The organism is Acinetobacter lwoffii (genome assembly GCF_019343495.1).
GTDB lineage: Bacteria > Pseudomonadota > Gammaproteobacteria > Pseudomonadales > Moraxellaceae > Acinetobacter > Acinetobacter lwoffii_P.
This window is the reverse complement of the sequence record NZ_CP072549.1, coordinates 2,536,152-2,651,494: the sequence shown is the minus strand read 5'-3', so window position 1 is coordinate 2,651,494 and position 115,343 is coordinate 2,536,152. Positions and strand designations below refer to the sequence as shown.

Sequence of the window (115,343 nt, the reverse complement as noted above, 5' to 3'; positions counted from 1 at the left end):
CCATGGAGTTAGGAACTAAATGGGATGTCTTGAATGATAAGCTCAACCTGACTGCAGCTATTTTCCGCACGGAAAAAACCAATACTCGTGCGACCGGAGATGATGGCACCACAAGTAATATTGGTGAAACTCGTGTCGATGGTATTGAGCTTGGTGTAAATGGCAACATCACGGATAAATGGGCTATATCTGCGGGTTATACTTATTTAGACAGTGAAATGATTGATGGTGGATTTGTAAATACTGCCGCTACAGGTCAACCTGCTGTATATGCGCCAAATCCTAGCAATGGGAACCAAGTTCAAAACGTCGCGAAAAACAGTGCAACCCTTTGGACTACTTATGCAGTAACTCCTGCTTTAACTCTAGGTGCTGGTGCCGTCGCAATGGACAAAGTCTATGGTAATGCTACTAATACCAAGTTTGTACCGGGCTATGTTCGCTATGATGCCATGGCACGTTATAACGTGAATGAAAACGTTGATTTGCAATTAAATCTTAACAACCTGTCTGATGAACGTTACTTCACTAAAGCCTATTCATCTCATTATGCGACCGAAGCAGAAGGCCGTAGCGCAGTGCTGGCAGTCAACTTTAAATATTAATTCAATGCAACCGCATAGCCTCCTGATGGGGGCTATGTTATTTTTAAAATACGATTATTCAGGGGTTTCCAGTGCTGCATCATATTCCAAATGTACTGAGCAAAGAACAGGTACAATATTTCCGTGAGGAGATGAATAAGATTGAGTGGGTCAACGGCAAGGTTACCGCGGGTACACTCTCTGCAACGGTGAAACAGAATCAGCAATTGCCTGAAGATCATCCACTTACTCATCATCTCAGCAATATTATTCTAGAATCTCTGGGACAGCATCCACTATTTTTATCAGCTGCAATTCCTCTGGACATTATTCCTCCCCTGTTTAACCGCTATGAAAATAATGAATCTTTCGGCTTTCACGTCGATAATTCGATTCGTCGTATTCGCGGGAGCAATGAACGCCTTAGAACGGATTTATCCTGTACGGTTTTCTTGAGTGAACCTGAAGAATATGTCGGTGGTGAACTGGTGGTCGAAGACACTTACGGTTATCACGAAGTGAAACTTCCTGCCGGTGATATGATTCTGTATCCGTCGACCAGCCTGCATGAAGTCACGCCAATCACTTCCGGTTGTCGAATTGCTTCATTTTTTTGGGTACAAAGCATGATCCGTGATGATGCAGAACGGCATATGCTGTTTAATCTGGATCAGAGTATTCAAAACCTGAGAATGCAGCTGGGCGATCAGCATGCAGAGGTCATGAAACTGACCAATCTGTATCATAATTTAATGCGTAAATGGGCGGAACTTTAAAAGATGCCCTGAGGTCAATGATCTTTGAAAATCATTGGATTTATTGTTTATCAAAATATACTGCGTTGTGGCACAATTGAACGTAATAAATAACGCACTATGTCCAAATTAAGAAAATATAAAATACAATATTTAGAATAAGTGAAAATATTTTTCAATTCTTAAGGTTTATAAGAAAATCTTTATTACCATACGACTAAAATCCATAAAAATAGCAAAAATTTTTCGGGATAAGTGGATTAAACTTTAAATTATAAGTAAGGCATTTAGTGCATTTGGTGAAGCTAAACCACCAATATTTAGACCATATTTCAGGTTTGAACCAGACTGTCACTAAAACCCAATGAATAGACAAAATCTATGCCGCTGACCCACGCACCGCTTTAACCAAGATTACGGTACCCAAGTTAGCATAAGGAGCTCTCTCATGATGTTGGCTGATCCAAGTAAAAAATACCGTCGCATGTATCAACGTGTGGACTTACCAGACCGTCAATGGCCGAACAACGAAATCAATAAAGCGCCAATCTGGATGAGTACCGACCTGCGTGACGGTAACCAAGCGATCTTTGAGCCAATGAACATGGAGCAGAAATTCAAGATGTTCCAGATGTTGGTGAAAATCGGTTTCAAACATATTGAAATCGGCTTCCCGTCAGCATCGCAAATTGACTTCGATTTCACCCGTAAATTGATTGAAGAAGGTCATATTCCGGATGACGTTTATATCGAGGTCTTGGTTCAGGCACGTGATCATTTGATTCAGCGTACCTTTGAATCTTTACAAGGTGCGAAACGTGCCATTGTACATATCTATAACTCTAACTCGCCGACATTCCGCAATAAAGTCTTGAATGTTGATGTTGAGGGTGCAAAACAGTTAGCCATTAATGCTGCACAAAAAGTGAAAGAATATGCCGCAAAACAGCCGGAAACTGAATTCATATTTCAGTACAGCCCGGAATGTTTTACTGCAACCGAATTAGAAGTCGCGAAAGATGTCTGCGATGCCGTCACTGAAATATGGGAAGCATCTCCAGAGAATAAAGTGATCTTAAACTTACCTGCAACGGTAGAAGTTTCAGGTCCACACATCTATGCCGATCAAATCGAATGGATGCACCGTAACATTCAGCGTCGTGATGGCGTGATCATTTCAGTTCACTGCCACAACGACCGCGGCTGTGGTATTGCCGCTTCAGAATTGGCAATTATGGCTGGTGCTGACCGGGTCGAAGGTTGTGTATTTGGTAATGGCGAACGTACCGGTAACGTCGACGTGGCTGCGATTGCCTTGAACATGTATACCCAAGGTGTAGCACCAAACTTGGACTTCTCCAACATCAATGAAATCATTGCGACTGTGGAAGAATGTACCGGTTTACCTGTGCACCCGCGTCATCCATATGCCGGTGATTTGGTGTTTACTGCATTCTCGGGTTCGCATCAGGATGCGATCAAAAAAGGTTTCGAGTTCCAGAAAAACGAAGAAATCTGGGATATGCCGTACTTGCCAATCGACCCGAAAGATTTGGGTCGTGACTATGATGCCGTAATTCGTGTCAACTCTCAGTCAGGTAAAGGTGGTATCGCCTACTTGTTAGAATCTAACTACAATGTGATTTTGCCACGTCGTTTACAGATTGAATTCTCTCAGATCGTACAAAAACGTACCGATGAGCAAGGCACTGAAATCAGTGCGACTGAAATCTGGAAGTTGTTCAAAGAAACCTATGTGGATGCTAAAAACGTTCACTATTCTGCGAAAAACTACAAATTGTCGGATGACAATGGCAATCAGGTGATTGAGCTTGATCTTGAAATTGATGGCCAGTCACGTCGTGTTCGTGGTGAAGGCAATGGTCCAATTTCTGCGATTTTGGATGCACTTCAGTTGCCGATTGACGTGGTGAACTATGAAGAGCGCAGCATCAGTTCAGGTGCTCATGCCAAAGCCTTGGCCTTGATCGAACTTCAAGTGAAAGGTACTGGTAAATCTGCCTTTGGTGCCGGGGTACATGACAACATCGTGACCTCTTCTATCGAAGCAATTATTGCCTCGACCAACCGTCTGATTGATCAGGGTGTTTTAAGCACTGATCAGGTGATTGCTGCTGCGGTCTAAACGGCGGTATTAGAATTTGCGATAATTCATAGCACTAAAATGACTTTAGAAGGATACCGGCAAATGGTATCCTTTTATTATTCATACTAAAGATTTAAGGCGAATCCTCCCCGTGTCTTTTCCAGCTGACTCAGTGGGCATTATTGTCCCACAAAAGTTCCAATTTGAAGAGCCGTTAGAGCTTGAATGCGGTCGCATCCTCCCACGTTTTGAACTGATGGTTGAAACTTATGGCGAACTCAATGCCGATAAGTCCAATGCCATTCTGATTTGTCATGCCCTTTCCGGTCATCACCATGCTGCTGGCTATCATCATGAAGATGATAAAAAAGCCGGCTGGTGGGATTCATGTATTGGTCCCGGCAAAGCTATTGATACGTCAAAATTCTTTGTGGTTTCACTGAATAATATTGGTGGCTGTAGCGGTTCTACCGGCCCGATCTCGCCAAACCCTGAAAATGACAACCGTCCTTATGGCCCGGATTTCCCACTGGTTACGGTCCGCGATTGGGTCAAAACCCAAGCCCTGCTCTCTGATCGTTTAGGGATTGATACTTGGGATGCCATCATTGGTGGTTCACTGGGTGGCATGCAGGCATTGCAATGGTCAGTGGATTATCCAAACCGTTTAAGAAAATGCGTAATTATTGCCAGCGCTCCGAAACTTTCTGCACAGAATATTGCCTTTAACGAAGTAGCACGTCAGTCGATTTTGTCAGACCCAGATTTCCATAATGGCCGTTATCTGGAAAATGACAGCTATCCAAAACGTGGCCTGATTCTGGCGCGTATGGTCGGTCATATTACTTACCTGTCCGAAGAAGCCATGAAACAGAAGTTTGGCCGCGATTTGAAATCAGGCAAATTTATGTATGGCTTTGACGTTGAATTTCAGGTCGAAAGCTATTTGCGTTATCAAGGTGAGCAGTTCAGCCGTAACTTCGATGCCAATACCTATCTGATCATGACCAAGGCACTGGATTACTTTGATCCGTCGCGTGAATATGAACAGTCGCTCAAAAAAGCCATGGCCAATACCCAGTGCAAATTCCTGGTGGTGTCATTCACGACTGACTGGCGTTTTACTCCTGCCCGCTCGCAGGAAATCGTGGATGCGCTAATTAGCAACCATAAACCTGTGAGCTATCTGGATATTGATGCCGAACAGGGTCATGACTCTTTCCTGTTCCCTATTCCGCTCTATGTAAAATCTTTGCGTGCATTCCTGGGTGGTGAAGAACACCTGAAAGCAACACCAAAGGAGGCCGTATAATGCGTATCGATCAACAACTCGCTGAAAAGTGGATCAAGCCCGGTTCTAGCGTACTCGACCTCGGTTGTGGCGATGGTGAACTGCTGGCACAAATGAGTAAAAAGCACGATATTCGTGCATACGGATTAGAAATTGATCAGGAAAAGATTGCAATTGCGGTCAGTCGCGGGTTAAATATCATCCAGCAGGACTTAAACCTCGGTTTAAGCCGTTTTGCCGACCAGTCTTTTGACAATGTGGTCATGGCACAAGCTTTGCAGGCTGTAGATGCACCTGACGTATTATTGCGTGATATGGTGCGTGTAGGGAAACAGGCCATTATTACCTTTCCGAACTTTGCGCACTGGAAGACCCGGTCTTTCTTGGCAATCAAAGGGAGAATGCCGGTTTCTGAAGCCTTGCCGTATATGTGGTATAACACCCCGAATATCCACTTATGTACATTTCGTGATTTTGAAGCACTTTGTGCGGAAAATAACATCAAAATTATTAATCGACTCGCTGTGAACGGGAATCAAGAAGATAGTTTGCTGAGCAAGCATCTCCCTAATCTATTTGGTGAAGTCGCTATTTATCGAGTGAGCGCGCTATGAAAAAATTATTATTAAGTACGACGCTACTGGCGGGACTTTTTGGCATGCAAGCCCATGCAGATTATGTTGCACCGAGTCCATCTGTTGCCAGTCAAGCGGCTCAGTATTCCATTATGGATATCAACAGTCTGACCAAGGCAGCGAAAGCTGGTCAGGCCGGTGCACAGTTTTATCTGGCCACCAAATACCAGTATGGTAAAGACATTCAAAAAGATGAACGACAGGCCTTTGCCTGGTATAAAACTGCTGCGGATCAAGGTCTGGCAGTTGCACAACTGAATGTTGGCCGTATGCTGGCAGATGGCATTGGCACCAGAAAAGATGAGGCTCTGGCACGTCAGTATTTTGAAAAAGCGGCCAGCCGTGGCGATAACCGTGCCAGCTTTAACCTGGCAATGATGGAAGAGAAAAAGAAAAACTACATGGGCGCATACCAATGGTATGAGCTTTCTACTCGTGATGGCATGCTCGACAATAAGGTGATTACGCTGTCGGAAGGCAGAAAAACTGCCTTGGCGGCGAATTTAACCCAAGAGCAGATCCGTCAGGCGCGTGACCGTGCCGACAGATGGATTCAGGCACAATAAAGCTGAATGGTATAAATAGCACCTTCGGGTGCTTTTTTATTGCCTACAAACCCGCAATGGCAGTTAAAATAGCACGATTGATATTTAGAGAATGAGTGACACATGGCTTCTACAGATTGGTTATCCCAAGGCACACTGGTATTGGCAAGTAATAACAAAGGTAAAATTGCCGAGTTTGAGAAAATGTTTGCGGAACTGCAACTGCCGGTAGATGTGATTCCTCAAGGTCAACTGAATATCGAAGATGCCATCGAAGATGGCTTAAGCTTTGTTGAAAATGCCATTATCAAGGCACGCCACGCGGCTAAAATCTCAGGTAAACCGGCGATTGCCGATGACTCAGGCATTTGTGTGCCAGTTCTTGGCGGAGCTCCTGGGATCTACTCAGCACGTTATGCCGGTGAACATGGCAATGATGCCGCCAATAATGAAAAACTGCTGGCCAATCTCAAACCCTTACGCCAAGAAGGTGAAGCGATCGAGGGTATGTTTGTTTGTGTACTGGCACTGGTCCAACATGCCGAAGATCCCTTACCACAAGTCTTTCAGGGTATCTGGCACGGGAAAATTCTGGAAGCTGTGCGTGGTGAAAATGGTTTTGGCTATGACCCGTTGTTCTGGTTACCGGAACTCGGAATTTCCAGTGCAGAAATGAGCAAGGAAGAAAAGAATAAAATCAGTCATCGTGGACAGGCGATGCAGCTGTTTAAGAAGAGTTTGGCGAAGTAAGTTTTTGATCTCCTCCCTTTAGTAAAAGGGAGGTTGGGAGGGATTATTCACCTCTCCCCTTGCGAAACAGCGTTTCTCATCTCCTAAAAGTAGAGGGAATCTATAGCGTAGGCATCAACGCATGCACGATTACCCCATATAAGGCAATCAAGATCGCGCTGGCCAAAGTTCCCGAAGCAATATATTTGGCGGAATGGCCTGTTCCCTGATAATGGGTTTCCAGTGCCACAATATTGGCTGCAGGCGGCAATAAAAAGAACATCAGCAGTACCGCATAGGTCAGCGTCTGCTGCGGAATAGGTAAATAATAATAAGCGGCAACACACAGCAAAACCGCAAACAGCCCTCTATAAAAAATCAGTTGCAGACTGCGCATTAAATCAAAGCTGCTGATCCGCACATTGCTCAGCCACATTCCCAGCACACACATGCCACTAAAAGTCACCAGCACTTTATTGGCCTGATACAGCCTCTCTACCCAAGCGACTTGCTGCCACTGACTCAAATCCCAAAATGACAATAAGGCTGCCACTGACAGTGCCACCACTGGTGGTGAGAGCAGTACATTTTTTAAAATATAGCTGCTATCTTGTCTGGCTTCACTGACTGCCATCACCGCACAGACATTGCCAAACAAAGAACCACCGATGTACAGCGCCACCACAGTACTGGTCGCTTGCGGGCCAAAAACTGCCAGTGCAAAAGGAATTCCCAGCCATGCCCCATTTAAATAGCTCAGGCATAAGGCACGCAGTTTATTTTTCAGGGTGAAATAAAATAAGGCAAAGAACACACAGGAACAGAAAAAGCTAAAGGCAATTAACCACAAACTGCCCTCTTGGTAAAACACCATATTGTAAATAATCAGTACCGGAATCAGGACCCGTGCCAATAAAGCTGCCAAGAGAGGTCGAACCGGTTTTAAATATTGCACACCCCAATAACCGATCAGAAAAGACAGGAGGGGAAGAATCAAGGCCATGACAATGCTGCTGAGATTTCCATATCAGGCTGTATGCTAGCACAGCATACTTTTCATTGAATTATGAAATTTTTATATGAGTAAGCCATTCCCCTGCTGCCGTGTCGGCAAACTGTCATCAAAGCGTCACCGCGCTGTCATACAAGCCTGCTGAGATAGGTGCATGAAATATAGAGGATAAAATAATGGCAGGATTATCAATTTGGCATGTGCTGATTTTTGCAATTGTGGTGATTTTATTGTTCGGCACATCCAAACTTAAAAATTTGGGTAAAGACGTCGGCGGCGCGATTAAAGACTTTAAAAAATCAGTCAAAGATGAAGAGGCAGAACAAGCTCAGCTTGCAGAGCCGCGCACCATTGATGCCCAGGTCAAAACTCCTGAACATTCGGTTAAAAGTTAAGAGTTCGCTATGCTCAATATCGGAATGACCGAGCTGCTGATTTTCGGGATTATTGCGCTTTTGGTTCTTGGGCCAGATAAGCTTCCGGAAGCAGTACGTTTTGTCGGAACATGGTACGGCAAGATCAAGCGTATGGTGAGCAATGTTCAGAATGATCTTGATCGTGAATTACGTCTGTCTGAGCTACGCGAACAAATGCAGACTGAAATGCAGCGCATTCAACAACTCGAAGCCAAAATGCAGGCACGAATGGCAGATTTACAGCAGCCGATCGCAACTGAGGAATCAAAAGCAAAGCCTCAGCCTGTTCAGGCTTCAATCAGCTATCAGCCGATCGTACAGCCTGTATCCCCTGTGTATCTACCCAAACCGGTAATAACACAAGTTGCGATTTCCGAACAACGCTATACAGAAATGAAGGTGGCCGTATGACATCTTTACCGCCCACACCAGCCTCGAATGATGCTGCAGCGCTGAACCTTGAACACATGCCGATTACCCAGCATTTGATCATCTTAAGAAAGCATCTGTTTAAAGTGGTTGCGGTCCTGATTGGCCTGTTTTTCTGCTTATTACCCTTTGCTAATCAGACTTATCAATGGTTGTCCGAACCGTTGCGTGCACAGCTACCAGCCAGTTCAACCATGATTGCCACGGATGTCACTGCAACCTTCATGGCACCTTTTAAGCTGAACTTCTTTGTCGCGCTGATGATCGCGATGCCGTTTATCCTGTATCAGCTTTGGACCTTTATTAAGCCTGCGCTATATGCCAAAGAAAAGAGCCTGGCCTTGCCACTTTTGATCGGCAGTATCGTGCTGTTTTATACCGGCATCAGCTTTGCCTACTTTGTGGCATTGCCCTCAATTCTGCATTTTTTTATCAGTGTTTCGCCGGAAACTGTGGCACCGATGACCGACATTAACAGTTATCTCAGCTTCTGTTTAAAGCTGTTTCTGGTCTTTGGTTTTACCTTTGAAATTCCTATTATTACCCTGGTTCTGATCTTGATTGGCGCAGTTTCGACACAGACTCTGGTAGAGAAACGGCGCTTTATTATTGTGGGCTGCTTCTTTGTAGCGATGTTTGTCACCCCTCCGGATGCCCTGTCGATGATCATGCTGGCTGTCCCGATGTGGCTGCTGTTTGAACTGGGTTTGTTGGCAGGGAAACTGATTGAAAAGCGTCGTTTAACCGATCAATAATAACAAGAATCCAAAAACAAAAAGAATCGTATTTAACTCAGGCAGCCTTGGCTGTCTTTTTGTTTAAATTTACACCAATATATTGATTTATTTAACTTTATTGAAATATAGACTTAACCATTTTGTCATACTTTAGGTCTAATTTGTTCATAACTTTATAACCAAGCCTTTTTTGCTAGGAACTAAAAATGACATACCAAACACCCTATCATGAAGATCAAGAGCTAGATAATAACAACTCAAATAACATGCACTTTCGTGATATTTTAGAGCAGCGTATTTCTCGTCGTAGCTTAATTAAAAAAACAGCTAGTGGCGCTGCAGCATTGGCTTTGGCTTCTAGCCTGACCGCATGTAGCGATGACGATGATAATGCAAATATTGGGGATGATGAGAACAAACCAACTCCTCCAGCGGACAACAATGTACGTCCAGAAAAATTAAGCTTTAGCCCGGTGAAGAAAAACCTGGATGACTGGGTTACTGTTCCTGAAGGCTATACAGCCACTGTCCTCTATGCAATGGGTGACTCGATTCATCCACTTTACCCAGACTGGAATGATAGCGAGGTTCCATCGGGTCCAAGCTTTCAATTCCGTGCGGGTGACTGCCATGATGGTATGAGCTATTTTGGTTTAAGCACTAAAACTGGCCGTTATGAGGAAAATGCATCTGAGCATGGCCTGCTGGTGATGAACCATGAATACATCAATCAAACTTTTTTACACCCTAAGGGTGCAACTAAAGTAGATGGTCGCCGTCCAGAAGATGAAGTCATTCGTGAAGTGAATGCACATGGTGTTTCAATTGTGCATGTTAAGAAAAATACAGAGTCTCAGGCTGTTGAAATTGTAAAATCATCTCCCTTTAACCGCCGTATTACGGCTTCAACAGTGATGGATTTTGCTGGGCCGGTAACGACCTCTCCATTAATCCACACAGCTTTCTCTCCTAACGGTCGTCAAACTCGCGGTACACAAAATAACTGTGGTAATGGCTATACACCATGGGGTACATATTTAACTGCCGAAGAAAATTTTATTGGTTATTTCCAACGTTCAGGAACAGACCAGTATGCAGCACGCACTGAAGCTGAAAAAATAGCACTTAAACGTTATGGCTTAGGTTTAGAGATTTCTTATCAAACTGAAAAAAATGCCGACGGTACAGTTAAACGTGATGAGAAAGGCAGCATCATTTATATTAAAGATGCCTTTGGTGAAAAAATCCCTGAACTGGATGACCAAGGCCGCACTATTTATTTAGATAAATCTTCTCGTTATGCCTGGGAAACAGCGCCAGCAAGTCTTGAATCACAAGATATGTATGACCGTTGGTCAGCGGACGTTACTAAGGCGTCAGCAAGTCAAGACTATCGTAATGCACCGAATACCTTTGGCTGGATTGTAGAGATTGATCCATTTGATAGTCGCTCAAACCCAGTAAAACGTACAGCTTTAGGTCGTTTTGCGCATGAAGACTGTCGTGCTAGCCGTGCCGTTGAAGGTCAACAGTTTGCCTTCTACATGGGCGATGACTCACGTGGTGAATACATTTACAAATTTGTCTCTGATGCAAAATGGGATCCAAAAGATATCAATACCGGCTACCGTGCTGGTGACAAATATATGAATAACGGTAAGTTCTATGTGGCCAAGTTCAATGCAGATGGAACTGGTCAATGGATTGAACTTGCTCATGGTAAAAACGGTTTAACTGCACAAAATGCAGTATATCCATTTAGCTCTGATGCAGATGTATTAACTTTTGCACGTTTAGCAGGCGATGCCGTTGGTGCAACGAAGATGGACCGCCCTGAATGGGTAGCTGTTAACCCAGAGAATGGTGAGGTCTACGTTACCCTGACCAATAACAGTAACCGTGGCAATAACTCGGCACAACCTGTTGATGCTGCCAACCCACGTAATTACTCAGATCCTGAAGGCGGTAAAGGTAATGTGAATGGCCATATTATTCGCTTTAAAGAGGAAAATACCGCATCAGAAAGCTTTGAATGGGATATCTACTTGTTCGGTGCTGAAGCATCGATGGATGCCAATATCAACCTGTCTGGCTTAAATGATAATAATGATCTGTCTTCACCAGATGGTATGTGGTTTGACCCTCGCGGTGTACTCTGGATTCAGACTGATGACGGCGCTTATACAGATGTAACCAACTGTATGATGCTGGCAGCATTACCTGGACAAGTTGGTGATGGTGGTGTAGTAACAACCTCTAATGGTCAAGCAACAATTGCTGGTGCCAAAGTGACCGATGAAAATCTACGTCGCTTCCTGACCGGTCCAGTAGAGTGTGAAATCACTGGTGTCACCATGACACCGGACTACAAAGCAATTTTCATCAACGTACAACATCCGGGTGAAGATTCTAAAAAATTTGATGCTCCAACCAGTAACTGGCCTGCCAGCCAAACAGATCGTTCGAACAAGACAGCACGTCCACGTTCAGCAACTGTTGTGATTACGCGTAATGATGGAGGCACCATTGCTAGCTAAGTAATTTTTTGTCTAACTTCAAAAATTTAGATAATTTTTTAAAATGCCGACATCTGTCGGCATTTTTTTATTCCATTATTTTTGCAGAGCAATGATTTTCTCAATGGTATGACCTGCGGTTGCACCTTGTTGTGACTTTTCAATCCAGTGCCATTGTTGAGGCTGCATTCTCAAAAAATTGGAACAGCGCGTGCCATAGGCTGGGCTTTGAATAAATGTCGAAGACAGCAGATGTTCCATTTCAATCGAAATCCCTGTTTCGGGTAGTAGTTCAGGAATCACTTTACGTTCATCTTCCAGAATATCCCACACGGCATAACAGAGATCCGACTCAGGTATATCGGGATGCTGCATCATGGGCAGGAATTCCTGGGTAAAGCGCTTGCGTAAGTGACGGGTCTTTTCCCAATGCTCAGTCAGCAAACCATTGGATACCACATATACACCGTGCGCCAACACTTGCGCTGCTTCACCACGGTTGCTCATATAGACCGCCTGCTCTCGATCACCGACAAACAGGTTAAAGCCTGCATAGTCACATTGCTTTTTTTCCAGTTCCTGGGCAAACCGAATTGGTGTTAATTCAGCTTCAAGAAAATCCTGAAGAATATGACCGCGTGAAGTCGGATAAGACTTTTGGTCCTGCCCATCTCTAAAATTGGTAATCACCGCCCATCTTCCTGCCGCCGTCACTCCCATCCAGGTGCCGCCTGACTGCAGATCCTGTCCGGCAATAATCGGACTATTTTCCCATTCATGCAGTGCCTGTGTAGGCCGCTGATAGAATTCATCCCGGTTCGAAATCAGACATAACGGGGCCTGATCTAGAACCCGCCACGCCAATGCCACGATACACATAATTTACGCTCTCGATCTTTACACATTGAATGTACAACATTTTTCTTTGCTTTAAGCTAAAATCTGTGCAAAACAGAATCACAAGGAACAGGAATGCTCACCTATCCCAATATTGATCCCGTCGCGATTTCGCTCGGGCCCTTACAAGTCCACTGGTATGGACTGATGTACTTACTGGCATTTTTATTTGCCTGGGGATTGGCGACGTTTCGCGCCAAACAACGTGGCTGGACACCGGATATGGTGTCTGACCTGATTTTCTTCGGTGCACTCGGTGTGATCATTGGTGGCCGTGTCGGTTATGTCTTCTTCTACGGTTTTTCCCAGTTCCTGGCCGATCCTTTATGGCTGTTCCAGATCTGGACCGGCGGTATGAGTTTCCACGGCGGTTTCCTCGGGGTCATTCTGGCCATGTTGTGGTGGTGTAAGAAATATAAGATGACCTGGTTCCAGACTCTGGATTTTATCGCACCTTGCGTACCGACAGGCTTGATGTTTGGCCGAATTGGTAACTTTATTGGTGGCGAACTGTATGGCCGTCAGGTCACCGACCCAAACTTTGCCTGGGGCATGATCTTTCCGACCGATCCCCTGCAACTGGTGCGTCATCCATCTCAACTCTATCAGGCGCTGTGTGAAGGCCTGATCCTGTTTATTGTCTTATGGTGGTTCAGTTCCAAGCCTCGTCCACGTATGGCAGTTTCTGCGCTGTTCCTGATCGGTTATGGCCTGGCACGTTTTGTGGTTGAATTCTTCCGTGAGCCGGACAATGGTCAGCTGTTTATTGGCTGGATGAGCAAAGGACAATTCCTGAGCCTGCCAATGATCCTGATTGGCTTGTGGATGATGTGGTATGCCTACCATAAGAAAATATATGATTGGGGTTCAAACAAAAATAGCTAAGAAAATCGCGTAATTTAGCGAGGCAAAGGCCTCGCTTTTTTATACTCAAAATATGCTAAAGTGCCGATTATCTCTTCTATTCTTTCATTATTATGCTTGAGTTCTGGTTTAATCCGCAGGTATCTGTTCTCAAAAAACTGTTGATCTTTATTGTGATTGCAGCGACAGCTGCAGGCTTGTACTGGATGGAACCACTGCCCTTAGATTCGATTTTGATGTTTGTCGGTACCGGCATCATTTTTCTGATTTGTCGTTACTGCAAAATCCACTTTGCCAGCAAAAACCCGACCGGTTTGCTGTATAGATTACTGACCTGGATTCCAATTGCCTTATTGATTGCTTTAGTTTTTATGAATATGCAACAGGGCGAAATCCTGATTCCGGGTGCACAAGGCATTGCATTTATGGCACTGGCGATTTGCCTATTTTCACCATTGTCGCTGCTCAATCAAAACAAATCAGATTCGGGTTCACCCCATGCTTGAATTTTGGTATTCCGAACGCTGTAGCCGTCAAATCAAACTCATCGTCATCATCGCGACCTGTATTTTGATTTATACAGCATCAACTGTAGCCCAGTTAGATCCAGTATTTGTTGGGGTGAGTTTAGTGATTGGAATTGTCATGCATTTACTGCACCATTTCCGTCTGAAAATTTCGAAATCCAATCCCTATGCAAATGGCTTTAGCGCCTTGAGCCGGGTCATTCCCATCATTGCCTTAATTACCCTGTTTGGCTATTTGCCCGAACAGCGCCAGCAATGGGGTAAATTTGCCTTGGGTCTGCAATGTCTTGGCTTTGCCGCGATTGGATTATTTATCGTTTCAATCTATGAAAGCCGTGCGAAGCGTTTTGAGGACTGATCACTTCGCAGTGTTTTCTTAGAAGTAAGTTTCCAGACGATAATAACTATAAGTCACGTTTTTATTGCGATAAACCGCATGATCTCGCTGTTTAAAATCCGATACCCAGGCACTACCTGAATAAGCCGCGATATGTCCATATTTATGGCCCTGAGTACGGTCAATAATATAGATATCGCCTTTTTTCGGCCGATCAAAAGAAGCATTAATTTTCTTATAGCCCAGCTGCATCAGGGTACTTCCCCAATCTGCCGCTGCGACCGGATGATTCACAATTTTCGCACCCGAGGATTGCAGACCGACACGAATACTGCGCGCACATTTCTGTGTACTGGTATTTCGGGTAATGCCTTGCAGATAACTGGTAAATTTCTCGATATTGATACGATGGCCATTGCTTACGCCTGAAGCGTTACGGACAGTAGCTTGCTGGGATGACTTTTTAGGTCTTTGCTCCGATTGGGAACGCACCATGATATTCGCTTGGACAGGAGCATGTACTTCGCTCATGTTTACTTGATGATCATAGATCATGCCTTACCAACCGCTCCTCGCCTGTAATTTAGGCTTTCATATTGTTAACAAGCCGAGAATACTAGTCGTTTAAATGTTATCTTTCACATTAAAAATGTAAATAAATTTGTCTATTTTTGCGGCATTCAAATTAAGCCGTTCTTTCTAATACAGTTACAAAACCCATCATCTTTGCAAAAAAAATGTAAAGCAAAGCCAATTCCAATGCCTTGCAAAGCTTTTTCAGCCTGAAATACGCAAAATGAGTCCTTATCTTTTTCTACTCAAACGTGTGGATTTAATCTGTAGCTCGGCCATTTTCAGATAACATTTCACCACATGATTACATCATTTTGAGCTTTACCGCCTGTATTACACTGATGCGGCATTTTTAAACCTTGAACTAAACTTTAAATATTGAACTAAACAGAGAAGAAAAATGAGTCAGACTTTAAGTACCGTTTCAAATTTTAATTTAGAACAATATTTAAGTACCTGGTATGACATTGCACACTTGCCGATGAAGCACCAACCTGAAGACAGCACCGATATTTCTGCTGTCTATAGCTTGAATGAAAATGGCAAGGTTCGGGTTCAGAACCGTTGTCTGGATGGTTATGGCAAACTGGATGAAGCCATTGCTGAAGCGACCATTATCGATGCAGAACATGCCAAGCTTGAAGTCAGCTTTTTACCTGAAGGCCTGCGTTGGATTCCGTTCACCAAGGGTGATTACTGGGTATTAAAAATCGATCCAGATTATCAGACCGCGCTTGTAGGCGAACCGAATAAAGAATATTTATGGCTACTGCATCGCGGTACCAGTCTGGATGAAACCATTCAACGCGAATATTTAAGTTATGCAGAATCCTTGGGATATGATCTGTCTGATCTGATTCATACAGTTCATACGGGCAATAAAACCGCTTAAGTCTTTTTAGCAATGAGCACCCTTTTTGGGTGCTTTTTTACATTTAATGCAATATCAGAAATATTAGAAAAAAATGTTATGATGCATTCAATTCAATTTGCCCAGCTCAACAGAAAACGGCTTTATCTGAGATAGACTTTTTTTTCTGAAAAAAGGTAATTTAAACAAATTTTTAAGAGAGACCTATGCGCCAATATCTTGACCTTTTACAACATATCCTCGACAACGGCGGCGATAAAGGCGACCGTACCGGCACAGGGACACGTTCGGTATTTGGTCATCAGATGCGCTTTGATCTTTCCCAAGGTTTTCCTTTACTCACCACCAAAAAAGTTCATTTCCGTTCTATCGTGATTGAACTGTTGTGGTTCCTGAAAGGCGATACCAATGTTCAGTATTTAAAAGACAATAAAGTCTCGATTTGGGACGAATGGGCGACCGCAGAACAGACTGCGCGTTTTGGCCGTCCTGAAGGCGAATTAGGCCCAGTGTATGGTCACCAATGGCGTAATTTTGGTGCCAGTAAAAATGCAGACAATAGCTATAACCAGGACGGTTTTGACCAGATCAAATGGTTGATCAATGAAATTAAAACCAATCCAAATTCGCGCCGTCTGATTGTATCGGGCTGGAACCCGAATGAAGCGGGTCAGGTCGCATTACCACCTTGCCATACCCTGTTCCAGTTCTTTGTGCACAATGGCAAATTGTCTTGTCAGTTGTACCAGCGCAGTGCCGATGTATTCTTAGGTGTTCCATTTAATATTGCCAGCTATGCTTTGTTGACGCATATGATCGCGCAAGTCTGTGATCTGGAAGTGGGTGACTTTATCTGGACTGGTGGCGATACCCACTTGTACAGCAACCATTTTGAACAAGCACAGTTGCAGCTTAGCCGTGAGCCACTCGACCTCTGTCAATTAAAACTAAATCCCGAGATTAAAGACCTGTTCGATTTCAAATTTGAAGATATCGAAATTGTCGGTTATGAATCTCATCCAGGAATTAAAGCCCCTGTCGCTGTTTAATTTTCTTTATTATAAAGTTCCCTCTCCTCCTAGGAGAGGGCTAGGGAGAGGTCTTTTACCACGCGTGAATCGCCAACTCCTTTCAAAATATATTTCCGGCCCTAAAGCGTGAAGGCAATCAATATAGATTTTTAACCTTTCTTTCGTACCAGTAAAAAATTACACGAAGGACTTTGGGTTTGATAAGAAGGATTCAATACATGTCATTTCAAGATTTAGAAGTTGTACACGTCGTCGCCATGGATCAGCAGCGTTGTATCGGCAAAGGTAATGATCTGCCTTGGCATATTTCGGCAGATCTGAAACACTTCAAGGAAATCACCCAAGGCGGTGTGGTGGTGATGGGTCGCAAGACACTAGAATCAATGGGACGTACTCTACCTAAACGGGTGAACTGGGTCATTACTCGTGATCCAAACTGGGCATTTGCAGGTACCAAAGTCGCTTATAGCATTGAAGATGCACTGAGCCAGGCCGTGGCAGATGTGAAGGTTTCAGAAAAACCTGACACCATTTTCATCATTGGTGGCGGTGAAATCTTTAAACAGACCATGAATATTACAGACCGTCTGGAACTGACCCATGTTGAACTGGATGTACAGGGCGATGCCTATTATCCAGCGATTCCGGCAGAATTTAAAAAAGTCGCTGCCGAGCAACATATCGACGACAAAACCGGCATTGCTTTTGAGTTCGCAACCTACAGAAAATAAAACCTATTTCTCATAAAAAAGTGATGATGCAGGGACGCGAATACATTTCTAGACATTGGAGTCTGTGGCTGCTAGGCAGCCTGTTTACTTTATTCGTCATTCTGTCGAGTTTGTGGCTCAGCCTGATGCTCTGGGTTCATCTACCCATCGGCAAAATCGGCAGCTTGCTGCTGATTGGACTCTGGCTGACCTTTGCGTTGGTCGTTCTCGGAATTTATTTCACCCGGCATCTGATCTCCCGCCAAATTGATAGCGTTCTTTATCTTCTGGCTTTTTTATTCTGTTTGCTGGGATATTTTAGTCTGGAAGCGCGTCAGGACCGGGAGTGGAATCCTGAGGTTGCCCAGCTCCTGCATTATGAGCAGCAAGACGATCAGGTTACCTTGCACAATATCCGCAACTTTGACTGGCAAGCCGATGGTCGCTATATCGAACGCTGGGAAAGCCGTAGTTTTGACCTGAATCAGATTACTGGCGTGAACATCATTACTTCCTACTGGATGGGTCCTAAAATTGCCCATACCCTGGTCAGCTTTGATTTTGCCAATCAAAAGCCACTCACCTTCTCGATTGAAATCCGTAAGGAAAAGAATGAAGAGTTTTCAGCAATTGGTGGCTTTTTCCGAAAATATGAACTGAGTCTGGTCGCATCGGACGAAAAGGATATTGTCTATACCCGCAGCAATGTCCGTGGTGAACAGGTCTATTTTTTCCCAGTCAAAATGCCGCAAGCTCAGGCTAAAGCGCTATTCAAGGAATATCTGCGTCAGGCCGATGAACTGGCCCAAAAGCCAAAATGGTACAATACCCTGACCAGTAATTGCACCACACTAGTCTTTGATATGGTTCAGGCGATATCGCAACAACAGCTACCCTCAGATTACCGGTTGCTTGCCTCCGGCTATTTACCGAATTATCTCTATGATCTTAAAGTACTGGAACAGTCTTGGGATATGCACACCTGGTATCAACGGGCACATGTCAATCCACGGGTAGAACGCACCGCTAATCTCTCCAGTCAGGACTATTCACGCCTGATCCGGCAGGGCCTACCAAAACCCGACATGCAATAACTGTGTAGCAAATCCACTTCAATAAAGATACAAAATCAACTGGAACCTTGATCATTTTTTTGTTTATATACAAATAGCTAGTCAATGATCAGAGTATCTCTCATGCTAAAAAAATTAACTGCAATCGCGATTTTAGGCTCGGTTCTAACGGTCATGGGCTGCGAAACTGTGCCCAATACAGCCACGACACAAACCGCGAATCATTTACAACTTTTGCAAAATCGTACTTGGATTGCGACCCAGATTGGTAATACTGAAATCAAGACTGCGCCAACCGCACGCAATGTTCCGAGTCTGCAATTTGATGCCAGTACCCAGCGCGTTTCAGGTTCAGATAGCTGTAACCGGATTATGGGCAGTTACACAGCAGCGAAAGACACGCTGACCCTGAACCAAATGGCCACTACCCGTATGGCCTGTATGAACAACGATCAGCTTGATCAGAAATTTAATGAAGCTTTAGCCAAAGTGACACATTATCAAGTATTTGGTAAAACCTTAAAATTACTGGATCGCCATGGGAATCTCTTGATCCAGCTAGAAAGTGCTGTTCAGCCGCGTTAATACTTCCCTACAAAAAGCCTGTATGGACAGGCTTTTTTATCTTTCATACTGATGAGCTTGAATTTAACCATCAGCCCGATTGAGTTATTTAATTGAATGAGGAATCAACCATGCAACAGGCACTTTTCGGTGGGGGATGCTTTTGGTGTACTGAAGCCGTATTTTTACAGATTCAGGGAGTTCAGCAAGTCGTCAGCGGTTACGCAGGTGGGCACACAACTCAGCCAAACTATGATGATGTCTGTGATGGCAATACCGGCCATGCCGAAGTCATTCTGATCGATTTCGATGAAAACCAGATTAACTATACCCAGTTGCTTGATGTATTTTTTGCGACCCATGATCCGACTACATTAAACCGTCAGGGCAATGATGTCGGCACCCAGTATCGTTCTGTAATTTATTATCTGAATGATGAACAGCAGCAACAGGCGCAGCAGGCGATCGATGCTCTGAAAACCGATAGCATCAATGTGGTGACTGAACTGAGCCCTGCTCCAACTTTCTATCCGGCGGAAGACTATCATCAAAACTTCTTTGCCAAGAACCCGACCCAGGGCTATTGCAATTTTGCCATTCCGCCAAAATTGAATAAATTACGCAGCAAATTTACGACCCTATTAAAAACCCATTAAGATTCACGAAAAATGGGCATAAAAAAAGCGACTGCAATCAGTCGCTTTTTTTATTATCTAAATCTTAGTTATCGGTTGCAAAAGCAATATCGCTGAGTCCGGCTCCACTCGCACGCGACATGACTTGCGCCACCGAGTCATAACGTGATTCTTTATCCGCTTTCAACACAATGGTCGGCTGACGTTCAGCTTGGCCCGCTTCATTAAAACGGGTTTCAAGCTGTTCCAGCGTCAATACATCACCATTCCAGGCAATGTCACCTTCGGCATTGATGCTAATCGTGACATTTTCAGGCGGCAGATCGATAATCTCCGCAGTCGTTTGTGGCAAGGTTAATGGAATTGATGGGTTCGCAACGGTCGCTGTCACCAGAAAGATGATCATCAATACCAACATAATGTCGATGAGGGGAATGAGGTTCATCTCATTCATGCCTACATCGTTGTCTTCACCCAGTTGAAAAGCCATTAAGCTTGACCTCCCACGAAACTCTGTTGTGTTACTTTTTCATCAGACTTTTTTGCAGCAGATTCCTGTTGCAGCATGGTATCAATCAGCAGACCATGTGCCTGATCTTGTAACTCGTGTGCCAAACCACGATTAGCACGGACACAGATGTTATAAGCCAGTACCGCAGGAATCGCGACTGCCAGACCTAAGCCAGTCATAATCAATGCTTCACCGACTGGGGTTGCCACTTGTGCCAGACCAGCCTGACCACTTTTACCAACAGCAACCAACGCATGGAAGATGCCCCATACTGTACCGAACAAACCGACAAATGGTGAAATTGAGGCAATCGTACCCAGAACTGATACACCTTTTTCGGCATTGGCTTTTTCTGCTGAAATCTGGCGTAACAGTGCCTGTTCTGCCACTGCCTTACGCTGTTCAAAGCCCAAAGGAGCCAGTTTGGTTTTCAGTTGTTCCAATGCTTTAGATAACTGAGCATAGGCAATCTGTTTCAGCTGGCGAGTGCCCATCAAACGTAGCACAAAAATGGTCCATGTCGCGATCGACATTGCCAATAACACGAAATACAGCGTTTTACTGACTGCATCAGCGTGTTGCCAATAAACTGAAAAGTTCATATTCGAACTCCTAATGGGTGAGCCGTTATTTAACCTGAAAATCGAAAGGCTGTTCCACGCGTGTTGGATAAGCCACACCATTTTCAACATATTTGGTGAGTTGTGCACGACGTACCGCTGCTTCTACTTTGCGCGTTACCGCCGGGCTACAACTTGAATTTCGTGCAGTTGCAGAGACTACTTTACCCTGCTCATTCGCTGAAACATCTACTACCAGTGAACAGGCTGATTTTAATTCACCTGCAGAGAGTGAGACTTTTGGTGAACGCTGCCAGGACACGCCCCCACCAATCGATACACTTTTCGGGGATGGCGGCGCAGCAGGTGCTGGCGGTGTCACAGGCGCAGGTGGCGCGACCGGAGCAGGTGCCGGTTTAATTTTAGTTTCAGTGACCACTGTCGGTACAACCGGACTTGGGGTTGGTTTTGCTTCAACTGGTGGTGCTTTAACCACTTTTGGCGCTTCAGCCTTTTTCACCTGCTCGATTTTTTCTACTTTTTTCGGTGGTGGTGGCAGCGGTTTATCGACAATTTTGACTTCTTTAGGCTTAGGCGGCTCTTTTTGTGGCTCGGCCTTCGGCTTTGGCGGTAAAGGTTTTGGCGCTTCCTGAAGCTTTACAAAGCGCACTTTTAAGGGTTGCTTATCAATGGGTGTCAGCTCAGGCGCCTTCATCTGGCTGATCGCATATAACACACCCACATGCCCAATCAGTACAGCCGCCACGATAGAGATGACTTTCTTTTTCATCTGATTTGGCGGTGTAGGCATTTGGGGCGCAGCAACTTGACTCATTAAATCTATTACCTTGAGGAGATGATGTGGAACAAACTATCAAGCTCATCGGTTAGCACAATTAAAGTATGCCAATAATAAATGAGAAGTGTTTTCATTTGCAACCGCTAATCCTACCTTTGACTGACTTTTTTTGCATCAAAACAAAAAAGGCACACTAAAAGTATGCCTTTTTAAAACTCAATGCAAGTCTTATTGGAACACGACAGTCTTGTTGCCATCGACAATAATACGGTCTTCCAAATGCCATTTTACCGCACGGGCCAATACATTACGTTCTACGTCCTGACCGAGTTCACGTAACTGCTCAACAGTAAAGTCATGGTTCACGCGCTCCACATCCTGCTCGATGATCGGACCTTGATCCAGATCAGCAGTCACATAGTGCGCAGTTGCACCGATCAGCTTCACGCCTTTTTCATAGGCCTGTTTGTACGGATTGGCACCTACAAAAGCCGGCAGGAAAGAATGGTGAATGTTGATCACTTTCATTTCCCACTTGCTGACAAATTCTTCATCCAGAATCTGCATATAACGCGCCAGCACCAACAGGTCATTGCCCTGCATCAACTGGTCGATTTCTGCATAAGCTTCTGGTTTGTTGTCTTTGGTCACCGGCACAACTTCGAATGGAATGCCAAAATTTTCAACTGCTTCGCGTAAAGTCTCGTGATTCGATACCACTTTGGTAATTTCACAAGGCAAACCACCACGCGCATGACGCCATAACAGCTCAAGCAAGGCATGATCGACTTTAGACACCAGAATACCGACTTTCTTCACGTCACTGACCAGAGCCAGACGCCATTGCATGCCATAGCGTTCTGCCACATTCGCTGCAAAAGTCTGGGTAATACTTTCTTTGCGACTTTGAAGATTATCTAATTCAAATTCAACGCGCATGAAGTAACGTCCGCCCTGCGCTGCTGTCGCATATTGGTCAAGCGCAGTAATGTTGGCACCTTGATGATACAAGAAGCTCGAAACAGCCTGCACGATGCCCGGCTTGTCTTCACAAGTAATCAATAAACGTGCGGTGTTAGCAGTCGTCATATTCATGTTGGTTTAAGTCACTAATCAGTTAAATTAAAAAATAAGCCGAGTATTCTAGCGCGTTTCTTGGATATTCTGAATAGTTTGTTCAGATTCAGAATCTTTAGACGACGACAGGCTGGCAAAAAGTTCCGAAGAGCCCAAACTATTCAATAAACCTTCATAGGTTTGACGACTTTCACCACGTAAATACGCCCCTTCCAGGAATACCATTTGACGCAGTGCCTGCCAGACCCATTTTTCTTCCAGCGTATTGGAATCGGTCAGATGACCCGACATATACAGGAAGTTGGTCCAGTTGGTCAGCACAATCCACAGGTTAATAATCAGTGCTTCAATCTCTGAATCGGTCATGTCCATCAGGCCTGCATTAACAAAGCCTTTATAGATTTTCTGGCCCTGCTGCATCACCTGACCGGCAAAGCGTGGATACATCTTGCGAAAATCTTCGTTATTTTCTACCAGATGATAGACATCACGATGCAGGAAACGGTAAGCCCATAACTGGCTGCTCAGTACCTGAAAATAATGCACCTTGTCATTGGCATCCAGCGCACGGTCATCCGGCAGCGCCAGCATTTCCAGGGTCTGGTGCTGGTACTGTTCCATCAATTCTTTAATAATTTCATTTTTATTGCGGAAATGATAATACAGGTTACCCGGGCTCATGCCGAGTTCAGCCGCAATGTGATTGGTGGTTACCGATCGTTCACCACGCTCGTTAAACAGCTGCAAACTGAGCTGCAAGATACGCTCTTTAGTTTTTAAGGTTTTGGTTTGGGACATCCTAAAATAACCATTCAGTTCATGCATTAGCAGGCTAACACACAAAGTCACTTGACTAATTAGAGTATTTGCTCTAAAAATTAATTAATCGATTTTTGAATAATGGTAGTGCGGCATGAACAGTCACACAAAAACAACATCAATGACACCACATTTTTTTGATAGCCAATATCTGAATGAAGTCTTGGCGCAACAAAAACACGCTTATTTACACTACCCTCTGCCGACTGCAAAGGAACGTATCGATCGTTTAGCTCGACTTAAGCGTATCTTAGTTAAGTATCAAGATCAATTTGCTGACGCAATTAATCAGGACTATGGTAACCGTTCCATTGGGGAAACCAAGATTGGTGAACTGCTCACCTGTCTGGAACATATTAAATATTACAGCAAAAACCTGACCCGGTGGATGAAACCTTCCAAGCGTCATGTGGGCATTATTCATCAGCCGGCCAAAGCCTGGGTGCAATATCAGCCTTTGGGTGTAGTCGGAATTATCGCACCGTGGAACTATCCGCTGTTGCTCTCGATTGGCCCACTAATTTGTGCCCTGGCGGCCGGCAACCATGCCATGATCAAAATTTCCAGTGCATCGGCTGCCTTTGGTGAAGTTCTGGAAAAAGCCCTGGCTGAAGCCTTCCCTAAAGAATTGGTCGCTGTGGTGAATGGTGGCGGTGTGATTTCAGATGCTTTCTGTCGTTTGCCTTTCGATAAACTGATTTTCACTGGCTCAACTGCGGTCGGTAAAACCGTCATGGCAGCCGCTGCCGAAAATCTGGTTCCGGTGATTCTAGAACTGGGCGGTAAATCGCCAGTACTGGTGCATCCATCGATTGATCTGCGTGATGTCGCGCAGCGGATTGCGGTGGGTAAACTCTGGAATGCCGGTCAGACCTGTGTAGCGCCAGACTATATGTTCCTGCCTCTCGGAAAAACTGCCGAGTTCATTGATCACTTTAAAGCCTGTGTCGAAAGCATGTATCCGGATATCACCCATAATCAGGATTACACCTCGATTATTAATGTCAAACAATATAACCGTCTGCAAGGCTATCTGGATGATGCGCGTGAACAGGGTGCGCAAGTCATTGAAATTAATCCGCGTAGTGAAAACTCGGCTGATCTGCGCAAGATTGCACCGACCATCGTGACCAATGTCACCCCGATGATGCAGATCATGCAGCATGAAATCTTTGGTCCGCTGTTACCGATCATGGAATATGATCAAATTGACGATGTCATCGACTTTATTAATAGCCGTCCACGCCCACTTGCTTTATACTACTTCGACTTTGATCAGGCGCGTGCCGATTATGTCGCACAGCGTACCCATTCAGGGCATTTCGGGCAAAATACGGTACTGACCCATGTTGCGCAGGACGATCTACCATTTGGGGGTGTCGGTGCATCAGGTATGGGTAAATACCATGGCCCAGAAGGCTTCTTCAGTTTGTCGCATGAACGCTCAGTAATGTCGAATCCAAAGCTGTACAGCTTGAAATACATTCTGCCACCGTTCAATAAACCGATTCACAAGCTGATTTCGAAGATACTTCTCCGCTAAATGATCAAGGCATGAGCTATCGATATAGTTCGTGCCGCGTTTTGACGAAAATCGCTTGTCTTTTAAGCGCATTTTTGATATAAAACGCCCCTTGAATGATTTCAATCCGTTTATTTTTGACTGGCCATACAGATTTGCTGTTGGCTAAATCAATGGAGTTACACCATGTCTAAGGTTTGCCAAGTTACCGGCAAGCGTCCAGTCGTTGGTAACAACGTCTCACACGCCAACAACAAAACTAAGCGCCGGTTCGAGCCGAACCTGCACCACCACCGTTTCTGGTTAGAAAGCGAAAAACGTTTTGTACGTCTTCGTTTAACCACTAAAGGTATGCGTATTATCGACAAATTGGGCATTGAAAAGGTTGTTGCTGACCTACGTGCTCAAGGTCAAAAGATCTAAGGAGTCTGAACCATGCGTGATAAAATTCGCTTAGTTTCTTCAGCTGGTACAGGTTATTTCTATACCACGACTAAGAACAAACGTACTATGCCGGAAAAAATGGAAATCAAAAAATTTGATCCAAAAATCCGTCAACACGTAATCTTCAAAGAAGCTAAAATCAAATAATTTTAGTTTCTTTAAAAAAACGACCTTTGCGGGTCGTTTTTTTTGCACTTTTTTTATCCGACTTGATAAACTTTCTGCATGTTTTGGCACTTTTTGTGCTTATTTCCCAGCAAACCTAGCTAAAGGAGTATTTAGTGCCACATGACGTAGAGCTCATTATATTACTGGCTGTTGGTTTTGGCTTAGCTTTGGTCTTTGGCTATCTCGCTGCACGGTTACGTCTTCCCCCTTTGATCGGTTACTTAATTGCCGGCATTCTGATTAGTCCCCATACACCCGGTGTGGTCGGTGATATTCATCTGGCCAACCAACTGGCAGAACTTGGCGTCATGTTCCTGATGTTTGGTGTCGGAATGCATTTTTCCCTGAACGATCTGATGCAGGTCCGCCGGATTGCCCTGCCTGGTGCGATTTTACAGATTGCAGTTGCCACCTTGCTCGGGGTTGGAGTTTCGATGCTGTGGGGCTGGAGCTTTGGCTCAGCACTGGTCTTCGGCCTAAGCCTGTCTTGTGCCAGTACCGTGGTTCTACTCAAAGCCCTTGGTGATCGTGGCTTACTGGATTCAATCAATGGCCGAATTGCTGTTGGCTGGTTGCTGGTCGAAGATCTGGTCATGGTCTTGGCGCTGGTACTGTTACCTGCCACTGCGGTGCTTTTAGGTGGGCAAGCGCTGGAAGGTGCAAGCGATGAGAATATCTGGCTCACCTTAGGCATTACCCTGCTCAAAGTCGCAGGCTTTATTGCCTTCATGCTGATTATTGGTAAACGCTTGATTCCAATGATCATACGGGTGGTGGCGCGTCTCGGTTCACGTGAGCTGTTTACTTTAACAGTGGTGGCTGCTGCGGTTTCAATCGCCTTCGGTGCCTATAAAGTCTTTGGCGTGTCGATGGCACTAGGTGCTTTCTTTGCCGGAATGGTCGTTAAGGAATCTGATTTCAGTCATCGTGCTGAAGAAGAAACCTTGCCACTGCGTGAAATTTTCTCGATTTTATTCTTTGTCTCCGTCGGCATGCTGTTTGATCCGCGCATTTTGCTGGAACAGCCTTTACATGTACTGGCAGTGGTCGGGATTATCATGATTGGTAAGACTATTGCCGCGATGGCACTGGTGCTGTTCTTCCGTTATCCGATCAATACCGCCTTGACCGTCGGTGCTTCTCTGGCACAGATTGGTGAGTTCTCCTTTATTTTGGCTGCACTCGGTGTTTCGCTCAACCTGCTTTCGCTGGAAGGTCAAAACCTGATTCTAGCAGGTGCCTTAATTTCGATTACGCTTAACTCCTTTATCTTTTCCGCGATTGAGCCGGTACAGAAATGGATTCGGGAACGCTCGACTCTGGCCCGATTACTGGAACGCAGTGGTGACCCTCTGGCGATGTTACCCGATGAAGTCTCACAGGATTACCTGCGCGATCAGGTGGTCATTATTGGCCATGGTGAGGTCGGGCGTCGCATTACCCGCTCATTGATGCAAGAAAATATCAAGGTGGTGATTGCCGAAGAAAACCGTGACATCGTCGAAAACCTACGTGAGAAAGGCATTGCTGCGGTGTCTGGTGTTGCCACTGAGGCTGGCGTACTGATTCAGGCACATATCCAGCATGCGCGCTTACTGGTCATTTCCCCTATGGATATCATCGATATTCATAAAATCGTCGATATTGCCAAGACCTTGAATCCACAAATTCAGGTACTGGTCTGTGCGGAAAGCAAGGAAGAGGCTGAAGCCATTCGTCGGGATAATGTCGGTGCGGTTTATTATGCCAAAGAAGAAATGGCAAAAAATATGAGCAATCATATTTTGAACCAGATTGAGATCGCGCATCAGCATACGCCTTCTCATTAAAGTTTTTCTTTGAATAAACGCCAAATAAAAAAGTTGCCGGATCTGGCAACTTTTTTTATGGACATCAATATATTTCTGAGCCAAAGATTTTATTAACACACTGGCTTCAGACTGCTCACGACTTAAATTTTAAAATACTGATTTTTCATCTTCATTTCAAATGAACGTTTTTATGGTACTTAAAATCTGCCTAATTTAATAACCTATAAAACTCAAAAAGCACACCGATAGTGTGCTTTCTAAATAAATTTCAACGATTAACTCATATACTGTGGTTCTTCATCCACAACTTCAGCCTGCCACTCATTGACCTGCTGTTCCAGCAAACCATAGAGTGCTGCCTGAATCATCTGTTGCGCAATCACGGGCGTCTGCTCTCCAAGTAAAGCTTTCACCTCGTCATTAAATTGAATCATGACCAAAGGCTGTTTATGTGAGCCTGCATTGCGTAAAGCCAACGCGCCACCTTCAAGTTGAACGAGTTCTAAAATCGCGTCTTGATTACCAAATAAATCTTTCAACTGTTCTATAGACATATATCCTCCATGTTCAACATGGTGGCAAAGCGCCGGGTGCACTTTGCATCATTAGAGTAATTGATATAGGGTTAAAAATTGCAATTTCAAGTACAGCCGATCCGATTAAAATTCAATCATTTCATTACGAAAACCATCAATTAATTGCGTCAGGTCACGATGCCACTCTCTCAATATAGCAGTATCAGGTAACCATGCTTGTGGAGACTGTGTGACTTTAATGATGAGATTTGAGGAGGTTTCGTCTTCAGGTTCTGGGGTACTTGGTTCGGGCGCATACTGGCACAGACGGTAAGCACGTTTCAGTTCAGCAATGAAACCGCTCTTGGACAAATGTTGCAGCACCGCGACTTCTGGCGAAATTTGGCCTTTGGCCGCCATGAGTTCTTCGATCGATTTTAGCGTCGGATGAGGATCATTCAGGCGATAGTAACGCACCAGTTCCTGTAGAAATGCTAACAAAGCACCATGCAAATGAAACACAGTTGCTTCACGTTGTGCCTGAGCCTGTTGTACATGTTCGGTTTGCTCTGCTTGCTGGCAGGATAGACGGGCGAAATACAGTTTTTGATTGGTACGGTCCGCATGATAGCGAGCAACACGGGTCATCGAGATTTCCTAAGGTTTAAAACAAATTTTGGCTTTTATAAAGTAAAAGGTTCGCCTGCATTTCGCAATCAAAAGATGTTCGGACTGAATCCATCCAGCACTGAAATTCAGAGTATTGAGCTCACTAATTAAAGCGATAATAAATTTCAGCCATAAAAAAGGAGCCTATCAAGTGCTCCTTTTTTGAGTTTAAGCCTGAGGCTTATCTTCTGCGGCTTTCACGCGGATGCCATGTCCGTGTAGGCGTAAAGTGTTCAGGCCTTTAATGGCTTTGACTGCTTCACGGCCATGCGGCATTTCTACAAAAGCAAAACCTTTTGATTTGCCTGTTGCTGCATCAAGCACCAAAGTACAGGTCTCCACTGTGCCATATTCCTGGAACAGTTTCAGTAATTCGGCTTCTGTGACCGTACGTTCTAAATTACGAACTAAAATTTTCATCTTACAACCTTAAGAAGATAGGCAAAAAATATCAAAAAGCACGCGCCTACTCTACTTTTTGCATGAAACAACTTTGTTATAGTTTAATCGAGATCAATCCCAAAATCTAAATTAATCGACTTGCGTTCAATCAGTGCACTTTTTACAGTTTGCTGCCGGGTCTTGTAATGGGTTTCCGTGGTACATAAATGCCGGGTGAGATCATTCAGGAAATAGCTTTCGACTTTACGTCCCTGCTCATCGACCGTTTCCCGCGCCCAATGATTCAGGTTCTGTTTGGTCAGAATCAATTCATTTTTTGCCCGGGTCAGCGCCACATACAGCACACGACGCTCTTCTTCGACATCATCAAAGTCGCCTTGAGCACGCGCATGCGGATAATTGCCCGGCGTGACATTGGCCACATAACAGACATTTTGTTCGGTGCCTTTGGCCGAGTGAATGGTGATTAAGGTCACCACATCGTGATCCGATTGGCGTTCAATTTCCGAGATTGACACTGGATCTAGTACATATTCCTCTAAAAATTCACTCAGCTGCGAATGTTTCGAGGCCAATTGCTTAACCAGTTCAAAATCACTCTGGCGACGTGACCAATCCTTTTTATAGTTTTCTGCTAACTGAGATTCAATCGCCTGAATCGCCAGACTGACACAGGTTTGCACTTCGCCTTTGAGCACATTCATCTGCTGCATGATCAAAATGGTTTCTAGCGGTATCTTGCCAAACTGTTCTAATTTCTTTGCAATCTGATCCATTTCAGGTTCAGCCAATAGCTGCTGTGACAGCTTACTGGCACCCACATCACCCACACCATTCCATAGGGTCAAGAAACGCATCCAGGCGATATCATCCAGCGGATTGGCAACTACGCGCAGCATGCTGAGCAAATCTTTGACATGCGCCGTTTCCAGCAGCTTCATGCCACCAATAAAGCGATAGGGTACATTGGCTGCAATACAGGCCGCTTCAATATGCCGCGCGGCAAAACTGGAGCGTACCAAGACCATATGCTCGCCCCACTTACTACCTTGCAGATAATGACGCTCTTTAATATCAATCGCGATCCATTTGGCTTCATCAAATTCATTCGGGAAAATATGCATGCGCGGCTTAACACCTTCTCCGCGATACGCTTCCAGACGTTTGTCATATTTGATTTCAGACTGATCCAGCAGCCAGTTAGACAGATCGAGAATTTCCTGGGTCGAGCGGTAGTTTTTTTCTAATTTGAAAATCTGCGCATCTGGCACACGTTCTTTGAAATGGTGAATATTTTCAAAGTCTGCACCACGAAAGCCATAAATCGACTGCGCATCATCACCGACACAGAACAGGCTGATCCGGTCTTTAAGTGGCTCCAGCAAAGCCCATTGCAATGGATTAGTATCCTGCATTTCATCGACCAACATATGCCGACAGATCGAAGCGACATAGTCGACCAGACCTTCGGACTGTGCCAGCGCCGTAGCCACTACCGCCAGAATATCGTCATAGTCCAGAAAGCTGCGTGCCTGCTTACGTGCTTCATATTCTTTCATGATTTCAGCAATCTGGTCTTTGAGAGCCAGATATTCAGGCATCTGTTTTTCCAGCGCCAGACTAAGCTTTTGCCGGGTATTCCTTGCAAAAGAATACAAATCACATAATTCCTGAGGCTTAGGCAAATGATTGGGGTTTTTCTTGTCATCACGACCGCGAATCAGGCGGAACATCATCAGCTGATCATCACGATCAATAATCGAAAACTGTTCCAGACCAAAGGCTTTGGGAATACGGCGTAGCAGATACATACAGAAGGTATGAAAGGTCGAGGCTCGCAAACCTTTAGCTTGCTCGCCGAGTGCCAGTTCGACACGCGCCACAATTTCACTGGCAGCCCGGCGGGTAAAGGTCAGAATCTGAATCTGGTTGGCAGGCACGCCCTGCTCAATCAAGTAAGCTGCGCGTGCCACGATGGTTTTGGTTTTGCCACAACCTGCCCCGGCCAGCACCAAACTGTGTTTTGCTTCTGTAGTCGCTGCTTGCTTTTGTTGGGGATTTAATTCATCAATCAGGGTGGCTAAACTCATTTTCACTCATCATTTTGTGGATGTATGTAGTTTAACAGATCGCTTCCAGAATTATGGCTTTTCAGTTGTCCTGAAACTGTCTCCAATTTTATTTCCTGATTTGATATTAGCTAACGACAGGGCGTGCTGGATTACAGGAGAGAGAAATACTTTCACTCTGTCAAAAGATTTTTAACTATCTCAGCGACAGCTTTCTCCAAGTTCATTTCTGCATTTTTTAAGGCTTCCTCTAAAGGACAATCTGGCGGATTAATCCCAACAATCTGGCTAAATCCTGACTCAAACAAATCCTCAATCCCTTCACCGACTAGACCCGCAAAAGCGATTACCGGTTTATTAAATTTCCTGGCGAGCTGTGCTACCCCAAAAGGGGTCTTGCCCAAAGATGTTTGACTATCAATTTTACCTTCACCGGTCAGGACATAATCTGCTTGCGCTATTTTCTCACTCAGTTGAACCTGTTCAATCATCAGTTCCACCCCGGACCGAATAGAGGCAGCGGTGAATGCCATTAAACCAAAACCCAGCCCACCGGCTGCACCCGCACCTGCCACATGACGATAATCACAGCCAATCTGCCCAGCGACTACATCGGCAAAATGACCGAGGTTTTGATCCAGTTGCTTGATCATTTCCGGGGTTGCACCTTTCTGTGGTCCAAAGATTATCGATGCACCATTTGGTCCACACAGTGGATTGTTGACATCCGATGCAATGATTATTTCAGTATCTACTAAACGTGGATCCAGTCCAGATAAATCCATTGATTTGACCTGATCCAAGTTTCCACCACAGACCTGAATTAACTCTCCCGCATGATTTAGAAACTGCACACCCAGTGCTTGCGCCATCCCTGCACCACCATCATTGGTAATACTGCCGCCCGACCCCATGATGATTTTTTTCACACTCAAGTCCAATGCCTGTTTGATCATTTCTCCTGTGCCATAAGTTGAAGTGAGCATCGGATTACGCTGTGAAGGTTTCAATAAATGAATGCCATTGGCCTTGGCCATTTCAATCACAGCAGTTTGACCTGCATCAACCAAACCCCAATAGGTCTGAATACGTTGCTCAGGCAGTGGTCCGGTCACTTCACATGCAATACTTTGCCCCTTTAAACTTGAAATCAATGCATCGACCGTGCCTTCACCGCCATCAGCCATTGGCACATGAATGATATGGGCATCCGGAATGACGTTCTGGATACCGCGTTGCATGGCCTGACAAGCCTGTGCAGCAGACATACTTTCTTTAAACGAGTCAGGAGCAAGCACAAAGGTGAGCGGCATGGTGTGATCTTTTATCCACAAATGAAGTCTAAATTGTGGATAAATCCAGCACTATCCACAAGTCTTTATTTCCAGCCCAGTTCAATTGCAGTTATCTCATTAATCAAGGTTTGATTTAAAGATTCTGGCATTTTACTGGTGGTTTGAGACAGTGGAATATGTCCTGCCATCAGCTCCGCCTTGGTTTGCGGAAATAAGGGTTGCTGATCTGGAAATGCATAACCCAGCGGATAAATCGGTTGGCCTGTAGCCAAATCATATTTATCCGAAGCGCCAAAGGCATGCAGTAATTCATGCACCAAGACAATTTTATTCTGTTCAGTCTGTTGCTTGGATGCAAATAGATTCACCGAACCAATCCGGCCTTTTTGCAAGGCAGTTGAATGTTTCAATTGCTTGGTCTGCACAGGATCATAGTAATTTAAAAATAAAGTCACATTGGCTGAAGGATCTGAACTCTGTCGCTGTTTCCAAGCATAGAACCGGAATTTTAAACTCCATAAAACTGTATCGATGAGCGAGGCTTGCTCAGGGACTTTGGGTGGTAGAACTTTAAGCTCACGGCCTAAATTAAAATAAAAATAAGTTGGCTGTCCGCGATACTGCTGAGCTGCTTTTTCCAGATATTCCCGTGCTCCATTCAGGTCCTGAGCTGACAGTTGCTGGATATATTGCTGTGTGGTCGGTAATCCATCGGCATTAATCGGATGCAGCAACACAATAATCGGCTTTGACCAGTTCTGGTTTTGATCACGATAGGCATTGACCGCGACAATCAATAAGATGATTAATAAAATCAGAATCCGAATCTTTTTCCACATATCGATTACACACTCTGCTTTTTCATTTTTCTTAAATACATCTGACTCATTTCTATTTTTGTTTCAAATAAATTTAAAGTTTTTATTAATCCTGACAATTTGGCTCTACCATAGTTACGAGAGTCAAAATCAGGCTTTACTGCACTGATATACTGCCCGACCATCCCTAAATTCGCCCATCCATTATCATCGGCATTATCTTTTACAGCTTTATAAATTAAGTTAAGCGTAGCTCGATCCATCCCTTCAGGTAACTGAATTTCCTTTTGCGCAGATATAGTTTTTTGTCCATTAGTCTTGATAATCTCCGAAACTTTTTTATCTATTGATCCTGTTTCTTCACCATCCTCATTATTTTTAATTTCACTATCTACAAGTAAGTTTTCGATATAAATGAACTTGTCACAGGCTTTCTTAAATGCTTCAGGCGTAGCTTTTTTGCCAAAGCCATACACTGTTAGACCATTTTCACGAATACGTGAAGCTAAGGGCGTGAAATCGCTATCGCTGGATACGATACAAAATCCATCTAATGCACCTGCATAAAGTAAATCCATAGCATCAATGATCAGGATCATGTCCGTCGCATCTTTACCCCTGGTATAAGCGAATTGTTGTACCGGAGTGATGGCATGAGGAAGGAGTACATCTCGCCATTTCTTTAAAGTTTCGCTACTCCAGTCCCCATACACACGTTTGACACTGGCAATGCCATATTTCGCAACTTCTTCCAACACTGATGAAATCGCGTTGATAGAAGAATTATCCGCATCGATTAATACAGCGAACTTTTTTGTCTGAATATCCACATCCACCCCAAAATATTATTTTTAATTTTTTGTATAAATGATTCTGACATAAAAAATGCCGACTTTCGTCAGCATTTTTTGAATCTTAGAATTTAGGCTTCAACCCATTTTCCGTCCTGGTAAACCAGAGACCATTTGGTTTGCTTGCCTTCTGCAGTTTCCGAACCAATATATTGTGACTGGTTCTTACGGCTAAATTTTACCAGAGTCGGATTCCCTTCCGGGTCCACATCAGGTGCCTGCAAGATAAACTGATACTTTGGATCAAGCTGATCAGCAACAGAACGAATCTCGGCCACTTTCGGTGCACGGGTTTCACGCACTTTCGGGAACTTGCTCGCCGCCAGGAATAAACCGGCTGCACCGTCACGCAGTACAAAGAAATCGTCATGCTTGGCAGAACGTAAATGCTCCATCTTGATCGGATCCACACGTGGAGGCGCAGGCTGACCGCTCTTTAAGACTTTACGGGTATTGTCACAGCTGGTACAGGCAAAGTAAGGACCAAAACGGCCTGTCTTCAGCTGCATTTCGCCATCACACTTGTCGCATGGAATGCTTGGGCCATCATAGCCTTTAATTTTGAACTCGCCTTCTTCAAGTTCAAAACCACTACAGTCCGGGTTATTCCCACAGATATGCAGTTTACGACCGCCATCAATCACATAGCTGTCCATGGCAGTTTCACAGATCGGACAACGCTTCTTCGACATCAGGTCAGCAGTTTCCGCAGCCTCATCATCAGACAATGCAGCCAGAGACTCAACTGGTGTCAGGTTCAAGGTTCCCTTACAACGCTCTTTCGGCGGCAAGTTATAGCCTGAACAACCCAAGAATACACCTGTGGTTCCGGTACGGATCTGCATCGGACGGTCACATTCTTTACAGTGTACCGCATCCACTTCTACAGGCTGATTACGGCGCATTCCGTTTTCACCCTGCGCTGTAGTCAAACGTTGTTTAAAATCGCCATAGAAGCTGTCTAATAGCTCTTTCCAGTTACGCTCACCATCTGCTACCTTATCCAGCTGACCTTCAAGATCTGCGGTAAAGGCATAGTTCATCAGATTACTAAAATTTTCATTCAGACGATCGGTGACGATTTCGCCCATCTTCTCGGCATAGAGACGACGGTTATCCAGTTTCACATAACCACGATCCTGAATGGTCGAGATGATTGCAGCATAGGTCGATGGACGGCCAATGCCTTTTTTCTCCAGTTCTTTGACCAGTGAGGCTTCGGTAAAACGTGCCGGTGGCTTGGTGAAATGTTGAGATGGATCAAGTTTCTCAAGTTTAAGCACTTCACCGACTTTGACCGCAGGCAATAAAATATCGTCATCGGCTTTATTGGCACCACGCACGCGAGTAAAGCCATCAAAGACCAAGGTACGGCCTTTAGCTTTCAGTTCCACGCCATTGGCATCCACTAAAATGGTAGAAGACAAATATTCTGCCGGAGTCATCTGACAGGCAACAAACTGGCGCCAGATCAAGTCATAGAGGCGCTGTGCATCACGCTCAACACCCACTAGGCTGTCGCCTTTTAAGCCAACCATAGATGGACGAATGGCTTCATGCGCTTCTTGCGCACCGGCTTTATTGCCATAACGGTTCGGCTTGGCAGGTAAATACTTCTCGCCAAATTCAGATTCGATATGCCCACGCACCATATTCACCGCATCATCACTCAAGAATGTCGAGTCGGTACGCATATAGGTAATGAAACCGGCTTCATACAGGCGCTGCGCCAGCATCATGGTTTTCTTCACAGAAAAACCGAGACGGGTACTGGCTGCCTGTTGTAGCGTTGACGTGATATACGGCGCACTTGGATTAACCTTGGTTGGCTTATCTTCACGTGCAGAAACCGTATAATCCGCATCTTTGATCAGGTTTAATAAGGTATCAGTTTCGTCTTTATTGCGTAGCTTGAGCGTCTTGCCATTTTGCTTGACCGCTTCGAGACGAATATCATCTTTTTTCGATTTGGTATCGGCAAACACCTGCCAGTATTCTTCAGGAATGAAGGCACGAATTTCACGTTCACGCTCGACCACTAGCTTCACCGCAACCGACTGTACACGACCGGCTGACAGACCACGCGCAATCTTTTCCCAAAGCAATGGCGAAATCATAAAGCCCACGACACGATCCAGGAAACGGCGTGCCTGCTGCGCATTGACTTTATTGGTATCCAGACGTGACGGATGCTTAAAGGCATCCTGAATCGCATTTTTGGTAATTTCATTAAAGACCACACGCTGATAACGCGAATCATCACCGCCGATGACTTCTTTTAAATGCCAGGCAATCGCCTCTCCTTCCCTGTCCATATCCGTTGCCAGATAGACTTCATCGACTTGCGATGCCAGTTTTTTCAGTTCGGCAACCACATGTTCTTTGCCAGGAAGGACTTCGTATTTGGCTTTCCAGTCATGTTCCGGATCGACACCCATGCGGTTAATCAACGCATTCTGTGATTTTTCAGCTTTTTCTGCATCCGTCAGTTTGGTACGTGTCGCTGGTTTTTTCTCTGTCGATTTTGCAGAACCGCCAGTCGGTAAGTCACGCACATGACCCACCGATGATTTTACGATGTAGTTCGGACCAAGGTACTTATTGATTGTTTTCGCTTTTGCAGGCGACTCCACAATCACTAGGGCACGCTTGCTTCCAGCGTCGGGAGACTTCGCTGTGCTGCTTTTTGATGTGGACCGAGGAGCGTTCGCCATAATTAACCGTTAATCCTGTTTATTTCTAAATTAAAGTTCAGCCAAAGCGTGTAACAGTGCTTTGATGTCGTCGAGTTGGGTCGCTCTTAAATCAGCTTCTTCATCCCAGTACATGCCGACACAGTTGGCCTGCATATCAATAGCATAAATGCCTTTTAATGCAATGGGAAAATCTTTAAATTTCTCATCACCCTGCACGATTTCGAGTTTATTATCGACAACACGGGCGCGCATCAAGGGCAAACGTGCATCTGGCATCAGCACACTGTAGTATGCGACCATACTGGCACGACTTTCAGTCGCCTTCGGGATTTTGGTCCAGTCCGGTGCCACCACCAGACGTGGATGCAAACCCATTTTACGGGCTTTATCACGCATCAGGCCCAAGGCTTTTTCTCGGGGGCTCACGCGCAACCCGAAAATCGACCCTATGACGAAAATGATGATGACCACCGTCACCCAGATTCCAGTGTTTTCCATAGTTCAACCTTTATGTTCTATTATTAGAGTTGCATAAGCACAATATAAAACGCAAGTTTGCACGATAAAATTAATTCAGGAACATTTCATGACTATATAAAATTTCGTGACCATTCCAGTAAATATAACCTTTCTCGATCAACTCCTTCAGCAGCAAGCGGATGTCCGATTTTGGAAATAACTGTTCCAGTAAATCACGCAGCTCATAAATGTCTTTGGGTTTATCGCCCTGCAATTCACGCAGTTTACGCGCCACTTCCAGTTGTACCGGATCGATCCGGCCAAAGTTCTTGAACAGGTCTTGCTGTGCCGACTGGATTGGTGACTTGAGTATTTCAGATTCAACTGGAGCTTCTTCTGCCTTCAGTTGGGAAATGACCTGATCCAGTTTTGGATTTTCAACCGGGCTTTGTTCATCCAGATTGAGTTGCAGCCATTGTTTCAAAACTTTTTTGCGGAAGCTGATTTGCTCATCATAGCGTTTGACGATTTTCAGGTTAATCAACATGCCGACCACATGCTGAGCTTTTACCGGCATCACTTGCAGAATATTCGCCACTGAGTTTTTTAGGGTTTCCACCGTATTCGGTTTGCCGCTCATTTTCCCTAACGCATCACAGTATTTTTTCACCAGTTGCAAGGCAGGTTTGTTCTTGATGGTATCCAGACTCGGAAGATGATTTTTAGGTTGATCTGTTGGAATGTGTGTCTCATCAGGCTGAATCTGAATCAGGTGACACGGAATATCAGAAGCCTGCAGCATCTGCTGCAACATCTCGCAGGTGTCCATCGCCGAGATCAATTCAACCTCGGTTTCCGGCTCCAGTAGCGCCATAAGCTGACCGACAATAACCGCATATTCATATTCTTTTTGTGGCGATTCAGGCGTATCCAGTACTACCACCTGACCACTGCTAATCCAGCCGGCAAACTCGGTTAAATCCTCTAAAGAGAATTCAAATTTTCCAGCACAGCTAAACAGATATAAAGTCGAATAATGCGCCACAATCTCACGCATTAACTTGGCTGTAGGGAAATTATTTTCGAGGTCGAGTAGAACAACTTTTGGGTGCATGGGACGCAATTCCGGAATGTACCTGAGAGCCGGTATTAGAGTAGGAAGTGAGTGAAAGGTCAAATAATTTTACGGTTGAATGGGTGCAGGCCTGTTTCGGCAGAGATCCAAACTGCATTTTATGAAATACCTGCAAGAAATCTGTTTACGAGCGCGAATATTTGTTTTCAGCAGGAAAACTCTTTTGAACTTGATCATCGCGTTGCGCTTTATTACTTTTATATGCGTGTTTAAGGCAATTTAAAAGCCCATTCAAAACAAAAATATTTCTCTTTTTATCACCTTATAGATTGGTTCATTTTTATTTTTCAATAAAAAACCCTTAGATTACCTAAGGGTCATTGTTGATTAAATCATTGGTTGCAAATTAATAATGTGGTGGGCGATCTGCAACCGGATCAAATTCTGCAATGCCTTCAGACAGGTCGGAGGACTCAACACGTTGATATAACAGCGTCATTTGCTTTTTCAGATCAGCAATTTCCAGGGTCTGTTTAGCCACCTGATCATTCAACTGTTCAACTAAATCGTCTAAAAATGCAATTCGCACTTGCAAATCTTCAATGGGTGCGGAAAATGACGCCTGATCATTTAGATTTTGTTGTTTAGTCATTTAAAGTCCTCATTGGGGATTTCAGGAAACATTATGGCCTATATTACCCTTAGGGATGTCCAACTTGCGTTTGGTGGACCCGCCCTGCTCGACGGCGCGAATTTTAACTTGGAACGCGGCGAACGAGTGTGTTTGATTGGCCGTAATGGTGAGGGTAAGTCTACCTTACTTAAGCTGATTGAAGGAAGTTTACTGCCTGACAACGGCGAAGTTTCATTACAAAACGGCATTACTATTTCCATGCTGGCGCAAGATGTACCGATGGATTCAGGTAAAGTGGCTGATATCGTGGCAGATGGTGCCGGTGAAGCATCGGAAGTTTTGCGTGCTTATCATGCTGCCAGTGAAGCCTGTGTACTCGGTGACATGGACGCCTGTGATCGTATGGGCAACCTGCAACACAAAATGGATCAGCTGGATGGCTGGGCGCTGGAAACCAAAGTCAATTCGATTTTAAGCAAAATGGGCCTGGACCCGGATGCAGATCTTGCCGATTTATCTGGTGGTCGTAAGCGTCGTGTACTACTGGCACGTGCTTTACTTACCCAACCCGATGTGCTGTTACTGGACGAACCGACTAACCATTTAGACGTTGAAAGTATCGAATGGCTGGAAAAATTCCTGCTCGATCAAAATAATTTGACCCTATTGTTCATTTCGCATGACCGTGCCTTTGTCGATAGCATTGCTACCCGTATTGTTGAACTGGATCGTGGTCAACTGCGTAGTTATGAAGGTAACTATTCACGTTATCTAGACCTGAAAGCCCAGCAAATGGAAGCTGAAGAAAAGCAAAATGCGCTGTTCGATAAAAAGCTGGCTGAGGAAGAAGTCTGGATCCGTCAAGGGATTAAAGCCCGTCGTACCCGTAACGAAGGTCGTGTCCGTGCCCTAAAAGCATTACGTGAAGAATCTAGAGCACGTCGTTCGCAACAAGGTAAAGTGACGATGGCGACTCAGGATGCCAACCGTTCCGGCAAACTGGTGTTTGAAATTGAGAACCTGAGTGTGAAATTCGGTGACAATGCACCGATCATCAACAACTTCTCTGCACTTGTCCTCCGTGGCGACCGTATCGGTCTGGTCGGTGATAACGGTGTCGGTAAAACTACCCTCATTAAAGCCATTCTGGGCGAGCTAGAACATGGCGGTACGGTGAAGACCGGTACGCAGTTAGAAGTGGCCTATTTCGACCAGCTCCGTAATGCGCTGGATCTGGAAAAATCTGTTAAAGATAACGTCTCAGAAGGTTCTGACCACGTGGATGTGAATGGTAACCGTCGTCATATCTATAGTTATTTACAAGATTTCCTGTTTTCGCCAGAACGTGCCCGTACACCAGTCAAAGCTTTGTCAGGTGGTGAGCGCAACCGTATCCTGCTAGCGAAACTGTTGCTGAAACCATCGAACCTGATTGTGATGGATGAGCCAACCAACGACCTGGATATGGTGACTTTAGAGTTACTGGAAGAGATGCTGGGTGGCTACAAAGGCACCCTGCTGTTGATCTCGCATGACCGTGCCTTTATGGACAACGTGGTAACATCCACTTGGGTCTTTGATGGTAAGGGCAATATTGACGAATATGTTGGCGGTTATCAGGATTATCTTGAACAACGTCCGGATCAAACCGTGGTTGACCAAAAAAGTGCCGTGAAAAAAGCCATAGCCAAAGCAGAAGCCGAGACTGCGCCGGCCGCTGCCAAAAAAGTTAAACTCAGTTATAAAGACCAACGTGCACTCGAGCAACTTCCTGCTGAAATGGAAGCGCTAGAAAAAGAGCAGGCCGAGATCAACGCACAACTGGCTGATGGCTCTTTATTTGTGACTGATTCCGATAAAGCATTGAAACTGTCTAAACGCTTATCCGAAATTGATGAGCTGTTACTGGAAAAATTAGAGCGTTGGGAAGAACTGGACAACCTAAGTAACGGCTAAATATTCCCCGAGCTTTTACTAAAGCATCTGTATTCGTACAGATGCTTTTTTATTTCAATAATCTTCTCTGTTAGACTGCATTTAATCTTTTGGCCCTAAATTATTTTATGAGTACTCAGCCTGCATATCAACCCGGTGAATTTCAATGGTCATTCCTGTTACCTCAATATTGGGGCAAATGGCTAGGCATTATTTTCCTGATGATTCTGGCGATCTTACCTTGGGCCATTCAGCATCGTCTGGCGTCCCTGCTGGGCCAGCTTTCTTTTAAATACCTCAAATCACGCCGTGAAACCACACTTCGCAATCTGGAAGTTTGTTTTCCTGAATGGTCTAAAGAGCAGGTACAGGACAATGCCCGTCAGGTATTTATCGATCAAATGCTGGGGGTGTTTGAGACGCTGAATGCCTGGTACAGTCCGAAATGGTTTCAGGGCCGCGTCAGTATTGAAGGCTTGGAACATATTCAGAAGGCACAAGCCGCAGGCCAAGGCATGCTGTTATTAGGCACGCATTCAACTTTGCTCGATGCGGGTGGTTATCTTTGCGCACAATATTTTGAACCGGATGTGGTCTATCGTCCGCAGAATAATCCACTTTTGGACATGCTGATTTACCGTTGTCGCGCCACAATTTATGCCAATCAGATTGACCATGATGATATGCGCGGTCTGGTACGTAACCTGAAAAATGGCCATGCGATCTGGTACAGTCCGGATCAGGATTATGGTTTAAAACAAGGCGTGATGGCACCTTTTTTTGGCGTGCCTGCGGCGACTGTAACCGCACATCGCCGTTTACTGAAAATGACCAAAGCGGCTGCAATTCCTTTATATTTCTACCGTCATGGCGATATTAACAATCCGCGCTACCATGTGCTCATTGAACCGGCACTGGAAAACTTCCCTAGTGAGAATGAAGTTGAAGATGCCACTCGCGTGAACCGGGTGATTGAGCAGCAGTTGCGCATCGCACCGACCCAATATATGTGGTTCCACCGCCGTTTTAAGACTCGCCCTGAAGGTTATAAATCAATTTACTAAATCGATTTGATCACGGAATTTGAAGGGCTATAGCTTAAAATCATGTTTAAGTAATTGAAATAATTTAACCCGAGCTCTACATCCTGTAAAACTCGGGTTAATGAGGTTGTGCTTTCACATATTATAATTCGTTCTGCTTTTTTGTGATTTCCCTTTCAGCATCATATCCATGATGTTTTCATTCAGCTTCGTCTTCCTTATGAGAATATCCTTTCTCGACTCCCTGTGCTGATAAACCTAGAATACCCAGATTCCCAACCCCTGCCCATTCGCAAGAAGCGTAAACTGTTGTAAGCAATATCGTACACTTTTCTTCTAAAAAGCTAAGAGATTTTGCCCCCTTCTTTATATGCCAGAGCAACTTCATCAGTGACTATTTTTTCCTCTTTCTCTGCTTTCTGAATGCCCTCTTCAATGGCTTTTTGTGCTTCCTGCTCATCTTCATCAGTTTGTTCTAATTCTTCCTGAATATGCTCGAATACCCGACCGGTTTGCAAAACCAGAAAGACCGGAAAATGGTCAGAACCTACATGCGGTAAACGCTCCATGTGTACCAAGGCAAAATCGGTACTGTGAAAGACGTGATCCAGCGACCAGCGAAAAAAAGGATAATCTGCGTGAAAAGTATTCACATAATGACGCCCTACCCGCGGATCCAGCAGTCCACTAATGCGTTGAAACAGGCGTGTGGTACGTGACCAGGCCACGTCATTCAGATCGCCCATCACGATACAGCTTTCATCCAGATCTTTAATCTGATCACCGACAATTAGCAGTTCAGCATCACGCAAGGTAGAATCCTTGGCCTCGGTCGGGCTAGGTGGTTTAGGATGCAGACAGTAAAGCTGTACCGGTTGTCCTGAGCGTAAGATCACCGTGGTATGAATGGAGGGAATTTCATCACTCAGAATAAATTTAACCTCGGTTTCTCTCAGTTCGAGCTTGCTATATAGATGCATGCCATACAGGTTATCCAAAGGCACAGGCACGCGATAAGGATAATCGGCTTCAATCACCGAGAGTGCATTTTGCCAGTTTTGATCGGTTTCCAGAGTCAAAACCAGATCTGGCTGATGAATCTGGATCTGCTCGATCAGTAAATGATATTTGGTATTGGTAGTAAGTACATTGGAAACGACCAGGGAAATTTGACGTTGCGGATCCAGCTGATCCTGCTTGACCTGCTTGACCTGTTTTTTCCAGATAAAGGTATAGGGCAATACCATTTTCAACTGATAGGCCAAAGCTGCCATCAGCCCGACAAAAAGCAGCTGATTCAACCAGGTCCAGGGATGCTCCAGAACCAAGAACAGCACAAAGGCGATAAAGCCTAATACCAGAATTTGTAAGCGTGGAAAATCCGCACCCCGAATCCACCATTCATCGCGTGGTATCAGTGACCAAAAACTTAACCAAATGACAATGATTGCCAGAATTTGGATAACCCATATCATAAACTGCGCTCTTAATTAAGTTATTATTTTTTCTAAAAGAAAAATGACGTTATCAATTTTGTATGTATCATAAAGCAGATATTTCTCTCAAGAATATTGATGTTTTGATTGTGTAGCTCTTGCAGTTGAGTCCCTTTTTGGTACACTCGAATCCCTTTTGATTTTTTAACGCACCGAGGCAAAGTGACATGAAAGTAGGTCTGGTCGGTTGGCGCGGGATGGTTGGTTCCGTCCTTATGCAACGTATGGTTGAAGAGAATGATTTTGCTCATTTTGAGCCATTCTATTTCTCTACCAGTAATGCAGGCGGTGAAGCGCCGGCATTTGGCGGTAAGACCGCCCCAGCACTTATGGATGCATCAGACATTAACAGTCTGAAGCAAATGGATGTCATTATTACCTGTCAAGGTGGCGACTATACCTCTGAAGTTTTCCCGAAATTGAAAGCTGAAGGCTGGAACGGTTACTGGATTGATGCAGCATCAACCTTACGTATGGATGATGAAGCCATCATCGTACTTGATCCGGTCAACATGCATGTGATCAAAGATGGTTTGGTTAAAGGCACCAAGACTTTTGTCGGTGGTAACTGTACAGTTTCCTTGATGCTGATGGGCTTGGGCGGTCTGTTCCAGAACAATCTGGTGGAATGGGCAACGTCAATGACCTATCAGGCCGCTTCAGGTGCAGGCGCGCAAAACATGCGTGAACTGATCAATGGTATGGGTTATTTATATAACAATACCAAAGAGTTGCTAGATGATCCGCGTTCTCCAATTCTGGATATCGACTCTAGAATTGCTGAATTACAACGTGGTGAAGGCTTCCCGTCTGCAAACTTTGGCGTTCCTTTGGCTGGTTCACTCATTCCTTATATCGACAAGCAACTGGAAAGCGGCCAGTCGAAAGAAGAATGGAAAGGTCAGGTTGAAACCAACAAGATTCTGGGCAACCAGCAGATCGTGCCAATTGATGGTCACTGCGTGCGTATTGGTGCCATGCGTTGTCACTCTCAGGCATTAACCCTGAAATTGAAAAAAGATGTACCTTTGGATGAAATCGAAGACATCATTGCACGTGCCAATGACTGGTCTAAAGTGGTTCCAAATACTCGTGAAGCATCGATGACTGATCTGACGCCTGTTGCTGTAACAGGTACTTTAAGCGTTCCAGTCGGCCGCCTGCGCAAGCTGAACATGGGTAAAGAATATCTGGGTGCATTCACTGTAGGTGACCAGTTGCTTTGGGGTGCTGCCGAGCCATTACGCCGTATGCTGCGTATTCTGATTGATTATAAAAATGCCTAATATCCTTTGGATATAAAGCCAAAAGCCGATCTTTATTGATCGGCTTTTTTATGTAACTATTGCGTAAGTATTTTACAAAAAACAAACATCCCGTTAATCTATAATTTTCGCTATGCGATAATGACTGAGCTCACGATTAAGATGACTGTATATAACAAATTAAAGCTTGCCATTTTAGCCATTGTCGCTTCACAAAACATTTATGCGATTAATGTAGATCCGGTTCAGATTCAGTCTGCCCCTGGGGAATTACTCTATGCAGAAATGACTTTTCGGCAGTCTGATATCAATCTGCCGATTGAAGTCAGTCTGGCTTCACCTGAAGATTTAATGTCAATTGGTGCATCGCATCAGCCACCTGGTCATCTGAACTTTTTTACTCGGCGCAGCAATAATGGCACCGGGGTTATTACCATTACTTCTTCTCGCCCCATGACAGAGCGCGAGCTGAATATTATTGTCAAAATCAAGGAAGGCAATGCCGCACGGCTGCAACATATTCGTACACCCTTACAAGCTAAAACCGATTTATTAAAAGCTAGTCTCAAACAGAATGAACGTCCGCTTGCACCAGTTGTCGTCGTCAGTGAAAAAGATATTGCACTCAACTTACCCGTAAGTAGCCATTACAGTACAGCAGCTTCCGCTGCCTCAAATAAGCCACCGGTTTTAGAAAAGCCATTGGCATTGCAACGCACAGCACCACCTGTATTATCGAACACTTCTATTCCTAAAACTGCATTTGTGCCAGCTGTAATGACATCAAGTCCAGCGATTCAGGCTCAAGCGATTGCGCCTATACTGAAAAGCGAGGCTGTAACTGCACCCGATACTCAAGCCCCAGATAAAACTGCAGCGGCGCTTTCAGATTCAGTAAAGACCTCACAAGCAACTCTTGCATCGCCTGCTCCTGCAGCAGCTTCGACTACAAACAAACCAGCTAGTACGATGCCAGCAAATCAAAGCGCATCAGCATCAAATAAAGCAGATGTGCAGAAAGCTGTAGAGTCCCATTCTGATCATCAAACTGCCTCTAGTGATCCATTGGTGAAAAAGTTTGCTGAGGAGCAAGCCAGAAAATCAACTGGATCAGCCAATCCGGTGAAAACTCCGGCTCCAGTGACTGCAAAAGCTCAACCAGTCAAAGTAGCTTCAAATCAAACTTCACCTACTTATGTCGTTCAATCCAATGAGTCACTGTGGGGGATTGCTTCACGAATTGCCGAACAGCAGCAGCGCCCGGTCAACGAAGTCATGCAGCAAATCAAAAAAGACAATGAGCATGCCTTTATCGGAGGAAATGCCGATCGTCTACGCAAGGGTGCTGCATTGAACTTAAATACGACTCATCCTACACCTGCGCCTATTAAAGTCACTGCGGCAAAGCAAACCGAGCTACCGTCTAAGCCTACTGGCAAGACTAAATACCGCCTGAATCAGGCAGAAATGAGCCTAGTGGCTGAGAACCAGCGCGATTCCGGGCAAGTTTCTGCAAACCAGAACACAGAACGCAATCAAACATCAAAGGAATTGTCATTAAAAGTTATGACAGCCCGAGAAAAAACCGTTAAATTACAGAGAAACGTAACTGAATTAGAATTGGCACTCAATCAGAAGGATCACAGAATTCAGTTATTAAATGCGCGTCTGGCCCAGCTACAACAACAGCTCAAAGCCCAACAAGCAGATAAGAAGCCAATTAATTAAAAAGTTACACATGACGATTTATTGGGATAGGCGAACTTAAACTACTCTATCCCCAAGGGGTAAAACATGCTGATTTATGTGATTCCATTAGTGATATTGATCATCGTATTAATTGTCTTTAAAAAACGACAAGATGCTCAAGAATCAGATAAAGCAAAAACTAAAACGGTAAAAGCAAAAAAACCTGGTTCTGCGTCAAAAGCTGCCCCACAAAGAACCAAGGTGGTGGAGCCAGTCGGGGTCACAAAAAAATCAGCAACGCCATTATCAGCAGAAACACGCAAGAAAATTGAAGGCCTGATTCAAGAACGTAATTTTTTTGCGGCCGAAGCACAGATTAACCAGGCACTGAATCGGGATAATTCCCAGCATGAACTCTATCTATTGTTATTGGATATTCATATCTTACAAAAAGATGAGTTTGCAATTTCACAGCTGCTCAACCATATCCGTTCTTTGCATTTAGATGAGATTCTGGTGCAAGCTGAAGCAAAACAGCGTGAATTCGAACAATCTTCATCTGCTGTACAAGATACCATTGATTTCCCAAGTGCCCAGCCTAAAACTTCTTCTGCGCAGGAAGCTACTTCAACTTCAGATGCTTTTGCCGATCTGGTTGCACCGGTCCCTTCAAATGAACTAGCATTTGAACAATTGCAGCAGGACTTTCAATCAAGCAAGCCGGCCCCTATTGCAGAACCTGTAGCAGATATTCAACCACTTGAATTTAATTTTGAACCAAAGACTACCCCAGTAGAAACACCAAAAGCTGAAGAGGCTCCTATACCTGCTGCTCCTTCTGTAAATTTTGAATTTCAGAGTACATCTACAGATATTCAAACTACAGCAGTAACAGAAACGGCACCTGTCTTAGACTTTAAACTGGATTTGGAACAATCTGCTCCAGTAGAAACAGCACCAACTGTGACTGAGGAAATCAAGCCTCTAGATTTTTCATTCTCACTTGACACACCTGTACCAGCAGCTGAAAAAACTGCGGTGCCAGCGACTGAGTTTGATCTGTCTAGCTTGACAGCTGCAGCACCTGTGGCAGAATCAGCGCCACAAACCAATCTATCAGGCATGGATTTCAAATTAGATCATTTGGAAACCACGCCAGAAGCGCCTGCTGCAACAGTGATGAGTTTCGATCTCCCTGCTACGCCAGCTCAGGCAGCCGTAGACCAGCATGATCCACTCGTACAATCTTTCCCCGAATTACTGGATGTTAATGAAGCAAGTCTCAATCTTGATCTTGCCCAGCAATATATTCAACTCGGTGCCTACGCCGCTGCCCGTGAAATCATTGCCGAGCGAGAAGCTGAATATACTCCTGAACAACAGCAACGCGCAGAGCAATTACTGAATCAAATCGCATCTTGATGCATTTCGATTTACACTAAAGCAGTCAATAATTGGCTGCTTTTTTTATGATAAAAAATATTGCATTAATTTATATGGGTGGCACATTCGGCTGCGTGGGAGATCCTCTTGCACCGATGCCTGCTGATTTATTTATTCCAAAGCTCGAACAGATACTTGCAGAGCAGTATTTCGTCGAATGCCATCATGCACCCGCCATTAAGGACAGTAGTGCCTGTACAGCAACCGACTGGTTGCAACTGGTACAGTTTATTCAGCAATTGCAATCGCGGCAGATCCAGCATTTTGTGATTATTCACGGTACAGATACGCTGAGTTATGCCAGTGCAGTACTGGCACATTTTATTGGAAACTCGGCGCATGTGGTACTGACCGGTAGCCAATATCCGCTGCTGAATGCTCAAGGCAATGAACAGCGTGAATTTAGTGATGCCCTAGATAACCTGAAATTTGCACTAGATTCCGTCAGCGAATGTAGCGCTGGGGTCTATCTGGCATTCCATCATCAGCTGCTACATGCGCAAACTGCACTGAAACAGCATACTACTGAGTTAAATGCCTTTTCCGGTCTTGAGGCCAATATTGCAATCCAAACCAGTCAAGCGTGTTATCAGATCAAAGCTGAAGATATTACGAAAGCGACTGAATTCAACTGCATGAGCATCATGATGCAGCCAGTTGATCTGACCCAGCAGCTGAATAACCTGAACAACCTATTGGCTCGACCACCACATTTTTTATTTCTGCAAGGTTTTGGCACTGGCAACCTCGCGGTCAATGACGCCATGATTGCACTCATTGATCAATTCTATGAGCAGGGCTGTATTTCCGTCTTGACCACCCAAGTGCCTTTTGGTGCGACGGATCAGCGCTATGCTATTGCCGAATGGGTCAATCATTGCAAAATTTTGCTGAATGAAAGTTATGGACATGCGGATCTGTATGCAAAAGCCCTAAAAATGTATTTACAATACGACACTGTAGAGCAATGGCATCGTCATTGGTACGATCAATAAGGTTTTGAGGTCATTATGCAACGTTTTGCGGTGGGAATTGAGTTTTGTGGGATGCATTATCGGGGATGGCAGACTCAACAGCCGGGAGTTGCAAGCGTACAGGAAACCATTGAGAAGGTTCTGAGCAAAGTTGCCGATCAACCGATCCTCTTGCATGGTGCCGGCCGCACGGATGCCGGGGTACATGCGACCAACATGGTGGCACATTTTGATACTGATGCCCTGCGTTCTGAACGTGGCTGGCTGATGGGCTGCAATAGCCAACTCCCTAAAGACATCTCGATCCAGTGGATCAAAGAAATGGATCACAGCTTCCATGCCCGTTTTAAGGCACAGGCGCGCCGCTATCGCTATGTGGTCTACAACCACCCTGTACGCCCGGCATTGCTGCATAAACAGGTCACCCATGTCTATGCACCGCTTGATGTTGAACAGATGATATACGCCGCGAAAAAGTTTGAAGGCACGCATAACTTTGAAAGCTTCCGCGCCGCAGCCTGTCAGTCCAATCAGCCCGTTCGTCATGTCAGCCATTGCCGCCTGATTCAGCATGGTCAGTATCTGGTACTGGATATTCAGGCCGATGGCTTTCTGCACCATATGGTGCGCAATATCATGGGATGTTTATTGGAAATTGGTCAGGGCATGTATGCTGCCGATCATATTGATAATATTTTCGCGGCAGAAGACCGTAAAGCTGCTGGTGTGACTGCGCCAGCAGATGGTTTGTATTTTATTCATGCTGATTATCCGGCGCAGTTTGAATTACCTGAATTACCCTTAGGGCCACATTGGCTGAATATGCCGGAATAGTTTTTAAATTTTTTAGAATATTTACCTCCCCTAACCCCTCCTAAAAGGAGGGGAATTCCTCCCTTTTTTTAAAGGGAGGTTAGGAGGGATTTTTAACGCTGCTTCCGTTTCCGATATTCTACCGGCGTTTCATTAGCCCAGCGTTTAAAGGCACGATAGAAGGTACTTGGCTCGGAAAAACCGGTCAGATAGACAATCCGCTCGACGCTCTCATTAGTACTCGCCAGCAAACGCTTGGCCAGACGACAGCGATAATCCGAGAGAATCTGCTGAAAGCTGGTATGTGCCTCACTCAGTTGTGTTCTCAAACGGCGTGGCGTGATGTTCAGCTGGGCTGCCACAGTTTCTAGCGTGGTTTCGCCACTCTCCAAAGTAGAGCCGATTGCACGACGTACTTCACCGACCAGATCATATCTTGCCAGTTCCTGTAGCTTTTCAATGGCCAGTTGCTCATGCAGCTGCAACAGCTCAGGTTCAGCCTGCCACAGCGGATATTCCAGGATAGTCGGATCGAAATACAAACGAGTTTCTTTCTGACCTAGACTGACCGGACACTCATAAACCCGGAAGTATTCATCATCAAGTGCCCCTTTGGAAAAATTAAAATCGATATAAATCGGCTCAAAACGCCCTTCAGTAATAAATTTAAAGAAACGCAGGACACCTGACATGGCGCATTCAGTAAAATGACGATTGACCAGACTCTCAGCAAAAGGCTGTTCACCATTGGTTAAATAGCAGCGGTCATCTTCAATCACCAATTTGGCAGCAAAGGCATCACTGATCAGTCGCTGATAAGCCAAAGCACGTTTCAGTCCCTCACCAAAATTTTCAGATGAAACAAACAAGTGTTCAATCACTTGACCACGATAAAGAGGCAAGTGTTCACCCAGATGCAATCCAATATCCGGATCCTTGCTGACTTCCTCTGCCGCCACCCAAAAGGCATACTGGGCACTCAGCGGAGTACGGTCATTGGCCTCTACCTGATTTAAAGCCACTCCTGCTTTGGTCAAAAGTTCTTCTGTTGGCAACCCCGCACGACGAATCGCCTGATAGCCTAAACGCAATACGACTGATGCATCCGTTAGCTGACTCACTCAAAAGCCTTCCTTGTATGTACTTCATTTATACTTAAAAAGATTAATTTTAGATTAACTGTGATTGACCAAACTGACAACAGAAACAGGTGTCTTTTTAGTTAAAAAAATTATCGTGACAGTTCGCCTATTTTACTGGCAGATGATCAGTCTAACGCCCGTTTCGTCTTGTATTTTGCAAAAAAATTGACTATAATTTGCGCCTTTCCAATTTATTCATTCAGGTAGGCTATGGCCAATAAAGAGGAACTCATCGAGTTCGAAGGCGTTGTCACCGAGACGCTTCCTAATACTATGTTCCGTGTACGTTTAGAGAACGGTCACGAAGTGATTGCCCACATCTCTGGTAAAATGCGTAAACACTATATCCGTATTTTAACTGGCGACAGTGTGAAGGTTGAAATGACACCTTATGATTTGACTAAAGGTCGTATCACATATCGTGCACGCTAAGTTTTAGCGCAAGCAAAAGCCACTTTTAGTGGCTTTTTTATCACTTGAATTATTTATCAATCAATAAAATAATTTGACACAGCCTTATAAATTCACGACTATTCATTGAATTAAAAATAACATGTATAAAAACAATGAATATGAAATGCTTATCCCTACTTTCCAGCTTGTTTCTCGTTGCATGCGCTACCGGCGGCAATCAGCATCTGCATCAGTCTCTACAACCTTATGTAGGTCAAACTGCCGCACAGGTTCGTAGCCAGCTTGATCTTCGTGCCATTGGATTCAAGACCTCCCAGCAACCGATTCAAACCACAGAATTTCTCAGCTACACTATTTTTCGGGATATGAATATTCCAATGGGAACGCCGAATATTAGTCAGAGCATTCCGATCGGCGCACCAATGCCGATGCCCTCAAATGGTGGTTATAACATTGAGATGAAATGCCAAATCTGGTTTGACTTGAAAGATGAAATTGTTCAGGCGATTCGCTTTACCGGTAGAGCTTGCTGAGCTGTACTCATCGAGTTCAAAGCCTGTATCGGATTAAATCAGGGATCAACCTCACCACGCTAAACTTCTACCGTGTATCAAATCACAACAGTATTTTTGCATGGAATGCGCTTACACTCATTTTATTTGGTGTGAGGACAGCTCATGAAGTTCACACTGATTTTAGTATGCTGTACAGCATTCAGTTTGCTTAATGCATGCAGCACCACCTCATCAACAACTGCGCAGCGTGATGCCTATTTACAACAGTTCATTGGGCAGAGCAGCCAACTGATCGATCAAACTCTGGATCTAAAACGTTTAGGTTACCAGCAGATCAGTGAGCCTGAACGCAGCGCAAAACAATTAAGCTATGTGGTACAACGCCCCATTACCATTCCTTTGCCTGTAGCGCAGTTTCCTGCCACAGGGACAGGCACTGTACCGATTCCAGTGTCAGTAAGCCCTGCCGGCGGCTATGACGTCAAATTGCAATGTAAAATCACCTTCTTACTCAAAGATAATATTGCCACCGCGGTACGCACCACAGGCCGAACCTGTTAAGGGGTTTAAGCTTTGAAATTTCTATTATAAAAAAACGCAGCTCAAGGCTGCGTTTTTTTGAATCAAAACAGGCTTAGTTCAATGCAGCAACGACTGCTTGACCCATTTCAACCGTACCGACTTTTTGCATGCCTTCAGACATGATATCTGCCGTACGCAAGCCTTGATCCAAGACCTGACCTACTGCATCTTCAATCGCTTTAGCAGCCGCTTCTTCACGGAAGGTATAACGCAACATCATCGCCACCGAAAGAATCGTCGCTAATGGATTTGCCAGGTTTTGACCGGCGATATCTGGTGCAGAACCATGACAAGGCTCATACATGCCCTTGCCATTTTCATCCAGAGATGCCGATGGCAACATGCCGATTGAACCGGTCAACATCGCAGCTTCATCAGACAGGATATCACCGAACAGATTCGAGGTGACAATCACGTCAAACTGCTTTGGCGCACGCACCAGCTGCATCGCAGCATTGTCGACATACATGTGCGATAAATTAATTTCAGGATATTCGGCATCTTTCAGCGCAGTCACTGTCTGTTTCCACAGCTCAGTTACTTCAAGCACGTTAGCTTTATCCACTGAACACACTTTACCACCGCGCAAGTTGGCCATTTCAAAAGCGACTTTGGCGATACGCTTGATTTCAGACTCTGAATAAACGTCGGTGTTGTAGCCTTGCTTCTCACCATTTTCCAGTTCACGGATACCACGTGGCTGACCGAAGTAAATACCACCCGTTAATTCACGCACAATCAGAATATCCAGACCCGCCACGATTTCAGGTTTTAAGCTTGAAGCATCAGCCAGTTGCGGATAAAGAATCGCTGGGCGCAAGTTAGCAAACAGGTTCAGTTCGCTACGCAATTTCAATAAACCACGTTCTGGACGGATTGAACGCTCAATCGTATCCCATTTTGGACCACCCACGGCACCGAGTAGAATCGCATCGGCTTTTTTGGCCTGTTCAGAAGTCACTTCAGGATACGGTGAACCATGAGCATCAATGGCTGCACCACCGAGTAAGCCCTGTTCCCATGTCAAATCAAGATTAAATTTTTCATTTACGCGTGTGAGTACTTGCTCTGCGGCTTTTACAATTTCAGGGCCGATGCCGTCACCAGCTAAAATCAAAATTTGTTTAGACATGAGATTTTCCGTTTAAAACGTCAGATTCAGACCTGACAGAGGTTAAATTTTCTTTTCTACAAACTCTGCAATCCCGGTGACTGCATTATAGGGTTTGCAAAAACGACGAATGGTTTTTTGCTCTTGTACCAGATCTACGCAAAGCGGATCCGGCGCCGAAGAATTTAATAAACTGCTGCTACGCGCACTACGGTCACGAAACATTTTTAAGCTATAGCGGTTATTGGCCTGAAAACGATGGAATATATGTAAAGTTTCCGCTTTATCCTTACTGATCGGATAAAAACGCACGACCAGTTCATGCTGTCCTGCCGGCACAGATAAATAAATCGAATTGGCCTGATTTAAATTTTTGGCCTGCAAGCGCACCAGTTTCTGCTTCAGCGCCTCATCACTGATGCGGCCATTGTCGGCGTTGACAATAATGGTCTGATTGAAGCGTTCGAACTGACAATCTGGCGTCCCTGTACAGTAGATCAGGGCATTGCTTTTGCTCTCAGTATTTTCTTTGGCATGTTTGAGTTTCATCGTGTCGATGCTTTGACATGCAGTCAACAGCACCGATACTGAACTTAAAGCAAGCCACTGTTTCCAATAATTCGCCATAATGTCTGTCTTACCCAATCAAAAAACTCAATAATCTTCCGATATTAGCAAGGGCATCGCAGTGATGCCATGACAATTTTTACTGATTTATCCATGAATTTCGGCAAATACCCAAGGACGCGATTGTTTGGTTTTTTCTTCATAGGCACGAATATCATCCGCCACCTGCAAAGTTAAGCCAATATCATCCAGACCATTTAACAGGCAATGCTTGCGAAATGGATCAACTTCAAACTTAAAGCTTTCACCTGCAGGGGTGCGAACTTCTTGTGCCTGCAAGTCAATGGTTAATTGATAACCTTCATCTGCCGCACATTCCTTAAATAACTGCTCAACAATATCTTCAGCCAAAATCACGGGCAACATACCGTTTTTAAAACAGTTATTAAAGAAAATATCGGCAAAGCTTGGCGCAATAACAGTACGGAAACCGTATTCACTCAAAGCCCACGGCGCATGTTCACGGCTAGAACCACATCCAAAGTTGGCACGTGAAATTAAAATAGACGCACCCTGATAACGTGGCTGGTTCAAGACAAAGTCCGGATTGATCGGACGAACTGAATTGTCCTGCCCTGGATAACCTTCATCTAAATAACGTAATTCATCAAATAAATTGTCACCAAAACCGGTACGTTTGATCGATTTCAAAAACTGTTTTGGAATAATTAAATCTGTATCGACATTGGCACGGTCTAAAGGTGCAACGATACCTTGTTCAACGGTATAAGCTTTCATGTCTGTGCTCCTACGTACCAATTAAAATGAACGAACATCAACAAAGTGACCTGCAATCGCAGCAGCGGCTGCCATGGCTGGACTCACCAGATGAGTACGACCGCCATTGCCCTGACGACCTTCAAAGTTACGGTTCGAAGTCGAGGCACAATGCTCGCCTGGTTGTAACTTGTCAGCATTCATCGCCAGACACATTGAACAGCCAGGTTCACGCCACTCGAAGCCCGCCTCGACAAATACCTTGTCCAGACCTTCCGCTTCTGCCTGAGCTTTGACCAGACCAGAACCCGGAACCACCATCGCCTGTTTGATTGAAGATGCGACTTTACGACCTTTGATTACTTCAGCTGCAGCGCGGATATCTTCAATACGCGAATTGGTACATGAACCGATAAATACACGATCTAACTGGATGTCTGCTAATGCCTGACCTGCATTTAAGCCCATATATTGATAAGCACGGTTCCAGTCATTGCGTTGTACATCATCTTTGGCTTGTTCTAAAGTCGGTACTGCTTGAGAGACCGGAATCACCATCTCAGGGGAAGTACCCCAAGACACTTGTGGCTCGATTTCTTCACCTTGCAATACAACAACCGTGTCAAAGTATGCGTCATCATCTGAATGTAAAGTATTCCAGTAAGCAACAGCCTGATCCCACTGATCTGCAGTCGGCGCATACGGACGGCCTTTAACATACTCAATGGTTTTTTCATCGACAGCCACCATGCCGACACGGGCACCGGCTTCGATCGCCATATTACACACAGTCATACGACCTTCGATAGACATGTCACGGAAGACCTGACCGCCAAATTCAATCGCGTGACCAGTACCGCCTGCGGTACCGATCTTGCCAATAATCGCCAAGACCACATCTTTTGGTGTTACACCCTGACCTAATTTGCCATCAACACGCACCAGCATGTTTTTCATCTTCTTTTGAACCAGGCATTGGGTCGCCAATACATGTTCAACTTCGGATGTCCCGATCCCATGCGCCAAGCAGCCAAAAGCACCATGGGTTGCTGTATGCGAATCACCACATACCACGGTCATGCCCGGTAAGGTCAAGCCCTGCTCCGGCCCAACTACATGCGCGATGCCCTGACGGATATCGTTAATATCAAATTCAACAATATTAAAGGTCTTGCAGTTATCATCCAAGGTTTGCACCTGAATGCGCGAGGTTTCATCTTCAATTCCGGCTACGCCCTGCTCACGCTCTTTTTTCGAGGTCGGTACGTTATGATCCGGTGTAGCAATGTTAGCGCTTAAACGCCATGGCTTGCGCCCGGCCAATTGCAAACCTTCAAAGGCCTGTGGAGAAGTCACTTCATGTAATAAGTGACGGTCGATGTACAGTAAGGCAGAACCATCATCACGTTGCGTTACTAAATGGTCGTCCCACAATTTATCATATAATGTTTTTGCTGTTTGGGTTGCGCCTGCCATGTCGATGTACTCCACTGGACTGGGTAAATTCTTTCTCTGATTTTGATTATATCGCTGCAATCACATAAATCTAATTTATCATTTTTATCAGTTAAAAAACTTTTTGGAATCTTTTAAAAGCTGAATCAAATCATGCTTTAGCTATATTGTCATAAATCTAATTTTCCGATTAAGTTATAAAAAATATTCGCTTTTACAAATCAAATGAGAATTATTATTATTTCTTCATCGACAGAGATGATTATTTTTGAGGAACTTCGACATGGCACATATTCAGCGCTTTGTAGACAACAACCAGCGCATGTTCAAAAAGACCTTCAGCTACTACATTATGCACATTACTGTGGCGATGATTGTGGGTTACTTGGTAACCGGCAGTTTGACCATGGCCATTGCCTTAAGTTTATTAGAGCCAACGGTACAGGCAGTGGCTTTCTTCTTCCATGAAAAAATCTGGGAGCGTAATAACCAACAGCAGAATGAGGACATTACCGTCTAAACTCTTCAGTCGAGGTTCCTGATGAAAGACTGCCTTTATAGGTGGTCTTTTTTAGTTTTTAAAATGCCAAGGCTTTGAAAATGTATAGTAATTCAGCACTGCAACATAGATGAGCTAATTTTACTTTGATTTATTCTTAAAATATAACAATAATAGATTTACACATAAAAATTCTTTATAGGTGATTAAGATGAATCTCGCAGCCTTTGAAGCCTTCGTGAAAGTCATGGAAACCGGTTCGATTTCTCTGGCCGCAGATCAGCTCTTCATTACCCAGCCTGCTGTCACCAAACGTATTCACAGTCTGGAAGAATATTTTGGGGTCAAGCTGTTTGAATCTGCCGGACGTGGTGTACAGGCCACCCACGCGGCGCACTCTCTGTTGCCTAAAGTGAAAAACTGGCTGAATGAACTCGGGGATATTCATTATACCTTGAGCCATGAACAAGGTCAGGTACAGGGCAAACTGAAAATTGGTACCAGTCATCATATTGGCCTGCATCATCTGCCGAGTCATTTGCGCCGTTATGTTCAGGAATATCCTGACGTGACTCTGGATGTGCATTTTGTCGATTCCGAGCAGGCGCATGAACAAGTGATTGCCGGCGATCTGGAACTGGCATTTTTAACCTTGCCGCCACGGGGTGATGCGCGTCTGAATTATGTGACTATCTGGAATGATCCTCTAGTCTTTGTGGTGGCACCGTTTCATCCGCTGGCGCAGCAAAAAAATCTGTGTCTGGAAGATTTGCTCGACTATCCAAGCCTGTTGCCCTCATCACAGACCTATACCTCGCAAATTACTTTGGCCGAATTTGAAAAACAGGGTATTAAACCGAAAGTCAGTATGAGCAATAATCCGCTGGAATCAATCCGGATGCTGGTATCGATTGGCTTAGGCTGGTCGGTACTGCCAAAAACTTTGGTCAATCATGACCTTCACCAACTAGATATTAATCTGGAAATGAACCGTCGCTTGGGCATGGTCTGGCATCCGGGTCGTACGCAGTCCAAAGCGGCACAGGCTTTGGTTCAGCTCATGCAAGGCGCCTCGCTGTCTATTTAAGCTGTTCCTGAACATGCTGCATCCAAAACGGTGCAGCATTTTGTTACCTAAATACACCCCATCTGGCGATATCTTTCGAGTATTTTTAAGACAATTCCATTCTTTTGCAGTGCAGAGGAATGCTTAAACTATTCGATGGAGCCTGACGGATGCAGCTCGATTCTCCCCTAAAATCCCACCCTCAAGACAAAACCAATACAAGCAGCCTATGGCTTTCGGCCAAACCGATGCTGCTGCCCACGCCGGCACTTGATTTTGCCAATGAACAGACTGCCCGGCACGGCCTGCGCGAATATTTCCTGAATACCTTTGACACCTATGAGCAACTGTTTGAATGCCTCAAGCATGAAGATGCTTTTTTCATCAAACCAATTACTTTACGTCATCCGCTAATTTTTTATTTTGCGCATACCGCCACTTTTTTTGTCAATAAACTACTGCTCAGCAAGCTAATTAGCGAACGCTTAAATCCGCATTTTGAAAGTATCTTTGCAATCGGTGTGGACGAGATGAGCTGGGATGACCTGGACGAAGTACATTATGACTGGCCCAGTGTGCAGGAAGTCCGTGATTATCGGCATCAGGTACGCGCCCTGATCCTGAACATCCTTGAACATGCTCCGCTAACTCTACCCTTAAACTGGCAAAACCCTTGGTGGACCATCATCATGGGCATCGAACATGAACGGATCCATCTGGAAACTTCTTCTGTGCTGATCCGCCAGCATGCTTTGGAACATATACGCCAGCATCCGCAATGGCGTGCCAATATTATTACCGGCATGGCCCCGGATAATATTTTGCTGGATGTGCCGGAAGGCAAAGTGCATTTACAGAAAGATTTTAACCATCCATTTTATGGCTGGGACAATGAATACGGCCGGCATCAAGCCGAGGTTGCAGCTTTTGCAGCCTCCAAATATCTGGTATCGAATCAGGAATTTCTGGCCTTTGTCGAAGCTGATGGCTATCAGACCGAACACTACTGGAGTGAAGAAGGTCTAGGCTGGCTGCAATTTTCACAAGCTGCTCATCCCTGTTTCTGGCGCAAAACTGAATTGGGTTGGTCACTGCGACTGATGCTGGAAGAAGTGCCGATGCCTTGGGATTGGCCGGTAGAAGTGAATTATCATGAAGCCAAGGCCTTTTGTCAGTGGAAATCGCAACAGCTTGGAAAAACCATTCGCTTGCCGACTGAAGATGAATGGTATCGCCTGTATGCCGTTTCAGACCTGGATCCAGATTTACAAAGTCCTGAACAGGCCAATATCGAGTTGAAATACGGCACCAGCTCCTGTCCGGTGGATCATTTCAAGCAGAGTGATTTTTACGATATTCAAGGCAATGTCTGGCAGTGGACTGAAACCCCGATCTATCCATTTCAGGGTTTTCAGGTGCATCCATTTTATGATGATTTCAGTACACCGACCTTTGACGGTCGCCATAACCTGATGAAAGGTGGCTCCTGGATTTCGGCGGGCAATGAAGCTTTATATAGTTCCCGCTACGCCTTCAGACGGCATTTCTTTCAGCACGCTGGTTTTCGCTACGTCGCTTCTGATCAAGCATTGCAACATTTCCCTTCGCATTATGAAAGCGACCAGCTGGTCTCCCAATATCTGGAATTCCAGTATGGTATCGAATATTTTGGTATCGCTAATTTTGCCAAAACACTGGTCGATCTGGCACAACCCTATTTTCAGCAAACGCCGTGCCATCGTGCCTTAGATATTGGCTGTGCTACCGGCCGCGCCAGCTTTGAACTGGCACGCTCTTTTGATCAGGTAACCGGTTTGGACTTTTCGGCACGCTTTATCCAGCAAGCAGTTTATTTGGCTCAAGGCCATAGGGTACGTTATCAGCTGCCACTAGAAGGTGAATTAAGCGAAGAAAAAAGCTGTTCACTTGAAGATGTCGCTTTGGATCAGCTTGCATCTAAAACGGAATTTTTTCAGGCCGATGCCTGCAACCTGAAAGCACATTTTAGCGGCTATGATTTTATTCTGGCAGCGAATCTGATTGACCGGCTGCATCATCCGAAAGACTTTTTATTGCAGATTCATAAACGTATCAATATAGGTGGAATTTTAATGCTGAGTTCGCCCTATACCTGGCTGGAAGAACATACGGCACGTAGTGAGTGGCTAGGCGGTTTTCAGGAGGATGGGGAAAACATCACGACCTTGGCTGGTATAAGCAATATCTTAACCCAGCACTTTGAATTGGTGGCCGAACCCCAAGATGTGCCTTTTGTGATTCGAGAAACGGCCAGAAAGTATCAACACACGCTGTCACAAGTCACGATCTGGAAACGTGTTCGCTAAAGGTAAGGTGATGGCCTAAAAAAAGCCAATCATACGATTGGCTTTATATCTTATCCTTCACTGGTTGAATTTTCATGCAAGGATTCATTGAGTTGATCCACCACAATCGCCCATTCGCCATCAGACGCTATTTTCTCGCTTAAAAATTGACGTTGTGCCTCTGACCAATACGGCGCATCCAGTAAAGTCAGATCTTTATGTAATTGATGCTCGTGAATAAATGTTTCAATACCTTCTGCACTGGCATCCAGGCCAAGCTGTTGGAACAGATGTGTCATACGCGGTCGAACGTGAGTCATATCTCATACCTCAGAATTTACTATTGTTATCATGTCCTGTTTTTCGAGCATAGCATGTCTGATTCAGCCGGACTGTGAAAAAACATTAATATTCAAACGAGGCAAATAAAAAGCACAACCGGAGTTGTGCTTAATAATCACATTAATGAGTTCGGAGTGATTAGATCGACCAGTCCTGTATTTCCCAACCCTGTTCTTGAGCTAGAGTTTCCAAGCGATCATCCGGATTCACTGCAATCGCATGATCCGCATATTCCAGCAAGAAACGGTCATTAATCGAATCTGAATAGGCCCAAGACTCGGTTACATCGCGACCTTCCAGCCATTGTTCCAGGCGCACCAGCTTCCCTTGCTGATAGCATGCGGTATTGATGACTTTACCAGTATATTTCCCATCAATGACTTCAGCATTGGTGGCAATAATTTCAGTAATTCCGAATTCACGAAAAATGGGTGCGGTAATAAAGTCTGAAGTTGCGGTAATCCCCACTAAGGCATGCCCTGCTTCACGGTGGCGCTCAATGGCTTTAAAACCTTCAGGACGCATTTGTGGACGAATGACTTTTTGCATGAACAGTTGATGTAATTCAGTCAAATAATCATTGTCATGTTTGGTCAGAAACTGGAACACAAATTCATTATAGGCATAAGGATCCAGCTGACCTTTTTTATAATCGTCATAGAACTTGTCATTCATGGCGCGATGCTGAACTGGATCGACCAGGCCCTCACTGACCAAAAACTCTCCCCAAGAATGATCCGAATCCGTGTTTAACAAGGTGTGATCGAGATCAAATAGCGCCAATTTCATGAAAATACTCGTTAAAACTGAAATTTAAGAAAAAAATTGTAAATCTATCTCCGCTAGTCGATAGAAATTCGTTAAGATCATAGCAATTTTAACATTTTTAAACTTTGCTTTTTTCGAGTTGGATAACGAAATAATGCTCCCCGATGGCAAAGGCATAAATTAAACAATTTTTAGGTAGCCAAATGATCGACTCTGAAGGTTTCCGACCGAATGTCGGGATCATTTTGGCAAACGATGCTGGACAGGTTTTATGGGCAAAACGCATTGGTCATAATGCATGGCAATTTCCACAAGGCGGGATCCAATATGGAGAAACCCCTGAGCAGGCACTCTATCGTGAGCTGAGAGAAGAAGTTGGCTTATTGCCCGAACACGTCCAGATAGTCGCGCAAACCAAAGGCTGGTTGCGCTATCGTTTGCCGCATCGATACATTCGTACGGACTCTGATCCTGTTTGTATCGGTCAAAAACAAAAGTGGTTTTTACTCAAACTCACGGCCCCCGTTCAGCATATTCAGTTGAATCTGTCTGATCCGCCCGAATTTGATCAATGGCAATGGGTCAGTTATTGGTACCCACTCGGTCAAGTCGTGAATTTCAAACGTGATGTTTACCGCAAAGCCTTGGTGGAGTTGTGTCAGCAACTGCCCCAGCAAAAACCTTAAAAAATCGCATAAATAATGCAGATTTTTTACGCGGCTATTGTTATAAATAAACTTCATTACTGAAATTCTGAATAGACGGAGCAGACCTTATGTCGAATATGCAACTGGACACCTTGAGACGTATTGTTCAGGAGATCAATGCGTCCACCAGTTTGCATGAATCACTCGACATTATGGTCAAGCATGTGGCCGAGGCCATGCAGGTTGATGTCTGCTCGATCTACCTCCTCGATGAACGCAATCAGCGTTATCTGCTCATGGCGTCTAAAGGCCTGAATGCAGAATCTGTCGGCCATGTGTCTTTGCAGACCGGCGAAGGTCTGGTGGGCCTGGTTGGACAGCGTGAGGAAATTGTCAATCTGGACAATGCCCCTAAACACGAGCGCTTCCTGTTTTTACCTGAAACCGGTGAGGAAATTTATAACTCCTTCCTCGGTGTGCCAGTGATGTATCGCCGTAAGGTGATGGGTGTGCTGGTGGTTCAGAACAAAGAATCACAGGACTTTTCTGAAGCTGCTGAATCCTTTCTGGTGACACTCTGTGCGCAGCTTTCTGGCGTCATCGCCCATGCCCATGCCGTCGGCAATATCGATGTATTCCGTAAGCCAAGCAACCTGCCCGCCTATAAAACCTTTCAGGGAGTTTCTGGCTCCGGTGGTATTGCCTTAGGTCGTGCAGTGATTCTCTATCCGCCAGCAGATCTTGCCGCAGTCCCTGACCGTGAAGCGGATGACATTAGCGAAGAACTGGAGCTATTAGATAACGCCCTGAATTCAGTCCGCGAAGAAATTCAGTCGCTAGATGACAAAATGCAGGATGCGTTGATGGCCGAGGAACGCGCACTGTTTAGCGTGTTTTTGCGTATGCTGGATGAAAATGCCCTGCCTTCAGAAATCAAGGCCTTTATTCGTGAAGGTCACTGGGCACAAGGCGCCGTGCGAATTGTCATTGACAATCATGTGGCACAATTTTCCCAGATGGAAGATGATTATTTACGTGAGCGAGTGGCGGACTTAAAAGATCTGGGTCGCCGCATTCTGGCACGTTTACAGGAAGCCGATGCCAGTCACCGTGAATTGACCGATGAAAGTATTCTGATTGGTGAGGAAATATCGACGGCTGCACTGGTTGAACTGCCCGTGGATAAAATTGCCGCGATTGTCACTACCGAAGGCGCCATGAACTCGCATATGGTGATCGTGGCGCGTGCCCTTGGCATTCCCACCGTAGTCGGTGTAACCGAACTGCCAATCAATACCCTCGATGATGTGGAGATGATTGTCGATGCGCATCAGGGTCGGGTCTTTATTAATCCGCCACGTCGCCTGCGCAGTCGCTATAAAGAAATTCAAAAAGAAGAAGAACAGATTGCCAAAGATTTGCGTCAGTACGAAACCAAAGATGCAATTACTCCGGACGGCGTGGCGGTCAAACTCTACGTCAATACCGGCCTGATGATTGATGTGGTGCGTGGCGTGCAGCGCGGTGCCAAAGGTGTTGGCTTATACCGTTCTGAAATTCCGTTTATGTTGCGTGACCGCTTCCCGGGCGAGGAAGAACAACGTGCGATTTATCGTCAGCAACTTAGTCATTTTGCCAACAAACCGGTAGTGATGCGAACGCTGGACATTGGTGCAGACAAAGACCTGCCGTATTTCTCGATTGAAGAAGAAAATTCGGCTCTCGGCTGGCGTGGCATTCGTTTTACCCTCGATCATCCGGAAATTTTTTCTTCACAGATTCGCGCCATGCTCAAAGCCAGTATCGGACTGAATAACCTGCATATTCTGCTGCCGATGGTGACCAATGTCAGCGAGGTTGAAGAAGCGCTTTACCTACTGGAACGTGACCATGCGGCGATTCAGGAAGAAGAACAAGTCAAGGTGAACAAGCCGAAACTCGGCATCATGGTGGAAGTGCCAAGTGTGCTACATCAGATTGATGAGTTTTCCGAATTGGTGGATTTCTTCTCGGTCGGCTCCAACGATCTGACCCAATATCTGTTGGCCGTGGACCGCAATAATCCGCGGGTAGCGAATGTCTATTCACATTTACACCCTGCAGTACTGCGTGCCCTGACCCGTCTGGTACAGGACTGTCATCGCAATGAAAAACCGGTCAGTATCTGCGGTGAAATGGCAGGCGATCCGCTGTCTGCAGTTTTGCTCATGGCCATGGGCTTTAATACCCTGTCGATGAGTTCCAGTAATATTTTGCGGGTACGTAAAACCATTTGTCATGTTCCGATGAGTGATGCACAAGAATTGCTGGCACATGTGTTAAAAATGGACAATCCGCTCATGGTAAAAAGCTGGTTAGAATATTATTTCAGAACCCATGGTTTAGGGGATATGGTGAAATCTGCATCACGTATGGTGAGTGCCTAATACGGGACTTTTTCCAGTCCCTCGACAGTGGTAGAGGTGGTTATGGAATTTCTGGTCATCCTGTTCATGATTGTTGCGGTGTTCTATGTGGTCATTCTTGCACCGGCCTTGGCTGCCCGCAAAGAAGCTCATAATTCCGGTTCATCTTATATACGCCCTGCCAGCAATCGAGCAATGAGCTATGCCGATCGGCCTAAAATGACTCCATTATTGGGCATTGAAATTTCGGCATCGCAACGGCGGCGTTTAGGCAGAGATGACCCCTCCGTCATTGCTGCCAGACTCTATCACCAACAAAAAGGTCAATTTGCCAGTTTTCAGCAGGCCAGACCACAGCCTCATTCCCCTCACCACAAAGCACCAGTGCAAAGCAAACTCAATAAATTCTTTAATGACTTAATCGCGGATGAATCGACAACATCATCCCGGCATCCAAATCAATATTCGCAAACTCGTAACAACCGACCTGTCGCCCCGCTCTCTCCAGTTAAAACTAATCCTAAGCAGCCCCCACGTCGTCCCCAGCCACCTTACAGACCTTAAGCGGCCATTAAAAAAGGGCGATCTTCCATGGAATATCGCCCTTGTCTGTGCTTGTTGTAGCCACGTTTTGAATTTTTCTTTCGATCTACAAAAACCTGGCTTTTGTTGACTTCATGCATGTGTTTTGCCACAAAATTGTGGATTACTACCTGCTCGGCTGTTTTTTTCTTGGCCATCTTGCTCTCTATATAATTTGGAGGAAGGAGTGAGATAATTATAGGGCCGACTGACTAATTTTCAAGCATATTTGCCAATGCTTTTTCAAAAATAAAGCCCATTTAGCCAAGATTTTCTATATGCAAAAATGGGAGTTATAGCCAGAAAACACCCTTATTTCATTCATTATTTTTATGGGTTTCTTCAGCCCAACAAAACTCGATTAAAAAAATGTTTAAAATAAATCAGTTATAAAATTTATTTTAAACAATACTATTCACTTATTATTTTTATCCTTTGATAAAAACATATTATCGACTTAGATATTGTTATTTTCGTTTAATCCCATTCATTATTCGAGTTATTCAAAATATATAGAATTTGATATTGTCACAGAGTGGAAAACCCGTTACTTTTTAAGAGTAACCATTTAATTTTCAACATTTTAAACTTTATTAAATTTAAAAATATTTTTTGAGTGAGCTCACTCAATTATACCCTGAATTCCGTTTTGTGCTGTAACACCCTTTATTTAAAGATATTGTAAATATAGCGAAACCTGATCTGATTAGCATATATCTCAATATTTTATGAATACTAGGTAAACGACATAAGATATTCAAAACTTGGAGAGGAAAGATGAGCCAAGATTTTAAAAAATGCCCTGTCACCCACCTGACCACTGAAGCTGGTGCCCCTGTGGTCGACAACCAGAACAGTATGACGGCAGGTGCGCGTGGACCTTTGCTTGCTCAGGATTTATGGCTGAATGAAAAACTGGCCAACTTTGTCCGTGAAGTGATTCCAGAGCGTCGTATGCATGCCAAAGGTTCAGGTGCTTTCGGTACCTTTACCGTGACCAATGATATTACCCAATATAGCCGCGCTAAAATTTTCTCTGAAGTCGGCAAAAAAACCGAAATGTTTGCCCGTTTCTCAACAGTGGCGGGTGAACGTGGTGCGGCCGATGCGGAACGCGATATTCGCGGTTTTGCCTTAAAATTCTATACTGAAGAAGGCAACTGGGATCTGGTCGGCAATAACACCCCGGTGTTTTTCCTGCGGGATGCGCGCAAGTTCCCTGACCTGAATAAAGCAGTCAAACGCGACCCGAAAACCAACAAGCGCAGCGCCACCAATAACTGGGATTTCTGGACACTGTTGCCTGAAGCTTTGCATCAAGTGACCATTGTCATGTCCGACCGCGGGATCCCGACTGGTTACCGTCATATGCATGGTTTTGGCAGCCATACCTTCAGCTTTATCAATGCCAAGAATGAACGCTTCTGGGTAAAATTCCATATGCGTACCCAGCAAGGTATTCAAAACCTGACCGATGCTGAAGCTGCAGACTTGATTGCTAAAGACCGTGAAAGCAGCCAGACCGACCTGTTTGATGCCATCGAACGTGGTGACTATCCAAAATGGAAAATGTACGTTCAGGTCATGCCAGAACTGGAAGCCGAAACAGTGCCTTATCATCCATTTGACCTGACCAAAGTCTGGCCGAAAGGCGATTATCCACTGATTGAAGTCGGTGAATTCGAGCTGAACCGCAATCCGGAAAACTATTTCCAGGATGTAGAACAAGCAGCCTTTGCACCAAGTAATCTTGTACCGGGCATCAGCTACTCACCGGACCGTATGTTACAGGCACGTTTAGTGAACTATGCCGATGCAGCGCGTTACCGTGTTGGCGTGAATCATTCACAGGTTCCGGTCAATGCTGCACGCTGTCCTGTACATTCGAACCGCCGTGATGGTCAGGGCCGTATGGATGGCAACTATGGTTCATTGCCACATTACGAGCCGAACAGTTTTAGCCAGTGGCAGGAACAACCGGAATTCAGAGAACCGCCACTGAAAATCACCGGTGATGCCGATTTCTGGGACTTCCGCGAAGATGACAATGACTACTTCAGTCAGCCCCGTGCCCTGTTCAACCTGATGAATGATCAGCAGAAACAGGCACTGTTTAATAACACGGCCGGAGCAATGGGTGATGCGCTAGATTTCATCAAATACCGTCACATCCGCAACTGTTATGCTTGCGATCCAGCTTATGGGCAAGGCGTTGCTAAGGCCCTAGGTATGACTGTAGCAGATGCCCAAGCAGCACGTGAAACCGATCCAGCCAAAGGTTTGCCTAGCTTTCTCTAAGCCAGTTTAGACATGTACAAAAACCACCTTCGGGTGGTTTTTTATTGCGGCATCAAGCAGTATAGAAGCAAGCTGGCACAAAAAGAACTACAACAATGCATCCGAATATTGAAGACATCATTCAACAATACGACATCGTTTTATTTGATGCTGTTTGCGTGATCTGTAATGGCTGGGCACGGTTTTTGATTCAATACGATAAAAAGATTCAGTTTAAACTGGTCTCCGCCCAATCGCCTTTAGGTACAGCACTGCTCGAACATTATCAGATGTCTACTGAACATTACACCACCATACTCGTCATTCAAGATGGCACACTCTATACGGAATCGACTGCCTTGCTGAAGGTGCTGCAGCATCTCGGTTTTCCCTTTAATTTAATGAGCGCAGGTTATTTGGTTCCACATTTTATCCGAGATTTTCTGTATCGTGTGGTCGCTTTAAATCGTTACAAGCTATTTGGTAAAACCAAGTATTGCCTGATTCCATTCAGCGAAAATAAACGCCATTTTCTGGAAGAAGCTGTTCGTGAATCCTAAACCTGTATTCCTACAACCACTGCGTACTATCCAGCTGACTTTGGTCATACTATGGCTCTATCAGGGACTCATTCCAAAAATTCTGTTCCAATCACCCGCTGAAATCACAATCTGGCAAAATATAGGTTTTGAGCTGGGACTGGCCAAAGTCTTGGTTGGACTTTCCGGAGGATGTGAAATGCTATTTGGCTTATGCTTTCTGAAATGGAACCGGTCCATACTCTTGCATAGGTTGAATATTATCGGACTTGCTGGATTACTACTGCTGATTGCATTCACAGCCCCGTTGCAACTTACTGCAGCATTCAATCCTGTGGTAATGAATACCGCCATGCTGATGCTTTCTGTAGTGGCCATTCAACTCATCCAAGAGGAACAACAGGAAGTACTTAAACAATAATCCGTTTGCCTTCCCGTATGCAGTAAAACGGATTAATCAATTTGGAAGAATGCTTGATGATCTCATGCAACTCATGTTCCGGTGCATCCCGGTCTTCATCTGTGAGCTGAAAAGTACGGTAATGAATCGCCAGTGAACATTTAGCCTGCAAGTCGTGATGGGCATGAAAGGCATCTTCCGGATTCATATGGATCGCACGCATCAGTTCACGTGGCTCATACGCTCCTATCGGAAGCAAGGCAATCCGCGGTGCACCCAGACGTTTACGGATTTCTTTAAAATGCGAGGCGTAGCCGCTATCTCCGGCAAAGAAACAATGTTCCTTACCATGTAATAAAGAAAAGCCTCCCCAAAGTGCACAGTTCTGATCGCGCATGCCACGTCCTGAGGCATGTTGAGCCGGCGTATAGACAATCCGGATCTCTTCAAAAAAAGCATTTTCCCACCAGTCCATTTCATGCACGGTATAATGTTCTGGCAAATACCAGGCATTACCCAGACCGGTATAAATCGGCATCTCAAAAGTGTTGTACAGCCATTCCAGACTGGCCAGATCCATATGATCATAATGGTTATGGCTGAGCAGTACGGCATCAATCTGAGGTAATTCATCCAAGGCAATGCCAGCCGGAATGACCCGCTGCGGCCCTGTAGAAGCCGATGGACTGGCATATTCAGCCCAAACCGGATCGGTCAGGAAGTTATAGGGGCCGATCTGAATTAATGTGGTTGCGTGACCAATAAACCAGACTTGCCAGTCATCCAGAGCTGCATCTGGACGCTGCTGTGGCAATGCGCGCGGACGAGAAAAAAACTCGGCACGCTCTTCATCAAGATTGACATTCCAGGTCTTGGATTTTCGGGTAATGAGCCATTTGTATAAATCAAAGCGACCGCGCGATAGAGAAGCATGCTCAAGATTACGAAACTGTTTTCCGTCGAAATGATCTGAATGCAGATACTCAAACACTGGCTTAGACCAGAGATGTTTCCAACTGGATTCCGTGATTAACTGGAATTTTTTAGTTTTGAGAAGATCTTGCATAAACATCCACTATTTATTATTCGCTATATGCAAGACAACAACCTCTTGAAATGGTCAAGCGGTGCATCTTTTAATGAGCATACAAACTAAAAACAGGCACACTACAACATAGTATGAAATCCGTCACAGAAAATCATGTATGTTTTTGTTATTTTTAGCAAAAAAATGGCATTTCATCGACCTTATGGCTGGCTGAAGCCTTGGATTATCTAGAAAAATATCGCTCGCGCCCTTCTGTCTAAAAATACAAAATGATACTCAATATTTATAAGCCCATGCTGACAAAAGCATGTCTGCCCATTGATGATTTTATGATGAAATTCGCCATACCTCAGTATCATCACATCAATTGTGCGAGAAAGACAAGCTGAAGTCAAAATACCAACCTCAAGCGATTTTTAGATCTTTATACACGACCTTGGGTTCGTTCCAGCCATACGGCCTTGGTTTGGGGTTTCACAAATAAAGCAATAATTTCCGGGTGCAGCTGTTTAATCTGCGCTTCGATCCGGTTGACACAGGCTTCAATTTCATCAGAAGTTAAATCATCTTTAAACTCCAGACTCAATGATGCAATGACTTGCTGAGCGCCCATCTGCTCAGTCAACACCCCATTGGCACTGAAAACTGCCGCATCCTGTTGAGCAATGTTCAATACATCTTCACGCAGTTTTGGATCTGCCGTTTCACCCAGTAACAAACCTTTGGTTTCACGTGCCAGAAACCAGGCAGATACTGCCAGCACGATACCAATTAAAATTGATGCAGCACCGTCCAATTCAGGAATATTCAGTTGATACGCCAGAAAGATACCGACCAGAGCAATCACCAAGCCGACCAGGGCGGCAGTATCTTCAAATAACACGGTAAAGGTCGTTGGATCTTTACTGTGTCGAAAGGCTTCAAAATATCCCAGATTTCCCTTTTGTTTACGAAAGGTTTTTAAAGCCACTGACCATGAAAATCCTTCAAAAAGAATCGCCAGACCCAGCACAATATAATTGATCAATGGATCCTGCATGACTTCAGGCTGAAGAATATGCTGTATCCCTTGATAGATGGATACAATCGCACCCAGGGCAAAAACCATCAGTGCCACAATAAAGGCCCAAAAATACAGTTCACGCCCATAACCAAAAGGATGTTTGGCATTTGCCGGTTTTTCTGATTTTTTCATGCCATACAGCAGTAAAATTTCATTCAAGGTATCCACTACCGAATGAATTGCTTCACTGAACATGGCAGAACTATTGGTTATATAGGACGCAACAAATTTAACCAGCGCGATCGCCAGATTACCAAACAGGGCTGCATAGACTACGATTTTATTGGATTCAGACATCCTGACACTGTCCTAAATAAGCTTGTGCAAGCTTGAATGATTTATGTATCAAAATCTTAATCATTTATTTTTGAAAGTTGTTTTACAAATTGTTGCTTAGTCATGATCTCTCACGTTGTTGAATCACTTTACTCTCTACTCAAATAATAAAAGGGCTTTCGCCCTTTTGATTTTTACAGTTTTAATGCTTGGAAAAATACTGCTCGCGCCACTCTTTCCAGAAATACATGATGATCCCGAACATCACCACAGCAATTCCCGCAAAAGCATGACTGCTGATAATTTCATGATTTAAGGTTGCTCCCAATACCAGAGCGATCACCGGTGTCATCACATTACTCAATGAGACGGTCGAAGCATTTAGACGGCGAATCAGCCAGAAATAACACAGCATTGCCACAATCGAAGACATGATCATGGTAAATACAAAGCCGATCATGGCCTGTGTGCTAGGCAACTGAGTCGGCATATGTTGCCAGATAAACGGCACTAAAATGACTGAACCAGCCGCGGAGACCAGCAATGACCCCGTTGCTTGCGACATCGGACTCAAGGGTGCACTAATCTGTTTAACCCAGAAGATTGAGCTGATATAAGACACCATACTGATCAGCATCAGTACCACACCCCAAGGATTAATCTTGCTGTCTGCCGAGTCGGCAAAAACAAAACATAAACCGGCGACGGCCACTGCCATGCCGAGCCATTGCAGCCAGATCAGTTTATGGGTTTTTAAAATCACATGACCGATTAAACCGGCGATCAGCGGTGAAAAACCAAAAATCAGTGCCATCAATCCTGAGGTCAGATAATTGGCCGCCAGATAAATAAACAGCTGCGCGCCGATTAAATTCAAACTGCCTGCCAGATAACTTTTTATTGAAGTACGGTCAAAAGGCAGCGGGTCGCGCATGATTTTCAACAGGAACAACGCAATAATCGAGGCACCAAAATAGCGAATGATCAGCACCCACATCGGGTGAATCTCGGCCACGCTCCAGACAATCGCCAGTGGCGTTGCCGCCCAGATCAGCACCAATAAAGCGTAAATACTTGCCGTGACCGGCAATGATGATTTCATATCATCCTCAAATCTGATTATTCTAAATAGTAAACCTGAAACCTGTTATTTAGATCTGTAGATACTATCGTGACTAGTGGTATAGATAAGACTAAAAATAGAGTCCACCCATCATCAACTACATGGGAGGGCGACATGGATGTCGCCAGATCGTTTGGGGTACAAGGATGTATCCTCAAACGATCAAAAGATTTTTGTTACTTTATGCCATGTATGGCTCATCTCTTAAAAGTAAAACTTACCTACACGAAAACATTTCTAAATCTCAAAGCCCATTGCGGTCATGACTATAAAGCTAAAACCATAAAAAAACAGACCTATGCAAAACATAGGTCTGTCCAGAAATATCTCAATACAACTTAAGCAATTTTGCGTAAGTCTTGCGCGATATCTAAATGTTTTTCAACATCAAACGCCGTATTTTTGCTGATCATTTTTTTCAAATGACGCATTTCTTTGGCTGCATTCACGGTAATCCCGCCAACGATCTGACCATCAGTCACACCGTACATCACGAATGAATTGTCTGCACCTTTGGCTGCATCCATTTCACCACGGATATGCCATTCAGCTGCGGCCATATCGCCGACAAACTGGAAGTTGATATTCAGCTGATCCGTCCAGAACCAGGCCGGATTGGCTTTCGGATGTTCCACACCCATCACGTGACGCGCGAAGATGCCTGCCTGAAGGTTGGCATTTTCCCAAGTTTCAACGCGGCGGTGATTGCCACAGTCACGTAACTGGGTCGCAACATCGCCCGCTGCATAAATATCAGCATTCGAGGTTTGGCATTGTTCATTCACTTTGATCGCAACATCAACATCCAGACCTACATCTAGCGCAAGCTGTGCATTTGGCACGATTCCGATTCCGTAAACTACAGCATCAGCACGCAGTTCTTCACCGCCTTCCAGCGTTACCACGACTTCTTCACCATCTAAACGGCAATCTGTAATCTTGGTTTCAAGACGCACATCGACCTGGTTTTGACGATGCTGCTCTAGCAGGAATTCGCTCAGGATTTGTGGTGAACAACGACCCATAACCATCGGACCCATTTCGATCACAGTCACCTGACAGTCTTTGTAACGTGCAGATGATGCCAACTCAAGACCAATCACGCCACCACCGATCAGGATGATACGGCGACCGGCTTGAAGTATAGGCACCAGTGCCTGTGAATCTTCCAAGTTACGCAGGGTATAAACATGTTTGCCCAAAGCATCGAAATTAGGCAAACGGCGCGCGGCACCACCTGTTGCAAGCAAGAGCTTGTCGTAAGCAACAACATCACCGTTCAGGAGTTCAACCGTTTTCGCTTCGGCATTAATTTTCGCTACGCCATTGCCGCGAATCGTTTCTACGCCTAAATCTGCCAGTTTCTGTTCCGACAGGATTTCGATCTTGGTGTCTTCAGGTTTTAGAATCACATCTTTAGACAACGGTGGACGCTCATAAGGAAGATGGCTTTCATCACCAATTAAAGTGATTTTGCCTTCATACTTGTTGCCACGAAGTTCTAAAATTGCGCTCGCACCTGCCTGGCCAGCACCCACGATCACGATGTTGTTTACGTTGCTCATTTTCTTAACCTTTTAACTCTGCAGATACGATACCGAAGCCGGCAATCCATTCGCTGATGTCTTCATAGCAATGCGTGGTCATTTCATACTCACCCATTTCGCTTAAGGCAGCGAAGGCAGCCATCCAAGAACGGACTTCCTGACCACCACGACCACCATCACGGCGGATTTCAGCTTCAGTCATCGCTTCTAATGTTGCAAAATCAGCATGCTTGAAGGTTTCTAGCAGGGCAATATCCCATTCAGCATTCAGAGGCACGGCAACTGACGTATCCCCTGCTGCCAGCTTTTGACCCACTGCAATAATTTTGGATTGACGTGCATGACGTGCTTCAGGCGTTGGATAACGGCCTGCAATCAGGAACTCTTCCACTTCTGGCGGTACTGCACCCATTTGCGGTGTAGGTGGATCATGTGACAGACCACCGGTACCTAAAACAAGCACACGCTCGTTTTCAAGGTTTAAAGACTTGATGTATTGACCCACAGCACGGCCCAAAGCGATGGTACGCTTGGTGGTTGGCATAGGTGCAGCAGCGCCATTAATAAAAATTGGAATCGTTGGATAACGGTCAAGTTTGCCTTCACACAGGAAATGTAAGGGCTGAGTCACGCCATGGTCAGCTTGCATACGATATGAGTACGCAACATCCACACCTTCATCCAACACACGACGCACTAGATTAAGGGCTGTTTCTTCAGGCACATTAATGTGGTCATTGTCTTTACCGTAATCCCAGTCCCCTGCTGCTTTGGCACGAATACCCACGCAGAAGCTTGGCATCAGGTCATAGAAGAAGCCATTAAAATGGTCTGGACCAAAAGTAATGATTAACGTTGGATTATAGTCTTCAACTTCTTTGGCAAGTTTGGCAAAAGCTTCACGAACGGCTTGTTCTTTATGCTTTTCTTGCGGTGAAGCAAATTCCATTAATGGGCTGTGCGACGCACAAATAAGTTTAACGGCCATGAGAGACTCCAGAACGGAAGGTAGCCCAGAACAGGCTACCGAGTAAGTCCATTACATTTCAGACTGAATTTTATTCGTCAAAGAAACCTGCACGTGGTTGACGTAAACCACGAATACCCAGACCACATTCAGCGTTAATTAACACACCGGTCAAAGGACGGTTGTTTTGACGAGATGCCAAGAGCACGTATGAACCGGTCATGTCTTCCGGTTCAGGCAAGAAGTTCAGTGGCATACCACGTGCAATTTTCTCAGGATCACGGGCATCCAGCAGACCCAGGTTTTCCTGACCCAATGATGCCGCACCTTTAATATTCACATTCATACCTGACGGTGCAACAGCGTTCACTCGTACTTTAGGCGCAAGTTCGTAAGCCAGTTCTTTCATAATGCCGACCCCTGCATGCTTAGATGCTGTATACACGGGGCCTCCGCCTGCCGAGTACAGTGCAGAGTTAGACAAAGTAAATATGATAGAACCTTCAGAAGCTATCAATGCATCCAGCGCAGCTTTAGCACCCAAGATGAGTGACTTGGTATTAATGCCCATGATTTCATCAAAGGCTTTTTCCAGTTGCTCACCCGATGTATTGACGATATCTGCATAATGATCCCAGATACCGGCATTGCCAACGAAACAGTCAAGCTTGCCGAAGCGCTCAACTGTTGCGTTTACAGCACGGACATTGTCTTCATAGCTGGCCACATCACCTGCGATCGCAAGCACGCGGTCACCGAAATGTTCTTTCAAAGCGTCAACTTTTGACTGTGAACGTTGAAGAACCGCAACTTGTGCACCTTCTTCCAGGAAACGTTCAACCAGTGCCCAGCCTAAGCCTGAACCACCACCAGTGATCAGTGCAACTTCGCCTTGTAGCCAACCCATGATTACTCTCCTGCCATCTCTACGTATAACGCACCATCTTCAACAATCACTGGGAATGTTTTGATTGGATCAGTTGCAGGTAGACACAATGCTTCACCTGTTTTTAAACAGAAACGTGCTGAATGCAATGGACATTCCACAGTACCGTCATCTTCAAGGTAACCTTCAGACATTGACGCATTACCATGACTGCATTTATCGTTCATAGCGAAGAATTCACCGCCATTGTTAAATACAGCAAGCGCTTCGATACCGTTTACGCCGCAATCCACTTTTAACGCTTCGCCTTCGTCTAATTCGTCAACTTGGCAAACAAAAATCTTATTCATTAGAAGAACACACTCAGGTTATGTGAGTTATAGGTAACTTGGTCAAGGGTGATCTTACGGTTGAAGATCTGGAAGCCCAAGCCGCCTTCAACTTTGCGAATCTTGTCATGACGTTTACCACAGTAAATCGTAACGTCTTTCTCTTTTTGGGTACGGTACAGAAGGTATGTCATGTACACATCGTATTCGCCTTCAACTTCAGTTGGCTCAACAATCACGTTGCTCACCATGTGAGTGGTACGTGATGGAGGCTCTTCAGCCCAAGCCATACCAGTTTCCAGACGAGCAACACGACGTTCTAAAAGATCTTTCGTATCATTGAATACCCAAGTGGTAGGTGGTTCAACTGAACGACGACGGTCACGTGTTTGAGCGTTTGGTGTAGTACGTAGCGTGTAAGAAATATCTTCAGCTAGCGTGTCTAACCATTCGCGGAATTTCCAATCGTCTAGCAATTTTGCTTCGCGATAAAGGAACTGACTAATTTGGTGATGAAGTTCTAAGCTGATTTGACTCATTTCATAAGCTCCTTCTCATATTCGTCAGCTGCTTTTTCCACGTCTTCCCATTTTTCATGGATCAATAAATCTGCCCAGCGGCGGTACATACCACGTGCTGCAGTTTCAGAGAAAATGTAGTTGGTGATACCCGGGATACCATCTTCACGTACTTTTTCGTTGCCTTTACCCATTTCCATAATGAGTTTGTTTTGACGCGCTTTATAACCACGTAAAACTTTTTGGATCTCGATCCAGTTTTCAGAGTCATCTTGCTCCAGGAAACCGGCTGGACCAAAGGCACGCGTTGCAGAACGTTCAAATGCTTCTTTCACTTCTTGAGATGCTTCAGCATCAGCAATACAGAATGCCCACACTTCAGTTTTGTTTGGACCACGTGGGTGCCATACACGAAGTGTTGCAGTACCGTTCAACCAAGACAAAGTTGGGAACATGGTGTTGTGACCTGCAAGACGCAATGCACGAGTCTCGCCTAGGCGCTCTTTAACTTCGTCGTAAGTTTCACGGAAGTAGTTGGCAACTTCACCGTCAACCCATACGTTTGCGTCTGGTTTTTCTGTAAAGAAGAAGCCTGAACCGTGACCACGTGAACCGTACTGGATCGCGTCTTTGGCAGTTTCCCAAACTGGACGAGCAGTTTGCGCAGCACCTAATTTTTTAGAAGATTCGTCGTCTGGTTTCGCGCCCAATACTTGGATCGCAGAAGCGTGAGAGAACAAGGCGTGATATTGGTCAGATGCAAACTGTTCCGCTGCAAATTTCCAGTTACACTCGATTTCCCACTTGTGTACACCACCAATGATTTCAGTACCACCTGGACGACGGTCAACAACGCCATCTAAATACCAAGCGATATCGCCCATGTATTCTTCTAGATCAGGTGTGGTTTCATCCCAACAAGCGAATACCAAGCCTTTGTAAGACTTCACACGATTCACTTCAACCAGACCCCATTGCTCTTTACATGCACCATGCGGGTAAGCACGATCTTCAAGCGGGATATCTTTTAAAGAACCGTCAATGCCATATGACCAGCCGTGGTATGGGCAAGTAAATGCACGGGTATTACCACAGTCAGCGAAGCTCACACGCATAGAACGGTGACGGCACTGGTTTAAAAATGCTTTGATTGAGCCGTCTTTTTGACGTGCCACAATGATTGGATCTTCACCCATGTAGGTATTGAAGAAATCACCAGCCTTAGGAATTTGGCTTTCATGGCAAAGGAATAACCAAGTACGACCGAAAACACGTTCGAGTTCTAATTCGTAAATGTCAGGATCTGTATAAATAGATGGCGTAATACGTCCATTTTGTGCATCGACTAAAGCATCGATTTCGCGCACATCAATTTTTCCACTCATGAAAAGCTCTCCTGTGACCTATCTTTGGCACAAAGTAATAGACTCAACTTTTCAACGATGATGGATTTGACAGCGTTTTTCGGGAAATATTTTTTTTGTTTCAATTAAGAGCTTAAAGCAATTATTAAGCACGTGAATTTTTATATTAAAACATCTATTAATCCCGCCAGAGCATTTAGTTTATGAATGGGAAAATAATCTTCACGACATAGTTGTTTATAGATTATACTTTGAGGAAATTATAGTAAGACATTTTTTGGATTACTCTTTGGGTTGATGACATGGAATTACGACACCTTCGCTACTTTATCACCGTTGCTGAAGAGCTCAATTTTAGTAAGGCAGCACTTAAACTTTATACGGCTCAACCCTCACTTAGCCAGCAAATCAAAGACCTGGAAGAAGATGTCGGGGTAAAGCTACTCAACCGGACCAAACGTAAAGTAGAGCTGACCGAAGAAGGCGCCGTATTCCTGGAACAGGCCCGTCTCACCCTTGCACAGGCAGACAAAGCCGTTGCCATGGCACGTCAGGTGTCACAGGCCAAACAGCAAATGCTCCGTATCGGTTTTGTACCGGTAGCCGAGATGAAAATCTTCCCCTATATCTTGCCAAATCTACGTGTACAGAACCCAGATTTAAAAATTGAACTGCTCAGCCTGAACAACAATGAGCAGATGCGTTTGTTAAAAAAAGGTGATCTAGATCTGACATTTACCCGTCATAATTTCAATAGTGATGAAATTGAAAGCCAGTTCGTGATTCGTGAACCGCTGATTTTTCTCCTGCCTAAAGATCACCCCTTAGCAAAATACGAAAGAATTCCTGTTAAAGCATTGAATGGTATTGATTTTATTATTCCATCAGCAGAGCAGTCCTTGACCCTGAACCAGGCTATTCTGGACTTTGCCAAAGCCAACGGCATTGAACTCAATATCGTGCAAAAGGCCGATAATATTTTATTTAATATCAACTCGATCGGAATGGGCCTAGGCTGTACCATTTTGCCTGGCTATATTGCACCACTAACCATGGATAATACCGTGATTCGTCCGCTGGACGTGGAGTTGCCCTATTTAGACCTGTATGTCAGCTACCATAAAAACAACAAATCCTATGTCGTGAGCAAATTTCTTGAGCTTTTGACTCGTGTGTTCTATCTGGATATTAACCGTAGCGAACAAAATTAATTCTATTCCTTTCCTGCATTAAGCACATGCCATTCAACTTTTGATAGGCATGTGCTTTTTTTGTTTTATTATTTTATGCTTAAGAATTCATTTTTAATTCCATTCTTTGATAAAGAATCTATTTCTAGCGTTTAAATTTGTCACTTGACCTCGACCAAAATTGTGTATTTTTAGCTCTAAATGTGCTGCATTTACCACTTAAGTCTAATAAAGTTTCATTTGGATTTTTCTCCGTTTAAATAGCTCAAACCTATAAAAATTATTAGATTTTTATATTTATCCAAATAAATGAGAATCAAACTCATTTATGTGCACTACCTCAAATATTTTCGATATAAAAAAGGATGACCGAAGCCACACTGCTGTCCCATAGTTTGCTTTAAATAAAAAAACCTGAGTCCTAACAGTTAAAATATGAGTGCAAACAAACACTTTAACGACCAGGATTCAGGTTTTGTCACATCAGAATACCGTATTTCATGAGCTAATTAAACCTGTTGTGCGACAGGATTTTGAACAACTTGCTAAAGTACACCATGTTGGACAGAAATTTAGAGCGGCTTCCCGGTGGGATCAGTTTATTGCCATATTGATGTCTCAATTCTCTTGTAGACAAAGTCTGAGAGATATTCAATCCAATTTGGAGTGCCAACAGGAAAAGCTAAGTCATCTCGGAGCAAAGTCTATTCCCCGAAGCACGCTGGCACGAATCAATGAGCAGCAGCCTGCTGCCTTGTATCAACAGCTATTTCACAAGTTGCTTAAATACTATGAACACTCAAAAGTAGCTCATAAATTTCGCTTTAAGAATCCCTTGTATTCCTTGGATGCCAGTCATATTGACCTGTCGCTTTCCTTATGTGAATGGGCCAAAGTTCACGACTCAAAAGCCAGCATGAAACTCAGCATAGGATTGAATCACAGCAATGATATTCCTGAGTTTGTTGCAGTTGAAAATGGCAAAGAAAATGACATGGTACAAGGCCGCAAATTCCAGTTTCCTGCTGGCAGCATTGTAGTTTTTGATAAAGGCTATGTCGATTACCAATGGTATGCAAATCTGACTGCTCAAAACATTGGATTTGTCACACGTTTTAGGCCTAAATCTGTGTATCAGGTGATCCAGCAACATCCAGTGCTTGAATCCAAAGGTATTCTAAAAGATGAAACCATTCAGCTGAATAGCGCACATGCCCTAAAAAGAAAAGCCCCAGTGTTAAGAAGAATTGAATATAGAGATCAGCAAAGTGGCAAGCACTTTAGCTTTCTCAGCAATAACTTTCATTTAGCCGCCTCCACCATTGCGGCGATTTATAAAGATCGTTGGAAAGTTGAGCTGTTCTTTAAGGCGATTAAGCAGAATCTCAAATTAAAAGCGTTTCTAGGCCGCAGCAGGAACGCAATTCAGACACAAATCTGGATTGCGATGATCGCCTATTTATTGGTGAGTTTCGCTCAACATTTAGGGAAAACAGGTTGGACAGTTCAACGTTTACTCAGAATAATTCAAGTGAATTTGTTTGAAAGAAGAACTTTAAAAGCTTTATTTTCACCCGATAAAATACCCATAAAACAAGAGGAAGCTCAAATGAGCTTCCTCTTGTGAAAAATTGTGGGACAGCAATGGACCGAAGCCATCCCTTTTTAAAACTACATCGAGCTTATTTTACGCCGTGTACAGCCAAGTAGTTTTTGATCACAGTGTTGAACTCATCTGCTTTTTCAACTTGAGACCAGTGACCACATTGGCTGAAGATATGTGCATCAGCATTTGGCACGATGTTCAGGATGTCCCAAGTACGAGAAACCGGAATCACCACGTCTTGCGTACCATGAATCAATAGTACAGGCACAGTAATGTCTTTCATTTTTTCGAAGTCTAATGGGAATTCGAAACGGTCACGGTCACGTGCGCCAACCACATCCATTAAACGATTTGATGCATAGTCATTTGCAGCAGAAGCAAAACGTACTTTTACCAGTTCATCAGTAATCAGGTCTTTGTTTACGACAAACATAGAAAGGGTTTTCTTGATTCCTTCTTCTGTAAGAACTGGGTTTGCGTGAGCTTTAAGTGCAGCTGTCTGTTTCGCACCGCCCGTACCCATAGACACGATACCCAAAATACGATCTGGATAATCCAATGCCATCTGGAATGCTAACCAGCCACCCAGAGAGTTACCGACCAACCAGGTTTTTTCGATACCCAAAGCATCTAGCGTACGGATCGCATGATCTACCCAGGCACGGATACCATATTCAGTACCCGGTGCAACCACAGTTTGGCCATAACCAATGGTATCAATCGCGATACAACGCGCTTGCTCACCAATTTGTGGCAGGTTTAACCACCAGTTTGCCGCGGCCGATACACCTGTACCTGAACCGTGTAAAAATAGAATAGGCGTACCTTCACCAATTTCGTGGTAATGGGTCAACTCGCCTTCAGCAGTTTCAATCCATTTGTCTTCTAAGCCAAAGAATGGATCTGTTTGATAGTCAGGGATTTGAACAGTGCTCATATTGCTTCCTCTTACAGTCTTTCGCTTGCGTGTCCCTCTATTTTCAAGAATTCGACGTCAAGTTGACTCATTAAAATGACTTGTGTACACCCTTATATTAACCGCTCAGCCGCAGCAAACTGATACAAAATTACGATTGCACCCTACAAAATAGATATAATTTAAGTATTTGTTTTATATATCAATTTAAAATAAAACCCTACTCAATCTAAGCCTTTAATGCAACAATGGAACGCTTAAACCAAAAAGCAGCCAGAAGACTGACTGCTTTTAAAATATACGGGTATTAGAATTTATGCGTATAAGTGGTGGCGACACGGTATTCTTGCAGGTCTGGTTTTGCTGGATTGGCAAAATTCACATCAATATACATCGCCTGTACACCCAAACCTTTTAATTTACCTTCTGGCACAGTGTAGTTCACGATGGCATTCACTTCATCCGTATTGAAGTTCTGACCTTGATACGCCCCAGTACCTTTCTGATCATAACCTTTGAAATATACGGCTGTTGCGTTTAAGCCTTTTGCACCCATTTCAGAGAAGTCATAGCCATAAGAAACACTCCATGACTTTTCTTCTGGCGCGGTAAAGGTCGCTACCCCCCAGTTCGCCAGATAAGGCTGTGGCACCCAGCCACCCAATGTCGGGAATGCGCTATCACTAAACATTTGCTGGTAACCCACACCTACGCTATGTGCACCATGATTCACTTTTGCGGCGACAGACACAGCCTGGTTATCGATCTCACCATACAGCTTGTCACCTGACTCCGAGTTATCGAAGTAACGAATATGGCTATCTAATTTGGTTTTTTCACCAAGCGCAGTTTTGTAATTGACACCTAGATAATGCTGTTGATAAATGTCTTGAACATCGGCATACCAGTAGCTCGCACCTACTTCTTTAGTGAGTTGGTGGTCTACACCCGCAATCCACATGCCATCAGCTTCAGCACCCGTATCATAGAAACTTGGTGGAGCAAATTTAGTTAAGTCACGGAACTGGTTGTCATAACGGTTGTTAATACCATCAATATACGCCAGAGTTAACTTGGTATCCTTAAGGTCTTTAGACTCTAACCAAGCGCCACTATAAGTCGTTAATAACTGACGGGATGGATCGAATACCAAGACTGGAGATACAGGCAATAACTCGCCGACTTTCAGCTCAGTTTGTGAAACTTTGGCTTTTAAGGTCGCGCCGACTTTACCGAAATGATCTTTTGATTCTTTGCCATCGTGCGGTAAAACCCAGTCCGGATTTTTATCATGGCCGTTGAGTTTGACTGCATGTTGCACCAGTACATCAGCACCAACCTGCACACCACCACCGATATCGTGATAACCGGACTTGGCATCCAAAGTCACCCCTTGTGACCAAGAACCCCAGTTACGTGATGAATAGTCATCTTGATACTGACGGTCTAGATAAAAGTTTTTAAATTTGAGTTGAACATTGCTGTCGTCAATAAAGTCTGCATTCGTTGCAGTTGTCCCTAAAGTTGCTGTCGCAGCAAGCATTGCAATCCATAAATTGTGACGACGCATGATGAGTTCCCCATTCAGCTGATAAAATCCATGCCGCCATCATGCGCAAGTCGGTTTAAATAAAAAATCCGACCACAGTATTAAACTTTTGCTCTTTTAGCTCTGCATATTCCGGGCCCAGATTTAAGCACTCAATCTCTTAGATTTTAAACCGATTAATGAAAATAAAAATTTGACCAGATATTTAATTCAAATTTCTGTTTCCTTTATTAATAAGCGCAATTTTTTTAAAAACTTTAAGATAATATTTTTTATTTATCGTTTTTATGTTTAAGGAAAAAATTAAACTAAAATAATCTTCACATAACACTATAACTAAAATATCTGAGATCAGAGTTTTATTATATTATTAAATCTACTTCATAATAAAAAAGCATCCGAATCGGATGCTTTTTTATTGGACTTATTTTAATACCACGGCATTAAAAATTAAGCTTGTAACTCACGAGCTTTAGACATGGTTAATGCCAGGTCTTCAATCATGTCTTCCTGACCACCTACCGTACCACGGCGACCAAGTTCCATCAGGATTTCACGCGCAGATACGCCATATTTCGCTTCAGCACGTTTAGCAAATAACAGGAATGACGAGTAAACACCCGCATAACCTAAAGTTGCCGCATCACGGTCGGCACGAATCGGGTTGTGCATCATTGGAATCACTAGATCTTCAGCAACGTCTTGCACTTTGAACAAGTCAACGCCAGTGTCCATACCCATACGGTTTGCCACAGCGATAAACAGCTCAAGTGGTGTGTTACCAGCGCCAGCACCAAGACCAGCAGATGCCAAGTCAACACGTACTGCACCTGCTTGAACCGCAGCAACAGTATTCGATACACCCATACCTAAGTTGTGGTGACCATGGAAACCAAGCTCAATGCTTGAATCCAAGTGTTGACGTAAGTGACCCACACGGTCGATCACGTCTTGAGGAAGCATGTAACCTGCTGAATCTGTCACATAAATACAGTTTGCACCGTAAGACACCATCTTGTTTGCTTCTTCAAGCAATTTTTCAGGTGTTGCCATATGCGCCAGCATCAAGAAACCGACGGTGTCCATTTCTAGTTTACGTGCAGCGGTGATGTGCTGTTCAGAACAATCCGCTTCAGTACAATGCGTCGCCACACGAATGGTAGAAACACCAATTTCATGTGCCATTTTCAAATGGTCAACCGTACCGATACCAGGTAAAAGCAATGCAGAAATTTTTGCATTTTTCATACGTGGCACAACAGTAGACAAGTATTCTTCATCCGTTGCAGCAGCAAAACCGTAGTTCACTGATGAACCACCCAGGCCGTCACCGTGTGTTACTTCAATTAAAGGTACGCCAGCATCATCAAGTGCTGTTGAAATTGCAATCATTTGCTCAACAGTCGTTTGATGGCGCTGCGGGTGCATACCATCACGCAAAGTCATATCATGAACAATAATCTTAGACATTTTGGTATTCCTTTAAGCTTCAGCGGTGTTGAACACGTGTTCTGCGAACATTTCTGCAGTACGTGCAGCTGCTGCAGTCATAATATCCAGGTTGCCTGCGTATTTCGGCAGGAAGTCACCTAGACCTTCAACTTCCAAGTAAATTGATACGCGGTTGCCATCAAATACCGGACCATTTACAAGCTTGTAACCTGGTACGTATTTTTGAACTTCCTTGATCATGGCATGTACAGATTCAGTAATCGCTGCCTGATCCGGCTCGCCTTCAACCAAGCAATGTACTGTGTCACGCATCATTAAAGGTGGCTCAGCCGGGTTAATGATGATGATCGCTTTACCCTGTTTCGCGCCGCCGACTTTCTCAATTGCACCCGCAGTGGTACGTGTGAATTCGTCGATGTTTTTACGCGTACCAGGACCTACAGATTTGGTCGATACAGTTGCAATGATCTCACCATATTCAACTGGTTGAACGCGAGAAACTGCAGCCACCATCGGAATCGTTGCCTGACCGCCACATGTCACCATGTTCACGTTTGGTACTTCGCCCGCTTGTAGTAATGCTTCAAGGTTGACTGGTGGTACACAAAATGGACCAATCGCAGCAGGCGTTAAGTCAATCATGAGCACGCCAAGTTCATTGAGCTTGCGGCTGTTTTCTGCGTGTACGTATGCAGACGTTGCATCGAATGCAATTTTGATGTCATCTTCGATTACGTGTGGAAGAAGACCGTCTACACCTTCAGCCGTGGTTTTTAAACCCATTTTCGCAGCACGCGCAAGGCCTTCAGAAGTTGGGTCAATCCCCACCATCCAAACCGGCTCTAACCATTCACTGCGTTGTAATTTATAAAGCAAATCAGTACCAATATTCCCTGGACCGATCATTGCACATTTAATCTTTTTCATGAATGTACTCTCTTGGAATCTTGATTATTCAGCAGCGAATGCAGCAGTTACTGAACCAAAGCCTTCAATTTCAACCTTGAATTCATCACCTGGTTGAGCCACAACCATTGGACCTAAGGCACCCGTCAAGATGATGTCGCCTTTTAACAGCGGACGACCACGGCGTACCATTTCATCTGCCAGCCAAACAGCAGCATTCAATGGGTTTGCCAGACATGCTTTACCCACGCCTTGAGAAACGACTTCCTCACCGCGCGTCATCACCATCTTGCAGTTCACAAGATCAAGTTTTTCTAACTTAACCGGCTGAGAACCCAAGACAAATGCAGCAGAAGATGCGTTATCCGCCACAGTATCAATCAGGCTGATTTTCCAGTTTTCGATACGGCTATCGACCACTTCAATTGCAGGCAGTGCATAATCAGTTGCGCTGATAATGTCTGCATACGTGTGTTTTTCTTTGGTTAAATCCTGGTTAATCACCAATGCGATTTCTGCTTCAACTTTCGGCTGAATCAGAAGGCCAGCTGGAATTGCTTCACCATCGCCATAGGCCATGTCGGCAAATAACATACCGAAATCCGGCTGATCTACACCCAGTTGCGCTTGAACGACTTTAGACGTCAAACCAATTTTACGACCCACCAGACGGCGACCTTCAGACAAAGCACGCTCGGTATTCACTTCCTGAACGGCATAGGCGATATCTACGTCAGCACTTTCACCGCCAAGTTCCGGGCGAATCGGTGCAATCGCAGTTTGTGATAATTCAGCGCTACGAAGTGCTTGTGCAACTGATTCAACAACAGCAGAATTCGACATCAATGTTTCCTTAAACTGCAAAAATTAGGCTTATGCCGGGATCTAAGAGGGACAGAACATATGAAAATGATCAGGCTGATCATCCGCATGGACTGCCTTTCTCAGAGCGAGCATAGGAATAAACAGTTTTAGGATGGGAAAAATACGGCGTTTGTGCCAATAGTTATTTTATTTTTTGCTATAGCTATTACCTATAAGAATAATTTATAAAAAACTAAATAAAACAAAATCTTATTTTTTAAAACACATCGTTATTTAGCAAAATAACTGCCATAATATGACCGAATAAAATCAGTACAATTACGACTTTAGACTAAAAGATAAGAACCAGCGCTTAAATCTGCAGCATTCCCCAGCCAATTTAAACCGGGGAACTGCTTGTTTTTCATTACAACCAAGATACTGGATTAAACTGCTTGTTTCCATTGGACTTTAGCCAACAATGCGCTATGCAAAGCACCCACATCATCCACGATACAGACGGGATTAAATTGAGCCAAAAGTTCAGGCTCATGCACACCATAACCTACACCAACACTTGGCATGGCAATATTTTGCGCCATTTCCAGATCATAAGACGTATCACCGACCATGATGGCATGTTCAGCCTGCACACCGGTTTCCGCCAGAATTTCTTCTAACATGAGTGGATGAGGTTTAGAACGGGTTTCGCTGGCTGCGCGCGTACTCACAAACAGCTCTTCACTGTTCGTCTGTTTTAATACACGATCCAGACCTTTACGGCTTTTCCCTGTGGCTACTGCCAGCTTCACGCCTTGCTGCTGTAAATCTGCGAGCATGTACGCTACGCCTTCAAACCAGGAATCTCCTGATGAGTTGGCAACATAATGATCGGAATAAGCCTGCAAAATATCCGTATGTAATTCTGGTACTGTCGGGAATAAACGCTGTGCAACTTCAGGTAAACCCAGTCCAATAATACTTTTCGCATCTGCATCCGTTAACGGCTGCTGAAACTGCTGTGCGGCAAACTGCAAACTCGCCACGATTTGACCGACTGAATCAAATAAAGTGCCATCCCAATCGAAAATGACCAATTTTACAGGTGAGTTCATAAAAGATTTCCTAGATTTGATTCAGTCTTGAAGCCCTCTCCTACAAGGAGAGGGCTTTTTTCATTCTTAAGCAAATGACTTTACTAAAAGAACCAATAAAGTCGAATTATGAATTAAGTTTTAATTCAATATTACTACTTAATAAGTAACGTTCCCTCTCCTGAATGAGTTTAAAGCACTGCTTTAAACGACGTGCAAGAAGGAGACTTGCGCAGCAGTGCTGCTTGTATCTTGATTGATATAGTGATTAGCTACCACTATACGCAAATTGTAGAGTTTGGAGTGCTGCTAAAATCTTAAATTTGAACCTGAGATAAAACCTACAATTTGCCCTTATCCCTCATACAACTCTGAACGGTAACTAAGCAGTTTGATGCTGTATTCACAAGGTAAGATGATGGTTAATGGGATAAAAATCATAGCTTAAACTCAAGGAATATCACCATGATTATGCTAGGTATTGATGTCAGTAAAACCAAAATAGATTGTTGCATTTTCCCTCAAGGTTTGACTGGAAAAAGAAAAAATAAAATATTTACTAATACAGAAAGTGGCTTTGGCAGTCTGCTCAAATGGCTCATCACTCTTAAAATTGAACCTGATCAAGTGACAGCAATCATGGAAGCGACTTCGGTTTATCATGAGAATTTGGGATATTATCTATATGATGCAGGTGTAAAGGTTTGTGTGGCTAATCCTTCACGAGTAAGAGCCTTTGCCAAAGGCATGTCCATGCTAAATAAAACGGATAAAGCTGATAGTGAAGCTCTTTCACGTTATGGTTACACCGCAAAGTTAATCATATGGCAGCCTGAACCTGAAAATGTCAGATTATTAAAAGCTTTACTAGGCAGACGAGATGTCTATCTAGGTAGTCTATTGCAGGAAAAGAATCGACTTGAAAAGGCGCAGTCCACTCATACCTCCGTTGTTGTGATTAAATTACTTGAAGAGAATATTGAGTATTTAAATCAGCAACTTGAACATATTGATAAGTTAATAAATAATCACATAGATCAAGATCCAACATTGAAACAGGATTTGAAATTACTGCAAACTATTCCTTCAATCGGTGAACGATCAGGCTTATTACTGTTGGGGTTATTTCATTCGCACAAGTTTGAAAAAGCAAGTCAAGCTGCTGCATATGTAGGTTTGGTTCCAGTACATCAGTTGTCTGGCAGTTCAGTCAACAAGCAAAGTCACTTATCAAAAGCAGGTGACAGTAAAATACGCTCAGTATTGTATATGTCAGCATTAACAGCGATTAAATATAATCCACACATTGAAGCTTTATATCAACGATTATTAAGCCAGGGTAAAAATAAAATGTGTGCTTTAGGTGCTGCAATGCGCAAGCTTATACATCTGTGTTATGGCGTTTTAAAACATCAGACTGCCTATCAAAGAGATTATTTATTGGTCGAATAATCTCAAAACCTGATTGACTACCAAGACGGTATCTCAGGGAGAGGATTCTTTCGAAATTTAATCTCCCCTCTTGCGGAACAATGTTCCTCATCTTTAAGAAAGAGGGGAATTCCCTCCTTTTTCAAAGGAGGGTGAGGGTGGGTTAAATTTATTAAAAGAAAAAATAAGTCCTTATTGGGCAGCCGGTTTATCCGCTTTCTGCGCTCTTAACTGCGCCACCAGACTCTGCATATCTTCTGGCAATGGTGCTTCAATTGCTGGATAGCCCGGAATGTCCAGACGCATTGCATGTAAACACAAACGGCGTGGTTTTGGCCCACGATATTCTGTTTCATGACCATACTTTTCATCGCCTACTAGCGGATGACCAATACTCAAACCATGAACACGAATCTGATGGGTACGACCAGAAAGCGGAGATGCATACACCAGTGTGGCATGCATAAAACGTTCCTGCACATTCCACTGGGTTTTAGACTCTTTACCTTCTTTCGGGGACACGCAGACACGACGTTCACCATTGGCCAGCTCGTAACGATGTAAAGGTGCATCAATCAGCTGTTTATCCAGACTGACCTGCCCTTTTACTACAGCGGCATAGGTTTTTTTGATTTTATGTTCACGCAACATATCTTGTAATGTTTTCAACACGCTACGCTTTTTGGAAATCATCACCAGACCGGAAGTATCACGGTCAATCCGGTGAATCAGTTCCAGATACTTTTTACCGGTTGCTGCACGTAAGCCTTCAATCAGGCCATAGGCCACACCGCTACCGCCATGCACGGCAATCCCGGATGGCTTATTTACAACCATCAGACCTTCATCTTCATAAATCACACGGGCCAATAAGCCTTGTGCCACTTTGTCGGAAACAGGTGCCGCGGTCTCATCTTTTTGTTCATAACGAATCGGCGCAACGCGAATCTGGTCACCGATTGCGAGTTTGGTTTCTGCTTTAATGCGTTTTTTATTGACGCGAACCTGGCCTTCACGAATCAGACGATAGATACGGCTTTTTGGCACACCTTTCAGACGACTAAACAGGAAATTATCGATGCGTTGTCCATCTTGATGTTCATCCACTTCAAACCAAGTGACGTTTTGCCATTGTTGCGTAGAATTCATACAGTTACTATGACCCAAAAAATACTAAAATTGATTAAAAACTGATCACTTAGGTTATGCTTTACACAAGAAACATAAGCTTAGCCCATAGGCAGATGATGCAAGGTTTGATATAGTCAGCGCACGGAAACCATCGTTTGTGAGTAAAAGTTAAATCATTTCAGATTTTTCTGAACTTGATTGTTCAATTAAAGACTCACATGATACGGGAAGGTCCCCAAAGAATTATGCCACGCCGAAGGCTTATTATATCGGCAAACAAAGCAAACTGTTGCGTTTAATTGTACCTCAGGTACATAAATCAGTTTGTCTTAAAAAATATGTCGCCAACTTTGTTGGTTTTTAAACGTAAACTGATACACATCAGATTAGTCGCAACCTGAAGACGACTTCAGGCTACAGCGTTGATGCATTGGATCTGCACAGTTTGTAAAGATACGACGACAATTCCGTATCAAGACACTTTCTATAAAGAAGGGATGATCTTCGAGCAATGTGACAGTGAAAGTTACACACATCCAATGCACCGCTCGTCCGCCAGTGAAGCGTTCAGGTGACTTTAATCCGTTTAAAGATTGAAGCCGTATTGCCATCATCAATACGTGAATCAAAAACCGAAGCCCATCTATATTAAATAGAGCTCGGTCATAAAAGACTCAAACCACAATGAAATTCATTGCAGATTTGAGCCATTGATCCGTGATGTGTGATGTTCGCTACGTGTATAGCGATTTTTTGCTGTGTATCACTATAAGGTGTTACACCCATGAAACGTATGTTGATTAATGCAACACATGCCGAAGAAATTCGCGTTGCACTTGTCACTGGTCAGCGTCTTTACGATTTTGATTTAGAAAATCGTACCCGTGAACAAAAAAAATCCAATATCTACAAAGGTCACGTGACTCGCGTTGAACCTTCTTTAGAAGCTGTATTCGTTGAATACGGTGCAGGTCGCCAAGGCTTCCTGTCAATGCGTGAAATCGCGAATTCATATTACAAAGCCGACCCTCGCCAAACTTCGAATATCCGTGAACTGATCACTGAAGGCACCGAGCTTCTGGTTCAGGTGGAAAAAGAAGAGCGTGGCAATAAAGGCGCTGCCCTGTCTACTTTTATCTCACTTGCTGGCCGTTATTTGGTCTTGATGCCAAACAACCCTAAAGGTGGTGGTATCAGCCGTCAGATTTCTGGTTCAGTGCGTGAAGAACTGAAAGAAATGCTGGCAACACTGAACGTGCCACGTGGTATGAGTGTGATTGTGCGTACTGCCGGGATCGGTCGTTCACAAGAAGAATTGCAACTCGACTTACAGCACTTGTTAGACCTTTGGGCACAAATCCAGAGCACTGCAAGTTCAGGTCCATCGCCAATGCTGGTACATCAGGAAGCGGGCGTGGTGACACGTGCCATTCGTGACTACCTGCGTGATGATGTTGCTGAAATCCTGATTGACTCAGAACAAGCCTATAACGAAGCCTATAACTTCGTAAAAGCGGTAATGCCACGTCAGTTAGAAAAACTGAAAACTTATACCTTAAATGAACCTTTATTCGCGCATTTCGCGATTGAAAGCCAAATTCAAACCGCTTACGAACGTGAAGTAAAATTGCCTTCTGGCGGTTCGATCGTAATCGACCAAACTGAAGCTTTAGTGTCAATTGACATTAACTCGGCAAAATCGACTCGCGGTAGCGACGTTGAAGACACCGCGTTAAATACCAATATTGAAGCGGCAGAAGAAATCGCGCGTCAATTACGTTTACGTGATATCGGTGGTCTGGTGGTGATCGACTTCATCGACATGACTAAAGACCGCAACCAGCGTATGGTGGAAGCGAAGCTGCGTGAAGCGACGCAAAGTGACCGTGCCCGTATCCAGTTCGGTCAATTGTCACGTTTTGGTTTGATGGAAATGAGCCGTCAACGTCTGCGTCCTTCTCTTGAAGAAGCGACTGGCTACGTTTGCCCACGCTGCCATGGTACCGGCATGGTTCGTGATCTTCGTTCTTTATCACTTTCGATTATGCGTAAAGTGGAAGAGATCGCGCTACGTGAACGTCATGGTGAAGTTCAAGTCGAAGTTCCAGTCGAAATTGCTGCCTTCTTATTGAATGAAAAACGTCACACCTTGGTCTATTTAGAACAGACTTCAAATGTACGTGTCACTGTGCTGCCGCATCCGCATCTGGAAACACCGCATTATGAAATCACTTATAATGCCGAAGGCTTTGCACCAACCAGCTATGAACGTACTGAAGCAACTCGTTCAAGTGAAAAAGAGTTGGGCTATGAGTCATCTGAATGGCATTTAGAAGAAGAACATACGCATGCTACTGCCCCAGCGCCTGCTCAACAGCAAAACAACGGCAGAAACAATAAACGCCGTAACCAGCAAAACCAAAATGCACAGCAAGCACCTGTTGCACAACAAGCTCCTGCCGAAGCACAAGTTGCTGCTCCTGCATCTAGCCCATGTGCCTGGTTAGAAAACCTGTTTGTTCAAAAACAGGCAGCGACTGTTGATCAATCGCGTACTGCCAACAATGCAGCTGCAGCGATTGAACAAATGATCAATGGCGGTGCGGTGAGCCGTGGTCAGTTCGGTCAATTGTCTACACCGGTTGCACAACCTGCTCCACAGCAAGTGTCTCAACCTGCTGCTCCGGCAAGCAGCAATGCTTACCTAGCACCATCGACTGTAGCGCAAAAACAGGAACGTGATGCTGAAAAACCGGCAGAGCGTGATGAAAGAGCACCACGTCATAACAACAAAAAACCACGCAATCCGAAGCACAAAGAACCGCGTGAGCAGGTTCAGTCTGAAGCTTCCGCTCCTCAGCAACATCAGGTGCATGAAGAAGTGGTTCAGGTATCTCGTCAAGAACAACGTCATGAAGCACGTGAAAACAAGCGTAATTCTCGCCGTCAGCATCATAACGAGCCATCTCAGCAAAATGATGTTCAAAACAATGAACAACAGCCACAACAGGCAATGCCACGTCGTGACCGCCGTAACCAGCCACGTCAGGAACGTCCAAATCGCCACCGCGATCCAAGCGTACTGAATGAGCAAGCTCAACAAGTAGCACCTGCAGTCGTTGAAGCGCCAGCAGTCAATGACAAGCAGCTTCGTGTTGAGTTGGTCGATGCACCACGTCAAGACGTGATGCCAACAGCCATGGTCGTGAATATTGACCAGGCGAAAAGCGAAATCGTGGCATTGAATGACAATGCTGCAGTTGTAACGCCAACGGTTGAAGTGACTGCACCGGCAGATGCGCCAGTTGAAGAAGCCGCTGCTGAAAATGTAGTGGAAGCTGCACTGACAGCCCCTGTTGAAGAAATTGTGCCAGCTGAAGAATCAAGTGCTGAAAAACCACGTGCCAGCAACGATCCGCGTCAGCGTCGTCGTCAGCAGCGTGAAGGACAGCTTCAACAGGCTACAGTTCAGAAATTGACTCCGTCACAAGTACCAACTTTGGGTCAGTTCACTATTGGTAGCCTGATTCGCCATGTTTATGGTGAAGACTGCTCCGTACTGATTGAACAGTTTGGTTTATTGCCAACCTTTAACCGTGCTCTAGAGAAGTTCACAAAAGAGTACAATGCGAGTCTGGTGGCTGCAGCAACGCCTGCCACAGAGAAAAAACCGGTCACCCGTGATGTTCAAGTGACCGTAGCCAAGGTTGAAGCGGAGCCGGCTCCAGTTCTGGACCTGAATCCACCAAAACCGGTGTCGGACAAACGTGTCGCAAACGATCCACGTGAGCGTCGCCGTCTGGCTAAACAGGCTGCAGAACAGGCCCTGCAACAAGCCAAGCAACAGGCCAAAGTAGAAACAGCTCCGGCAGTTGAAACTGCGCCAGAAGCACCTGTAGCAGCAGAAGCGCAAGCAGAGTCTGCTGAAGCAGCGGCAACTGAAACTCCAGTAACCACTGAAGTAGCTATTGAAGAAACCGTAAATGCTCAGCCAGCTGAACAAGCAACTGAAACTACGACACCAGTAGATACAGCTCCTACAGAAGCGGCTCCAGTGACTGAAGCTCAACCTAGAGATGCTGCGCCAGTTGAAGCAAATGCTGAATCAGAAGCTCCTGTTACAGAAGCCCAGGATCAGGCCGAAGTAACAACAGAAGACACTGAAGCCAGCGAAGCTGAAAAAGCGGAGAAACAGGCTGCTCGTCCACGTCGTCCACGTGGCCGTCCACCGAAAAAAGCCAATACTGCAACTGAATCATAATTTGCTCAATTGCAGTCATCTAAAAAAACCTAGTCATTTCGGTGACTAGGTTTTTTTTGCTAGATTTAGTCAGAATAGGTTGATTGCACTAGTGTTTTAACGCTAAAAGATGGATAGCTCGTCTACTGTATATAAATTGAACGTATCGGATACGAAAAATAAATAGGATTCTCATGACCCAAATGAAACCACACGATCTGATTGGGATTGCAGATGTCGCTGCCAAAATCCCGGCTTTTTTGACCAAAGTGCCCAATTTGCTCACTGGTCTAAGACAGGCATATTTACGTACTCCGAACACACCGGCCGGCCTGGGTCTGGCTTTTGAAAAAGCCACCAAGCGCAACCCGGAAGGCATTGCCTTGCGTTTTGAAGAGCAAAGCTATAGCTATGCTGCTCTCAATGCCTGGGCCAACCAGATTGCCCATTTCTATCTATCCTTGGGCGCCAAGAAAGGTGATGTTGTTGCTGTCATGGTCGAGAACCGCCCTGAGCTGATTGCCAGCGTGATTGGTCTGGCTAAACTGGGTGTGACCACCGCTCTGGTCAATACCTCTCAAGTCGGCAAGGTGCTGACGCACAGTATCAATCTGGTCAAACCGATTGCCCTGATTGTGGGTGAAGAGTGTCGTCATGCAGTCAACGAGATTCGTAATGACCTGAATATTAGCAGTGACCGCCTGCACTGGTTTGCAGATCAAAACACTCAAGCCGATCCGGGTCAGGCGCCTGAAGGCTTTATCAACCTGGCTGAAAAAACCGATCTTGCTCCCAAATTCAATCCATCAACTACTCATTCGGTACAGGGCAAAGACGGGCTGTTCTATATTTACACCTCGGGCACCACCGGTCTACCTAAAGCGGTGATCTTTACCAATGGTCGCTGGACGCTGGCTTATGGCACCTATGGGCATGTGCTGAATCTCAATAAAGATGATGTGATGTACTGTACCCTGCCGCTTTATCATGCCACAGGCATGGTGGTGTGCTGGTGCGGTGTCATTGCAGGGAGCAGCACCCTGGCTATTCGCCGTAAATTTTCGACCTCTTCTTTCTGGAAGGATGTGCAAAAATTTGATGTCTCTGCGATTGGTTATGTCGGTGAGTTGTGCCGCTATCTGATGGATGCTCCCCCATCTGAACTGGAAAAAGGTCACCGCGTGACTAAGATGATTGGGAATGGCATGCGCCCAAATATCTGGGATAAATTTAAATCCCGTTTTGGCATTCAGGAAGTGCTGGAACTGTATGCCTCTAGTGAAGGCAATGTCGGTTTTAGCAATATTTTCAATTTTGACAATACCGTCGGTTTCTCACCCACACCGTATGCGATTATTGCCTTTGATAAAGATAAAAATGAGCCGGTACGGGACGCTAAAGGCCATTGCAAACGGGTGAAAAAAGGCGAAACTGGTTTATTAATTGGTAAAATTACCCGCCGTTCACCCTTTGATGGCTATACCGATCCGGAAAAAAACAAGTCAGTCATCATGCAGGATGTATTTACCCAAGGTGATGCTTACTTCAATACCGGAGATCTGGTGCGCAATATCGGCTTCCGTCATGCGCAGTTTGTTGATCGTTTAGGCGAGACTTTCCGCTGGAAAGGGGAAAATGTTTCTACAACTGAAGTGGAAAACATGCTGACCGAGTATGACAAAATCGTTGAAGCGGTGGTGTATGGCGTAGAAATTCCCAATACCAATGGTCGTGCCGGTATGGCCGCGATTACCCTGCAACCCGATGTAAAATTGGATGATGCAGATTTAGCAGCCATGGCCGCTTGCTTTAAAAAATGCTTGCCGGCTTATGCGGTACCGGTATTTTTACGTATACAACAGCAGATTGAAACTACAGGTACCTTTAAATACCAGAAAAATAAATTGAAAGAGCAAGCATTTGATCCGAGTAAAACCGATGAACGCCTGCTGGTGTTATTGCCAGGTGCAACGGCATATTCGGAGCTCACCGCAGAGATTTTTACCAATATTCAGGCCTATCAATATCGCTTCTAAGTACTGAAGTTGCCTATTTTTTGTTTAGATAAAGCATAATTGTTGTATTTATAATCAAACATGGGCAACTTTGTTATTTTTTGCTTGCGCTGAAATGAGATCTTGCTACAATACGCTCCATCAAACAAAGTGGTGCTTTAAGCTATTTAGCTTGACTTGCACTGCACATTCAAACCTGGTTTGAATGATGGTTCAGGGTCGTTAGCTCAGCTGGTAGAGCAGCGGACTTTTAATCCGTTGGTCCCGCGTTCGAATCGCGGACGACCCACCACTTATTTGATATCCCTTGATGGGTCGTTAGCTCAGCTGGTAGAGCAGCGGACTTTTAATCCGTTGGTCCCGCGTTCGAATCGCGGACGACCCACCATCTTCCGAAAGGATCACGTAAAAGTACACCACACTCTTGCGTCATAAAAATGGTCATCATCATTTTTATTCCTCAGGGTCGTTAGCTCAGCTGGTAGAGCAGCGGACTTTTAATCCGTTGGTCCCGCGTTCGAATCGCGGACGACCCACCATTCTTTCCTTAGAATGTCTCCCTGATTTCCCTTATTATATTTTAATTAAATTGCGATGTTTTGGTCGTGTATTTCTGCGCCCAGATTTTAGGCTCACACGTTCCCACAACTTGCCTTTATTGTCTAATCTAAACAGTATTTGAATTAAGCTTTCTACCAGATCAGCCGATTTTTATCGGGTATTATTCTTGAATATGAAAGGACGTGTCTTTGACCAGTTCATAGGCTTTCGAAGGTGCCGGATAGCCGCGATCAAATAATTCCCGGTTGGTTTTTTCTTTTTCACTATAGATTTTTTCCAGATTCATGACTAAGTGATTTGAATCTTTAATCTTATAGTAAAAGCTCGCCCCTTCTTTACGATTCACTACTATATCGGTACGCTCAGGATTGATAAACCAGCGGTCTTTACGGTAGGTAATATTATGAGCCGTGCTGCTTTTGGTATTATCAATAAATACTTTGCCATACTGTAAAATACTGCGATGCACCGTACCGTCCGGCATTAGAGTCAAAATAAATTCTGCCTTACCTTCAGTACAAGGCGCAAAGCGGCCATCACAGTCGATTTCAGTATGATAGCGACCTATAAACACCTTGGCATCCTCTGGTACAGTTGCCGGGTTTAAATCTGCTTCTACCGGAAGAGTCGCCTGCCCTGCGACCTGAGTTAAGGATTTGGCGCTGACAGTCACCACATCGGCCTTCGTATTGGCAGCGGAAATTTTAACGCCCTCTTCTGAGGTCGCCTGACCTTCCTGTTCAGGTTTGACTTGCTGCTGATCACAAGCCTGCAAAATCACCATACTCCCCAACACCAGGCTACATTTAAAAAAACTGCTTAATGTACAACGTGATACATCCAATTTCATTTTTAACAAACCTAAATAGGAAACATGGCGAGCAAAAAGCACCCAGCAAAGCTGATGAACTTTACACAAGAGTTCAATAGAATTTTCACTATGTTAGTAGCTCTTAGATCTGGTTTTAATCTTTATTAACATTACTTAACGATTTTATTTGTAATCAGCACTTTAAAAAGTTTAAGTAAACTCCATTTCTTTAAGTATGGATCCATTTTAGGATTCAAACTTATTTTTAATCAGGAGATTTTAATGGCCAATGTTGGTTTATATCGCTCTAACCGCTCAAACATGATTGCAGGTGTAATGGGTGGTATTGCTGAACGTTTTGGTTGGAACGCAAATTTATTACGTCTGATTTTTGTGGTGATTTCAATCATGAGTGCCGCATTCCCGGGTATTTTGGTCTATCTGGTGTTGTGGTTAATCATGCCGAAAAAACAGTACAGAATTGATCATGACAGCGTTCATCAACCTCAGGGCTATCAAAATCCTGTGCGTACAGTGAATCAGGATAAACGCTATTAAGCTGTACAGTCATTTTTAACAAGCGTTCTTAACCAGTTTCATCGCAGAGCTTCCTCTTTCACCCCGGTTAAATGGGATGAAATTTTGATGCCACGGTAATTTCCCCAAGTTATCGTGGCTTTTTTTTGCCTATATTTTTTGTTATTTCTTTGCTGTATTACAGCTTTTCACTTTCTTTCTCAGTTGAATTCACGATAAGTTCAAGATTCCAATTTTTGAAATGGATTTCACATGACTCAGGCAGAATGGATGATGCTGTGGCTCTGTGCCTTAGCAGCCCTGCTGCATGGTTTAAGCGGCTTTGGCTTTCCCATGATGAGTACGGCTGTTCTGTCCAGTGCATATCCGCTTAGTATCGCGGTTACGCTTGTCATTCTGCCCTGCCTGCTGCTGAATCTGATCATGCTGAATGCCGATCCTACGCATAGTCTGTTGAATAGCATTGGCTATTATATAAAACGCTATTGGCCACTAATGCTTAGTAGCCTGATCGGCAGTGTACTCGGGGTCAAACTGTTACTTTGGCTAAATGAGGCTTATTTAAAACTGTTATTAGGTCTAGTAATCATATTTTATGTCTTGGACCAATTACGGGCACGGCCTTTGCAAGTTAGTCCGCATATTTCCAGTATGCTCTGTTTTGGTTTACTGGCCGGCATTATTGGAGGGGCGACCAATGCTATGGCACCTTTTTTAATGATGTATCTGATGAGTTGCCAGCTGTCTAAAACAGCTATTGTCATTATCAGTAATCTCAATTTCATTGCCGGTAAACTGATCCAGCTGGTTTTACTTTTTCCAATTCTGATCACACTGGAAACCCATCAACAGCATATTCTGATCGGGATCAGCTTATTCGCCCTTGCTGGTGTCTGGATTGGAGGCAAAATACGCCATCGTTTATCTCAGCAACACTTCAAATGGATTGTCTTGGCTTTACTTTTCGGCTTGGGCCTGTATGCCTTCTGGCAAAGTACTGGATTATTGCAACAATCTGGTTATAGTATCTTTAAATAGGATATTTTTTTAAGCAAAACAAAATTACAAATTTAAAGCTAATATAAAAAATGATGTAAATAAAAATCTTGCAAGGAGAGCATATGACTCAGACCAACCTAGCTACCCCGACCAATGCCATGCCCAAAGGGCTGCTTAAAGGCTGGATTCTTATTTTTGTCGCAGCCATTGTAGCCTATGGCTTATATCTTTACCTGCCCTATGACCAGAATGCCAATAAAGGACTGGCACTTTTAGCCTTTATCGGTATCTTATGGCTGACTGAAGCCATTCATATCACGATTACAGCTTTACTCATCCCCGTGATGGCGGTATTGCTGGCCATGCCAATGGCCTCTGATGAGGAACTGGTTCCGATTACCACACAAGCCGCTTTGGTCACTTTTGCCGATCCTGTCATTTTCCTGTTTTTTGGTGGTTTTGCGCTGGCAACGGCGTTGCATATCCAGAAACTGGACCGGAAAATTGCCATGTGGATCATCTCCATGTCCAGAGGGCATCTGGGCATTTCTGTACTGGCGATTTTTGTGGTGACGGCGCTGCTGTCCATGTGGATTTCCAATACGGCGACTGCTGCCATGATGCTGCCTTTGGCCTTAGGCTTGCTTTCACATATGGATGTCAGCAAGGATCGTAAAACTTTTGTCTTTATCCTGCTCGGCATTGCCTATTCGGCCAGTATTGGCGGACTGGGCACCATGGTCGGTTCCCCTCCGAATGCCATTGCCGCCAAGGCCCTCGGCTATGATTTTGCCGACTGGATGAAAATCGGCTTGCCGATGATGTTCATTATTCTTCCTGCCATGCTGGTCAGTTTATATCTGGTACTACGTCCAAAACTGAATCATAAAATACAATTTTCGACCGAAGATATTCCTTGGACCAGAACCCGTATAGCCACCATGATCCTCTTTCTTTGTACTGCAATTGCCTGGATTTTCAGTAAAAAATTCACTGAAATTTTTGGTATTTCCCAGCCGGATACCTGGATTGCAATTTCGGCTGCCTGTATGGTTGTGATTCTGGGTACCGCAAGCTGGAAACAGATTGCAGAAAATACTGATTGGGGGGTGTTATATCTATTTGGTGGTGGTCTGACCTTGAGTGCCATTCTAAAGGATTCAGGCAGTTCGCTGGTACTGGGTCAAACTCTGGCCAATGCCTTTGGTGATACCTCCCCGCTGATGATTATTTTTGTAGTCGCTACTTTTATTATCTTCCTGACTGAATTTACCAGTAATACCGCTTCGGCTGCCCTGCTAGTACCAGTATTTGCCGCAATTGCGGATCAGATGGGAATGCCCAAAGAAATTCTGGTGATCGTCATTGGTATTGGTGCTTCATGTGCCTTTATGCTGCCGGTAGCCACCCCACCAAATGCGATTGTTTTTGGAACCGGTCATATCCAGCAAAGCGAAATGATGAAAGTTGGTTTTGTGCTGAATATCATGTGTATCTTTATTATTTCACTGTTTATTTACTGGTTCTTTATTTAATCATTACAGCTCTTAAACATCACACCCTCTACAAAGCACACTCCGGTGTGCTTTGTCGTATCAATCGCCTATATGTTGAATCTTTCTCTCATCGAAAAATAATATGCTTTTAACAATGATAAAGATAAAGTCTTTATATTAAAAACATCAAAAAGTAGCAGATAGATAGTGGACAGGATATTTCACTTAATCTCTCAACCGATCCAGAATTCCCCTTGGAAAATGACATTTAACCTCGCGCTTGCACCTCTGATCATAGCTGTAATTTTATTCCCTTATGCGCTATTTCATGAAGCCAGCTCTGGGATTTTCTCCATTTTCAAGAGCCTGTTTTCAGCGCTTTTTATTAGCTTTTTTGTCTGCCTGACTTACTGGGTGATGGTCTTTCCTTTTCTATGAGTGACTCACCTGCTGCTACGCCATTATCAGCTGTTTAATATCCTCACGATTTTAATGAGCAGCATTGGAAATGCTGATTCTAGCTTATCTCTCCTATCATCCGCTCAAAGCTTTGAGTACTCATTTTTTGTTTCTGCTGTGTTTTTCCCTGCCGATGGCACTATTTTACAGTTTTCTCAGCCGGCAAGCTGACCAGAGTTGATCACACATGCTCTGTTAAATTCCGTTTTAATTCGGTTTTAAACTTTCATTTTAAAATGATTCAGCTCCTGATTCAGTGCGGCAATCATATCTGCCCGACTGATAATTCCCACCAATTGCTGCTCGCTCACCACCGGAATATAGTTGAACGAACGCTCGACAAAATACGGCACCAGATCCTGAATGGGTTGTAAAGGCTGCACCGTAATTACCTTACGGGTCATGATATGTTTGACCTGATGCTCCCAGCTGCTACGGACATCAGCCGCGCGCTTGAACCATTCCACCACCTGATACATTGCCAGTGTACCGACCAGTTGTTCATCGGCATTAACGACGGGCAGGCTCATCAGGTTCATTTGCTTGAACTTGTCCAGTGCGTGCTGAATATCATCATTTTCATGCAGGGTTGCTACATCCTTCGTCATGATATCCTGGCAGCTAAATTCATGCACCGCACGCGCATTGGCACGGTTTTGTGCCTCCAGAATAATTTTTTGCAGGTCATATTCACTGATATCCAGCAGCTCGGTGCGCTGATCCAGCACTTCCTGAATATCCTGCGGTTGAATGGTGACTTTCTGGGTCGGCGTCGGATCCTTGGAACGAGTATTTAATTGAGCTTGCTGCGGATAATCCTTGCCAATCATTCGGTTAAAGACAATGGCAATCACCATCAGCAAAATTGAATTGAGCAGTACCGGATAAAATACAAAGGCATAACCCAGTTCATGCACCGGCTGGCCACCCAGCACTGCAGTAATCGCTACGGCGCCACTCGGTGGATGCAGGGAATCCGTGGTCATCATCAGGACGATCGCCAAGGCCACGGCGACACTAAAGGCTTCGGTCGGATTAACTATGAATAAAGCGCAACTCACGCCAATCACGGCAGCAATGGTATTTCCGACCAGAATATTCCAGGGCTGTGCTAGAGGACTGGCCGGCACAGCAAACAGCAATACCGAAGATGCACCCATCGGGGCAATATACCAGGCTTCAAAACCCCCCAGAATCCATAAACTCAACAAGGACGAAACCACCAAACCCAATAGTGCGCCAGCTCCACAGAGCAACCGGTCTTTGAGTGGAAGGACTTTGAAATTCGGTTTTAAGGTATTGAGCCAGTCGAGATGGGAGTGAAACACAGTGCGCCTGATCTTATTGTTCATAGATTTTGGGCATTATAGAGCCAAGCCAGATGAAAGGCATCTGTGTTTTACATCTTTTCATCATGAGTCGATCGAAGCTTTTTAAAACCATAATAATCTCGCTCAGCTTGAAAATACTGATCCTGTTTTTTTTGCAGAACAACCGCTCCCCTATCAATCGCCATTGAAATGGAAAAACCCTTTGTAACCATTTTGCTTAGTATATTTCCAGAACATTTTTATTGTGGCCTGCCTATTCATTCAGGTTTGATCAGGGGCTGGATTTTTAACAGCTCAACCTGACCATAATAGGTTGAAAATGCCACATCTCCGGCATCGACTCCAGTGCCAATCCGAATAAGATTTTCGACCGGCGCCAGACGGGTCGGATCAAACTGCACCCATCCACCATCTAAATAGGCTTCAAAAATGGCATGAAAGTCAGGTAAAAACTTTTCAATTTCTACATAACCGACCACCATGCGTGCCGGAATTCCCAAGGCACGGCACAGCGCAATGCCTAAATGGGCAAAATCACGGCATACGCCTGCGCGATGCACCAGCACATCTGTGGCAGTGGTGAACTGGTCAGAACTCCCCGACACATAAAAAATATTATTATAAATCCACTGTTCGATCGCTTTGACCCGAGTATAGCCCGGTATCATCCAGCCAAATGAGCGTTTTGCCATTTCCAGTAATAAATCCGAATTGCAATAACGGCTGGCCAACAAATAAGGCAATACTTCATCGGGCAGCTCAGGAATGGTTACTTCTTTCATACCTTGCTGAAGTTCCAAAGAGAGGCTCGGTTGACGAACCACTGTCGCCGTATAATTCAGCTCAAAAACCTCACAGGGTTCGACCTGTAGCCGAACATGACGATTTTGATGCTGCGCATCCTGAAATTCATGCCATGTCACAGGCAGGTTAAAGCTGAGTTGTTCTCCGAGAATCTTCTGATCGGAATGATGTGCTGCCTGAAGCATAAAAATGTATTCTGTCGGTTGTACGACCTTGTATTTTAAATGGCATTGAATGTGGTAAATGGTCATAAAGTTCCTTATTTTTAAGCATTATTATATTGCGTGAATATTAAACTAATTTTAGGTAGCAATCGTATGAGATCCGTTGAACTTTATAACTCTCCGGTTAACAGCACGCCATACATCTGATTTATTCCTGATTTTCAGATCAGTCAGCATTGGCCAGCAAAGCTAAAATCACAGTAAGCCTCTAAATGCTGCGTATCCTTTTAGCCTATTTTATTTTTTTCAAAAAAGTATCCACACATTAACCCTTTGCCACTCCCCTGCAAAGTCCTTATAATTGAGCACAATTTTTCTCTAATTTTAAGTGGATGACCATGAGTCGCGCCATATCGCATATTGATACCTTCCAAGGCTTAATTCTTGCCTTACAAACTTACTGGGCGGAGCAAGGCTGCGTCATTTTGCAACCTTATGATATGGAAATGGGTGCAGGGACATTCCACACTGCGACTTTCCTTCGTGCGCTGGGTCCTGAAACCTGGAATGCCGCTTATGTCCAACCATCACGTCGTCCGAAAGATGGCCGTTATGGTGAAAACCCGAACCGTTTGCAACATTATTACCAATTCCAGGTGGTGCTTAAGCCAAACCCGGACAACATCCAGCAGCTTTACCTAGACTCATTAAAAGCGATCGGTATTGATCCTTTAGTTCACGACATTCGTTTCGTAGAAGACAACTGGGAATCTCCAACACTGGGTGCTTGGGGCTTAGGTTGGGAAGTATGGCTCAACGGTATGGAAGTGACTCAGTTCACTTACTTCCAACAAGTCGGCGGTGTTGAATGCTACCCTGTGACTGGCGAAATCACGTATGGTCTTGAGCGTCTTGCCATGTACTTGCAAGGTGTAGACTCAGTTTACGATTTGGTTTGGACCAAAGGTCAGTTCGGTACGGTGACTTATGGCGATGTGTTCCATCAAAATGAAGTGGAACAATCGACCTATAACTTCGAATATGCCAACGTTGAAAAAATGTTTGAATTGTTCGATTTCTACGATGCTGAAGCAACACGTTTGATCGAAGCGAAACTTCCACTTCCTGCATATGAGCAAGTCGTGAAAGCATCACACAGCTTCAACTTATTGGATGCGCGTGGCGCGATTTCTGTGACTGAACGTCAGCGTTACATTTTACGTGTACGTACATTGGCACGTTCTATTGCGACCAGCTATGTAGCAGCACGTGCGGAACTTGGTTTCCCAATGGCAGAACCTGCTTTACGTGATGAAGTGTTGGCACAGCTCAAAGCACAAGTTGAAGCAGAAGCAAAAGTTGAATCTAAGGAGAGCAAATAATGTCTAAACATACAGTATTGTTCGAATTAGGCTGTGAAGAACTTCCACCAAAAAGCTTAAAAAAATTACGTGATGCACTTCAAGCAGAAACGGTTAAAGGCTTAAAAGATGCTGGTCTTGCATTTGATGCGATCGAAGCATACGCAGCACCACGTCGTTTGGCTTTGAAAATCGTAAACGTTGATGGCGCGCAAGCGGATACTCAAAAACGTTTTGACGGCCCTGCGAAACAAGCGGCGTTTGATGCGGAAGGCAACCCAACGAAAGCACTTGAAGGCTTTATGCGTGGTCAAGGCATCACGGTTGATCAAGTATCGACGTTCCAAGCAGGTAAAGTTGAAAAAGTCTGCTACCTAAAAGACTTGAAAGGTCAAAGCCTTGACGTTTTACTGCCACAAATTTTACAAAATGCCTTGGACAACCTTCCAATCGCGAAACGCATGCGTTCTGCGGCGAGCCGTACTGAATTTGTACGTCCTGTGAAATGGGTTGTGTTGTTAAAAGACAACGATGTGGTTGATGCGACGATTCAAGATCACAAAGCGGGTAACGTAACTTATGGTCACCGTTTCCATGCACCTGAAGCGATCACGTTGGCAAATGCAGATGCTTACTTAGATGCCCTTCGTAGCTCTTATGTAGTAGCTTCTTTTGAAGAGCGTCAAGCAATCATCGACCAGCAAGTTAAAGCATTGGCTGATGAAGTAAATGCGATTGCGATTGTCCCTGCTGACCTGCGTGACGAAGTGACTGCACTGGTTGAATGGCCTGTTGCATTACGTGCCAGCTTTGAAGAACGCTTCCTTGCTGTTCCTCAAGAAGCATTGATCACCACGATGCAGGACAACCAAAAGTACTTCTGCTTAGTAAATAGTGACAATAAACTTCAACCGTACTTCATTACTGTGTCAAACATTGAGTCGAAAGACCCGACACAAATTATTGAAGGTAACGAGAAAGTGGTTCGCCCACGTTTGTCAGATGCTGAATTCTTCTTCTTGCAAGATCAAAAGCAACCGCTTGCATCGCGTAAAGAGAAACTTGCAAACATGGTGTTCCAGGCAGAGCTAGGTACACTTTGGGACAAATCGACACGTATTGCGAAACTGGCTGTCGCATTGGCTCCAATCACTGGTGCTAAAGCGGAAGATGCTGAAAAAGCTGCCCTGCTTGCAAAATGTGACTTAACCTCTGAGCTTGTAGGTGAATTCCCAGAACTTCAAGGTATTGCGGGTAATTACTACGCACGTCTTGAAGGTGAAAATACTGAAGTGGCTGAGTCTTTAGGCGAGCAATACTTACCGAAGTTCGCTGGCGACGTTTTACCGAAGACAAAGACAGGTACAACGATTGCCCTGGCGGATCGTTTAGATACATTGACGGGTATTTTCGGGATCGGTCAAGCGCCTACAGGTTCTAAAGACCCGTTTGCACTTCGTCGTTCTGCGATTGGTATTTTGCGTCTTGTCACTGAAAACGAGCTTGATGTGTCAATTGAAGACCTGATCAAACTTGCTTTAGCTGCTTATGGCGATGTATTGAAAGATCACGACAAGACTTTAGCTGATGCTGTTGCATTCCTTGAAGGTCGTTACCGTGCGAAATACGAAGACCAAGGCGTTGCGGTTGATGTGATTCAAGCTGTTCAAGCGCTTTCACCAAAATCTCCGCTTGATTTTGACAAGCGTGTAAATGCAGTCAACCACTTCCGCGCCTTGCCTGAAGCGGCTGCGCTTGCTGCTGCCAACAAGCGTGTTGCGAATATTCTTGCAAAAGAAGCAACACCTGAAGGTGCTGTGGTTGAAGCGAATCTGGTTGAAGATGCTGAGAAAGCATTGTTCGCTGAACTTGCGAAAATCACGCCTGTGGTTGAGCCGTTATTTGCTGCTAAAGACTACACTGCTGCGTTGTCTGCACTTGCTGCTCTTCGTGCGCCAGTGGATGCATTCTTTGACGGCGTAATGGTGATGGCTGATGATGCTGACCTGAAAGCAAACCGTTTACGTATGCTTGCTCAGCTTCGTGATTTGTTTACCAAAGTGGCTGATATTTCGGTGCTTCAGCACTAATCCATAACTTCTTGTAAGTTAGAGAAAACCCCGCTATAAATTAGTGGGGTTTTTTTAATATATTTAGAATGCAAAATATCGACGAAATTAGAGAAAGAATTTATTCCTTACTTGGAAAACACCTTATTCGTTTTCAAACAATAGAGATGAGACTAAAAAGCCTCGTGAAGATGAATAGAACTATTATTTCTAAACCCAATGATCTACCACTGATTATAGAACCATCTGTACAAAATCAAACATTAGGTGGTTTAACTACAAAAGCTTTAAACTCATTGTTTCTCGTGAATCCCTCAGAGGAAGATACGATCATTCCTGAACCTGAAGATGCTCTTCGTCTAGATATGAAAGTATCTTTTAATTTATGTGAACACAGTCATCATAAGCTAAACAGCCACCTACAAGAATTTGTTAAAGATCGAAATTTCATAACACATCACTTTCAAGAAAAATATAATTTATCCAATCTCGATGAATCCAAAGCAGCTGTTGATTTTTTATTAACTTTGGAGAAAAAGCATAAGCCTTTTTTAGATCAATTTGATCAATATTGTTTGACGGCTCAAAAAAGCTTAGAGACTCAAATTAATTTTTTAAAATCCAATCTGTTTAAAACACGTTTCCTCTTCCCTGCAGATGAAATTTATAAAGAAATTGAAAGCTTAATCATTAATAATAAAAAAAATGATGGTTGGATTTCACTGACAACCGTAGGCATATCGATTAATAAAAAATTTCCTGATGCTAATCAAAAAATCAAAATGGAATACGGATTTAAAAATCTTAATGATTTAATTCTTAATACAGGGCTATTCTTACTTAAAATCGAACCTACACTTAAAGGTGAAAGAATACTAATTCAGGTAAACAATGGTGAAGCGATATTTGAATTAATTGAAAACTAGTTTTTATAGCCATTTTTCATTCAAATCCCTATACTCACCCTAACAACACTCAACAAGAAAGAATCATATGAAATTTAAAGCTCTTATTTTGACGGGTCTTGCGAGTATCGCAGTTACAGCTTGTACATCTGCACCAAAAATCCCACAGCTTCAGGTTGGCGTCTTGCAAGAAGTCCAAAACCTCGAAGTGGTTCCAGCCACAACCAACAACAAGGCCAAACTGACCAAATTCCTCGATAAATGCGTGATTGAATTCACCGGTGATATTGGCAATAATCGTGTCATTGAACAATGGTCATTTAAAGGCATGACTCTAATCGATGCCGGCTCAGCGACTTTCCAGCGCGACGGTACTAGCACTGCACAAAAATTTGACCTGCACGATGCAGGCGTACAAAAGAACTTTGTCAGCTTACGCGAACATTTCGCCAAAGATGCGTTGACACAATGTGACTAAAAAAATCGCCCTGTTTCTAGTCTAAGAACAGGGCTTTTATTTTGCTAAAAATCAATCCAACAGTTCGCCTGATATCTACTGCCTTTCTTTAAAATTACAATATTCCGGCACAGATCCACCTGAAAGCCCTGCACTCTTCACAGGATATTCATTGTTTTTGACCAATTATCCGTTACACTGAAAAACAAACTCAGACCGCACTTAGACGAATTCGAGGTCGATCCATAATGAATATCAAAACCCCAATTATTTTAACGACAGCTTTAATGCTTTCTGTTCCAGCATTCGCACAAACCACGACTCAGTCTGCTAAACCGGTTAAGCCTTATGGTGAAAATCCGAACCTGCTGCATGTCTTTGCTTATAAAGCACAGGAAGGCGTGATTAATACTGCTGAGAAAGTCGGTGAAGCAACGGAAAAAGGCATTGCCAAAATCAAGCCGGGGGTAGACCGGGCCTGGAGCAATACCAAATCTGCAACCTCTGATACACTGCAAAAAGTAGATCAGGGTGCAACTCAGGCAGCCCAACAAACCGGTCAGAAAATCCAGCAGACCAAAGAAGTCTGGCGTGGCAATTCACAGCAGGCGCCTATTGTTCAGCAGCCTTTAAGTGAGTCCTCTGGTGCCCCACAACAAACAACCACCCCACAAATGCAGCCTCAATCTGATTCAGGTTCAGCCACCAGTTATGCGGTAACCGATTTATAAAAAAAGCCCGTGATGGGCTTTTTTAATTTTTAGAAAATAAAACTATTACCTTGTATCGACGCGATCTATGAATTGACCTGTCGAATCGGCTGACCCTGTTTAAATGCTGCTACATTTTCGACCATTTGATCCACAATCCGTTGTCTTGCATCGACACTGCCCCAGGCATTATGCGGTGTCACAATCAGGTTGGGAATCGTAGAGTCGAGCAGCACATTGCCCTGTTTCGGTGGTTCTACCGTTAGAACATCTGTCGCTGCACCGGCAATCTTGCCTGCACGCAGAGCCTCAGCCAATGCCGCTTCATCGACAATTCCGCCACGCGCACAGTTAATTAAAAATGCGCTGCTTTTCATTGCATCCAGCTCAGTATGACTGATTAAATGGTGGGTATCTTCAGTGAGTGGACAATGCAAAGTTAAAAAATCGACTTGAGGAAGTAGCTCGGCAAATGGCGCACGAGATGCATCCGCCGGACGATTTGGCAGCGCGGCAATAAGCACTTTCATGCCAAAGGCTTCGGCCAGTTTCGCCACCGCATGGCCCAGTTCGCCATAACCCACAATGCCCAATGTTTTTCCGGCCAGCTCGACAATGGGCGCATCCAGCAAACAGAACTGACTGGCTTTTTGCCATTCGCCTTGTTGTAACGCACGTTGGTAAGACAGGAATGAAGTTGCCAGATTCAGCATCAACATGATGGTATGCTGCGCGACTGCCGAAGTGCCATAAGCCTGACAGTTACACACGACGATCCCTTGCGCTTTGGCCGCCTCAAGGTCGACATTATTGGTGCCGGTTGCAGAGATTAAAATGAGTTTGAGTTGAGGGCATTGCTGAATCGTAGCTGCATCGATCATCACCTTATTCGTAATGATAACATCGACATCAGCTACACGGGATGCAATCTCGGCAGCCGAGGTCGCCGGATACAAAACCAGTGGATCAAATGCGGCATGCAGTGCCTGAAAGTCTAAATCCTGCTGGTCTAAAGAAGCATAGTCTAAATAAACGGCTTTCATGGCTGTTCCCTCAATCCTGTTTGACAATTTATGTCTGTCATTTAAAACAAGTCATTGAGTCTTTTCAACCCGTTTCCAGCCTGATGCAATTAATCCAGCGGTTTATCCATATGATTACGTAGTGACTTGCGGATACGATACACCACATACACGGACAGAATAATCATAAAGATGATGGACGCACTGACCATGATCACTGCAGGATGCACAGTTTCTGCATGCGCCAGATTGGGTAGAACCAAACCGAAGATAAAACATACTTGCATCATCCGAGTCGCTTGCATCATAGAGATCCCCTTCTTCGTTTCAACCATCGGGAACGATATAATTGGTTTATTATTTATACCGCTTATCTCTATATTATGCCAAGCTCATCACAATTCAAGTAATTGTTTTTTATAAAAATTTTAGTTAATTTATCTCGCTGTGCGTCACAAACTGCGTATTTTTGTCACTATCGTTGATAAAAGCAGCAGCACCATACTCATTGGTACTCAGATTCAGCTGCTTATAGCTAAACATATAAAAATCGCTATAACGCTTCATTAAAATCGGGTGCATACCCAGACTGAGCTCATCCTGTTCCTTGATCAGTTTCATGATATGCCGGTCGTTCATCACCACCAGATAACGTTCATCATTCAGGTTAATGCTCAATAAACCATTACCTTTGGCATAAATCGGAATCAGGAATTTATGGTTCAGGGCAATTGCGCCTTCTGCATAACTTTCGATTTTATGGCTGATGACATTAAATACCAGACCATGCCCATACTGGTCCAACAGCAACTGACGATTTTCCTGCGGCAAATTCACATGAATGCCCAGTTTGAGCAGGTCATGCTGATCAACCTGTTTATTGCGTAACAGTTCCCGCAAAATCACCTGTTTCTGGCTGGCATCAAAAAACTGGTTATCCAGTTGCAGATCGTTATTTTTCAGAATGTGTCCTAAGGCCATCCGGTGTCGTGGCAAGACATTTTCAATCACCTTGCGATAATAGAACTTGCTGTTTTTCTTGACCCGACGCATTTTCTGGTAGAAATAACTCGGCTCATAGTCATGTACCAAAAAGTCATAGAGCAATTCGGAACTGGCCAAAACTGCGATCGCATCATGGCCGGTAAAAGGCAAATGCAGCACATGATGATGTGGGATTAGTGCCTCTAATTTCAGATAATGGGCACGATCTTCGGCACAGTAGGGATCATACACAATAATATATTCACAGGCGTTGTCGATATCTTCGGCCGCAACCCGCATATTGGAATTCAGCTCTGGCTGATAGAACATGTTATAGCGGGCATCATGTACATCTTCCGGATCAATCGAATATTGCGGCACCATCGCCACCACCCGTTGCACGCCCAAGGCACGGGAATATTTGATCGCGGCATAGCCACCCATCGAACCGCCATACGCAATACGCTGCTGAAACGGCGCAATCAGATCTGCGATGGCTTGCAACATGTTCCACATGGAACCTTGCGGAAACCAGGATTTATGCTTGGGCATAATACCAAGCACATTAAACTCGAATTTCGCCAGTGACTTTTCTGCATTGATGTTGAGGCCCTTGGCACGGGTAATCAAATCGCCAAATGAAAAAATCAGTTCTGAAGAAGATCCCGGCATAAAAATCGCGCGTATATGTTCATCTTCAAAAACAATCTGCTTGTCCATAACTTTCCCATGCTGGTAAATCGAACCCTTCCACAACAATTCAGTCAATGAACGCTGTCAAAAAAGTGAATATGCTATTTTATATCGATCAAAAAGATTAAAAAGCGCAAAATATGACACAATCATTACATCCTGCAGCAAAACGGGGTTTTAGTGCGTCGGCTGAGCTCTATCAGCAAGTGCGTCCCGATTATCCGGCAGAAATCAGCCAGTGGCTGAGTGAAACGCTGGCTTTGCCTGCAGATACGCATCTTTTGGATTTGGGCAGCGGCACCGGCAAGTTTATCCCCTATTTACGCCCGCTCAGTAAGCACATTATCGCGATTGATCCTGTCCCGGAAATGCTGGCTCAATTACAACAGGCGCATCCGGACATTCATACTCTTGAAGGCGTTAGCCATCAACTTCCCCTGCCTGATCATAGCCTGAATGCGGTATTTTGTGCACAGTCATTTCACTGGTTTGCCGATTCTGCTACCTTACAAGAATTAGATCGGGTACTCAAACCGCAGGGTTATCTGGTGTTAATTTGGAATCAGCGCGATACTCGGATCGACTGGGTTCAGGCCTTGGCCGATTGTATTGCCCCCTTGGAAGGCGATACGCCGCGCTATCATAGCGGCACCTGGCGCGAGGTCTTTGCACAGCAAACGCTATTTCAGCCCTATGCAGAAACCACAATGACCCAGCAACAGCATGGCAGTGTCGAGCAGGTGGTATCCAAGCGGCTGCTCTCGACTAGTTTTATTGCAGCCATGCCTGAACAGCAGCAGGCACAGTTAAAACAACAATTTGAACAGATCATCCAGCAATATACAGCCAAAAGCGCAGAGGAAATGATCGATTTTCCTTATGTCACCCATATCTATGTGTTCAAGAAAAGTAATTAAAAACAGGAGGCGATCATGCATAAAATACCAGGAATGACACGAACGCTGTTGTTCGCTGCGGCCATGCTGCTGATGGCATGTGACCAGAAAACGACCGAAACTCCGACTGAAGCGACAACAGATAATACGGCTTCAGATCAAGTCATGCAGGAACTGAAAACCGAGCCACTGAAAGACTTCCCTAAAACTGCTGATGATCCGCATGATATTGCTGCATTGACGGATTATGAACAGCGCTTTCAGGAAATGAGCAGCGACTTGGAAAAAGAATTAAACAGCATGCGCGATGATGAAAATATGACAGAAGAATTTGTCCAGCAACGTCAGCGTGATCATGTCCAGTCAGCATTGAATATGTTGAAGGCTTTAGAACTGAAAACCGAACAGGGCCGTTATATTCAGGGCTTAATGTATCAATACTGGGAACATCAGGACAAATTACTCAATACTCCCAAGACTCAAGCTACACCCGTGAATGAAGCCAGTGAGAATGTCAAAGGTCTAGGGAAATATCTACACGCCCAAGAACAACTGGAACGCTGGCGTTCGCAATATCCGGATCTCGCCAAGAAAGAACCCGCTTCCCGGCAAGTGAAGGAATAGTCTAGGATGCTAGATTGGCACACAGCTTAGATAAAATACAAAAATAATCTAAGCTGAACTGGCAGCTTTAAAACAGCGTGAATGAACAAGGCCGGATCTGTTGAGTCTGCATTCAGTATAAATACTAGATCATCCTAGCTATAAAATGACTTAATCTGCTGTCAGAAACTGATGCACACCTTCACCCGCTGCACGCCCTGTGGCAAAACAGGCTGTCAGTAGATAACCGCCGGTCGGTGCATCCCAGTCCAGCATTTCTCCGCAAAGAAATACATGTGGGTTAGATTTCAATTGTAGCTGTTCTGACAACACTTCACGCTTGACGCCACCCGCACAGCTAATCGCCTCTTCAATCGGGCGGAAACCTGTGAGTGGAAGGGTCAAATGTTTAATTTTTTTGGCTAATGCAGTAGCATCTTGCCATACTGCTTTGTCTAGCAATTCCCGTACTAAAGCCGCCTTAGCACCGTCCAATCCGGCTTTACGCCAGACATTAGTTAAAGACTGCTTCTTACTTGGCTGTAATTTTTGCGCAAGCTGTTCGATGCTTTGATTTGGGAATAGGTCCAGATGCAGCTGCATAGGCTTCCCCTGTTTTAGTTGCTCGCGTAAGCCACGACCCTGCTTATAGATCAGACCACTTTCCAGACCATAATGACTGATCACGATATCGCCGATGGTCTTTTCACCTTGCCCTAACCATGCTGCAACACGTTTCAGCGGCTGACCAAAGACTGGCTGCATAAATCGAGACCAGGGATATTCCACTCCGGCATTACTGGCCTGGAAAGGCTCAATTTCATCCAGCTTTAACCAGGCTTGCCATGCCCCATCACTACCCAACGCTGACCAAGACACTGCACCACAAGCCAGAATAATGGCATCAAAATGTTCAGTGCGATGTTCATTATTTTTCAGATCATGTAGCTCAAGCTGTTGTTGCTCTAACTGGCTGACTTTATGCCGGTAATGAAACTGGATGCCATCACTAGCCAAACGCTTGAGCCAGGCACGCAGCAAGGGCGCGGCTTTCATCTCTGTGGGAAATACCCGGCCGGACGAACCGATATAAGGTTCAATACCGAGCTGTTTCATCCAGTCTTGAATCCAGACCGCATCCCACTGTTTGATCCAAGGGGACAACCACTCCACCTGATCATAACGTTGTACAAACTGTGGCACAGGCTCAGCATGGGAAATATTCAGGCCGGTCTTTCCTGCCATCAGGAATTTTCGCGCGGCAGACGGCTTTTGCTCATAGACATGCAACTCATAATCAAACTGACTGAGCACTTCTGCTGCCATTAAGCCTGCAGGGCCTGCGCCCACAATAGCAATGCGTTTGCTCATCTGATTATTCCGCGACGGTGGCATTCTGCCCTTGCAAAGGCTGGAAATCATCAAAGCGCGTTACATATCTTTCAGGCTTGCTGATGATCAGTTGCTGGCATAGTTCACCGCGCTCCAGATATTTAATTTCAAAATGGGTACGCGCCGAATCTGCAGCAATCACTTCTTTGACAAAAGGTAGCTTCCAGAGCTCTCGCACTTGTATTTCTGCTTCTTCGATATAGGCAGGAATATTACTGGCCAAAGTAATCGTTCCCCCGGTTTTCAGGCGGGAAAGTAGAAACTCAAAAAATGGCATATTGACCCAGCGCTGTGCCGGATTATGCGGTTCAGGATTTGGATATAAAATAAAGAATTGTTCGACCTGCTGCGGATACAGTGCATGCACGATCCACGGTAAAGCATCGGCATGAACGGTTTGTAAATTAGTTTGACCCTCAACAGCATGCTGTTTTTGCATCGCCAGAAATTTTTCACGGGTACGTTCAATTGCAATCAGTTGAGTGTCGGGATTGTTCTTGCTGAATAACAAGGCATGTTTACCTTTACCCGCTCCCACTTCGACGCAGACCGGTTCAGGACTGATGCTTTGAAAATCACGGGGCGCATGCATACGCTGTGCTTGAAATTGACGAATCGGCATAATCAGATCAAACTAATAAAAACCGCATAAGTCTAACAAGCGCGGCTATATTTGCCTAATCGAACCTTTATTTTTCTTTGGAGTCGTCCCATGCCTACCACTTTAAACTGTCCGCGCTGTGGCAAGCTGACCACATGGGAAGATAATGAATTCCGTCCTTTTTGCTCAGAACGTTGCAAGATGATTGATCTGGGGGCTTGGGCCAATGAGGAATATAGTTTGCCCACCCAAGATGCACCGCAAGCCGATAACAGCGAAGAGTAAAATGCTAGATGATCTTTATGTTTAAATCATCCAATCCGAGGTTAATCCAGTTCAGTGATTAACCTTGAATATATAGAATAAAAAATTTTTCTTATCTCTTTAGATAAAAATGATCCCTTATTAATCCTACCATCTGCTTCATTTTTTTATGGGAAATATCTATCCCTTCTTCTTAATTGAATATGTCCTTATATTTAACTTCGATCCATAAAAGCGCAAAATTACTAATTTCATAGCAAACGAAAAATTCAATTATTTATCAATAAAAAACAACAACTAATATTTTTTAGGCTATAATAAAACTATAAAAAAGCTTATAGATATTTCTTAATTACTACTGTTCAAATAGCGACCTATTCGGGCAATCAAGCGTAATAACTATAAATATTAAAAAAGTCATTCATACAGGGGAATGCCATGGGGCTTTGGTGCTTAAAAATCTTATTTTTTCTATTTGTCGGCTTCAGTCTGGTGAGTTTGAGTTTAGGTATCTATCTTTTCGATCTTATTATCATTGCGATTGGCATTTTACTGATTCTGGCGGCTATTCTGGTTGTGCTGGAATTAAGACAGTTACATAGCGGGCCCTTTCAACGGAACTGATCTTTCAACGGGACTGATAAAGCAGGCTCACCAATCCCGGGTA

General features: G+C 44.5%; 111 protein-coding genes and 3 tRNA genes (1 of these 114 only partly in view). 62 read left to right on the top strand and 52 right to left on the bottom strand.

From position 1 onward, the window contains the following. From J7649_RS12475 to rdgB, 7 genes are all read left to right on the top strand, one after another. On the top strand, positions 1–605 hold the 3' portion of the coding sequence (locus J7649_RS12475) for a TonB-dependent receptor (RefSeq protein ID WP_219308368.1). 1,723 nt of this gene lie to the left of the window's left edge; 605 of the gene's 2,328 nt are visible here — the last part of the coding sequence; its start codon lies beyond the left edge, outside the window; the stop codon is at positions 603–605. 71 nt (positions 606–676) lie between these two features. Next, positions 677–1,360, top strand: coding sequence for a Fe2+-dependent dioxygenase (locus J7649_RS12470; RefSeq protein ID WP_219308365.1), 684 nt, complete (start codon positions 677–679; stop codon positions 1,358–1,360). A gap of 427 nt (positions 1,361–1,787) precedes the next feature. Further along, a complete protein-coding gene (gene leuA, locus J7649_RS12465) occupies positions 1,788–3,485 on the top strand; it encodes a 2-isopropylmalate synthase (protein ID WP_219308363.1) in 1,698 nt (565 codons plus the stop codon). Positions 3,486–3,597: 112 nt separating this feature from the next. After that, positions 3,598–4,758, top strand: coding sequence for a homoserine O-succinyltransferase MetX (gene metX, locus J7649_RS12460; RefSeq protein ID WP_044111890.1), 1,161 nt, complete (start codon positions 3,598–3,600; stop codon positions 4,756–4,758). Then, positions 4,758–5,351, top strand: a complete 594-nt coding sequence (metW, locus tag J7649_RS12455; protein ID WP_004278415.1) for a methionine biosynthesis protein MetW — start codon at positions 4,758–4,760, stop codon at positions 5,349–5,351. The genes metX and metW overlap by 1 nt, the downstream gene beginning before the upstream one ends. Next, positions 5,348–5,938 carry a tetratricopeptide repeat protein gene (locus J7649_RS12450; protein ID WP_219308361.1) on the top strand — a complete coding sequence of 197 codons (591 nt, stop codon included), beginning with the start codon at positions 5,348–5,350 and terminating at the stop codon, positions 5,936–5,938. The genes metW and J7649_RS12450 overlap by 4 nt, the downstream gene beginning before the upstream one ends. 102 nt (positions 5,939–6,040) lie before the next feature. Further along, positions 6,041–6,667, top strand: coding sequence for an RdgB/HAM1 family non-canonical purine NTP pyrophosphatase (gene rdgB, locus J7649_RS12445; protein WP_180037951.1), 627 nt, complete (start codon positions 6,041–6,043; stop codon positions 6,665–6,667). A gap of 100 nt (positions 6,668–6,767) precedes the next feature. On the opposite strand, the gene J7649_RS12440 is transcribed toward rdgB, so the two are convergent. After that, positions 6,768–7,649, bottom strand: coding sequence for an AEC family transporter (locus J7649_RS12440; RefSeq protein WP_219308358.1), 882 nt, complete (start codon positions 7,647–7,649; stop codon positions 6,768–6,770). A 185-nt stretch (positions 7,650–7,834) separates the two neighbouring features. Here J7649_RS12440 and tatA point away from each other — a divergent pair, with 185 nt between their 5' ends. From tatA to J7649_RS12420, 4 genes are all read left to right on the top strand, one after another. Then, positions 7,835–8,053 (top strand): Sec-independent protein translocase subunit TatA, encoded by a 219-nt coding sequence (gene tatA / locus J7649_RS12435; protein ID WP_005245949.1) that lies wholly within the window; start codon positions 7,835–7,837, stop codon positions 8,051–8,053. A gap of 9 nt (positions 8,054–8,062) precedes the next feature. Next, positions 8,063–8,485: a Sec-independent protein translocase protein TatB gene (gene tatB / locus J7649_RS12430; RefSeq protein ID WP_219308355.1), complete on the top strand. Its 423-nt coding sequence runs from the start codon at positions 8,063–8,065 to the stop codon at positions 8,483–8,485. Further along, entirely contained in the window at positions 8,482–9,258 is a 777-nt protein-coding gene (tatC, locus tag J7649_RS12425; RefSeq protein ID WP_219308353.1) for a twin-arginine translocase subunit TatC, read from the top strand. The genes tatB and tatC overlap by 4 nt, the downstream gene beginning before the upstream one ends. A gap of 188 nt (positions 9,259–9,446) precedes the next feature. Continuing rightward, positions 9,447–11,777 carry a PhoX family protein gene (locus tag J7649_RS12420; RefSeq protein ID WP_005103150.1) on the top strand — a complete coding sequence of 777 codons (2,331 nt, stop codon included), beginning with the start codon at positions 9,447–9,449 and terminating at the stop codon, positions 11,775–11,777. Between the two features lie 75 nt (positions 11,778–11,852). Here the strand turns inward: J7649_RS12420 and J7649_RS12415 are convergent, their stop codons facing one another. Next, complete coding sequence (locus J7649_RS12415) at positions 11,853–12,635, bottom strand: NRDE family protein (protein WP_005103148.1); 783 nt, start codon at positions 12,633–12,635, stop codon at positions 11,853–11,855. 93 nt (positions 12,636–12,728) lie between these two features. On the opposite strand from J7649_RS12415, the gene lgt reads away from it, so the two are divergent. The 3 genes from lgt to J7649_RS12400 all read left to right on the top strand — a co-directional run bounded on the left by lgt (position 12,729) and on the right by J7649_RS12400 (position 14,402). Beyond that, the gene (gene lgt, locus J7649_RS12410) at positions 12,729–13,538 is read left to right on the top strand and encodes a prolipoprotein diacylglyceryl transferase (protein ID WP_005103147.1); all 810 of its coding nucleotides are present in this window, start codon (positions 12,729–12,731) and stop codon (positions 13,536–13,538) included. A gap of 92 nt (positions 13,539–13,630) precedes the next feature. Further along, complete coding sequence (locus J7649_RS12405) at positions 13,631–14,023, top strand: hypothetical protein (RefSeq protein WP_005250664.1); 393 nt, start codon at positions 13,631–13,633, stop codon at positions 14,021–14,023. Next, positions 14,016–14,402 (top strand): hypothetical protein, encoded by a 387-nt coding sequence (locus J7649_RS12400; RefSeq protein ID WP_086044124.1) that lies wholly within the window; start codon positions 14,016–14,018, stop codon positions 14,400–14,402. The genes J7649_RS12405 and J7649_RS12400 overlap by 8 nt, the downstream gene beginning before the upstream one ends. 18 nt (positions 14,403–14,420) lie before the next feature. Here the strand turns inward: J7649_RS12400 and J7649_RS12395 are convergent, their stop codons facing one another. Beyond that, the gene (locus J7649_RS12395) at positions 14,421–14,936 is read right to left on the bottom strand and encodes a hypothetical protein (RefSeq protein WP_004729511.1); all 516 of its coding nucleotides are present in this window, start codon (positions 14,934–14,936) and stop codon (positions 14,421–14,423) included. 418 nt (positions 14,937–15,354) lie between these two features. Between J7649_RS12395 and J7649_RS12390 the strand changes: the two genes are divergently transcribed. The 6 genes from J7649_RS12390 (at position 15,355) to msrA (ending at position 19,859) form a co-directional block, all read left to right on the top strand. After that, positions 15,355–15,846: a lipocalin family protein gene (locus J7649_RS12390; RefSeq protein WP_086044125.1), complete on the top strand. Its 492-nt coding sequence runs from the start codon at positions 15,355–15,357 to the stop codon at positions 15,844–15,846. A gap of 185 nt (positions 15,847–16,031) precedes the next feature. Further along, positions 16,032–16,874: a thymidylate synthase gene (gene thyA, locus J7649_RS12385; protein ID WP_219308350.1), complete on the top strand. Its 843-nt coding sequence runs from the start codon at positions 16,032–16,034 to the stop codon at positions 16,872–16,874. 200 nt (positions 16,875–17,074) lie between these two features. Next, positions 17,075–17,587 (top strand): dihydrofolate reductase, encoded by a 513-nt coding sequence (locus J7649_RS12380; protein ID WP_219308348.1) that lies wholly within the window; start codon positions 17,075–17,077, stop codon positions 17,585–17,587. Positions 17,588–17,610: 23 nt separating this feature from the next. Beyond that, the gene (locus J7649_RS12375; RefSeq protein ID WP_219308346.1) at positions 17,611–18,660 is read left to right on the top strand and encodes an Lnb N-terminal periplasmic domain-containing protein; all 1,050 of its coding nucleotides are present in this window, start codon (positions 17,611–17,613) and stop codon (positions 18,658–18,660) included. A 102-nt stretch (positions 18,661–18,762) separates the two neighbouring features. Continuing rightward, positions 18,763–19,224: an META domain-containing protein gene (locus J7649_RS12370; RefSeq protein ID WP_004278432.1), complete on the top strand. Its 462-nt coding sequence runs from the start codon at positions 18,763–18,765 to the stop codon at positions 19,222–19,224. A 110-nt stretch (positions 19,225–19,334) separates the two neighbouring features. Continuing rightward, positions 19,335–19,859 carry a peptide-methionine (S)-S-oxide reductase MsrA gene (gene msrA / locus J7649_RS12365; RefSeq protein ID WP_005107942.1) on the top strand — a complete coding sequence of 175 codons (525 nt, stop codon included), beginning with the start codon at positions 19,335–19,337 and terminating at the stop codon, positions 19,857–19,859. Positions 19,860–19,923: 64 nt separating this feature from the next. On the opposite strand, the gene J7649_RS12360 is transcribed toward msrA, so the two are convergent. The 5 genes from J7649_RS12360 to J7649_RS12340 form a co-directional block, all read right to left on the bottom strand. After that, on the bottom strand, positions 19,924–20,328 hold the full coding sequence (locus tag J7649_RS12360) for an ExbD/TolR family protein (protein WP_004278434.1): 405 nt from the start codon (positions 20,326–20,328) through the stop codon (positions 19,924–19,926). Then, positions 20,328–20,951, bottom strand: coding sequence for a MotA/TolQ/ExbB proton channel family protein (locus J7649_RS12355; RefSeq protein ID WP_005250649.1), 624 nt, complete (start codon positions 20,949–20,951; stop codon positions 20,328–20,330). The genes J7649_RS12360 and J7649_RS12355 overlap by 1 nt, the downstream gene beginning before the upstream one ends. Positions 20,952–20,976: 25 nt before the next feature. After that, on the bottom strand, positions 20,977–21,744 hold the full coding sequence (locus J7649_RS12350; RefSeq protein ID WP_114541272.1) for an energy transducer TonB: 768 nt from the start codon (positions 21,742–21,744) through the stop codon (positions 20,977–20,979). A gap of 192 nt (positions 21,745–21,936) precedes the next feature. Continuing rightward, entirely contained in the window at positions 21,937–22,803 is an 867-nt protein-coding gene (gene purU / locus J7649_RS12345) for a formyltetrahydrofolate deformylase (RefSeq protein WP_004278437.1), read from the bottom strand. A gap of 48 nt (positions 22,804–22,851) precedes the next feature. Continuing rightward, positions 22,852–23,583, bottom strand: coding sequence for a TetR/AcrR family transcriptional regulator (locus J7649_RS12340; protein WP_180082934.1), 732 nt, complete (start codon positions 23,581–23,583; stop codon positions 22,852–22,854). A 115-nt stretch (positions 23,584–23,698) separates the two neighbouring features. Here J7649_RS12340 and J7649_RS12335 point away from each other — a divergent pair, with 115 nt between their 5' ends. The 4 genes from J7649_RS12335 (at position 23,699) to J7649_RS12320 (ending at position 27,567) form a co-directional block, all read left to right on the top strand. After that, complete coding sequence (locus J7649_RS12335) at positions 23,699–25,147, top strand: coniferyl aldehyde dehydrogenase (protein ID WP_219308344.1); 1,449 nt, start codon at positions 23,699–23,701, stop codon at positions 25,145–25,147. Between the two features lie 165 nt (positions 25,148–25,312). Beyond that, complete coding sequence (rpmB, locus tag J7649_RS12330) at positions 25,313–25,549, top strand: 50S ribosomal protein L28 (RefSeq protein WP_000048256.1); 237 nt, start codon at positions 25,313–25,315, stop codon at positions 25,547–25,549. 12 nt (positions 25,550–25,561) lie between these two features. Next, positions 25,562–25,717 (top strand): 50S ribosomal protein L33, encoded by a 156-nt coding sequence (rpmG, locus tag J7649_RS12325; protein WP_001205031.1) that lies wholly within the window; start codon positions 25,562–25,564, stop codon positions 25,715–25,717. Between the two features lie 134 nt (positions 25,718–25,851). Continuing rightward, positions 25,852–27,567, top strand: a complete 1,716-nt coding sequence (locus tag J7649_RS12320; RefSeq protein ID WP_004647407.1) for a cation:proton antiporter — start codon at positions 25,852–25,854, stop codon at positions 27,565–27,567. Positions 27,568–27,824: 257 nt separating this feature from the next. Here the strand turns inward: J7649_RS12320 and J7649_RS12315 are convergent, their stop codons facing one another. The 11 genes from J7649_RS12315 to J7649_RS12265 form a co-directional block, all read right to left on the bottom strand. Continuing rightward, positions 27,825–28,103, bottom strand: a complete 279-nt coding sequence (locus J7649_RS12315) for a hypothetical protein (protein ID WP_219308334.1) — start codon at positions 28,101–28,103, stop codon at positions 27,825–27,827. Positions 28,104–28,208: 105 nt separating this feature from the next. Beyond that, positions 28,209–28,712, bottom strand: coding sequence for a DUF6586 family protein (locus tag J7649_RS12310; RefSeq protein ID WP_004278463.1), 504 nt, complete (start codon positions 28,710–28,712; stop codon positions 28,209–28,211). A 189-nt stretch (positions 28,713–28,901) separates the two neighbouring features. Beyond that, positions 28,902–29,153, bottom strand: coding sequence for an RNA recognition motif domain-containing protein (locus tag J7649_RS12305; RefSeq protein WP_004729489.1), 252 nt, complete (start codon positions 29,151–29,153; stop codon positions 28,902–28,904). An 83-nt stretch (positions 29,154–29,236) separates the two neighbouring features. Beyond that, positions 29,237–31,225, bottom strand: coding sequence for an ATP-dependent helicase (locus J7649_RS12300; RefSeq protein WP_219308333.1), 1,989 nt, complete (start codon positions 31,223–31,225; stop codon positions 29,237–29,239). 152 nt (positions 31,226–31,377) lie between these two features. Then, entirely contained in the window at positions 31,378–32,517 is a 1,140-nt protein-coding gene (locus J7649_RS12295) for a glycerate kinase (protein ID WP_219308331.1), read from the bottom strand. A gap of 65 nt (positions 32,518–32,582) precedes the next feature. Then, positions 32,583–33,338, bottom strand: a complete 756-nt coding sequence (locus tag J7649_RS12290; RefSeq protein WP_219308330.1) for a hypothetical protein — start codon at positions 33,336–33,338, stop codon at positions 32,583–32,585. Positions 33,339–33,343: 5 nt separating this feature from the next. Next, positions 33,344–34,147: an NYN domain-containing protein gene (locus J7649_RS12285; protein WP_219308319.1), complete on the bottom strand. Its 804-nt coding sequence runs from the start codon at positions 34,145–34,147 to the stop codon at positions 33,344–33,346. A 92-nt stretch (positions 34,148–34,239) separates the two neighbouring features. Next, positions 34,240–36,882, bottom strand: a complete 2,643-nt coding sequence (gene topA, locus J7649_RS12280; RefSeq protein WP_219308309.1) for a type I DNA topoisomerase — start codon at positions 36,880–36,882, stop codon at positions 34,240–34,242. Between the two features lie 30 nt (positions 36,883–36,912). Further along, entirely contained in the window at positions 36,913–37,362 is a 450-nt protein-coding gene (locus tag J7649_RS12275) for a hypothetical protein (protein WP_004647398.1), read from the bottom strand. A 70-nt stretch (positions 37,363–37,432) separates the two neighbouring features. Continuing rightward, positions 37,433–38,437, bottom strand: coding sequence for a hypothetical protein (locus J7649_RS12270; RefSeq protein WP_219308307.1), 1,005 nt, complete (start codon positions 38,435–38,437; stop codon positions 37,433–37,435). A gap of 367 nt (positions 38,438–38,804) precedes the next feature. Next, a complete protein-coding gene (locus J7649_RS12265; protein WP_004278477.1) occupies positions 38,805–39,050 on the bottom strand; it encodes a SlyX family protein in 246 nt (81 codons plus the stop codon). A gap of 33 nt (positions 39,051–39,083) precedes the next feature. Here J7649_RS12265 and J7649_RS12260 point away from each other — a divergent pair, with 33 nt between their 5' ends. Next, a complete protein-coding gene (locus tag J7649_RS12260; protein WP_219308305.1) occupies positions 39,084–40,988 on the top strand; it encodes an ATP-binding cassette domain-containing protein in 1,905 nt (634 codons plus the stop codon). 107 nt (positions 40,989–41,095) lie between these two features. Then, positions 41,096–42,031, top strand: coding sequence for an LpxL/LpxP family acyltransferase (locus tag J7649_RS12255; protein WP_219308303.1), 936 nt, complete (start codon positions 41,096–41,098; stop codon positions 42,029–42,031). Between the two features lie 323 nt (positions 42,032–42,354). On the opposite strand, the gene J7649_RS12250 is transcribed toward J7649_RS12255, so the two are convergent. Then, on the bottom strand, positions 42,355–43,485 hold the full coding sequence (locus J7649_RS12250) for an endonuclease/exonuclease/phosphatase family protein (protein ID WP_219308301.1): 1,131 nt from the start codon (positions 43,483–43,485) through the stop codon (positions 42,355–42,357). 188 nt (positions 43,486–43,673) lie between these two features. Between J7649_RS12250 and asd the strand changes: the two genes are divergently transcribed. From asd to truA, 5 genes are all read left to right on the top strand, one after another. Continuing rightward, entirely contained in the window at positions 43,674–44,792 is a 1,119-nt protein-coding gene (gene asd / locus J7649_RS12245) for an aspartate-semialdehyde dehydrogenase (protein WP_004647391.1), read from the top strand. A gap of 120 nt (positions 44,793–44,912) precedes the next feature. Further along, the gene (locus tag J7649_RS12240; protein ID WP_219308299.1) at positions 44,913–46,499 is read left to right on the top strand and encodes a FimV/HubP-related protein; all 1,587 of its coding nucleotides are present in this window, start codon (positions 44,913–44,915) and stop codon (positions 46,497–46,499) included. Between the two features lie 66 nt (positions 46,500–46,565). Continuing rightward, complete coding sequence (locus tag J7649_RS12235; RefSeq protein ID WP_219308297.1) at positions 46,566–47,882, top strand: FimV/HubP family polar landmark protein; 1,317 nt, start codon at positions 46,566–46,568, stop codon at positions 47,880–47,882. 47 nt (positions 47,883–47,929) lie between these two features. Beyond that, complete coding sequence (locus J7649_RS12230; RefSeq protein WP_129717908.1) at positions 47,930–48,898, top strand: asparaginase domain-containing protein; 969 nt, start codon at positions 47,930–47,932, stop codon at positions 48,896–48,898. A gap of 15 nt (positions 48,899–48,913) precedes the next feature. Beyond that, complete coding sequence (gene truA, locus J7649_RS12225) at positions 48,914–49,711, top strand: tRNA pseudouridine(38-40) synthase TruA (protein WP_219308295.1); 798 nt, start codon at positions 48,914–48,916, stop codon at positions 49,709–49,711. 92 nt (positions 49,712–49,803) lie between these two features. Here truA and J7649_RS12220 read toward each other — a convergent pair whose 3' ends face one another. Then, a complete protein-coding gene (locus J7649_RS12220) occupies positions 49,804–50,811 on the bottom strand; it encodes an AraC family transcriptional regulator (protein WP_044111842.1) in 1,008 nt (335 codons plus the stop codon). 231 nt (positions 50,812–51,042) lie between these two features. Here J7649_RS12220 and infA point away from each other — a divergent pair, with 231 nt between their 5' ends. The 3 genes from infA (at position 51,043) to J7649_RS12205 (ending at position 52,322) form a co-directional block, all read left to right on the top strand. Then, positions 51,043–51,264, top strand: a complete 222-nt coding sequence (infA, locus tag J7649_RS12215; protein WP_001284370.1) for a translation initiation factor IF-1 — start codon at positions 51,043–51,045, stop codon at positions 51,262–51,264. A gap of 134 nt (positions 51,265–51,398) precedes the next feature. Next, the gene (locus tag J7649_RS12210) at positions 51,399–51,779 is read left to right on the top strand and encodes a hypothetical protein (RefSeq protein ID WP_004278491.1); all 381 of its coding nucleotides are present in this window, start codon (positions 51,399–51,401) and stop codon (positions 51,777–51,779) included. Positions 51,780–51,923: 144 nt separating this feature from the next. Then, positions 51,924–52,322, top strand: a complete 399-nt coding sequence (locus tag J7649_RS12205) for a hypothetical protein (protein ID WP_004278492.1) — start codon at positions 51,924–51,926, stop codon at positions 52,320–52,322. A 73-nt stretch (positions 52,323–52,395) separates the two neighbouring features. Here J7649_RS12205 and leuB read toward each other — a convergent pair whose 3' ends face one another. The 4 genes from leuB to leuC form a co-directional block, all read right to left on the bottom strand. Then, positions 52,396–53,475 carry a 3-isopropylmalate dehydrogenase gene (gene leuB, locus J7649_RS12200; protein ID WP_004278493.1) on the bottom strand — a complete coding sequence of 360 codons (1,080 nt, stop codon included), beginning with the start codon at positions 53,473–53,475 and terminating at the stop codon, positions 52,396–52,398. Between the two features lie 42 nt (positions 53,476–53,517). Beyond that, a complete protein-coding gene (locus J7649_RS12195; protein ID WP_174894677.1) occupies positions 53,518–54,081 on the bottom strand; it encodes a hypothetical protein in 564 nt (187 codons plus the stop codon). An 87-nt stretch (positions 54,082–54,168) separates the two neighbouring features. Further along, positions 54,169–54,819 carry a 3-isopropylmalate dehydratase small subunit gene (gene leuD, locus J7649_RS12190; protein WP_004647382.1) on the bottom strand — a complete coding sequence of 217 codons (651 nt, stop codon included), beginning with the start codon at positions 54,817–54,819 and terminating at the stop codon, positions 54,169–54,171. A gap of 21 nt (positions 54,820–54,840) precedes the next feature. Next, positions 54,841–56,274, bottom strand: a complete 1,434-nt coding sequence (gene leuC / locus J7649_RS12185) for a 3-isopropylmalate dehydratase large subunit (protein WP_100534650.1) — start codon at positions 56,272–56,274, stop codon at positions 54,841–54,843. Positions 56,275–56,536: 262 nt separating this feature from the next. Between leuC and J7649_RS12180 the strand changes: the two genes are divergently transcribed. The 3 genes from J7649_RS12180 to ovoA all read left to right on the top strand — a co-directional run bounded on the left by J7649_RS12180 (position 56,537) and on the right by ovoA (position 60,163). Further along, on the top strand, positions 56,537–56,773 hold the full coding sequence (locus J7649_RS12180) for a DUF2061 domain-containing protein (protein WP_005107971.1): 237 nt from the start codon (positions 56,537–56,539) through the stop codon (positions 56,771–56,773). 190 nt (positions 56,774–56,963) lie between these two features. After that, on the top strand, positions 56,964–57,839 hold the full coding sequence (locus J7649_RS12175; protein ID WP_004278498.1) for a LysR family transcriptional regulator: 876 nt from the start codon (positions 56,964–56,966) through the stop codon (positions 57,837–57,839). A 149-nt stretch (positions 57,840–57,988) separates the two neighbouring features. Further along, positions 57,989–60,163, top strand: coding sequence for a 5-histidylcysteine sulfoxide synthase (gene ovoA, locus J7649_RS12170; RefSeq protein ID WP_219308293.1), 2,175 nt, complete (start codon positions 57,989–57,991; stop codon positions 60,161–60,163). A gap of 50 nt (positions 60,164–60,213) precedes the next feature. On the opposite strand, the gene J7649_RS12165 is transcribed toward ovoA, so the two are convergent. Together J7649_RS12165 and J7649_RS12160 are read right to left on the bottom strand one after the other, a co-directional pair. Further along, on the bottom strand, positions 60,214–60,462 hold the full coding sequence (locus J7649_RS12165; RefSeq protein WP_004278500.1) for a DUF2789 family protein: 249 nt from the start codon (positions 60,460–60,462) through the stop codon (positions 60,214–60,216). A gap of 160 nt (positions 60,463–60,622) precedes the next feature. Further along, entirely contained in the window at positions 60,623–61,273 is a 651-nt protein-coding gene (locus J7649_RS12160) for an HAD family hydrolase (protein ID WP_005107974.1), read from the bottom strand. 182 nt (positions 61,274–61,455) lie between these two features. On the opposite strand from J7649_RS12160, the gene J7649_RS12155 reads away from it, so the two are divergent. The 3 genes from J7649_RS12155 to J7649_RS12145 all read left to right on the top strand — a co-directional run bounded on the left by J7649_RS12155 (position 61,456) and on the right by J7649_RS12145 (position 64,868). Beyond that, positions 61,456–61,938 carry an RNA pyrophosphohydrolase gene (locus J7649_RS12155; protein WP_004278502.1) on the top strand — a complete coding sequence of 161 codons (483 nt, stop codon included), beginning with the start codon at positions 61,456–61,458 and terminating at the stop codon, positions 61,936–61,938. 89 nt (positions 61,939–62,027) lie between these two features. After that, positions 62,028–64,325, top strand: coding sequence for a phosphoenolpyruvate--protein phosphotransferase (ptsP, locus tag J7649_RS12150; protein WP_219308290.1), 2,298 nt, complete (start codon positions 62,028–62,030; stop codon positions 64,323–64,325). 42 nt (positions 64,326–64,367) lie between these two features. After that, a complete protein-coding gene (locus J7649_RS12145; protein ID WP_219310116.1) occupies positions 64,368–64,868 on the top strand; it encodes a hypothetical protein in 501 nt (166 codons plus the stop codon). Here the strand turns inward: J7649_RS12145 and J7649_RS12140 are convergent. Next, positions 64,865–65,044, bottom strand: coding sequence for a DUF7230 family protein (locus tag J7649_RS12140; protein WP_004278505.1), 180 nt, complete (start codon positions 65,042–65,044; stop codon positions 64,865–64,867). The genes J7649_RS12145 and J7649_RS12140 overlap by 4 nt on opposite strands. 619 nt (positions 65,045–65,663) lie before the next feature. On the opposite strand from J7649_RS12140, the gene J7649_RS12135 reads away from it, so the two are divergent. The 3 genes from J7649_RS12135 to J7649_RS12125 all read left to right on the top strand — a co-directional run bounded on the left by J7649_RS12135 (position 65,664) and on the right by J7649_RS12125 (position 68,123). Further along, a complete protein-coding gene (locus J7649_RS12135; RefSeq protein ID WP_219308288.1) occupies positions 65,664–67,184 on the top strand; it encodes a catalase in 1,521 nt (506 codons plus the stop codon). Positions 67,185–67,279: 95 nt separating this feature from the next. Next, on the top strand, positions 67,280–67,723 hold the full coding sequence (locus tag J7649_RS12130; RefSeq protein WP_219308286.1) for a thiol-disulfide oxidoreductase DCC family protein: 444 nt from the start codon (positions 67,280–67,282) through the stop codon (positions 67,721–67,723). After that, the gene (locus tag J7649_RS12125; RefSeq protein ID WP_219308284.1) at positions 67,713–68,123 is read left to right on the top strand and encodes a DoxX-like family protein; all 411 of its coding nucleotides are present in this window, start codon (positions 67,713–67,715) and stop codon (positions 68,121–68,123) included. The genes J7649_RS12130 and J7649_RS12125 overlap by 11 nt, the downstream gene beginning before the upstream one ends. Here the strand turns inward: J7649_RS12125 and J7649_RS12120 are convergent. From J7649_RS12120 to hcaE, 9 genes are all read right to left on the bottom strand, one after another. Then, the gene (locus J7649_RS12120) at positions 68,113–69,168 is read right to left on the bottom strand and encodes an MBL fold metallo-hydrolase (RefSeq protein WP_219308282.1); all 1,056 of its coding nucleotides are present in this window, start codon (positions 69,166–69,168) and stop codon (positions 68,113–68,115) included. The genes J7649_RS12125 and J7649_RS12120 overlap by 11 nt on opposite strands. A gap of 406 nt (positions 69,169–69,574) precedes the next feature. Further along, entirely contained in the window at positions 69,575–70,510 is a 936-nt protein-coding gene (locus J7649_RS12115; protein WP_219308280.1) for a cation diffusion facilitator family transporter, read from the bottom strand. A 181-nt stretch (positions 70,511–70,691) separates the two neighbouring features. Then, a complete protein-coding gene (locus tag J7649_RS12110; RefSeq protein WP_219308278.1) occupies positions 70,692–71,591 on the bottom strand; it encodes a DMT family transporter in 900 nt (299 codons plus the stop codon). A 359-nt stretch (positions 71,592–71,950) separates the two neighbouring features. Beyond that, positions 71,951–73,177, bottom strand: coding sequence for a 3-phenylpropionate/cinnamic acid dioxygenase ferredoxin--NAD(+) reductase subunit (gene hcaD, locus J7649_RS12105; RefSeq protein WP_219308276.1), 1,227 nt, complete (start codon positions 73,175–73,177; stop codon positions 71,951–71,953). A 4-nt stretch (positions 73,178–73,181) separates the two neighbouring features. Continuing rightward, positions 73,182–74,147, bottom strand: a complete 966-nt coding sequence (locus J7649_RS12100) for a 3-carboxyethylcatechol 2,3-dioxygenase (protein WP_219308274.1) — start codon at positions 74,145–74,147, stop codon at positions 73,182–73,184. A 70-nt stretch (positions 74,148–74,217) separates the two neighbouring features. Then, entirely contained in the window at positions 74,218–75,033 is an 816-nt protein-coding gene (gene hcaB / locus J7649_RS12095) for a 3-phenylpropionate-dihydrodiol/cinnamic acid-dihydrodiol dehydrogenase (RefSeq protein WP_076752999.1), read from the bottom strand. 2 nt (positions 75,034–75,035) lie between these two features. Further along, positions 75,036–75,362, bottom strand: coding sequence for a 3-phenylpropionate/cinnamic acid dioxygenase ferredoxin subunit (hcaC, locus tag J7649_RS12090; protein ID WP_219308271.1), 327 nt, complete (start codon positions 75,360–75,362; stop codon positions 75,036–75,038). Then, on the bottom strand, positions 75,362–75,880 hold the full coding sequence (gene hcaF / locus J7649_RS12085; protein WP_005107991.1) for a 3-phenylpropionate/cinnamic acid dioxygenase subunit beta: 519 nt from the start codon (positions 75,878–75,880) through the stop codon (positions 75,362–75,364). The genes hcaC and hcaF overlap by 1 nt, the downstream gene beginning before the upstream one ends. Continuing rightward, entirely contained in the window at positions 75,877–77,244 is a 1,368-nt protein-coding gene (gene hcaE / locus J7649_RS12080) for a 3-phenylpropionate/cinnamic acid dioxygenase subunit alpha (RefSeq protein ID WP_004278520.1), read from the bottom strand. Before hcaE ends, hcaF begins: the two co-directional genes overlap by 4 nt. Before the next feature lie 281 nt (positions 77,245–77,525). Here hcaE and hcaR point away from each other — a divergent pair, with 281 nt between their 5' ends. Together hcaR and J7649_RS12070 are read left to right on the top strand one after the other, a co-directional pair. After that, positions 77,526–78,434: a DNA-binding transcriptional regulator HcaR gene (gene hcaR, locus J7649_RS12075; RefSeq protein ID WP_044111817.1), complete on the top strand. Its 909-nt coding sequence runs from the start codon at positions 77,526–77,528 to the stop codon at positions 78,432–78,434. Between the two features lie 454 nt (positions 78,435–78,888). Continuing rightward, complete coding sequence (locus J7649_RS12070; RefSeq protein WP_004645517.1) at positions 78,889–80,040, top strand: IS4-like element ISAbe18 family transposase; 1,152 nt, start codon at positions 78,889–78,891, stop codon at positions 80,038–80,040. 55 nt (positions 80,041–80,095) lie between these two features. Here J7649_RS12070 and J7649_RS12065 read toward each other — a convergent pair whose 3' ends face one another. The 6 genes from J7649_RS12065 to J7649_RS12040 all read right to left on the bottom strand — a co-directional run bounded on the left by J7649_RS12065 (position 80,096) and on the right by J7649_RS12040 (position 86,761). Beyond that, positions 80,096–80,956, bottom strand: coding sequence for an alpha/beta fold hydrolase (locus J7649_RS12065; RefSeq protein WP_004278523.1), 861 nt, complete (start codon positions 80,954–80,956; stop codon positions 80,096–80,098). A gap of 286 nt (positions 80,957–81,242) precedes the next feature. Further along, positions 81,243–82,505 carry an OprD family outer membrane porin gene (locus J7649_RS12060; RefSeq protein ID WP_219308269.1) on the bottom strand — a complete coding sequence of 421 codons (1,263 nt, stop codon included), beginning with the start codon at positions 82,503–82,505 and terminating at the stop codon, positions 81,243–81,245. A 429-nt stretch (positions 82,506–82,934) separates the two neighbouring features. Next, a complete protein-coding gene (gene dmpG / locus J7649_RS12055) occupies positions 82,935–83,954 on the bottom strand; it encodes a 4-hydroxy-2-oxovalerate aldolase (protein ID WP_153566993.1) in 1,020 nt (339 codons plus the stop codon). 12 nt (positions 83,955–83,966) lie between these two features. Next, positions 83,967–84,863 carry an acetaldehyde dehydrogenase (acetylating) gene (locus tag J7649_RS12050; RefSeq protein ID WP_219308267.1) on the bottom strand — a complete coding sequence of 299 codons (897 nt, stop codon included), beginning with the start codon at positions 84,861–84,863 and terminating at the stop codon, positions 83,967–83,969. A 24-nt stretch (positions 84,864–84,887) separates the two neighbouring features. Further along, complete coding sequence (locus J7649_RS12045; RefSeq protein ID WP_004647361.1) at positions 84,888–85,685, bottom strand: 2-keto-4-pentenoate hydratase; 798 nt, start codon at positions 85,683–85,685, stop codon at positions 84,888–84,890. Positions 85,686–86,092: 407 nt separating this feature from the next. Further along, positions 86,093–86,761, bottom strand: a complete 669-nt coding sequence (locus J7649_RS12040) for an HAD-IA family hydrolase (RefSeq protein WP_219308265.1) — start codon at positions 86,759–86,761, stop codon at positions 86,093–86,095. Positions 86,762–87,205: 444 nt separating this feature from the next. Here J7649_RS12040 and J7649_RS12035 point away from each other — a divergent pair, with 444 nt between their 5' ends. Then, positions 87,206–88,192, top strand: a complete 987-nt coding sequence (locus J7649_RS12035) for an IS110 family RNA-guided transposase (protein WP_004278529.1) — start codon at positions 87,206–87,208, stop codon at positions 88,190–88,192. Between the two features lie 171 nt (positions 88,193–88,363). Here the strand turns inward: J7649_RS12035 and J7649_RS12030 are convergent, their stop codons facing one another. Then, positions 88,364–89,320 carry an RluA family pseudouridine synthase gene (locus J7649_RS12030; protein ID WP_005108000.1) on the bottom strand — a complete coding sequence of 319 codons (957 nt, stop codon included), beginning with the start codon at positions 89,318–89,320 and terminating at the stop codon, positions 88,364–88,366. A gap of 766 nt (positions 89,321–90,086) precedes the next feature. Here J7649_RS12030 and J7649_RS12025 point away from each other — a divergent pair. From J7649_RS12025 to J7649_RS12005, 5 genes are all read left to right on the top strand, one after another. Continuing rightward, positions 90,087–93,563: an Rne/Rng family ribonuclease gene (locus J7649_RS12025; RefSeq protein WP_219308263.1), complete on the top strand. Its 3,477-nt coding sequence runs from the start codon at positions 90,087–90,089 to the stop codon at positions 93,561–93,563. A 173-nt stretch (positions 93,564–93,736) separates the two neighbouring features. Further along, positions 93,737–95,578: a long-chain-acyl-CoA synthetase gene (locus J7649_RS12020; protein ID WP_219308261.1), complete on the top strand. Its 1,842-nt coding sequence runs from the start codon at positions 93,737–93,739 to the stop codon at positions 95,576–95,578. Positions 95,579–95,773: 195 nt separating this feature from the next. Beyond that, a tRNA-Lys gene (locus J7649_RS12015) sits at positions 95,774–95,849 on the top strand. A gap of 20 nt (positions 95,850–95,869) precedes the next feature. Then, positions 95,870–95,945: transfer RNA gene (locus tag J7649_RS12010), tRNA-Lys, on the top strand. 75 nt (positions 95,946–96,020) lie between these two features. After that, a tRNA-Lys gene (locus J7649_RS12005) sits at positions 96,021–96,096 on the top strand. Positions 96,097–96,278: 182 nt separating this feature from the next. On the opposite strand, the gene J7649_RS12000 is transcribed toward J7649_RS12005, so the two are convergent. Next, the gene (locus J7649_RS12000; protein ID WP_005245882.1) at positions 96,279–96,968 is read right to left on the bottom strand and encodes a hypothetical protein; all 690 of its coding nucleotides are present in this window, start codon (positions 96,966–96,968) and stop codon (positions 96,279–96,281) included. A gap of 243 nt (positions 96,969–97,211) precedes the next feature. On the opposite strand from J7649_RS12000, the gene J7649_RS11995 reads away from it, so the two are divergent. The 3 genes from J7649_RS11995 (at position 97,212) to J7649_RS11985 (ending at position 100,000) form a co-directional block, all read left to right on the top strand. Beyond that, positions 97,212–97,487 (top strand): PspC domain-containing protein, encoded by a 276-nt coding sequence (locus tag J7649_RS11995; RefSeq protein ID WP_004278536.1) that lies wholly within the window; start codon positions 97,212–97,214, stop codon positions 97,485–97,487. A 231-nt stretch (positions 97,488–97,718) separates the two neighbouring features. Then, positions 97,719–98,504 (top strand): sulfite exporter TauE/SafE family protein, encoded by a 786-nt coding sequence (locus J7649_RS11990; protein WP_219308259.1) that lies wholly within the window; start codon positions 97,719–97,721, stop codon positions 98,502–98,504. A gap of 83 nt (positions 98,505–98,587) precedes the next feature. After that, complete coding sequence (locus J7649_RS11985) at positions 98,588–100,000, top strand: SLC13 family permease (RefSeq protein WP_219308257.1); 1,413 nt, start codon at positions 98,588–98,590, stop codon at positions 99,998–100,000. Positions 100,001–100,638: 638 nt separating this feature from the next. On the opposite strand, the gene J7649_RS11980 is transcribed toward J7649_RS11985, so the two are convergent. Both J7649_RS11980 and J7649_RS11975 read right to left on the bottom strand, forming a co-directional pair. Next, a complete protein-coding gene (locus J7649_RS11980; protein ID WP_219308248.1) occupies positions 100,639–101,748 on the bottom strand; it encodes an HPP family protein in 1,110 nt (369 codons plus the stop codon). Between the two features lie 260 nt (positions 101,749–102,008). Next, the gene (locus tag J7649_RS11975; RefSeq protein ID WP_219308246.1) at positions 102,009–102,806 is read right to left on the bottom strand and encodes a transglutaminase-like domain-containing protein; all 798 of its coding nucleotides are present in this window, start codon (positions 102,804–102,806) and stop codon (positions 102,009–102,011) included. A gap of 311 nt (positions 102,807–103,117) precedes the next feature. Between J7649_RS11975 and glyQ the strand changes: the two genes are divergently transcribed. The 5 genes from glyQ to J7649_RS11950 all read left to right on the top strand — a co-directional run bounded on the left by glyQ (position 103,118) and on the right by J7649_RS11950 (position 108,242). Further along, positions 103,118–104,101: a glycine--tRNA ligase subunit alpha gene (gene glyQ / locus J7649_RS11970; protein WP_219308244.1), complete on the top strand. Its 984-nt coding sequence runs from the start codon at positions 103,118–103,120 to the stop codon at positions 104,099–104,101. Further along, entirely contained in the window at positions 104,101–106,170 is a 2,070-nt protein-coding gene (glyS, locus tag J7649_RS11965; protein WP_219308242.1) for a glycine--tRNA ligase subunit beta, read from the top strand. The genes glyQ and glyS overlap by 1 nt, the downstream gene beginning before the upstream one ends. 170 nt (positions 106,171–106,340) lie before the next feature. Next, complete coding sequence (locus J7649_RS11960) at positions 106,341–107,075, top strand: OST-HTH/LOTUS domain-containing protein (protein ID WP_219308240.1); 735 nt, start codon at positions 106,341–106,343, stop codon at positions 107,073–107,075. 67 nt (positions 107,076–107,142) lie between these two features. Continuing rightward, a complete protein-coding gene (locus J7649_RS11955) occupies positions 107,143–107,532 on the top strand; it encodes a hypothetical protein (RefSeq protein WP_005261664.1) in 390 nt (129 codons plus the stop codon). Positions 107,533–107,759: 227 nt separating this feature from the next. Beyond that, positions 107,760–108,242, top strand: coding sequence for a hypothetical protein (locus J7649_RS11950; protein ID WP_219308238.1), 483 nt, complete (start codon positions 107,760–107,762; stop codon positions 108,240–108,242). 65 nt (positions 108,243–108,307) lie between these two features. Here J7649_RS11950 and J7649_RS11945 read toward each other — a convergent pair whose 3' ends face one another. The 3 genes from J7649_RS11945 to J7649_RS11935 all read right to left on the bottom strand — a co-directional run bounded on the left by J7649_RS11945 (position 108,308) and on the right by J7649_RS11935 (position 110,947). Next, the gene (locus J7649_RS11945; protein ID WP_085064965.1) at positions 108,308–109,264 is read right to left on the bottom strand and encodes a 2-hydroxyacid dehydrogenase; all 957 of its coding nucleotides are present in this window, start codon (positions 109,262–109,264) and stop codon (positions 108,308–108,310) included. An 89-nt stretch (positions 109,265–109,353) separates the two neighbouring features. Next, on the bottom strand, positions 109,354–109,551 hold the full coding sequence (locus tag J7649_RS11940; RefSeq protein WP_082180547.1) for a hypothetical protein: 198 nt from the start codon (positions 109,549–109,551) through the stop codon (positions 109,354–109,356). A 124-nt stretch (positions 109,552–109,675) separates the two neighbouring features. After that, positions 109,676–110,947: a hypothetical protein gene (locus J7649_RS11935; protein ID WP_114542193.1), complete on the bottom strand. Its 1,272-nt coding sequence runs from the start codon at positions 110,945–110,947 to the stop codon at positions 109,676–109,678. A gap of 113 nt (positions 110,948–111,060) precedes the next feature. Here J7649_RS11935 and J7649_RS11930 point away from each other — a divergent pair, with 113 nt between their 5' ends. Then, positions 111,061–111,837 (top strand): class I SAM-dependent methyltransferase, encoded by a 777-nt coding sequence (locus J7649_RS11930; protein ID WP_219308236.1) that lies wholly within the window; start codon positions 111,061–111,063, stop codon positions 111,835–111,837. Between the two features lie 15 nt (positions 111,838–111,852). Next, a complete protein-coding gene (locus tag J7649_RS11925; RefSeq protein WP_004647351.1) occupies positions 111,853–112,440 on the top strand; it encodes a hypothetical protein in 588 nt (195 codons plus the stop codon). Positions 112,441–112,590: 150 nt separating this feature from the next. Here J7649_RS11925 and J7649_RS11920 read toward each other — a convergent pair whose 3' ends face one another. Beyond that, the gene (locus tag J7649_RS11920) at positions 112,591–113,790 is read right to left on the bottom strand and encodes a TIGR03862 family flavoprotein (RefSeq protein WP_219308234.1); all 1,200 of its coding nucleotides are present in this window, start codon (positions 113,788–113,790) and stop codon (positions 112,591–112,593) included. A 4-nt stretch (positions 113,791–113,794) separates the two neighbouring features. Then, positions 113,795–114,439, bottom strand: coding sequence for a class I SAM-dependent methyltransferase (locus J7649_RS11915; RefSeq protein WP_219310114.1), 645 nt, complete (start codon positions 114,437–114,439; stop codon positions 113,795–113,797). Between the two features lie 84 nt (positions 114,440–114,523). Between J7649_RS11915 and J7649_RS11910 the strand changes: the two genes are divergently transcribed. Then, positions 114,524–114,697, top strand: a complete 174-nt coding sequence (locus J7649_RS11910) for a DNA gyrase inhibitor YacG (protein ID WP_004278554.1) — start codon at positions 114,524–114,526, stop codon at positions 114,695–114,697. Positions 114,698–115,343 lie beyond the last annotated feature (646 nt).

What these genes read in the sequence shown, in the direction of transcription:
- leuA (WP_219308363.1), top strand. Translation starts at nt 1,788, where the DNA reads ATGATGTTGGCTGATCCAAGTAAAAAATACCGTCGCATGTATCAACGT.
- metW (WP_004278415.1), top strand. Translation starts at nt 4,758, where the DNA reads ATGCGTATCGATCAACAACTCGCTGAAAAGTGGATCAAGCCCGGTTCT.
- J7649_RS12450 (WP_219308361.1), top strand. Translation starts at nt 5,348, where the DNA reads ATGAAAAAATTATTATTAAGTACGACGCTACTGGCGGGACTTTTTGGC.
- rdgB (WP_180037951.1), top strand. Translation starts at nt 6,041, where the DNA reads ATGGCTTCTACAGATTGGTTATCCCAAGGCACACTGGTATTGGCAAGT.
- J7649_RS12440 (WP_219308358.1), bottom strand. Translation starts at nt 7,649, where the DNA reads ATGGCCTTGATTCTTCCCCTCCTGTCTTTTCTGATCGGTTATTGGGGT.
- tatA (WP_005245949.1), top strand. Translation starts at nt 7,835, where the DNA reads ATGGCAGGATTATCAATTTGGCATGTGCTGATTTTTGCAATTGTGGTG.
- tatB (WP_219308355.1), top strand. Translation starts at nt 8,063, where the DNA reads ATGCTCAATATCGGAATGACCGAGCTGCTGATTTTCGGGATTATTGCG.
- tatC (WP_219308353.1), top strand. Translation starts at nt 8,482, where the DNA reads ATGACATCTTTACCGCCCACACCAGCCTCGAATGATGCTGCAGCGCTG.
- J7649_RS12420 (WP_005103150.1), top strand. Translation starts at nt 9,447, where the DNA reads ATGACATACCAAACACCCTATCATGAAGATCAAGAGCTAGATAATAAC.
- J7649_RS12415 (WP_005103148.1), bottom strand. Translation starts at nt 12,635, where the DNA reads ATGTGTATCGTGGCATTGGCGTGGCGGGTTCTAGATCAGGCCCCGTTA.
- lgt (WP_005103147.1), top strand. Translation starts at nt 12,729, where the DNA reads ATGCTCACCTATCCCAATATTGATCCCGTCGCGATTTCGCTCGGGCCC.
- J7649_RS12405 (WP_005250664.1), top strand. Translation starts at nt 13,631, where the DNA reads ATGCTTGAGTTCTGGTTTAATCCGCAGGTATCTGTTCTCAAAAAACTG.
- J7649_RS12400 (WP_086044124.1), top strand. Translation starts at nt 14,016, where the DNA reads ATGCTTGAATTTTGGTATTCCGAACGCTGTAGCCGTCAAATCAAACTC.
- J7649_RS12395 (WP_004729511.1), bottom strand. Translation starts at nt 14,936, where the DNA reads ATGATCTATGATCATCAAGTAAACATGAGCGAAGTACATGCTCCTGTC.
- J7649_RS12390 (WP_086044125.1), top strand. Translation starts at nt 15,355, where the DNA reads ATGAGTCAGACTTTAAGTACCGTTTCAAATTTTAATTTAGAACAATAT.
- thyA (WP_219308350.1), top strand. Translation starts at nt 16,032, where the DNA reads ATGCGCCAATATCTTGACCTTTTACAACATATCCTCGACAACGGCGGC.
- J7649_RS12380 (WP_219308348.1), top strand. Translation starts at nt 17,075, where the DNA reads ATGTCATTTCAAGATTTAGAAGTTGTACACGTCGTCGCCATGGATCAG.
- J7649_RS12375 (WP_219308346.1), top strand. Translation starts at nt 17,611, where the DNA reads ATGATGCAGGGACGCGAATACATTTCTAGACATTGGAGTCTGTGGCTG.
- J7649_RS12370 (WP_004278432.1), top strand. Translation starts at nt 18,763, where the DNA reads ATGCTAAAAAAATTAACTGCAATCGCGATTTTAGGCTCGGTTCTAACG.
- msrA (WP_005107942.1), top strand. Translation starts at nt 19,335, where the DNA reads ATGCAACAGGCACTTTTCGGTGGGGGATGCTTTTGGTGTACTGAAGCC.
- J7649_RS12360 (WP_004278434.1), bottom strand. Translation starts at nt 20,328, where the DNA reads ATGGCTTTTCAACTGGGTGAAGACAACGATGTAGGCATGAATGAGATG.
- J7649_RS12355 (WP_005250649.1), bottom strand. Translation starts at nt 20,951, where the DNA reads ATGAACTTTTCAGTTTATTGGCAACACGCTGATGCAGTCAGTAAAACG.
- J7649_RS12350 (WP_114541272.1), bottom strand. Translation starts at nt 21,744, where the DNA reads ATGAGTCAAGTTGCTGCGCCCCAAATGCCTACACCGCCAAATCAGATG.
- purU (WP_004278437.1), bottom strand. Translation starts at nt 22,803, where the DNA reads ATGAATATGACGACTGCTAACACCGCACGTTTATTGATTACTTGTGAA.
- J7649_RS12340 (WP_180082934.1), bottom strand. Translation starts at nt 23,583, where the DNA reads ATGTCCCAAACCAAAACCTTAAAAACTAAAGAGCGTATCTTGCAGCTC.
- J7649_RS12335 (WP_219308344.1), top strand. Translation starts at nt 23,699, where the DNA reads ATGAACAGTCACACAAAAACAACATCAATGACACCACATTTTTTTGAT.
- rpmB (WP_000048256.1), top strand. Translation starts at nt 25,313, where the DNA reads ATGTCTAAGGTTTGCCAAGTTACCGGCAAGCGTCCAGTCGTTGGTAAC.
- rpmG (WP_001205031.1), top strand. Translation starts at nt 25,562, where the DNA reads ATGCGTGATAAAATTCGCTTAGTTTCTTCAGCTGGTACAGGTTATTTC.
- J7649_RS12315 (WP_219308334.1), bottom strand. Translation starts at nt 28,103, where the DNA reads ATGTCTATAGAACAGTTGAAAGATTTATTTGGTAATCAAGACGCGATT.
- J7649_RS12310 (WP_004278463.1), bottom strand. Translation starts at nt 28,712, where the DNA reads ATGACCCGTGTTGCTCGCTATCATGCGGACCGTACCAATCAAAAACTG.
- J7649_RS12305 (WP_004729489.1), bottom strand. Translation starts at nt 29,153, where the DNA reads ATGAAAATTTTAGTTCGTAATTTAGAACGTACGGTCACAGAAGCCGAA.
- J7649_RS12300 (WP_219308333.1), bottom strand. Translation starts at nt 31,225, where the DNA reads ATGAGTTTAGCCACCCTGATTGATGAATTAAATCCCCAACAAAAGCAA.
- J7649_RS12295 (WP_219308331.1), bottom strand. Translation starts at nt 32,517, where the DNA reads ATGCCGCTCACCTTTGTGCTTGCTCCTGACTCGTTTAAAGAAAGTATG.
- J7649_RS12290 (WP_219308330.1), bottom strand. Translation starts at nt 33,338, where the DNA reads ATGTGGAAAAAGATTCGGATTCTGATTTTATTAATCATCTTATTGATT.
- topA (WP_219308309.1), bottom strand. Translation starts at nt 36,882, where the DNA reads ATGGCGAACGCTCCTCGGTCCACATCAAAAAGCAGCACAGCGAAGTCT.
- J7649_RS12275 (WP_004647398.1), bottom strand. Translation starts at nt 37,362, where the DNA reads ATGGAAAACACTGGAATCTGGGTGACGGTGGTCATCATCATTTTCGTC.
- J7649_RS12270 (WP_219308307.1), bottom strand. Translation starts at nt 38,437, where the DNA reads ATGCACCCAAAAGTTGTTCTACTCGACCTCGAAAATAATTTCCCTACA.
- J7649_RS12265 (WP_004278477.1), bottom strand. Translation starts at nt 39,050, where the DNA reads ATGACTAAACAACAAAATCTAAATGATCAGGCGTCATTTTCCGCACCC.
- J7649_RS12260 (WP_219308305.1), top strand. Translation starts at nt 39,084, where the DNA reads ATGGCCTATATTACCCTTAGGGATGTCCAACTTGCGTTTGGTGGACCC.
- J7649_RS12255 (WP_219308303.1), top strand. Translation starts at nt 41,096, where the DNA reads ATGAGTACTCAGCCTGCATATCAACCCGGTGAATTTCAATGGTCATTC.
- J7649_RS12250 (WP_219308301.1), bottom strand. Translation starts at nt 43,485, where the DNA reads ATGATATGGGTTATCCAAATTCTGGCAATCATTGTCATTTGGTTAAGT.
- asd (WP_004647391.1), top strand. Translation starts at nt 43,674, where the DNA reads ATGAAAGTAGGTCTGGTCGGTTGGCGCGGGATGGTTGGTTCCGTCCTT.
- J7649_RS12240 (WP_219308299.1), top strand. Translation starts at nt 44,913, where the DNA reads ATGACTGAGCTCACGATTAAGATGACTGTATATAACAAATTAAAGCTT.
- J7649_RS12235 (WP_219308297.1), top strand. Translation starts at nt 46,566, where the DNA reads ATGCTGATTTATGTGATTCCATTAGTGATATTGATCATCGTATTAATT.
- J7649_RS12230 (WP_129717908.1), top strand. Translation starts at nt 47,930, where the DNA reads ATGATAAAAAATATTGCATTAATTTATATGGGTGGCACATTCGGCTGC.
- truA (WP_219308295.1), top strand. Translation starts at nt 48,914, where the DNA reads ATGCAACGTTTTGCGGTGGGAATTGAGTTTTGTGGGATGCATTATCGG.
- infA (WP_001284370.1), top strand. Translation starts at nt 51,043, where the DNA reads ATGGCCAATAAAGAGGAACTCATCGAGTTCGAAGGCGTTGTCACCGAG.
- J7649_RS12210 (WP_004278491.1), top strand. Translation starts at nt 51,399, where the DNA reads ATGAATATGAAATGCTTATCCCTACTTTCCAGCTTGTTTCTCGTTGCA.
- J7649_RS12205 (WP_004278492.1), top strand. Translation starts at nt 51,924, where the DNA reads ATGAAGTTCACACTGATTTTAGTATGCTGTACAGCATTCAGTTTGCTT.
- leuB (WP_004278493.1), bottom strand. Translation starts at nt 53,475, where the DNA reads ATGTCTAAACAAATTTTGATTTTAGCTGGTGACGGCATCGGCCCTGAA.
- J7649_RS12195 (WP_174894677.1), bottom strand. Translation starts at nt 54,081, where the DNA reads ATGGCGAATTATTGGAAACAGTGGCTTGCTTTAAGTTCAGTATCGGTG.
- leuD (WP_004647382.1), bottom strand. Translation starts at nt 54,819, where the DNA reads ATGAAAGCTTATACCGTTGAACAAGGTATCGTTGCACCTTTAGACCGT.
- leuC (WP_100534650.1), bottom strand. Translation starts at nt 56,274, where the DNA reads ATGGCAGGCGCAACCCAAACAGCAAAAACATTATATGATAAATTGTGG.
- J7649_RS12180 (WP_005107971.1), top strand. Translation starts at nt 56,537, where the DNA reads ATGGCACATATTCAGCGCTTTGTAGACAACAACCAGCGCATGTTCAAA.
- J7649_RS12175 (WP_004278498.1), top strand. Translation starts at nt 56,964, where the DNA reads ATGAATCTCGCAGCCTTTGAAGCCTTCGTGAAAGTCATGGAAACCGGT.
- ovoA (WP_219308293.1), top strand. Translation starts at nt 57,989, where the DNA reads ATGCAGCTCGATTCTCCCCTAAAATCCCACCCTCAAGACAAAACCAAT.
- J7649_RS12165 (WP_004278500.1), bottom strand. Translation starts at nt 60,462, where the DNA reads ATGACTCACGTTCGACCGCGTATGACACATCTGTTCCAACAGCTTGGC.
- J7649_RS12160 (WP_005107974.1), bottom strand. Translation starts at nt 61,273, where the DNA reads ATGAAATTGGCGCTATTTGATCTCGATCACACCTTGTTAAACACGGAT.
- J7649_RS12155 (WP_004278502.1), top strand. Translation starts at nt 61,456, where the DNA reads ATGATCGACTCTGAAGGTTTCCGACCGAATGTCGGGATCATTTTGGCA.
- ptsP (WP_219308290.1), top strand. Translation starts at nt 62,028, where the DNA reads ATGTCGAATATGCAACTGGACACCTTGAGACGTATTGTTCAGGAGATC.
- J7649_RS12145 (WP_219310116.1), top strand. Translation starts at nt 64,368, where the DNA reads ATGGAATTTCTGGTCATCCTGTTCATGATTGTTGCGGTGTTCTATGTG.
- J7649_RS12140 (WP_004278505.1), bottom strand. Translation starts at nt 65,044, where the DNA reads ATGGCCAAGAAAAAAACAGCCGAGCAGGTAGTAATCCACAATTTTGTG.
- J7649_RS12135 (WP_219308288.1), top strand. Translation starts at nt 65,664, where the DNA reads ATGAGCCAAGATTTTAAAAAATGCCCTGTCACCCACCTGACCACTGAA.
- J7649_RS12130 (WP_219308286.1), top strand. Translation starts at nt 67,280, where the DNA reads ATGCATCCGAATATTGAAGACATCATTCAACAATACGACATCGTTTTA.
- J7649_RS12120 (WP_219308282.1), bottom strand. Translation starts at nt 69,168, where the DNA reads ATGCAAGATCTTCTCAAAACTAAAAAATTCCAGTTAATCACGGAATCC.
- J7649_RS12115 (WP_219308280.1), bottom strand. Translation starts at nt 70,510, where the DNA reads ATGTCTGAATCCAATAAAATCGTAGTCTATGCAGCCCTGTTTGGTAAT.
- J7649_RS12110 (WP_219308278.1), bottom strand. Translation starts at nt 71,591, where the DNA reads ATGAAATCATCATTGCCGGTCACGGCAAGTATTTACGCTTTATTGGTG.
- hcaD (WP_219308276.1), bottom strand. Translation starts at nt 73,177, where the DNA reads ATGAGCAACGTAAACAACATCGTGATCGTGGGTGCTGGCCAGGCAGGT.
- J7649_RS12100 (WP_219308274.1), bottom strand. Translation starts at nt 74,147, where the DNA reads ATGGCCGTTAAACTTATTTGTGCGTCGCACAGCCCATTAATGGAATTT.
- hcaB (WP_076752999.1), bottom strand. Translation starts at nt 75,033, where the DNA reads ATGGGTTGGCTACAAGGCGAAGTTGCACTGATCACTGGTGGTGGTTCA.
- hcaC (WP_219308271.1), bottom strand. Translation starts at nt 75,362, where the DNA reads ATGAATAAGATTTTTGTTTGCCAAGTTGACGAATTAGACGAAGGCGAA.
- hcaF (WP_005107991.1), bottom strand. Translation starts at nt 75,880, where the DNA reads ATGAGTCAAATCAGCTTAGAACTTCATCACCAAATTAGTCAGTTCCTT.
- hcaE (WP_004278520.1), bottom strand. Translation starts at nt 77,244, where the DNA reads ATGAGTGGAAAAATTGATGTGCGCGAAATCGATGCTTTAGTCGATGCA.
- hcaR (WP_044111817.1), top strand. Translation starts at nt 77,526, where the DNA reads ATGGAATTACGACACCTTCGCTACTTTATCACCGTTGCTGAAGAGCTC.
- J7649_RS12065 (WP_004278523.1), bottom strand. Translation starts at nt 80,956, where the DNA reads ATGAGCACTGTTCAAATCCCTGACTATCAAACAGATCCATTCTTTGGC.
- J7649_RS12060 (WP_219308269.1), bottom strand. Translation starts at nt 82,505, where the DNA reads ATGCGTCGTCACAATTTATGGATTGCAATGCTTGCTGCGACAGCAACT.
- dmpG (WP_153566993.1), bottom strand. Translation starts at nt 83,954, where the DNA reads ATGTCTAAGATTATTGTTCATGATATGACTTTGCGTGATGGTATGCAC.
- J7649_RS12050 (WP_219308267.1), bottom strand. Translation starts at nt 84,863, where the DNA reads ATGAAAAAGATTAAATGTGCAATGATCGGTCCAGGGAATATTGGTACT.
- J7649_RS12045 (WP_004647361.1), bottom strand. Translation starts at nt 85,685, where the DNA reads ATGTCGAATTCTGCTGTTGTTGAATCAGTTGCACAAGCACTTCGTAGC.
- J7649_RS12040 (WP_219308265.1), bottom strand. Translation starts at nt 86,761, where the DNA reads ATGAACTCACCTGTAAAATTGGTCATTTTCGATTGGGATGGCACTTTA.
- J7649_RS12035 (WP_004278529.1), top strand. Translation starts at nt 87,206, where the DNA reads ATGATTATGCTAGGTATTGATGTCAGTAAAACCAAAATAGATTGTTGC.
- J7649_RS12030 (WP_005108000.1), bottom strand. Translation starts at nt 89,320, where the DNA reads ATGAATTCTACGCAACAATGGCAAAACGTCACTTGGTTTGAAGTGGAT.
- J7649_RS12025 (WP_219308263.1), top strand. Translation starts at nt 90,087, where the DNA reads ATGAAACGTATGTTGATTAATGCAACACATGCCGAAGAAATTCGCGTT.
- J7649_RS12020 (WP_219308261.1), top strand. Translation starts at nt 93,737, where the DNA reads ATGACCCAAATGAAACCACACGATCTGATTGGGATTGCAGATGTCGCT.
- J7649_RS12000 (WP_005245882.1), bottom strand. Translation starts at nt 96,968, where the DNA reads ATGAAATTGGATGTATCACGTTGTACATTAAGCAGTTTTTTTAAATGT.
- J7649_RS11995 (WP_004278536.1), top strand. Translation starts at nt 97,212, where the DNA reads ATGGCCAATGTTGGTTTATATCGCTCTAACCGCTCAAACATGATTGCA.
- J7649_RS11990 (WP_219308259.1), top strand. Translation starts at nt 97,719, where the DNA reads ATGACTCAGGCAGAATGGATGATGCTGTGGCTCTGTGCCTTAGCAGCC.
- J7649_RS11985 (WP_219308257.1), top strand. Translation starts at nt 98,588, where the DNA reads ATGACTCAGACCAACCTAGCTACCCCGACCAATGCCATGCCCAAAGGG.
- J7649_RS11975 (WP_219308246.1), bottom strand. Translation starts at nt 102,806, where the DNA reads ATGACCATTTACCACATTCAATGCCATTTAAAATACAAGGTCGTACAA.
- glyQ (WP_219308244.1), top strand. Translation starts at nt 103,118, where the DNA reads ATGAGTCGCGCCATATCGCATATTGATACCTTCCAAGGCTTAATTCTT.
- glyS (WP_219308242.1), top strand. Translation starts at nt 104,101, where the DNA reads ATGTCTAAACATACAGTATTGTTCGAATTAGGCTGTGAAGAACTTCCA.
- J7649_RS11960 (WP_219308240.1), top strand. Translation starts at nt 106,341, where the DNA reads ATGAATAGAACTATTATTTCTAAACCCAATGATCTACCACTGATTATA.
- J7649_RS11955 (WP_005261664.1), top strand. Translation starts at nt 107,143, where the DNA reads ATGAAATTTAAAGCTCTTATTTTGACGGGTCTTGCGAGTATCGCAGTT.
- J7649_RS11950 (WP_219308238.1), top strand. Translation starts at nt 107,760, where the DNA reads ATGAATATCAAAACCCCAATTATTTTAACGACAGCTTTAATGCTTTCT.
- J7649_RS11945 (WP_085064965.1), bottom strand. Translation starts at nt 109,264, where the DNA reads ATGAAAGCCGTTTATTTAGACTATGCTTCTTTAGACCAGCAGGATTTA.
- J7649_RS11940 (WP_082180547.1), bottom strand. Translation starts at nt 109,551, where the DNA reads ATGATGCAAGCGACTCGGATGATGCAAGTATGTTTTATCTTCGGTTTG.
- J7649_RS11935 (WP_114542193.1), bottom strand. Translation starts at nt 110,947, where the DNA reads ATGGACAAGCAGATTGTTTTTGAAGATGAACATATACGCGCGATTTTT.
- J7649_RS11930 (WP_219308236.1), top strand. Translation starts at nt 111,061, where the DNA reads ATGACACAATCATTACATCCTGCAGCAAAACGGGGTTTTAGTGCGTCG.
- J7649_RS11925 (WP_004647351.1), top strand. Translation starts at nt 111,853, where the DNA reads ATGCATAAAATACCAGGAATGACACGAACGCTGTTGTTCGCTGCGGCC.
- J7649_RS11920 (WP_219308234.1), bottom strand. Translation starts at nt 113,790, where the DNA reads ATGAGCAAACGCATTGCTATTGTGGGCGCAGGCCCTGCAGGCTTAATG.
- J7649_RS11910 (WP_004278554.1), top strand. Translation starts at nt 114,524, where the DNA reads ATGCCTACCACTTTAAACTGTCCGCGCTGTGGCAAGCTGACCACATGG.